At 52.4% G+C, this 115,343-nt stretch carries 108 protein-coding genes, 1 pseudogene and 1 other annotated feature (1 of these 110 running past the window's edge); of the genes and pseudogenes, 40 read left to right on the top strand and 69 right to left on the bottom strand.

Translation table 11 applies throughout. The features are described 5' to 3' along the window. Both misL and FDX09_RS00545 read right to left on the bottom strand, forming a co-directional pair. Positions 1-2,294: the 5' portion of an intestinal colonization autotransporter adhesin MisL gene (gene misL / locus FDX09_RS00550; protein ID WP_137346636.1), read on the bottom strand. The gene continues 511 nt to the left of window position 1, outside the view; the window shows 2,294 of its 2,805 coding nt (coding positions 1-2,294); its start codon is at positions 2,292-2,294; its stop codon lies beyond the left edge, outside the window. 74 nt (positions 2,295-2,368) lie between these two features. Then, entirely contained in the window at positions 2,369-2,986 is a 618-nt protein-coding gene (locus FDX09_RS00545; RefSeq protein WP_038635555.1) for a helix-turn-helix transcriptional regulator, read from the bottom strand. 577 nt (positions 2,987-3,563) lie between these two features. Here FDX09_RS00545 and FDX09_RS00540 point away from each other — a divergent pair. The 3 genes and pseudogenes from FDX09_RS00540 (at position 3,564) to FDX09_RS00530 (ending at position 6,623) form a co-directional block, all read left to right on the top strand. Continuing rightward, a complete protein-coding gene (locus tag FDX09_RS00540; protein ID WP_085049165.1) occupies positions 3,564-4,337 on the top strand; it encodes a transcriptional regulator in 774 nt (257 codons plus the stop codon). Beyond that, positions 4,334-4,798, top strand: coding sequence for a hypothetical protein (locus FDX09_RS00535; RefSeq protein WP_038635561.1), 465 nt, complete (start codon positions 4,334-4,336; stop codon positions 4,796-4,798). The genes FDX09_RS00540 and FDX09_RS00535 overlap by 4 nt, the downstream gene beginning before the upstream one ends. A gap of 341 nt (positions 4,799-5,139) precedes the next feature. Further along, positions 5,140-6,623, top strand: a pseudogene (locus tag FDX09_RS00530) (C69 family dipeptidase). Positions 6,624-6,654: 31 nt separating this feature from the next. Here FDX09_RS00530 and FDX09_RS00525 read toward each other — a convergent pair. Beyond that, the gene (locus FDX09_RS00525; protein WP_085049122.1) at positions 6,655-7,557 is read right to left on the bottom strand and encodes a LysR family transcriptional regulator; all 903 of its coding nucleotides are present in this window, start codon (positions 7,555-7,557) and stop codon (positions 6,655-6,657) included. Positions 7,558-7,661: 104 nt separating this feature from the next. Between FDX09_RS00525 and FDX09_RS00520 the strand changes: the two genes are divergently transcribed. The 3 genes from FDX09_RS00520 to FDX09_RS00510 all read left to right on the top strand — a co-directional run bounded on the left by FDX09_RS00520 (position 7,662) and on the right by FDX09_RS00510 (position 10,157). Continuing rightward, the gene (locus FDX09_RS00520; RefSeq protein WP_121529730.1) at positions 7,662-8,669 is read left to right on the top strand and encodes a zinc-binding alcohol dehydrogenase family protein; all 1,008 of its coding nucleotides are present in this window, start codon (positions 7,662-7,664) and stop codon (positions 8,667-8,669) included. 1 nt (position 8,670) lies between these two features. Next, positions 8,671-8,976, top strand: coding sequence for a putative quinol monooxygenase (locus FDX09_RS00515; protein WP_042311525.1), 306 nt, complete (start codon positions 8,671-8,673; stop codon positions 8,974-8,976). A gap of 500 nt (positions 8,977-9,476) precedes the next feature. Continuing rightward, positions 9,477-10,157, top strand: a complete 681-nt coding sequence (locus FDX09_RS00510) for a hydrolase (protein ID WP_137346635.1) — start codon at positions 9,477-9,479, stop codon at positions 10,155-10,157. Between the two features lie 70 nt (positions 10,158-10,227). On the opposite strand, the gene FDX09_RS00505 is transcribed toward FDX09_RS00510, so the two are convergent. Continuing rightward, the gene (locus tag FDX09_RS00505) at positions 10,228-11,004 is read right to left on the bottom strand and encodes an SDR family oxidoreductase (RefSeq protein ID WP_085049124.1); all 777 of its coding nucleotides are present in this window, start codon (positions 11,002-11,004) and stop codon (positions 10,228-10,230) included. A gap of 147 nt (positions 11,005-11,151) precedes the next feature. Here FDX09_RS00505 and FDX09_RS00500 point away from each other — a divergent pair, with 147 nt between their 5' ends. Both FDX09_RS00500 and FDX09_RS00495 read left to right on the top strand, forming a co-directional pair. After that, entirely contained in the window at positions 11,152-12,096 is a 945-nt protein-coding gene (locus FDX09_RS00500; RefSeq protein WP_137346634.1) for a LysR substrate-binding domain-containing protein, read from the top strand. 25 nt (positions 12,097-12,121) lie between these two features. Further along, entirely contained in the window at positions 12,122-13,024 is a 903-nt protein-coding gene (locus FDX09_RS00495; RefSeq protein WP_085049126.1) for a carboxylate/amino acid/amine transporter, read from the top strand. Positions 13,025-13,050: 26 nt separating this feature from the next. Here FDX09_RS00495 and nlpA read toward each other — a convergent pair whose 3' ends face one another. The 10 genes from nlpA to FDX09_RS00445 all read right to left on the bottom strand — a co-directional run bounded on the left by nlpA (position 13,051) and on the right by FDX09_RS00445 (position 22,944). Next, positions 13,051-13,869: a lipoprotein NlpA gene (nlpA, locus tag FDX09_RS00490; protein ID WP_069323679.1), complete on the bottom strand. Its 819-nt coding sequence runs from the start codon at positions 13,867-13,869 to the stop codon at positions 13,051-13,053. A 124-nt stretch (positions 13,870-13,993) separates the two neighbouring features. Further along, a complete protein-coding gene (locus FDX09_RS00485) occupies positions 13,994-14,908 on the bottom strand; it encodes an Rpn family recombination-promoting nuclease/putative transposase (protein WP_137346633.1) in 915 nt (304 codons plus the stop codon). A 211-nt stretch (positions 14,909-15,119) separates the two neighbouring features. Beyond that, positions 15,120-15,863, bottom strand: coding sequence for a 2-dehydro-3-deoxy-phosphogluconate aldolase (locus FDX09_RS00480; protein ID WP_121529734.1), 744 nt, complete (start codon positions 15,861-15,863; stop codon positions 15,120-15,122). Beyond that, positions 15,850-16,959, bottom strand: a complete 1,110-nt coding sequence (gene dgaE, locus FDX09_RS00475) for a D-glucosaminate-6-phosphate ammonia lyase (RefSeq protein WP_137346632.1) — start codon at positions 16,957-16,959, stop codon at positions 15,850-15,852. The genes FDX09_RS00480 and dgaE overlap by 14 nt, the downstream gene beginning before the upstream one ends. A gap of 3 nt (positions 16,960-16,962) precedes the next feature. Further along, positions 16,963-17,823, bottom strand: a complete 861-nt coding sequence (locus FDX09_RS00470; protein WP_005121522.1) for a PTS system mannose/fructose/sorbose family transporter subunit IID — start codon at positions 17,821-17,823, stop codon at positions 16,963-16,965. Beyond that, a complete protein-coding gene (locus tag FDX09_RS00465; protein WP_003023960.1) occupies positions 17,820-18,569 on the bottom strand; it encodes a PTS sugar transporter subunit IIC in 750 nt (249 codons plus the stop codon). Before FDX09_RS00465 ends, FDX09_RS00470 begins: the two co-directional genes overlap by 4 nt. Before the next feature lie 25 nt (positions 18,570-18,594). Next, positions 18,595-19,080 (bottom strand): PTS system mannose/fructose/N-acetylgalactosamine-transporter subunit IIB, encoded by a 486-nt coding sequence (locus FDX09_RS00460; protein WP_085049130.1) that lies wholly within the window; start codon positions 19,078-19,080, stop codon positions 18,595-18,597. Positions 19,081-19,092: 12 nt separating this feature from the next. Further along, positions 19,093-19,518 (bottom strand): PTS sugar transporter subunit IIA, encoded by a 426-nt coding sequence (locus FDX09_RS00455; RefSeq protein WP_038635600.1) that lies wholly within the window; start codon positions 19,516-19,518, stop codon positions 19,093-19,095. Positions 19,519-19,638: 120 nt separating this feature from the next. Next, a complete protein-coding gene (gene dagR, locus FDX09_RS00450; protein WP_137346631.1) occupies positions 19,639-22,437 on the bottom strand; it encodes a transcriptional regulator DagR in 2,799 nt (932 codons plus the stop codon). Between the two features lie 90 nt (positions 22,438-22,527). Further along, positions 22,528-22,944, bottom strand: coding sequence for a GNAT family N-acetyltransferase (locus FDX09_RS00445; protein WP_038635605.1), 417 nt, complete (start codon positions 22,942-22,944; stop codon positions 22,528-22,530). Between the two features lie 129 nt (positions 22,945-23,073). Here FDX09_RS00445 and FDX09_RS00440 point away from each other — a divergent pair, with 129 nt between their 5' ends. Both FDX09_RS00440 and FDX09_RS00435 read left to right on the top strand, forming a co-directional pair. Next, entirely contained in the window at positions 23,074-23,367 is a 294-nt protein-coding gene (locus FDX09_RS00440) for a YicS family protein (protein WP_137346630.1), read from the top strand. A gap of 94 nt (positions 23,368-23,461) precedes the next feature. Next, the gene (locus FDX09_RS00435; protein WP_121529737.1) at positions 23,462-24,844 is read left to right on the top strand and encodes a glycoside hydrolase family 1 protein; all 1,383 of its coding nucleotides are present in this window, start codon (positions 23,462-23,464) and stop codon (positions 24,842-24,844) included. 56 nt (positions 24,845-24,900) lie between these two features. Here the strand turns inward: FDX09_RS00435 and nepI are convergent, their stop codons facing one another. The 3 genes from nepI to FDX09_RS00420 all read right to left on the bottom strand — a co-directional run bounded on the left by nepI (position 24,901) and on the right by FDX09_RS00420 (position 27,483). Beyond that, positions 24,901-26,085, bottom strand: a complete 1,185-nt coding sequence (gene nepI / locus FDX09_RS00430; protein WP_087857244.1) for a purine ribonucleoside efflux pump NepI — start codon at positions 26,083-26,085, stop codon at positions 24,901-24,903. A gap of 170 nt (positions 26,086-26,255) precedes the next feature. Then, positions 26,256-26,708, bottom strand: a complete 453-nt coding sequence (locus tag FDX09_RS00425) for a DUF1198 family protein (protein WP_038635635.1) — start codon at positions 26,706-26,708, stop codon at positions 26,256-26,258. Between the two features lie 19 nt (positions 26,709-26,727). Then, positions 26,728-27,483, bottom strand: coding sequence for an IclR family transcriptional regulator (locus FDX09_RS00420; protein ID WP_038635638.1), 756 nt, complete (start codon positions 27,481-27,483; stop codon positions 26,728-26,730). Positions 27,484-27,728: 245 nt separating this feature from the next. On the opposite strand from FDX09_RS00420, the gene FDX09_RS00415 reads away from it, so the two are divergent. The 5 genes from FDX09_RS00415 (at position 27,729) to FDX09_RS00395 (ending at position 33,104) form a co-directional block, all read left to right on the top strand. After that, positions 27,729-28,628, top strand: coding sequence for a dihydrodipicolinate synthase family protein (locus FDX09_RS00415; protein WP_085049134.1), 900 nt, complete (start codon positions 27,729-27,731; stop codon positions 28,626-28,628). A gap of 21 nt (positions 28,629-28,649) precedes the next feature. Next, positions 28,650-30,167: an altronate dehydratase family protein gene (locus FDX09_RS00410; RefSeq protein ID WP_170973219.1), complete on the top strand. Its 1,518-nt coding sequence runs from the start codon at positions 28,650-28,652 to the stop codon at positions 30,165-30,167. 63 nt (positions 30,168-30,230) lie between these two features. Beyond that, entirely contained in the window at positions 30,231-31,541 is a 1,311-nt protein-coding gene (locus FDX09_RS00405; RefSeq protein WP_051594496.1) for an MFS transporter, read from the top strand. 53 nt (positions 31,542-31,594) lie between these two features. Further along, positions 31,595-32,491 carry a 2-dehydro-3-deoxygalactonokinase gene (locus FDX09_RS00400; protein ID WP_137346629.1) on the top strand — a complete coding sequence of 299 codons (897 nt, stop codon included), beginning with the start codon at positions 31,595-31,597 and terminating at the stop codon, positions 32,489-32,491. After that, positions 32,484-33,104 (top strand): 2-dehydro-3-deoxy-6-phosphogalactonate aldolase, encoded by a 621-nt coding sequence (locus tag FDX09_RS00395; RefSeq protein WP_137346628.1) that lies wholly within the window; start codon positions 32,484-32,486, stop codon positions 33,102-33,104. Before FDX09_RS00400 ends, FDX09_RS00395 begins: the two co-directional genes overlap by 8 nt. A 47-nt stretch (positions 33,105-33,151) precedes the next feature. Here the strand turns inward: FDX09_RS00395 and uhpT are convergent, their stop codons facing one another. From uhpT to rbsK (FDX09_RS00360), 7 genes are all read right to left on the bottom strand, one after another. Then, complete coding sequence (gene uhpT, locus FDX09_RS00390) at positions 33,152-34,543, bottom strand: hexose-6-phosphate:phosphate antiporter (RefSeq protein WP_038635654.1); 1,392 nt, start codon at positions 34,541-34,543, stop codon at positions 33,152-33,154. Positions 34,544-34,685: 142 nt separating this feature from the next. Then, positions 34,686-36,014, bottom strand: a complete 1,329-nt coding sequence (locus FDX09_RS00385) for an MFS transporter (RefSeq protein WP_042311488.1) — start codon at positions 36,012-36,014, stop codon at positions 34,686-34,688. 9 nt (positions 36,015-36,023) lie between these two features. After that, a complete protein-coding gene (uhpB, locus tag FDX09_RS00380; RefSeq protein WP_137346627.1) occupies positions 36,024-37,526 on the bottom strand; it encodes a signal transduction histidine-protein kinase/phosphatase UhpB in 1,503 nt (500 codons plus the stop codon). After that, positions 37,523-38,116 (bottom strand): transcriptional regulator UhpA, encoded by a 594-nt coding sequence (gene uhpA / locus FDX09_RS00375; protein ID WP_038635664.1) that lies wholly within the window; start codon positions 38,114-38,116, stop codon positions 37,523-37,525. Before uhpA ends, uhpB begins: the two co-directional genes overlap by 4 nt. A gap of 145 nt (positions 38,117-38,261) precedes the next feature. Then, a complete protein-coding gene (locus tag FDX09_RS00370; protein ID WP_087857250.1) occupies positions 38,262-39,275 on the bottom strand; it encodes an aldose 1-epimerase family protein in 1,014 nt (337 codons plus the stop codon). Positions 39,276-39,286: 11 nt separating this feature from the next. Continuing rightward, positions 39,287-40,603, bottom strand: coding sequence for an L-fucose:H+ symporter permease (gene fucP, locus FDX09_RS00365; protein WP_137346626.1), 1,317 nt, complete (start codon positions 40,601-40,603; stop codon positions 39,287-39,289). 27 nt (positions 40,604-40,630) lie between these two features. Then, entirely contained in the window at positions 40,631-41,551 is a 921-nt protein-coding gene (rbsK, locus tag FDX09_RS00360; RefSeq protein ID WP_038635672.1) for a ribokinase, read from the bottom strand. Positions 41,552-41,875: 324 nt separating this feature from the next. Between rbsK (FDX09_RS00360) and FDX09_RS00355 the strand changes: the two genes are divergently transcribed. Next, positions 41,876-42,661, top strand: a complete 786-nt coding sequence (locus tag FDX09_RS00355) for a DeoR family transcriptional regulator (protein WP_085049143.1) — start codon at positions 41,876-41,878, stop codon at positions 42,659-42,661. Position 42,662: 1 nt separating this feature from the next. Here FDX09_RS00355 and ilvN read toward each other — a convergent pair whose 3' ends face one another. From ilvN to ivbL, 3 genes are all read right to left on the bottom strand, one after another. Beyond that, positions 42,663-42,953, bottom strand: coding sequence for an acetolactate synthase small subunit (ilvN, locus tag FDX09_RS00350; RefSeq protein ID WP_038635677.1), 291 nt, complete (start codon positions 42,951-42,953; stop codon positions 42,663-42,665). 3 nt (positions 42,954-42,956) lie between these two features. After that, positions 42,957-44,645 carry an acetolactate synthase large subunit gene (gene ilvB, locus FDX09_RS00345; RefSeq protein ID WP_137346625.1) on the bottom strand — a complete coding sequence of 563 codons (1,689 nt, stop codon included), beginning with the start codon at positions 44,643-44,645 and terminating at the stop codon, positions 42,957-42,959. A gap of 107 nt (positions 44,646-44,752) precedes the next feature. Continuing rightward, entirely contained in the window at positions 44,753-44,851 is a 99-nt protein-coding gene (gene ivbL / locus FDX09_RS00340; protein WP_003827118.1) for an ilvB operon leader peptide IvbL, read from the bottom strand. A gap of 522 nt (positions 44,852-45,373) precedes the next feature. Between ivbL and tisB the strand changes: the two genes are divergently transcribed. The 3 genes from tisB to emrD all read left to right on the top strand — a co-directional run bounded on the left by tisB (position 45,374) and on the right by emrD (position 47,797). After that, positions 45,374-45,463, top strand: a complete 90-nt coding sequence (tisB, locus tag FDX09_RS00330; protein ID WP_003023909.1) for a type I toxin-antitoxin system toxin TisB — start codon at positions 45,374-45,376, stop codon at positions 45,461-45,463. A gap of 122 nt (positions 45,464-45,585) precedes the next feature. Then, a complete protein-coding gene (locus tag FDX09_RS00325; RefSeq protein WP_085049145.1) occupies positions 45,586-46,419 on the top strand; it encodes a DMT family transporter in 834 nt (277 codons plus the stop codon). A 193-nt stretch (positions 46,420-46,612) separates the two neighbouring features. Next, positions 46,613-47,797, top strand: a complete 1,185-nt coding sequence (emrD, locus tag FDX09_RS00320) for a multidrug efflux MFS transporter EmrD (RefSeq protein WP_038635685.1) — start codon at positions 46,613-46,615, stop codon at positions 47,795-47,797. Here emrD and FDX09_RS00315 read toward each other — a convergent pair. After that, positions 47,724-48,785: a cellulase family glycosylhydrolase gene (locus tag FDX09_RS00315; RefSeq protein ID WP_233638429.1), complete on the bottom strand. Its 1,062-nt coding sequence runs from the start codon at positions 48,783-48,785 to the stop codon at positions 47,724-47,726. The genes emrD and FDX09_RS00315 overlap by 74 nt on opposite strands. Positions 48,786-48,884: 99 nt before the next feature. Further along, positions 48,885-49,811: a DNA-binding transcriptional regulator DsdC gene (dsdC, locus tag FDX09_RS00310; RefSeq protein ID WP_038642948.1), complete on the bottom strand. Its 927-nt coding sequence runs from the start codon at positions 49,809-49,811 to the stop codon at positions 48,885-48,887. Between the two features lie 228 nt (positions 49,812-50,039). On the opposite strand from dsdC, the gene dsdX reads away from it, so the two are divergent. Both dsdX and dsdA read left to right on the top strand, forming a co-directional pair. Further along, a complete protein-coding gene (dsdX, locus tag FDX09_RS00305; protein WP_085049147.1) occupies positions 50,040-51,377 on the top strand; it encodes a D-serine transporter DsdX in 1,338 nt (445 codons plus the stop codon). 17 nt (positions 51,378-51,394) lie between these two features. Further along, the gene (dsdA, locus tag FDX09_RS00300; RefSeq protein WP_137346624.1) at positions 51,395-52,717 is read left to right on the top strand and encodes a D-serine ammonia-lyase; all 1,323 of its coding nucleotides are present in this window, start codon (positions 51,395-51,397) and stop codon (positions 52,715-52,717) included. A gap of 11 nt (positions 52,718-52,728) precedes the next feature. Here dsdA and FDX09_RS00295 read toward each other — a convergent pair whose 3' ends face one another. The 6 genes from FDX09_RS00295 to ibpA form a co-directional block, all read right to left on the bottom strand. Further along, positions 52,729-53,241 carry a radical SAM protein gene (locus tag FDX09_RS00295; protein WP_038635697.1) on the bottom strand — a complete coding sequence of 171 codons (513 nt, stop codon included), beginning with the start codon at positions 53,239-53,241 and terminating at the stop codon, positions 52,729-52,731. Positions 53,242-53,255: 14 nt separating this feature from the next. Then, positions 53,256-53,618 (bottom strand): DUF202 domain-containing protein, encoded by a 363-nt coding sequence (locus FDX09_RS00290; RefSeq protein ID WP_085049149.1) that lies wholly within the window; start codon positions 53,616-53,618, stop codon positions 53,256-53,258. Continuing rightward, positions 53,608-53,955 (bottom strand): YidH family protein, encoded by a 348-nt coding sequence (locus tag FDX09_RS00285; RefSeq protein WP_038635701.1) that lies wholly within the window; start codon positions 53,953-53,955, stop codon positions 53,608-53,610. Before FDX09_RS00285 ends, FDX09_RS00290 begins: the two co-directional genes overlap by 11 nt. A 175-nt stretch (positions 53,956-54,130) precedes the next feature. Next, positions 54,131-55,792, bottom strand: a complete 1,662-nt coding sequence (locus tag FDX09_RS00280; RefSeq protein WP_038635704.1) for a putative transporter — start codon at positions 55,790-55,792, stop codon at positions 54,131-54,133. Between the two features lie 124 nt (positions 55,793-55,916). Then, positions 55,917-56,345 carry a small heat shock chaperone IbpB gene (gene ibpB / locus FDX09_RS00275; RefSeq protein ID WP_005121488.1) on the bottom strand — a complete coding sequence of 143 codons (429 nt, stop codon included), beginning with the start codon at positions 56,343-56,345 and terminating at the stop codon, positions 55,917-55,919. Between the two features lie 92 nt (positions 56,346-56,437). Further along, entirely contained in the window at positions 56,438-56,851 is a 414-nt protein-coding gene (ibpA, locus tag FDX09_RS00270; protein ID WP_006687722.1) for a small heat shock chaperone IbpA, read from the bottom strand. Beyond that, positions 56,845-56,917 (bottom strand) — a sequence feature (ROSE (Repression Of Heat Shock gene Expression) occurs in the 5'-region of heat shock genes and acts as an RNA thermometer to modulate expression.). It overlaps the preceding gene by 7 nt. 238 nt (positions 56,918-57,155) lie before the next feature. On the opposite strand from ibpA, the gene FDX09_RS00265 reads away from it, so the two are divergent. Continuing rightward, entirely contained in the window at positions 57,156-57,488 is a 333-nt protein-coding gene (locus FDX09_RS00265) for a YceK/YidQ family lipoprotein (protein ID WP_137346623.1), read from the top strand. Here FDX09_RS00265 and FDX09_RS00260 read toward each other — a convergent pair whose 3' ends face one another. The 9 genes from FDX09_RS00260 to dnaA all read right to left on the bottom strand — a co-directional run bounded on the left by FDX09_RS00260 (position 57,489) and on the right by dnaA (position 69,549). After that, on the bottom strand, positions 57,489-58,715 hold the full coding sequence (locus FDX09_RS00260) for a DUF3748 domain-containing protein (RefSeq protein ID WP_137346622.1): 1,227 nt from the start codon (positions 58,713-58,715) through the stop codon (positions 57,489-57,491). Between the two features lie 136 nt (positions 58,716-58,851). Then, positions 58,852-59,973, bottom strand: a complete 1,122-nt coding sequence (locus FDX09_RS00255; RefSeq protein ID WP_085049168.1) for a DUF4056 domain-containing protein — start codon at positions 59,971-59,973, stop codon at positions 58,852-58,854. 17 nt (positions 59,974-59,990) lie between these two features. Further along, a complete protein-coding gene (locus tag FDX09_RS00250) occupies positions 59,991-61,076 on the bottom strand; it encodes a BamA/TamA family outer membrane protein (RefSeq protein WP_233638810.1) in 1,086 nt (361 codons plus the stop codon). A 41-nt stretch (positions 61,077-61,117) separates the two neighbouring features. Further along, positions 61,118-62,098 (bottom strand): hypothetical protein, encoded by a 981-nt coding sequence (locus tag FDX09_RS00245; protein WP_038642952.1) that lies wholly within the window; start codon positions 62,096-62,098, stop codon positions 61,118-61,120. Between the two features lie 203 nt (positions 62,099-62,301). Next, positions 62,302-63,114, bottom strand: coding sequence for a sugar-phosphatase (gene yidA / locus FDX09_RS00240; RefSeq protein WP_038635719.1), 813 nt, complete (start codon positions 63,112-63,114; stop codon positions 62,302-62,304). A gap of 212 nt (positions 63,115-63,326) precedes the next feature. Further along, the gene (gyrB, locus tag FDX09_RS00235; RefSeq protein WP_006687741.1) at positions 63,327-65,741 is read right to left on the bottom strand and encodes a DNA topoisomerase (ATP-hydrolyzing) subunit B; all 2,415 of its coding nucleotides are present in this window, start codon (positions 65,739-65,741) and stop codon (positions 63,327-63,329) included. A gap of 28 nt (positions 65,742-65,769) precedes the next feature. After that, on the bottom strand, positions 65,770-66,843 hold the full coding sequence (gene recF / locus FDX09_RS00230) for a DNA replication/repair protein RecF (protein WP_069323651.1): 1,074 nt from the start codon (positions 66,841-66,843) through the stop codon (positions 65,770-65,772). A 197-nt stretch (positions 66,844-67,040) separates the two neighbouring features. Next, positions 67,041-68,141 carry a DNA polymerase III subunit beta gene (gene dnaN, locus FDX09_RS00225; RefSeq protein ID WP_005121477.1) on the bottom strand — a complete coding sequence of 367 codons (1,101 nt, stop codon included), beginning with the start codon at positions 68,139-68,141 and terminating at the stop codon, positions 67,041-67,043. A gap of 4 nt (positions 68,142-68,145) precedes the next feature. Beyond that, positions 68,146-69,549: a chromosomal replication initiator protein DnaA gene (gene dnaA, locus FDX09_RS00220; RefSeq protein ID WP_003827078.1), complete on the bottom strand. Its 1,404-nt coding sequence runs from the start codon at positions 69,547-69,549 to the stop codon at positions 68,146-68,148. A 605-nt stretch (positions 69,550-70,154) separates the two neighbouring features. On the opposite strand from dnaA, the gene rpmH reads away from it, so the two are divergent. From rpmH to FDX09_RS00175, 9 genes are all read left to right on the top strand, one after another. Then, a complete protein-coding gene (gene rpmH / locus FDX09_RS00215; RefSeq protein WP_003023858.1) occupies positions 70,155-70,295 on the top strand; it encodes a 50S ribosomal protein L34 in 141 nt (46 codons plus the stop codon). Between the two features lie 17 nt (positions 70,296-70,312). Continuing rightward, entirely contained in the window at positions 70,313-70,672 is a 360-nt protein-coding gene (rnpA, locus tag FDX09_RS00210) for a ribonuclease P protein component (RefSeq protein WP_003844432.1), read from the top strand. Continuing rightward, positions 70,636-70,893, top strand: coding sequence for a membrane protein insertion efficiency factor YidD (gene yidD, locus FDX09_RS00205; RefSeq protein WP_003023846.1), 258 nt, complete (start codon positions 70,636-70,638; stop codon positions 70,891-70,893). Before rnpA ends, yidD begins: the two co-directional genes overlap by 37 nt. A 2-nt stretch (positions 70,894-70,895) precedes the next feature. Further along, positions 70,896-72,542 carry a membrane protein insertase YidC gene (gene yidC / locus FDX09_RS00200; RefSeq protein WP_006687746.1) on the top strand — a complete coding sequence of 549 codons (1,647 nt, stop codon included), beginning with the start codon at positions 70,896-70,898 and terminating at the stop codon, positions 72,540-72,542. Between the two features lie 105 nt (positions 72,543-72,647). Further along, the gene (gene mnmE, locus FDX09_RS00195; protein WP_137346619.1) at positions 72,648-74,012 is read left to right on the top strand and encodes a tRNA uridine-5-carboxymethylaminomethyl(34) synthesis GTPase MnmE; all 1,365 of its coding nucleotides are present in this window, start codon (positions 72,648-72,650) and stop codon (positions 74,010-74,012) included. A 181-nt stretch (positions 74,013-74,193) separates the two neighbouring features. Next, positions 74,194-75,375 carry an MFS transporter gene (locus tag FDX09_RS00190; RefSeq protein ID WP_137346618.1) on the top strand — a complete coding sequence of 394 codons (1,182 nt, stop codon included), beginning with the start codon at positions 74,194-74,196 and terminating at the stop codon, positions 75,373-75,375. Next, entirely contained in the window at positions 75,344-76,303 is a 960-nt protein-coding gene (gene yidZ / locus FDX09_RS00185; protein WP_038635741.1) for an HTH-type transcriptional regulator YidZ, read from the top strand. The genes FDX09_RS00190 and yidZ overlap by 32 nt, the downstream gene beginning before the upstream one ends. A 166-nt stretch (positions 76,304-76,469) precedes the next feature. Continuing rightward, a complete protein-coding gene (locus FDX09_RS00180; protein ID WP_137346617.1) occupies positions 76,470-77,219 on the top strand; it encodes a 4'-phosphopantetheinyl transferase superfamily protein in 750 nt (249 codons plus the stop codon). Positions 77,220-77,249: 30 nt separating this feature from the next. Next, positions 77,250-77,816 (top strand): NADPH-dependent FMN reductase, encoded by a 567-nt coding sequence (locus FDX09_RS00175; protein WP_003023832.1) that lies wholly within the window; start codon positions 77,250-77,252, stop codon positions 77,814-77,816. Between the two features lie 56 nt (positions 77,817-77,872). Here the strand turns inward: FDX09_RS00175 and adeP are convergent, their stop codons facing one another. Continuing rightward, positions 77,873-79,210, bottom strand: coding sequence for an adenine permease AdeP (gene adeP, locus FDX09_RS00170; RefSeq protein WP_006687753.1), 1,338 nt, complete (start codon positions 79,208-79,210; stop codon positions 77,873-77,875). A 167-nt stretch (positions 79,211-79,377) separates the two neighbouring features. Between adeP and yieH the strand changes: the two genes are divergently transcribed. Further along, positions 79,378-80,043 carry a 6-phosphogluconate phosphatase gene (gene yieH / locus FDX09_RS00165; protein ID WP_038635752.1) on the top strand — a complete coding sequence of 222 codons (666 nt, stop codon included), beginning with the start codon at positions 79,378-79,380 and terminating at the stop codon, positions 80,041-80,043. A gap of 52 nt (positions 80,044-80,095) precedes the next feature. On the opposite strand, the gene phoU is transcribed toward yieH, so the two are convergent. The 20 genes from phoU to asnC all read right to left on the bottom strand — a co-directional run bounded on the left by phoU (position 80,096) and on the right by asnC (position 100,716). Then, positions 80,096-80,821, bottom strand: a complete 726-nt coding sequence (phoU, locus tag FDX09_RS00160; protein WP_038635754.1) for a phosphate signaling complex protein PhoU — start codon at positions 80,819-80,821, stop codon at positions 80,096-80,098. A 14-nt stretch (positions 80,822-80,835) separates the two neighbouring features. Beyond that, positions 80,836-81,609 carry a phosphate ABC transporter ATP-binding protein PstB gene (gene pstB / locus FDX09_RS00155; protein ID WP_003023821.1) on the bottom strand — a complete coding sequence of 258 codons (774 nt, stop codon included), beginning with the start codon at positions 81,607-81,609 and terminating at the stop codon, positions 80,836-80,838. 46 nt (positions 81,610-81,655) lie between these two features. After that, entirely contained in the window at positions 81,656-82,546 is an 891-nt protein-coding gene (gene pstA, locus FDX09_RS00150; protein ID WP_003827037.1) for a phosphate ABC transporter permease PstA, read from the bottom strand. Beyond that, on the bottom strand, positions 82,546-83,505 hold the full coding sequence (gene pstC / locus FDX09_RS00145) for a phosphate ABC transporter permease PstC (protein ID WP_038635761.1): 960 nt from the start codon (positions 83,503-83,505) through the stop codon (positions 82,546-82,548). Before pstC ends, pstA begins: the two co-directional genes overlap by 1 nt. Positions 83,506-83,657: 152 nt before the next feature. After that, the gene (gene pstS, locus FDX09_RS00140; RefSeq protein ID WP_038635764.1) at positions 83,658-84,698 is read right to left on the bottom strand and encodes a phosphate ABC transporter substrate-binding protein PstS; all 1,041 of its coding nucleotides are present in this window, start codon (positions 84,696-84,698) and stop codon (positions 83,658-83,660) included. Between the two features lie 333 nt (positions 84,699-85,031). Further along, entirely contained in the window at positions 85,032-86,861 is a 1,830-nt protein-coding gene (glmS, locus tag FDX09_RS00135; protein WP_038635767.1) for a glutamine--fructose-6-phosphate transaminase (isomerizing), read from the bottom strand. 347 nt (positions 86,862-87,208) lie between these two features. Next, on the bottom strand, positions 87,209-88,579 hold the full coding sequence (gene glmU / locus FDX09_RS00130; RefSeq protein WP_038635769.1) for a bifunctional UDP-N-acetylglucosamine diphosphorylase/glucosamine-1-phosphate N-acetyltransferase GlmU: 1,371 nt from the start codon (positions 88,577-88,579) through the stop codon (positions 87,209-87,211). A gap of 653 nt (positions 88,580-89,232) precedes the next feature. Next, positions 89,233-89,652, bottom strand: coding sequence for a F0F1 ATP synthase subunit epsilon (locus FDX09_RS00125; RefSeq protein WP_003023809.1), 420 nt, complete (start codon positions 89,650-89,652; stop codon positions 89,233-89,235). Positions 89,653-89,672: 20 nt separating this feature from the next. Continuing rightward, positions 89,673-91,055 carry a F0F1 ATP synthase subunit beta gene (atpD, locus tag FDX09_RS00120; protein WP_006687764.1) on the bottom strand — a complete coding sequence of 461 codons (1,383 nt, stop codon included), beginning with the start codon at positions 91,053-91,055 and terminating at the stop codon, positions 89,673-89,675. Between the two features lie 26 nt (positions 91,056-91,081). Beyond that, a complete protein-coding gene (gene atpG / locus FDX09_RS00115) occupies positions 91,082-91,945 on the bottom strand; it encodes a F0F1 ATP synthase subunit gamma (protein WP_006687765.1) in 864 nt (287 codons plus the stop codon). 50 nt (positions 91,946-91,995) lie between these two features. Then, the gene (gene atpA / locus FDX09_RS00110) at positions 91,996-93,537 is read right to left on the bottom strand and encodes a F0F1 ATP synthase subunit alpha (protein WP_003023802.1); all 1,542 of its coding nucleotides are present in this window, start codon (positions 93,535-93,537) and stop codon (positions 91,996-91,998) included. Positions 93,538-93,549: 12 nt separating this feature from the next. Beyond that, positions 93,550-94,083 carry a F0F1 ATP synthase subunit delta gene (gene atpH, locus FDX09_RS00105; RefSeq protein WP_006687767.1) on the bottom strand — a complete coding sequence of 178 codons (534 nt, stop codon included), beginning with the start codon at positions 94,081-94,083 and terminating at the stop codon, positions 93,550-93,552. 14 nt (positions 94,084-94,097) lie between these two features. Next, positions 94,098-94,568: a F0F1 ATP synthase subunit B gene (gene atpF / locus FDX09_RS00100; RefSeq protein ID WP_003023796.1), complete on the bottom strand. Its 471-nt coding sequence runs from the start codon at positions 94,566-94,568 to the stop codon at positions 94,098-94,100. A 59-nt stretch (positions 94,569-94,627) separates the two neighbouring features. Further along, positions 94,628-94,867 carry a F0F1 ATP synthase subunit C gene (atpE, locus tag FDX09_RS00095; protein WP_003023794.1) on the bottom strand — a complete coding sequence of 80 codons (240 nt, stop codon included), beginning with the start codon at positions 94,865-94,867 and terminating at the stop codon, positions 94,628-94,630. 46 nt (positions 94,868-94,913) lie between these two features. Continuing rightward, the gene (gene atpB / locus FDX09_RS00090; protein ID WP_006687768.1) at positions 94,914-95,729 is read right to left on the bottom strand and encodes a F0F1 ATP synthase subunit A; all 816 of its coding nucleotides are present in this window, start codon (positions 95,727-95,729) and stop codon (positions 94,914-94,916) included. 7 nt (positions 95,730-95,736) lie between these two features. Continuing rightward, entirely contained in the window at positions 95,737-96,117 is a 381-nt protein-coding gene (gene atpI / locus FDX09_RS00085) for a F0F1 ATP synthase subunit I (protein WP_042311402.1), read from the bottom strand. 614 nt (positions 96,118-96,731) lie between these two features. Then, the gene (gene rsmG / locus FDX09_RS00080; RefSeq protein ID WP_137346616.1) at positions 96,732-97,355 is read right to left on the bottom strand and encodes a 16S rRNA (guanine(527)-N(7))-methyltransferase RsmG; all 624 of its coding nucleotides are present in this window, start codon (positions 97,353-97,355) and stop codon (positions 96,732-96,734) included. A gap of 102 nt (positions 97,356-97,457) precedes the next feature. Next, positions 97,458-99,347 (bottom strand): tRNA uridine-5-carboxymethylaminomethyl(34) synthesis enzyme MnmG, encoded by a 1,890-nt coding sequence (mnmG, locus tag FDX09_RS00075; RefSeq protein WP_038635780.1) that lies wholly within the window; start codon positions 99,345-99,347, stop codon positions 97,458-97,460. 372 nt (positions 99,348-99,719) lie between these two features. Then, a complete protein-coding gene (mioC, locus tag FDX09_RS00070; protein WP_038635783.1) occupies positions 99,720-100,169 on the bottom strand; it encodes an FMN-binding protein MioC in 450 nt (149 codons plus the stop codon). An 88-nt stretch (positions 100,170-100,257) separates the two neighbouring features. Continuing rightward, complete coding sequence (gene asnC / locus FDX09_RS00065; protein ID WP_003023780.1) at positions 100,258-100,716, bottom strand: transcriptional regulator AsnC; 459 nt, start codon at positions 100,714-100,716, stop codon at positions 100,258-100,260. Positions 100,717-100,867: 151 nt separating this feature from the next. On the opposite strand from asnC, the gene asnA reads away from it, so the two are divergent. Continuing rightward, a complete protein-coding gene (gene asnA / locus FDX09_RS00060; RefSeq protein ID WP_069323645.1) occupies positions 100,868-101,860 on the top strand; it encodes an aspartate--ammonia ligase in 993 nt (330 codons plus the stop codon). A 3-nt stretch (positions 101,861-101,863) separates the two neighbouring features. Here the strand turns inward: asnA and viaA are convergent, their stop codons facing one another. After that, complete coding sequence (gene viaA, locus FDX09_RS00055) at positions 101,864-103,315, bottom strand: ATPase RavA stimulator ViaA (protein WP_085049157.1); 1,452 nt, start codon at positions 103,313-103,315, stop codon at positions 101,864-101,866. After that, entirely contained in the window at positions 103,309-104,805 is a 1,497-nt protein-coding gene (gene ravA / locus FDX09_RS00050; protein ID WP_038635792.1) for an ATPase RavA, read from the bottom strand. The genes viaA and ravA overlap by 7 nt, the downstream gene beginning before the upstream one ends. Positions 104,806-105,134: 329 nt before the next feature. On the opposite strand from ravA, the gene kup reads away from it, so the two are divergent. The 7 genes from kup (at position 105,135) to rbsR (ending at position 113,080) form a co-directional block, all read left to right on the top strand. After that, entirely contained in the window at positions 105,135-107,003 is a 1,869-nt protein-coding gene (kup, locus tag FDX09_RS00045; protein WP_085049158.1) for a low affinity potassium transporter Kup, read from the top strand. 192 nt (positions 107,004-107,195) lie between these two features. Next, a complete protein-coding gene (rbsD, locus tag FDX09_RS00040) occupies positions 107,196-107,615 on the top strand; it encodes a D-ribose pyranase (protein ID WP_038635798.1) in 420 nt (139 codons plus the stop codon). A 7-nt stretch (positions 107,616-107,622) separates the two neighbouring features. After that, on the top strand, positions 107,623-109,128 hold the full coding sequence (gene rbsA, locus FDX09_RS00035; protein ID WP_016157825.1) for a ribose ABC transporter ATP-binding protein RbsA: 1,506 nt from the start codon (positions 107,623-107,625) through the stop codon (positions 109,126-109,128). A 5-nt stretch (positions 109,129-109,133) separates the two neighbouring features. Continuing rightward, the gene (gene rbsC / locus FDX09_RS00030; RefSeq protein ID WP_003023762.1) at positions 109,134-110,099 is read left to right on the top strand and encodes a ribose ABC transporter permease; all 966 of its coding nucleotides are present in this window, start codon (positions 109,134-109,136) and stop codon (positions 110,097-110,099) included. A gap of 24 nt (positions 110,100-110,123) precedes the next feature. After that, positions 110,124-111,014 (top strand): ribose ABC transporter substrate-binding protein RbsB, encoded by an 891-nt coding sequence (gene rbsB / locus FDX09_RS00025; protein ID WP_006687780.1) that lies wholly within the window; start codon positions 110,124-110,126, stop codon positions 111,012-111,014. 140 nt (positions 111,015-111,154) lie between these two features. Beyond that, positions 111,155-112,084, top strand: a complete 930-nt coding sequence (gene rbsK / locus FDX09_RS00020) for a ribokinase (protein WP_137346615.1) — start codon at positions 111,155-111,157, stop codon at positions 112,082-112,084. A gap of 3 nt (positions 112,085-112,087) precedes the next feature. After that, the gene (gene rbsR, locus FDX09_RS00015) at positions 112,088-113,080 is read left to right on the top strand and encodes a ribose operon transcriptional repressor RbsR (protein WP_137346614.1); all 993 of its coding nucleotides are present in this window, start codon (positions 112,088-112,090) and stop codon (positions 113,078-113,080) included. Here rbsR and mdtD read toward each other — a convergent pair. Together mdtD and FDX09_RS00005 are read right to left on the bottom strand one after the other, a co-directional pair. Beyond that, positions 113,046-114,473, bottom strand: coding sequence for a multidrug transporter subunit MdtD (mdtD, locus tag FDX09_RS00010; protein WP_038635809.1), 1,428 nt, complete (start codon positions 114,471-114,473; stop codon positions 113,046-113,048). The genes rbsR and mdtD overlap by 35 nt on opposite strands. A 1-nt stretch (position 114,474) precedes the next feature. Further along, positions 114,475-115,179, bottom strand: a complete 705-nt coding sequence (locus FDX09_RS00005) for a FadR/GntR family transcriptional regulator (RefSeq protein ID WP_137346613.1) — start codon at positions 115,177-115,179, stop codon at positions 114,475-114,477. Positions 115,180-115,343 lie beyond the last annotated feature (164 nt).

Raw genomic sequence — 115,343 nt, 5'->3', positions numbered from 1 at the left:
TTGTTATCAAACCAGTTGTACAGCGCCCAGGTATCTACATAGGTGCCGGTCTTGTCTGCGTCATTGGCATACCAGGTGCCGTACAGCCCCACGCTGTAACCGGTGACCTGACCACGAGAGTGGTAGCCGGTCAGGCTGGACTGCGTGCGGTTCTGGCTGTTGGCATAACCTGCCATCGCGCCAATATGCCAGCGGTCGAGGCCATCGCTACTCCATTGCGCCAGATCGCCGCCTAACTGTAAGACGTAGCTGTTGCTTTGGGTTTTCAACTGCCCGCTACCGTCTTTGAAGCGGGTATGCGCGCCAACGTTACGCATCCACAGACTGGTCACTTTTTTCTCGCCCGTCAGCATGTCGACGTACTGCGTTTCACCCAGACGATCGTGCAGTCGGGTCATGAACAGTGTGTTAGCGGCATAGTTGTTCGCCAGATAACTGCCGGCTTCCGGACGATACTGTTGCTCCGTGACCGGCGGAACATGGGGCTCTTCCGGCTCAGGAATAACCGGGTCCACAGGATCGATCGGGTCCGGGTCGACCGGATCAGGGATAATCGGATCAACCGGGTCCGGGTCTACGGGATCAGGGTCAACAGGGTCCACCGGATCGGGCGGAGCAGGAATGAAGCTGGTCAGATACCAGTTGCTGCCCTTCTGCACTACGTTATAGTCGTACGCCCCGGCGACAATACGGCTCGCTTTCTCAAATGTGCCGTCAGAGTTGCCAGCAACCTCGATTATCTCAATGCCTTCAACGGTCTGCGCCCCAGTACCGCCAATGTTGTTCACCGCCACAAAGGCATTACCCGTCGTGTTGCCGAGCACTGTCAACTTATTGGTTTCGGAGGCATCGTCATTCAGAACGGTATTGAAAACCAGTTTGCCGCCATTCCCGGTAAAATCTTCATTGATAGTTAGCGTCTGCCACGGTTCGCCGTCAGCATGGCCAAAGTTAACCACTGCCCCACTGTTCAGCGTCAGGTCGGTCAGCGTTGAGCTGTTGGTCATATTCCAGGTCGCATCGCTCATTTGCAGCGAGATGACCCCCGTCCCGGCGGTCGCGCTGGTGATATAAGACGCCCCGCTCCATAGCGAGTTGTCGGTCATGTTGAGCTTAATCGTACTGTTTTGCTGGGGCAGGCTGCTGGTCGCGTTTGTCCCTCCGGCAGCATGAAGATCTCCGTCGATAAGGAAGCGTCCACCGGCGGATCCGTCTACGGTGCCGCCCGTTTCGGTGCTGATGGCATAGCTTTCAGTACTGTGGTCGCCCACCATAGTAATCGCGGCGCCGCCGGCCAGGTTTATCGCCCCGCGTGAAATCGCAAACAGGCCGCGTGGCGCTTTGCTGTATGAAGCCGCTTTTCCAGAACTGTTCACGCTAATGGTCGCGTTGTCGCCCAGGTTCACGGTCGCGTTGGTGGAATAGACAGCATGCGCACTCGCGCCGTTAACCGTAATAGTGGCGTTATTACCCAGTTCCGTTTTAGAAGATGTGGCAGCATAAATGCCCGTTGAGGAGGCGCCAGACGTCTCGATGGTAGCGTCATTGCCAAGCAGGATTGAGGAACCGCTCTGCCCGGAGCGAAGACCTTCAGAGCCGTCGCCGGTCGTCACAATATGCGCACGATCGCCAACGACAATCGTATTTTTGGCAAGCGTCGCATCTCGCATGGCATTGGCGGTGATACCACGCCCCTGGTTACCCGTCGTTTTGATGTACAGATCATCACCGACGTAGATATTAGCCGAGCCTATCCAGCCCTGGCCTATTGCGTTATAACCGGCGTTAATACCGTCACCATCCTGACCGTCTACATAAATACTGGTGCGATCCCCGGTGATGATAAAGACCGGGTTATCCGGCGTATTGGCCCCATGCGTGCGGATACCGTCAACATCTTTACCATTATTGGCGGCATTCTTTGACTGGGTGCGGATCGTCAGGTCGTCACCAAAAATAACGCCCGGACTACCCGTCGCGCTGTTCTGAATAACAGTAACAGAGTGCTCAAAAGCTTCAGCACCGGGTCCATTTAACGTTAATCCATTACCATAAACAGGAATGGTGCCCGCACTCCACTGATAAACATAATTTGGCATGGCGCTGGTTTTAGCGAAATTGGCATTGGCCTGCGCAGGGATTATTGCCTGCAATTCCGGGGGCAGACTGCTAACCAGACCGCTGGAAGGAAGACTATCAACATCAACCCAGGCTGCATGGGCTGAAAATACCATAGACGTTAATGCGGCTGAAACCGCGATGGCAATACGAGAGTAAGATTTGGGATTTGGCATATTAGCCTCCTGCTATCAGGCGTAGAGCGTCCACCACATCGCAAGGATGTGAAATAATAAAAATCAGAAATGCGTTATAAAATATTCGATAGTATTTGATGAATACTATGGCCCAACTTATCTTCAAGCCGGAGCTTATAGACGTATATTTTCTTAATATCAATATTATCTATTTGGGTAATTTGCTGAATACTTTTTCCTGAGACAAATCGCTTCAGTAATATCATTTCTGTATAGTTGAGTGTGCGCCCACGTTTACTGTTAGCGAGATGACCCGTAAATAATCGTCTCATCTTCTGATGCTGTACGTCATCATCATCATCAGAATATATAATGCCTTGTATTTTATTGCTTTTCGACAGCCAGTAGTTGGCTAACGGCGCCAGGTTCCGGTCCGCAATCAAGACAATATGCATACCGCTATACGCCAGACGATCAACCCATTTCGGGTCAGCGAACAGGCGCAGGTTGGGGAAGGAGAAATCCACAAAAATAAACCCGCGGGATAAATGGTTTTGATTATTAAGCAAAAGTTTTTCAATAACGCCTCGTTGTAGAAAACCGTTTCCCTCAGGCCAGATCGCAAAAGCGGCACGGTGACAGTAGCTGGCGCGTACCGCAGTATCCGGAAATAATTGACAGGATAATTCACAGCTTATGCAACGAATACTCTGTGATGGGGATCTGTTCATAAAAAATGACTCCTGTTATTTTTCCATAAATATTTCATCGGTAAATAAATGTGTCAATCCGACACGTATGACATTCCTTGTCAGTTAATAACAGCAACCCTAAAAAAATGTAATAAACTCTTGATGCGCTAATATGTACGTACGGTAAGCAATGCCATACCGCTAAGTTTTTTTGTGTTTTATCTCAGAATAACAATCTGGGCATTAGGAATTTTATGCATAAATTAAAACCCTAGGATAAATCTTAAAAAAGCACTACTTGCTAAAAAATAACCGCTGTAAAGGTTACTCGTTAATTACACAATTCAGATAACTCAATCACCCTTGTTGCTCTGTGGATAAATATAATGATAACCCAGATAAAACTGTAATGAATTCTCATTATTTAACATTAGCTAATTCCCACCTAAGAAATTAAGTTAATAACATATTGTATTTGAAGGATTTTTACCCCCTAAGTGAAATTCTTATCTTAGATCATGTACAAAGAGTGAGGCGTCTTATCGATTTGGATGTAAAATTTAAGGGGTGTACAAGGACACGCTGTGATACGTTTTGGTTACTGAGGGCTGGGCAATTGTATCTTATCAATCAGTTGGTCGAATTTAATCCGGATAGCAAAAGTCTGGTCAATCGTCAGACCGGGCGCACAATACAACTCCAGCTCCCAGCTTCGCTCTGTTTTCTCTATTTAATTACTCACGCAAGTGACATTGTTTCCCAGAACACGTTGATGATAGTGGGTTGGGGAGAGAGAAATAATGTCACCAGCACCAACACGTTCTACCAGGCAATTCTGACGTTACGTAATGCGCTGGCGGAAGTGGGACTACCGCGTGATACGGTGAAAACTATTTCCCGGCGAGGGCTGAGATTGAATGAAAACACTCAGGTAGAAGTGATAACGGATCCTCAGAGTGACGTTTCCCAGTCACCGGTTATTGAGGAGCGCGCGCCTGCAAAGGTAATTCTTACCGCACCACAACAAACGACGCAGATCTCCTGGTGGAACATTTTATTTAGCGTTAGTGTTGTTATTGCCACTCTGGTTATCTGGCTGGTGTGGTATCAGACTCGCCCGGTTATGCCATTTAGTAAGTTTGTCTCTGTTTCCATGCAGATCCCTTCGCGGCAAAACTGCAAAATTTATTACTCTCCGAATGAGTACGACCAGCATGGCTATTTCAGTCTGATGCAACTTCATCCTTTTCTCTGTGAAAACAACAAACACGTGTTTCTATCCGGCTACCTCAAAGCAGAAAGGATGGTGGCATTTGTATGCGATAAAGATGCGCGGATTGATGCCCACGCATTTTGTACTACCCATTATTACTGGATGCGCGGGCAATGAAAAAAACACGCCACATAATCTTGCTCACTATTGGCCTGGCTACCTTGCTCGGTTCAGGCAGTTGGCTATGGTATTCGCGCTATGCCGAAAAGCCGCTGAATTGCGTTGGGAACGTTGAATGGAATATTGGCAGCAACCGCTTTGCCGGTACGGTTTCATTTCGGATGTACAACCAGGAAGGTTTATCAACAATTACCGGTAAACTGTATGGGCGTAATACCTCAGACATCAGCAGGAACATCTATTTCAGCTACACCCAACAGCGTGATGCGCGGGTGTTACAGGCCATGCAAGTCGTCAAAACCTTCGCCGACACGGCCGATGAAGCGGATATCAACAATACGTTGCCCGGGTTTTATCGGCAGACCGGACGCAGCCTGAGCCTGGTCATGGAGGAGTATAAGGGCGCATGGATTTTCGCCAGTTCCAATGTTCCCTCGCTGTATTGCCGCAAAAGGTAACGTCATATCCGGAAACAAAAAGCACGGTGCTGCCACAGGATTCACTTTTGTCATCATTAACTTACGCGACACAGGTCACTGAATCCACTAATAAGCCATTCTATTCTTCACCGCGAATCAGGAAACATCCTGAATATCAGGATATTCGTTGCGTAATAATTAAGCGAAATGGACGTTTTATTTTGTCCAGAAGACTTCAACCTACGCATGAATATTTGGAGAAGACGTGGGCAGGGGCGTTTATCTCTCTCGCGAGACATGTCTGAGCATTCAGACGTTTTCGCATTTCAGGAAACGGTATGTTTCCGGTGTATTTTTGGCGTACATATGAGGGATACGTAATGTTTACTTTTAAAAAGTGCCTGATTGCACTTTCAATAAATTTGGCGGTTGTTTCATCAGGTTTTGCTTGTACGACCCTGCTGGTCGGCAATGAAGCATCAGCGGACGGCTCCATGTTGGTCGCCCGTAGCGCAGACAGCGATGCCCTGAAAGCACAGCATTTTGTCATTCATCCGGCAAAACAGAATCAGACCGGGGTATACAGCACCAAAGCACATAATGGCGCGAATGATTTTACCTGGCCACTGCCGAAAAACTCTCTGCGTTATACCACCGTCCCAAACTGGAAAACTCAACTGCACGGCGCGACCGGATTTAACGAACTGGACGTCGGTGTGAGTGGAACAGAATCTATTTTTGCTTCACCAAAAGCGCTGGCCGCCGACCCGTACGTTGAGGATAAAGGGATCACTGAAGACGATATCCCGGATATTCTGCTGTCGCAGAGCAAAACCGCACGTGACGCCGTTGCGCTGCTGGGACATATTGTTGAAACCGTCGGTGCGGGCGTGCCGTCGTCGACGATAACGAGATCTGGTACCTGGAAACCGGCAGCGGCCACCAGTGGATGGCGCAGCGCCTGCCCAATAACCAATATTTCGCCACCGGTAATCAGGGCCGCCTACAGGATTACGATCCTAAAAACCCGGATATGATGGCGTCAAAAAATCTGATTCAGTTCGCAACGGAAAAAGGTCTGTACGAACCGGCGAAAGATGGCAAATTCAACTTCTCTAAAGCCTATACCCGTGATGACGAGCGTGACCGTACGTATAACGATCCTCGCGTATGGGCCATCCAGAAAACGTTCAATCCTTCCGCAAATCAGGATATGGCCAAAGGACGTGAATTCCCGGTCTTCATGAAGCCAGAGAAGAAAATGACGCTGGACGATGTAAAAGCCGTGCTGCGTAGCCACTATGAAGGCACCAGTCATGACCCGTACACCAACGGCCTGAACGGTAAAGAGCCGTGGCGTCCGGTCAGCGTCTTCCGCACCTATGAAGCGCACGTTATGCAGGTACGTCCGTGGTTGCCAAAAGAGATCGGTGAAACAACCTACATTGGTCTGGGTATGGCCGATCTCACCGCCTTTGTTCCGTACTACAGCGGCCTGAAAGCATATCCGGCCAACTATACAATGGGTACAGATAAGGCTGACGATCAATCCATCTACTGGAAATATCGTAAATTGCAGACGCTGACGATGACCGATTATCCGAAGCTCGCGCCAATCGTCAAAAAGGCCTACAAAGCGTGGGAAGATAAAGTGGCGAAGGAGCAAAAAGAGGTCGAAGCAGAATATCTGAAGATGGCGAAAACCAATAAACCTGCCGCAGATAAAATGCTGAATGACTTCAACCTGCGCATAATGGCTGATGCAGAGAAGTTAACGGAAGATCTCACTAATCAGTTGTTTACCATCCGCACCAAAGACATTCAGTCTGATATTTTCTTTGCTAACGCAGCGAAAAAAGACTAAGCCACAGTAATGTACTGGCGCAAAGCGTATCTTAGCTCTGCGCCAGCATTTCACATCGCGCCTTCACGGCGTCATGCAGCAAGCGTACCGCCGTTGAAAGCTGCTTACGATGCGGACAAATCATATTCAGCGGGACTTTCTCTCCCTGATAATCCGTCATCAGCAGCTGCAATCGCCCTTCGCGTACATCCTCGCTAACATCCAGCCACGACTTGTAGGCAATCCCCTCACCCGCAATCGCCAGCCGTCGGATCACTTCGGCATCATCGCTCATAATCGTGCCGTTGACCTGCACACTGCTGACCTCGCCGTCGTGCGTAAAAGTCCAGCGGTCGTGCAGGCGTCCACGTAAGACAAAGGTCATGGCGTTCAGCTGCACTAAATCTTCCGGGGTTTTCGGCGCACCGTTTTGTAAAACCCAATCCGGGGACGCCACCAGCACGCGTCGGTTACCCGGCGCAACGGGCAGCGCAATATATGACGCATCTTCGGTATTGCCATAACGAAATGCGACGTCGACAGGATCTTTAAAGACATCCGTCACCTGATCGGAGAAAAAGATCCGCAAACGCAGCGCAGGATAGCGGCGTCGAAAAGATTGAAAGACCGGCAGCAGCAAATTCCGCCCAAGATCGGAAGGAACGGCGATTTGCAGCGTGCCAGAAACTTCATCTTCCGGGGTCTGAATTTTTTGCAGCCCGGCATGCATCACGTCCAGCATCTGGCGGGCATAGGGCAACCAAATCTCGCCTTCCGGCGTCAGGCGCAGGCTGCGCGTGGAGCGAGCGAACAGGCGGATAGTCAACGTAGACTCCAGGCGCTTGATAGCAGAACTGACCTGAGCAGGCTGAACGCCGGCTTCGCGTGCCGCATCGCTAAAACTATTCAGCGCCGCGGCGCGGACAAACAACGTGAGATCTTCAAGCCGGAACATTTTCACTCCCCGAGTATAAGTCCTGTCGCCGTAGGGCTATTTTTCCCGTTCTGCTGCCGGTTTACCATCGAATTATTCAACTGATTCCTGTGACCGGAGAGACTATGAAAGCCATCGCCATTACCCGCGCCGCGACCGACGGCAATAACATTGAATTTTTACAAGAGATTGACCTGCCCATGCCAGTTGCCACAGGACATGACCTGCTGGTTGAAGTAAAGGCCATTTCCGTCAACCCCGTTGATACCAAGGTCCGCGAAGGTTTTAACGCTGATGTGCCGCGCGTACTGGGCTGGGATGCCGTTGGTGTGGTGAAGTCCGTGGGCGAAGCCGTTACTTTGTTCTCGCCTGGCGATGAAGTCTGGTACGCCGGGGCCCTGGGACGTGCGGGCAGTAACAGCGAATTTCAGTTAGTTGATGAACGAATCACCGCGCTGAAACCGCGATCGCTGGATAACGCCTCTGCGGCAGCGCTACCGCTGACCGCAATCACCGCCTGGGAAATGCTTTTCGACCGCCTGGGCATTGAGGAAAACGGCAACGAAGGCGATGTGTTACTGATTGTCGGCGCGGCTGGCGGCGTGGGTTCTATTCTGACGCAACTGGCCAGTAAGCTGACCAAAATGACCGTCATCGGCACCGCATCACGTGCGGAAAGCCAGAAATGGGTACGTGAAGCGGGCGCTCATCATGTGATTGACCACAGCAAGCCGTTGACGGAAGAGCTGGCACGGATAGGTATTAAAGAGGTGACACACGTTGCCAGCCTGAACAATACCGAACAGCACTACCAACAAATTATTGCTGCCCTGGCTCCACAGGGGAAACTGGCGCTGATTGACGATCCGCAAACCCTTGATGCGCGTCCGCTGAAAGCCAAAAGCATTTCGCTGCACTGGGAGTTTATGTTTACCCGTTCGATGTTTACCACCCACGACATCATTGCCCAGCATCAGCTATTGACCCGCGTGGCCCAGTTGATCGACGACCACACCATCCATACCACGCTGGGTGAACATTTTGGCGCGATCACGGCGGCGAATCTGCAAAAAGCGCATGCGCAAATTGAAACGGGTCGCTCGGTCGGCAAGATTGTGCTGGAGGGGTTTTAACATGTCTGATGCAGAAGTGATTTCAATTATTGCCGTACTGAAAGCCAAACCAGGGAAAATCGATGCACTGAAACAGGCGCTACAAGCTCTCTTACTGCCCACGCGCCGGGAGGAGGGCAATATTGAGTATGCGTTGTTCCAGTTACGCGACACGCCAGATGTATTTTATGTGCGCGAATCCTGGCGCGGTCAGGCTGGCCTGGACGAACATATCGCCCTGCCGCATTTCCAGTCGTTTGTATTGCAAATGAACGATCTACTGGCCGAGCCGCTACGACTGGATTATCTGACGCCTATAGAGCCGTAATATTAATACCGTGCTTCTCTGCTGTTCGGGGGAGCACAATAAATATCAACTTGAGAATTTACTTAACTCAATAATAACTTAGAAAATAAAATAGACATGATCATTATCCTCTGGAAAACCGTGGCATTAGTCACAAAATTGATATTGAAGATATATCGTTAATATTCATTTTATTTCACAATAATAATAACCATATAAAAATAAATCAGTCAGAAACACCCGCCGAATCTCCATCCTCTTACTTCCAGTACACACCATAAAATAATGTGAATGCAGAAATATAATTTCATAATAACAAGTATTGTTATTTTAATGGGGCAGGAGGAAATTAATTCACTAAGGCAATTCTGATAAAGATAGCTTTAGCCTCCCCCTGAAATTAACCATGAAGATGTCAATAATGGTTAATGAACTGTAGAGCAAAAATGGATATCGCCCAGGCGATTTAGACTTTACTGCAGGTTAGATAGCCTGCAAAAAGCAACAACAAGGAATGGATCATGTCTACACCCGCTAATTTTAATGGCCAACGCCCAGTGATTGATGTCAATGACGCAGTTATGTTGCTTATCGATCATCAAAGCGGCCTGTTCCAGACCGTTGGCGATATGCCAATGACTGAACTGCGTGCAAGAGCTACGGCTCTGGCAAAAATCGCCACCTTATGCAAAATGCCGGTGATTACCACCGCCTCTGTGCCGCAGGGGCAAAACGGTCCGCTTATTCCGGAAATTCATGAGAACGCGCCTCACGCACATTATGTCGCACGCAAAGGTGAAATTAACGCCTGGGATAACAAAGAGTTTGTTGCGGCGGTAAAAGCGACAGGCCGTAAGACACTGATTATTGCTGGTACCATCACCAGTGTATGCATGGCATTCCCGGCCATCAGCGCGGTAGCAGAAGGCTATAAAGTCTTTGCCGTCATCGATGCTTCCGGTACCTACAGCAAAATGGCGCAGGAGACCACCATGGCCCGCGTCGTACAGGCTGGTGTCGTGCCGATGGATACTGCCGCGGTTGCGTCTGAACTGCAGAAAACCTGGAATCGGGAAGACGCAGCGGAATGGGCTGAAGTCTATACCAAAATCTTCCCGGCTTATCAGTTACTAATTGAAAGCTATACCAAAGCCCAGGATGTTGTGAAAAATAACGAGCTGCTGGACTCTCAGCGCGCTTAACTTTTCCGATCTTGCACAAACGCCTGTTTCGTATAAGCAGGCGTTTTGTAATGCGCAGCATCAGCCCCTGTCAGCTATTACGTCCAGCCATAACACCGCCATCGACATCCCAGACAGCGCCAGTCACCCAACCCGCCTTGTCTGACAGCAGGAACGCGACGGTTTCGGCAACGTCAAGCGGCTTACCGACCCGACCGATCGGGTGGAAACTGTCAAAGCTGTTCATCACACCTTGTACATCTTCTTTCGGGATAAACCCTTCATAGATGGGGGTATGCACGACCGCTGGCGAAACGGCGTTCACGCGAATCCCATGCGCACCCAGCTCAATAGCCAGATTTTTGGTTAAAGCATGCAGACCCGCTTTGGCCATCGAATAGGCCGATGAAGGTGTCGCGCCCACCGCTTGTTGCGCCCACATTGAACCAATATTCACGATGGCGCCGTTTATATTGTCTGCCAACATATTGCGTACCACATCGCGGGTGATGAAAAACGTCGCCCGATTGAGGCTCATATATAGCTCATAATCTTCAACTTCATGTTCAGTAAAAGGTTTCGGGAAAAACACGCCAGCCGCATTCACTAACAGGTTGATGTCTTTATGATCAGCATTCACCGTTGCCATCACCTGCCTAACCCCCGCTTCCGACATCAGATCTGCCACAATGACGGAGACGTCACCCAGCTCCGCCAACGCCTGACGGGCCCGTTCCGCTTTCTCGGCGCGGTTGCCTACCAGCACCACGCTACCGCCGCCCTGGAGGATCAGTTTCGCCGTTTCGAATCCCATCCCACTGGTCCCACCCACCACTAATAATTTCTTTCCGGCAAAGAATGCGCTCATCGTTAACCTCGTTTAAAGAATTCGTTGACGCGCTAAAGATGCCACTCGGCTCAGGAGTTGACGACTGAGAAGAAATAGCATCTCAAGAAAGAAAATCTATCTCGCTGGCGTATACTGGAAACAGTTAATAAGAATGGAAAAAAGCAGATGCGTTCACTCAATCGGCTAAAATGGTTACACGCTTTTGAAGCCACCGCCCGCCATGGCAGCTTCACCGGCGCGGCGCAGGAACTGGGCGTGACGCCTGCAGCCGTTGGTCAACTGGTGCGTGCGCTGGAAGATTGGGTAGGCCATCCACTGTTACATCGCACCCGCACGGGCAAAGAACGTCTCACGCTGGTCAGCGAAGCACAGGACGCATTGCGCGACATCACTCTGGGACTGGATAACCTGGAATCCGGACTCAACAAACTGCGCGGCCGTCGGGCGCGCTCGGTGGTGATCATTACCGCGTCGCAGGTCCTGGTCATGAACTGGTTGATGAGTCGTCTCAATCGTTTCTCACAAACGCATGAAAACATCGAATTACGTTTGAATGTGACGGAAAAGCTGATGGATGTCGCCCACGGCGAAGCCGATCTGGGCGTACGCTGCGGCAAAGGTGACTGGCCCGGCGTCAATAAAACCTGGTTAATGGATGAAGAAGCCGTTCTGGTCTGCAGCCCACGAATGGTACCGGTAGATAAAATCGCCTGCGGGGAATGGCTGGCCGCGCAAAAGCTGATCCACGACGATACCCCCCACCCCGGCGCTCATTTTCCTGCGTGGGATGATGTCTTGCACGCTACCCATTCCCCGACCGTCCGCGATAGTGGACTGCACATTAACTCCACCTCTGCGGTGATCCTGGCGGCAATCAGCGGCCAGGGGGTGGCTATCGTTCGTCGGGCGCTGGTTCAGCAGTTACTTACCGACGGACAGCTGGTGCAACTTCATCCCGACACCCGTTGGCCGCTGGCGTGGTCATACTACATCGTCACGCCGCAACACGCGGTAATGCGTCCGGAAGTGAAAATCTTTAATGACTGGCTGATTGCGGATGTGCTGGCAGAAATCGCAGCTATCTCTGCTATGATGCCTGCACACAAATAAAACAAAACAACATGCCGAGGGAAAGATGGGTTCCACCAGAAGAGGGATGATGAACGTCCTGATTGCCGCCGTATTATGGGGAAGTTCGGGCGTTTGTGCACAGTACATCATGGAGCAAAGTCAGATGTCATCTCAGTTCCTGACCATGACGCGTCTGATTTTCGCCGGACTTATTCTGCTGATGCTCTCTTTCGTTCACGGCGACAAAGTATTCTCCATTATCAAAAACCGCAAAGACGCGATTAGCCTGCTGATTTTCTCGGTGGTAGGCGCGCTTACCGTACAGTTGACCTTTCTGTTAACTATTGAAAAATCTAACGCCGCCACTGCGACGGTACTGCAATTTTTATCACCAACCATCATCGTGGCGTGGTTTTCCGTAGTACGTAAAGCGCGACCAGGCATTTTGGTGCTAACCGCGATCCTGACCTCGCTCATTGGCACGTTCCTGTTGGTCACCCACGGTAACCCGACATCGCTGTCTATCTCACCTGCCGCGCTGTTCTGGGGAATTGCCTCCGCATTTGCCGCCGCGTTTTATACCACCTACCCTTCAACGCTTATCGCGCGCTACGGTACGCTGCCGGTTGTTGGCTGGAGTATGTTAATTGGCGGGATGATCCTGCTGCCGTTTTATGCCGGGCAGGGAACCCACTTTGTCGTCAATGGCAGTTTGATTCTGGCATTTTTCTATCTGGTGGTTATCGGTACGTCACTGACGTTTAGCCTGTACCTGAAAGGTGCGCAGATGATTGGCGGCCCGAAAGCGAGCATTTTGAGCTGCGCGGAACCGCTAAGCAGCGCGTTGCTGTCTCTGCTGCTGTTAGGCATTACGTTCACCCTGCCTGACTGGCTGGGCACGATGCTGATCCTCTCGTCGGTAGTGCTGATCTCAATGGACTCACGTCGCCGCGCCAGAGCGGTTTAACCCCAACCGGCGCGGCAACGGGTTAATTACCAGCCCGGAACCGCGCCGCCGTTGAAGATGGATTCCGCCGCTTTTGCCACTTCCGGTGATTGATAAGATTGCAGAAATTCTTTCACGTTTTCGGCATCTTTGTTGTCTTCTCGCGCCACCAGGATATTCACATACGGCGAGTTCTTATCTTCGATAAATACGCTGTCATGCACCGGGGAAAGTCCGGTTTGTTGGATATAAGTGGTACTGATAATAGCCACATCCACTTTCCGATCGTCCAGTACGCGTGGTAGCTGCGCGCCTTCCAGCTCCATGATATTCAGATGCCGTGGATTATCAGTAATATCCAGTGCCGTAGGCAGCAGGCCTGTCCCCGCTTTCAGGGTGATTAACTTTTCTTTTTGCAGCAACAACAGCGCCCGCCCAAGGTTGGTCGGATCGTTAGGTATTGCAATCGTTGCGCCGTCTTTCAGTTCCGCTACCGTTTTGATTTTCTTCGAATAACCGGCCATTGGAAAAACAAAGGTATTTCCCACCGCCACCAGCTTATAGTTATGCGCTTTATTATCCTGTTCAAGGAACGGACGATGCTGGAAGACGTTGGCATCCAGCTCACCATGATTAGTGGCATCGTTGGGTAATAATGAACCGCTGAAGCCCACCAGCTCGACGTCCAGGCCGTATTTCTCTTTGGCTACTTTCTTCGCGACCTCCGCCACGTCCTGCTCTGCGCCGTTAATCACGCCCACTTTAATATGTTTCGCGTCGTTGCTCTGCTGATCGCACCCTGCCAGCAATAATCCCGCCAGTAATACCACCGTCCCGGCTGCAAAATGAGGTATCTTCAGTTTCACGTTTTTATCCTTTTGAAATAACCGCCTGATGAGTAATGAAATGACTATAGCGGGAAGGCCACTGCGGTTTAAAAAACGAAAAAGCATCAGCAAGAAGAAAAAAGCATAATGGAAAAAAGGATAATTAGTCAGAATGTGCCGTGAGCTCATCAATGGAAAGCCCGGTAATCATCAGCACCAGTTCACGATCGATGCCCTTCTCAAGCATGGCATGGGCGATCCGCAACGCTTCATCCTTTTTGCCTTCGAGTTTGCCTTCCAGCAATCCTGTTCTTCGCCCCGACTCACGTAAGCATTCTGCAATCGTCATTAATTTCTCCTTATGCCTGGGAACACGCCTGGCAACCTCGCGAATAAACGCTTCAAAACGCGGTGCGCTGCCGGACTGTACCAGGTAATTAAATAGCGTTTCTACCTGACTGTCATTAGCGTGTCCCTTAATCAGCAGAGCAACCAGTTTATCGACCAGCACCATCAAATCGCGCTCACGTATATGCTTTTGGACAAGTTCCAGTAGCGCCATGCGCCGATGCTGCATAATCTCGTCATCAGACACCACTGTGATGTCTACCAGCGGGAAAGCCGCGCCATAAAGCTGCCGCGCAGTTTCTGAATCGTCAAACTCATCCAGCCAGCACAGTGAAAAAGGGTACGGGCTAGCAACGCCATGATAAAAAAGTATCGGCACCACTAGCGGCAGCGTTTTGTTTCCGGCATCAAGATGGCTCTGCATCGCGGCAATGGCATAACGCATCATCCGGAACGCCATATGCGCATCCGGCGAACTCTGGTGTTCAATCAACGCATAGATATAGCCTTTTCCAGTCCTTGTTTTTAGTGACCACAGTACATCGGAATAGCTGACACGCAGGTCTTCCTCAATAAAACTCCCGGATTCCAGCTTCAGTGTGTTCAGATCGCAAAGTTCACGCAATGACGCTGGGAGATAGGTATCAAGAAAATCCCTCGCCGTTTCTGGATGGTTTAAAAACTTTTTAAAAACTGCATCATGCGGGGTAGAAGTTGTAGGATTTTTCATGGCGATCCGTCACCAAAAGAACAAGATGACGGAACCTTACTCGCCAGCAGCGCAACCAACATTAGGGAAACTCTTCATCTGCGAGGCGCTTTGGCGAATAAATATATACTTTTGCAATGTATTCATTTTCCGGGAATGGTGTTCGCAAAAATGCCCGGTGAAACCTAACGCTTACCAGGCATCTTTTATGCACCATCCGGCGATAACAACGTCACACCATCTCTTTCACTATCTCCATTAACCTGGCGACATCTTCAGGCCGGGTATTACCCGTTTGTGGATCGATAATCGAGCTGTAAACATGCGGCATCACGCGGGGCACTCCCGCCTCCAGACAGGTTTTCAGGATAATGCCGAAGTTATCGAGATCGATCCCGCCCGTCGGTTCAATCAGCGTCATGCCGTTGCGCGCAGCGGTCGTCGCCAGCGCATACAACTCAGGCAGCGACCGCTCTCCCCCCATGGGGAAAAACTTCGCCGCGTGCGCCCCTGAATCCAACATCATCCGTACCGCTGCATCGCAGGAAACGCGGGCTGGCGTGCCCTGGCTACTGCAAACGCCCGTCGAGATCAGCACTTCCCCCGGTGTGCCCGTCGGGCTGACCAGCGCATTGATATGGGTTTGTTCGCCGCCCGTGGCCGCCAGCGCCCCTGCCGCAAACCCGCAGCCGGTAAAGGTCTGATTGACGTGCGCCGGGTGAACCGCTGAGGCTATCATCGCCGCTTTGTAATACTGTGCCGGGTCGCCAGCCCCCAATCCGACGGAGATCGACGGCACCTCCGTCATCCAGCGTTTAACTTCCCGAACGCCCTCATCAACTGACGTAAACTGCGCGGAAAGCACGCCGATCACCGCATGGCCTTCAGCGGCATCATAGATTTCCCGGGCATTGGCGATATCCTTCGCCAGCACGTTAATGGCCACTTTATTCCGATAAAAATTAATGTGCTGCATGGTCTGCAATCTCCTTTAATCGCGCTACGATCAACGCCATTTCCCCTTCTGCGACCGTACGCGGGTCAAGACTAAAAACGCCCTGATGAAGGTTGTAACGACGAGCGTAAATCGCGATATCGCCCCCGCGAAGTTGCGCTTCGACAGCATAAGCATCCTGCCCCAGCGTCTGCGCGTTCACGCGGATCCGAATCCGCCAGATGGCGCGTCCGGCTTCGTCCTGTTCGATATCGGCGTCCAGTCCGGGAATCGCTGATATCGCCTGTGCCACGGGCTGGAGTTCCTCAGCAGTCACCACGACCTGCCCCTGATGATAGTTTTCCAGGGCATACACCAGTCCGACCATATTCTCTTTGCCGATTTTCATCGCCCGGGCAATCCCGTGGTGCTGCGCTTTACACGCGGCAATCCACTGTTTCTTACCGGTGATAAACCCGGAGGTCGGCGCGTTAAAGGCTTTTGCTCCGCTGTAGACCACCATATCCGCCCCGCTCGCCACCCAGGCGTGTAAATCCTCCTCGGCGGCGGCATCAACAATCAGCGGCAGATTGTGAACCTGCGCGACCTGCACAAAATCCGCAATGCTCAACATGCCCTTCTGCACGCAATGGTGCGATTTCACGTACAACAGCGCGGCGGTGTTATCGGTAATCGCGCTCTCCAACTGCCAGCGGGCCGCAAGATTACTTGAGCCGACTTCCACCACGCGACCACCGCCCAGGCGAATAGCGCTGGTGATTGGCGCCCCGTAGTCAACGTTATGCCCGCGCAGCATGACCACTTCATTCGCCATACCAGTGCTATCAGGCATTAACGAGACTCGCGCCGGGTCGCCGTGGGTAATGGCTGCGGCGACAGAGATAGCAATACCCGCCGACGCACAAGAGGTGATATAGCTGTCCTCCGCGCCGGTATAACGGGAAACCAGCTCGCCGGTACGGTCCACCAGCCGATCGATTTCAACAAAGGCTGAGGCCGCCCGCGCGGTGGCCTGCATCACCTCCGGCGCTACGCTGGAAACGCCCAGAATCGTCATCTTGCCGCAGGCGTTAATGACCTGTTTTAGCCCCAGTTGTTGATAAATATTCTGTGTCATGGCTTACAGCACTCCCAACAGCGAACAAACCACGCTGAGCGCCACAATTGACAGCAGGATCGTGGTGTAACGTGGCCCTTTCTTCACCAGATAAAAGTAGATGGCGAACACCGCCGCCAGCGGCAACAGGCCGGGGGCAATAGAGTCGAGAATTTGCTGAACCACCACTTCAGAGCCTTTCAGGGCGCTGAGTTTTAGCGGGGTGGTGATCTTGACGTAACTCGCAGAAAGCGCGCCCATCATGATCAGACCCAGCACGTTAGCACCGTAGATAAGCTCCTTAATTCGCCCTCCCTGCAGTAGACCGATAATCGAGTCACGCCCCAGCGTATAGCCTTTGTGGACCATGCCGTAGCTGATTGCCAGCGTAATAGCAGGATAGAGAATTAACGGTACAATTCCGCCCATCGCGCTGCCATTGGCGGCGAACGGGATGAAAATAGCAATTAACAGCGGCATAACGGCTGCCCAGATAATGGAGTCGCCCATCCCGGCCAGTGGCCCCATTAAGCCGGTTTTAATCCCGGTGATCGAAGCGTCGCTAATCGGCTCGCCGCGTGTTTTCTGCTCCTCCATCGCAATGGAAATCCCCTGAATCACCGCCCCGAACGTTTGCTCCGAGTTGAAGAAGTTCAGATGGCGTTTCAGCGCTTCCACCTGCTCCTCTTTTTGCGGGTATAGTTTTTTGATGATCGGTGTCATCGAGGCGCAGAAAATCAGGCTTTGCAAACGCTCATAGGAGCTGGAAACTTCCGCACCCAGCCAGTAGATAAACCAGGCTTTGGTGATATCTGCTTTGGTCAGCGTGCCGCTTTCACGTGCACGCTCCACCAGTTCATGCTGCATTACGTCGCTGCTCATCATGCTGCTCCTTCATTTTTCGCCAGACCTTTAATCAGGAAGGCCACGCAGGTACCAAAGATTGCCATCGCCATGATGTCCACCTTCAGGTACAGCACTGCAAAGAATCCGCCGATAAACCACGGCAGCAGGCTCTTTTTACCGATCACCATAATGGTGATGGCAAAGCCCAGCGCCGGCAGAATGCCGCCCATAATTTCAAAGGAGTGTGTGAGCCAGTGCGGCATCAGCTTCAGGAAGCTTTCCACCACGTCCTGACCAAAATAGTTAGCGGCAAAGACCACCGGGAAACGCAGCACCAGCCCGAGTAACGCCGGGTAGAGGAACGCACAGCGCATAATCCCCGCCATGTTGGCCGTTTCCGCGTGCTTGTCGGCCATATGTACCCACGCGGCGTTTAACGTACGACGCAACTGGTCGAGGAACACACCGATAACGCCAAACGGGATCGCCAGTGCGATGGCCAGGTTCGGGTCCATTCCGGCCTTCACGGCGATAGGAATTGAAATACAGGCAGCCAGCGCCGGATCCGACGGGACGTTGCCGCCCGGCGTAGAGGTCACGCCGAGGTAAACCAGTTGCATACCTGCGCCGATGATCATCGCCGTTTCCATGTTGCCTAACAGCAGGCCAACGAATACGGCAATCACCACCGGCTGTAGCAGCATGGCGGAAAAGGTGTAGCCAAGGCGTAATCGGGCAAACCAGTAATACAACCCCATCAGGCTTGCAAAGACTAAAGTATCCATAGTTAAGTACCCTGTTATCAAAGAATTAGAATTTTTTCAGGATATCGTCCAGCGACTGCGGCTTATCTTCCGGGATAGTCTGGAAGAACACCTGAATCCCACGATCTTTCAGGTCGCTCAGAATGCCGACGTCTTTTTCATCCAGCGTGATGTTCTGGAATACCGCTTTGCGGTTTGGCCCACCGCCCAGCCCACCGACCTGAATGGTGGAGACATCAAAACCCAACTGGACCGCCTCCTGGACCGCAGCCAGAGAGGGGAACAGCACCAGGACCTTACCGTCACCAAGCTGATTTTCTTTCCATGCGGCGGCAAAACTCTGGTTACCAAAGCAATCCACTTTGATATTTGGCGGCGCTGCCATCAGGTAGATATTTTTCATAAATGGGTCGGCGTCCAGCTCATCGCTAACCACCGCAATCCGGTTTGCCTGAGATTGTCCAACCCACTTAGTCACAACCTGGCCATGAATCAGACGGCTATCGATACGACATAAAACGATGTTTGCCATGATGTTTAATCCTTATTGTGATTGTTGTAATTGACGTACGTGAGCAACAACGTCCAGGCAGCTGCTCCGCCCGGCCTCGACCAGTTCGGCCACACAGGCGGTCAGTTGACCGTGCTCGCGTTTGTCCAGCGCCTCCAGTAACAAAGAGGCATTCAGCCCGGAAATGACTGCCACCGGGTAGTCGGCGCTCAGCCGCGCCGCAACATTAGAAGTGGTGCCGCCAATAAAATCGGTCAGGATCAGTGAGCCTTCCGGCATGGCTTTCACCACGACTTCGACGCGCTGATAAAACTCGCCGAGCGTATCAACGGGCATCAACGCAATTTCGGTCACGCCTTTGATTTCGCCCATCACCATACGCAGGCTGTTGCAAAGCTGTTGCCCCCAGCCGCCATGGGTCAGCAGCAGGATCTGGGGCAAGGATTCAGTGGTAGTCAAAATGGCCTCCTGGCTCGATTACATAGACATAGGTCAACAGAGCAAAGGCTGTGCCAGAATTTGTGTCACACGGGGGAGTTGTGGATGCTGGCGGGGCGCAAAGCCCCACCAGACAAGAGATTAGCTATACAGCAGTTCGTAGATATAAAAATATTCCGCGTCCGATAAGCGAATGGCATAGGCCTCTTCGATCGGCAGGAAAGCAGATTTAATGACACTAAACGCGCGGATATCAAGATCCGGCTTGTTCTCTAACGCCATCTGTAACGGTTTGCGGTTAATCACGATACGCTCAACCATACAGCAGCAGTGGATCAGGAAGCGCAGTGTCACCTGACGGCTCGGTTTTAGCGAAAGCGCGGTGGTCAGATGATTCAGCACACCTTCCATCTCTTTCAGAATGCGCTGCGGGTTAAGCACCGAAATATGGTTGATGATGCTTTCCATGGTCAATGCGCTGATGAAACGCATTGCGCTGCGCTCCATCTCCAGACGACGCTCACTGCTGGATAGATCCGGCGTCAGCAGGCTGAGCACCAGTTCGGGTCCCTGCTCGGAGAACAGCTCCTCGAGCGAGATAAACGGAATGTCCGGCAGTCCCGGCTGGAAAGTGCCGACGATCCCCGCCAGACGCTCGCTGGCGTTAATCGCCTGCTGAACGCGCTCCAGGCTGCGGACTTCGTTGTAGTCGAGGATCACCATCCGCGTGTCCTGCGACATCAGCTCGCCGAAGCTCTCTTCCAGCACCTTTTTGATTTTTTCCGCCGTACCCATACCGGTAATACAGGAGATGACCAGCACTTTCCCGCTGTTTTCCTGCTGCGGCGTACAGAGCTGACAGGGAATATTTTTGCTCTGCATTAATACCGCCAGCTGCGGTAAATCACTGGTTTCATAGCTTAAATCCAGTCCTACCTCCAACAAGCTGGTGAGCGTAATATTTGGCATCAACAGAACGTCTATCTGGAATAATTTGCTGATCGTGCTGCCAAAATGGACCAATGAGCCAATATCCACCATCAGGATCAGTCGGCGATATTGCCGGGCCTGGATCATCTGCGTCAGGGCTTCCAGCGTATCATGCACCGACTGCTCGAAAGGCATATCAATAGCGCTGAACAGCTCGCGCTCCAGCACGCGATTCACATACTGCGCCTGGCTGGTGGCGGTCGTCGCGCCATGGGCGATCAAAATCACCCCGCAGTCCGGGCTGGCGTCAATTCGTTGGCGGTAATGCCGACACTCTTTGAGGAACAGACACAGCCAGACCACCTCCGTCGCCGGACACTGAATATGCAGCAGTTCGTTGATTTTTCGGCATAACAGCGTGGCGTTTTCGTATTCATCTTTACAGCGGTCGAGGATCAGACTGGAAGAATAAAGCTGGGGAATAAGCCCGCGCTGCACGTAGCCAATCAGCGCCAGAAAGTGTTTGCGCAGCGGGTTAACCAGATTCTCCGGCAGCGTGAAACCAAGCACTTGCTCAACGCAGCCGATCAGCAGCGTCACGCGTTCTTCAATCTGATCGCCATAGCGCGGGGGATGCGCCACGCTGTCGCGGCTGTAGAGACCGTATTCAAAAATCGAGCTGAGTTTGTTTTTAAGTATCGCCAGGGTTTCAGTTGGCGGGACATTGCTGTTACGCAGGTTGATATATTCCCGGGTCAGGAAGCTGTAAAAGAGATCGCTCTCTTCAATTTCGGCTCCGGTCGCCAGCGAATTTTTCAGTGCGGGCAATGTACGGGCATCGATGCTCAGATGTTCTTTACCTTCGAACAGCGCTCCCACCAGCAGGCGTTGTTCCGGCGTGGCGTTAAACGGCATTTCTGCCAGACGTTTATCCAGCTGTAGCGTATCGCTGTGTTCCGTCATCCCCGAGGCCCAGGCCTGGGCGCAGAGAAACTGAATGTCGCTCTTGAGCTGACCAATATTGCCTTCCAGCGGCTTGTTCAGCAGCCAGAGCAGCAGGGTACGGTCGATGCTTATCGTGCGTTCGATTTTACGGCTTTCACGCTGTAAGAACCCAACAATCAATTCAACCTGCTCTTCCACCGAGCGCTGGCGAATGCCGGGTAAGTCGATACACACCTGAATACGTCGCTGGAAGGTGCGCAGCAGCGCCGAGCTGACCGGTTCGGTGGTCGCACAAATCAGACGGACCGAAATTGAGCGCGCCACGGCGCTGGAACCCAGCGGTCGGTATTCGCCTTTGTCGAGAATTGAGAACAGTTTTTCCTGACCTTCATACGGCAGACGATGCACTTCATCGAGCAGCAGATAGCCGCCGTCAGCCTGCTCGACCAGCCCCGGTTTATTCTCATTTGCGCCGGTAAAGGCCCCCTGTCGATGGCCAAATAAATGGGACGAGAGCAGCTCCGGGTTATGGGCGTATTCCGCGCAGTTAAAATAGACCAGCGGCGGCGATGTTCCCGTTGCGCGTTCGCAGGCAAAACGGTGCATCAGTTCGGCGAAAAAGGTTTTGCCCACGCCGGAAGGACCGGTCAGCAGAACGTGCAGCCCGTGGGGATAAAGCACCGCCGCGCGGCCTTTTTCCACCGCATCGCGCAGGCTGCGATCGTAACCAATCAGGCCGAAAAAGGGATCGTCTGTCACCTGGGCTTCCTGAACAGGCAACAGATCGGCAACGGTTTGCACGTCGCGCTCGGACTCATCCAGTTTGCGTCCCAGCAGCGTTTCAATCGTCTGACGATGCAGAAAGAATACCGGACGTCCGCGACTTTTAATCGCCAGACCGTCATTCCAGAGTTGATTGAGATCTTTACTGACCGAGTTACGCGCCAGCCCAAGATTAAAGCCGATGGCCTCCGCGGTGAACGCCGTTTCCTGCGCCAGTTGGGCAAGATTCAGTCCTCGCGTCAGCCGTTCCAGCTCTCCCAGTATTATCTCAATCCGTCTCATCTCTTTACCGCTTAAGAAATAAATGATTGTTCAGAACATACACTATTCTGCTGCGCAAGAAAGTGAGGCGGCATCCAGACCTTCCGGTCATCAAAACGTTTTCGACAAATAATGGCGCGCGGCACCGGTTTCCGGGAAGTTATCGAGGGTCATTTGCAGCTGATAGCCGTTTTTCTGATAAAACGGCAGCGCCTGGAAACTCATCGTATCCACCAGCGCATGCAGACACCCTCTCTCACGCGCGGTTTGTTCCGCCGCCTGCATCAATTTTGTGCCGTAACCGCCTTTACGCAGCGAATCATGCATCCATAAAAACTCAATGCATAGCCATTCGCCTTTAATTTTGCCGATCAACCCGCCCAGAATTTCATTGTGCTCATCGCGCCAGTACACCGCCAGGTCGCCAAAATTGGTGGTTCTGAGAAACTGGCGATTGTACGCACGCAATCCGGCCAGCAGCGCGTTTTGATCGTCTTCGGTAACCGTATCGGTAATCTGTATTTGCATCCTATCCTCCTGAAAAACTACAACGTCTGGCTGATTTAGTTTTAGGCATTAACACAGGCTGATGAGTGAGTCGTATGCCGTCTACACTTACTCTTGAGATGATGCGCATAGACAACAAGGATTATTATCATGAAACGAGCCATTTTTCCGATTATTGCCGTCCTTTTCACGCTACCCGCACTGGTACAAGCCGACTCGGCGTATGGCGGACTGCAGGCAGTACACGAAAAAAACACCGTTATGAAGGACTTACGTAAGATTTGCACCCCGCAAGGGTCGCCGTCGGATGAGGTATGGGAAAAAACGATTATGGCTGATACGCGTAATCAGCAGCACATCCGCGAAGCCATTCTGGCAATACAAAGAAATAACCAGAACAACTACTGGGAAGCGCTTGGCAAAGTGGAATGCCCGGATTTATAGGCGTTTATGTTGTAAAATGAGTACTGTAACCGGTTTCTGTATCGTAAAAACACGTATTGTTGCCTGAATGAATCAATAGCAATGGAGCAACAATATGCGATACCGTTTTCCTGAAAACTTCTGGTGGGGCAGTGCCTGCTCGGCGCTACAAACCGAAGGCGATAGCCTGAACGGCGGTAAAAGCCCGACCACGTGGGATGTGTGGTTCGACCGCCAGCCAGGTCGTTTCCATCAGGGGGTTGGCCCGGCGAACACCTCGGGCTTTTATCAGCACTGGAAACAGGACATCGCACTGCTCAAACAGCTGAAACACAATAGCTTCCGTACATCTCTGAGCTGGTCACGCCTGATCCCGGACGGCACCGGTGAGGTTAATCCTGAGGCCGTCGATTTTTATAATAACGTCATCGACGAGTTGCTGGCGCAAGGCATAACGCCATTTATCACCCTGTTCCACTTCGACATGCCGATGGTGATGCAGGAAAAAGGCGGCTGGGAAAACCGTGAAGTGGTTGAGGCGTTTGGCCGCTACGCACAGACGTGTTTCAAATTGTTCGGCAACCGCGTTAAGCACTGGTTCACCTTCAACGAGCCGATTGTTCCTGTAGAAGGCGGTTATTTGTATGACTTCCATTATCCTAATGTGGTGGATTTCAAGCGTGCCGCCACTGTGGCGTACCATACCGTGCTGGCGCATGCGACGGCGGTGCGGGCGTATCGTGATGCAAACCATGACGGTGAAATTGGCGTAGTGCTGAATTTAACGCCTTCGTATCCGCGCTCGCAGCATCCGGCAGATGTCAAAGCCGCGCACCATGCGGATCTGCTGTTTAATCGCAGCTTCCTCGACCCGGTGCTGAAAGGGGAATATCCAGCGGATCTGGTGGCATTGCTGAAAGAGTACGATCAGCTTCCGGCCTGCCAGCCAGGCGATGCGCAGTTGATCGCCGACGGCAAAATCGACCTGCTGGGGATTAACTATTACCAGCCGCGTCGTGTGAAATGTCGCGATACGGCAGTCAATCCGAATGCGCCGTTTATGCCGGAGTGGCTGTTTGATTACTATGAAATGCCGGGACGTAAAATGAACCCTTACCGCGGCTGGGAAATTTATGAGCCGGGTATTTACGATATTATTACCAATCTTCGCGATAATTACGGCAACCCACGTTGCTTTATTTCAGAAAACGGTATGGGTGTAGAAAACGAACAGCGCTTTATTCAGGAAGGACAAGTTAACGATAGCTACCGTATTGAATTTGTTACTGAGCATCTGAAATGGCTACATAAAGGCATTAGCGAAGGCTGTCATTGTCTTGGCTACCATATGTGGACCTTTATTGATAACTGGTCATGGCTCAACGGCTATAAAAACCGCTACGGTTTTGTCCAATTGGATTTAGAAACGCAAAAACGCACGGTGAAAAAGAGCGGCGAATGGTTTGCCCATACCGCCGAAAATAATGGTTTTGATTGATTAAGTTGCCGGATGACAGTGTTGACTGAAAACGATGCGCCATTCGGCAACAGTTTTCACTGAATCCTGACCTTCATCGTTACCAGAAGCGCTGTCAGCAGCATCAGGCTGCCCGAGAGCATCAGGGGCGACAGCAGTCCGAGGTTATCGAGCGCATAGCCTCCCACCGCAGCCCCGCAGGTATTGGCAAGCTGGATCACGGCGACCTGGACGGATCCGGCTTTTTCTGCCTGATCGGCAAGCGAGCGGGTGATCCACGTCGACCAACCAACCGGTACCAGCGCAAACGCCAGCCCCCAGATTATCGCAATGCCCGCGGCCACCACTTTATCGCTACCCCACAGAATCAGGACCAGCGCGCTGAGCGCCAGCACCAATGGCGCACCGGCCAGGGCCAGTTTGACCGAGCGCTTCAGAATCACCGAAGAGAACGACGTCCCGACAAAGCTGGCGATACCAAAACTCAACAGCACCAGCGTCAGGCCATCAACATCAAAGCCCGCCAGATTCATATAGACAGGGCGAATATAGGTAAAGAAGGCGAACTGCCCGGCGAAGGACATGAAGATGGCAATCATCCCGGCCATTACTCCGGGGCGCTGCAGCAGGCTGAACATATTTTGCTTGTGATGCGCAGGTTCGCCCGGCAGCGAAGGCAGCGCTCTCACCACCCAGATGGTGCACAGCACGCCCATTACCGCCGCCGCGTTAAACACGTTGCGCCAGCCGATGATGCCGCCCAAAAAGCTCCCCAACGGCGCGGCAATCACCAGCGCGATGGATACCGCGCCAAATATCACAGACAGCGCTTTCGGTACCGTACGCGCGGGAACCAGACGCATGGTCAGCGACGCTGACATCGCCCAGAACCCGCCGAGCGCCAGCCCCAGACAGGCACGACCGATCAGCAGGAGCGTAAAAGAGTTAGCAAATGAAACCAGCAGGCAGGAAAGCGTCAGCAGAACCGAAAACAAGATCACCACATAGCGACGATCGGTCGCCTGGATAATTTGCGTCACAAACAGGCTGGCGAACATGGCGACAAACGCCGTCACGGTCACTGATTGTCCGGCAACGCCTTCCGAAATGCCCAGATCCTGAGCCATTGGCGTCAGCAGGCTAACGGGCAGAAACTCAACGGTTATCAGGCAGGCAACACAGAACGCCACGGCGAATACCGCCGACCAGTTTGGCCGGGTATTTACCTCAGCGCGGGATTTTTGTTCAACAGCGTCACTCATTTTGTTACCTGCGTGGGGTTATTGTAGAAAAGTTACGTATTGTAACATTAAAAGTGTGACGTATTTAACGTTTTGACAACTCTCACCGCCGGATGGCGGCGTCGCCTTATCCGGCCTACGGCGGAGCTCTTTTGTCGGCCTGATAAGCGTAGCGCCATCAGGCATCACTATCAGTGCAGCCAGTGCACGCCATCTTCAGGTTGGAAAAAGGCGTTATAGCGCATCTGGAACGCGTTAAGCTCCTGCATATCCGGCTCCATTTCACGTAGAAACCCGAGCGCCAGGCGCACCTGCGCGTCGGTGATCGGGGCGGCCAGGCGAGATTTTTGTAGCAGGCGGTGCCACTGCAGCAGGTTCTGCTCGCTGCCGTCGACAATGACGATTTGCCAGATTAACAATACCTGGGCGGCATTTTGCAGATGCGATTCATCAGGGCGGTGCAGGTACTGTAAAAACGCCTCCCCCTGTACTTTTCCCATCTGGTCAATCATCGATTCTACTGGTACTACATCAATACTCAGTCGCTCACTCAGACGGCGAATGGCCCGTCGTGATCCGGACGTCAGCACCCGGAAGCCCACTACAAAAACAACCACCAACGTGGCCAGCATTATCCAAATCATTAATGACGATACCGCCCGCTTAAACTAATTTTTCCGAGAGTGACTGACAGGCTTCGCGCACCCACTGCGAATATTGTGGAATACAATTTTTTGGCATTTGTAGTTCAACGCCGCTGATACTTATTGCCGCAATCACGTCTTTATTACGGTTAAAAACCGGTGCGGCAATGCAATAGATGCCAGGGGAGTCTTCGGCGTTATCAAAGACCCAGCCTTGCTCGCGGATTCTGGCAAATTCCTTCATTAATGCTTTTTTGCTGGTAATGGTGGTTTCGGTATACCGTGGCAACACTTCATCAGGCAACAACTCATCAATTTTATCTTGCGGCAGCCAGGCACAAAGCGCTTTGCCCACACCGGAGCTGTGCATCGGTAATTTTTTACCGACCCAGGTCCGAATGCCAATCGGCTGGGTATTCTCCAGCTTCATAAGATAAATTGGCGCGACTTCATCCAATATACCTAAGTGACAGGTCAGGTCCGTTTGCTGACGCAGTTTTTCCAAAACAGGAAGTGCCGCATTACGAATATCAAATTGTTCCAACGAACGATTTCCCCATTCGTACAGCTTCAAGCCCAAAAAGAAACGTCCCTTTTCCAGGCGCAAAAGATGATGCGCAACCAGTGCATTTAGCAGGGAAGACGTGCTGCTTTTTGGTAATGCCAGATCCTGCTGAATCTGACTGAAGGTCGCTCCTGGGGAGTTAAAAAGATAATTACAGATTTTTACTGTCTTATCCAATGCGGGAACAGAGGTCGTAATGTCTTGGTTCATGCGCTATTAATCTTTTTTATTCATAGACTCTGCACAGTATACCGCAATCACTTTTCTCAGGAATGCGGCTTTTTTGCACATACGCAAACTGGGCTCTATTACCTAAATTTTATACCCACAAACCCGATCCATCTCACAGTTGTTCATTTGTTCTGCAAAAAACGTTGACGAACGATTTGGATATTTGCTGTACTAACTTCAATATACAGAACATAAGTTCCATATACAGAACTAAAGGAGTGGCAATGTTGAACATTTTTAAGGGCATCTTCCCGCCAGTACCGACTATCGTTGACGAAAGCGGGGAATTGGATCGCGCTGGAATGGCAGTAATGATTGACCATGTGATTAGCAATGGTGCCGACGGAATGCTCATTCTGGGCAGTGGCGGCGAATTTTCCCATTTCTCGTCCGAACAAAGAAAGCAAATTGCAGAGTTTAGCCTGCAGCATGTTGCGGGTAGAGTTCCTGTTCTTATTGGTATCGCCTGCGCCAGCACAGCGGAAACTATCCAACTTGGAAGGCATGCTGAAAACGCGGGCGCAAAAGGAGTACTGGTAGTCAATCCTTATTATGCAAAACTCAGCGATGAGGCCCGCTTTACGCATTACAAACGAATTGCTGAAGCGCTAAGCATTCCCGTCTTCTTATATAATTTTCCAGAACTAACTGGCCAGGATATTGGTATAAATGTCATCACTCGCCTTGCCCGCGAAGTACCAAATATCGTTGGCATTAAAGATACAATTGATAACATTAGCCACACCAGGGAAGTTATTAATCAGGTTCACTGTTTCCGCCCAGATTTTATCATTTTTAGCGGCTATGACGAATATTTACTTGATACATTATTACTCGGTGGACATGGCGGCATTCCGGCAACATTTAACTTTGCGCCTCATATTACACGCGGAATTTATCAGGCGATTCAGCAGAACGATCTCGCTACCGCCAAAGCACTTCAACAACAACTTGCCGGATTATCACCTTTATATGCCTTAGAACAACCTTTCTTTGCCGTTATCAAGACCGCCATTAAATTAAGTGGCGTGGATATATCAACTGCAGTTGTCCCGCCAGCATTACCGTTAAATGAAGAAAAAAGAGAACAGGTTAAAAATATATTATCCCGTATTACGGTATAAACCAGCATGAGAGCAAAGATAATGAACATCAACCCTGTATTAAAATTGAATCCCAAAGATGATGTGGTTATCGCAAGGCAGGCTGTCCCCGCAGGCACCCGGCTTGAAGAAGAGCACATTACTGTACTCAGTGATATTCCCGCAGGGCATAAAATCGCCCTGCATGCACTGAAGGTTGGCGATGCGGTCAGACGTTATGGGCAAATTATTGGCTTCGCAACTCAGCCCATTAAGCCTGGCGAACACATCCACATGCATAATTTGGGAATGGGTGACTTTGAACGCGACTATGCCTGGGGTGAAGATTGCCATTCACCTTCTCCAGCCCTTCAACAGGATACCTTTATGGGTATCCGCCGCGCCGATGGCCGTGCAGCTACACGTAATTACATCGGTATTTTAAGCTCCGTAAACTGTAGTGCCACGGTCGTAAGAGCTATTGAGGATCACTTCCGTCTGCAGGGTCTTGCAGATTACCCGAATGTTGATGGCGTGGTGTCATTACCACAAAGTTTTGGCTGTGCTATTGGCTCTAAAAGTGAATCAATGGACGTCATGAGACGTACGATGGCCGGTTATGCCACCCATGCCAACTTTGCCGGCGTAATCATCGTTGGACTGGGATGCGAATCCAGTCAAATTCAAGACATGATGAATGCCCATGGACTAGCCGATGGCCCAATGATGCACAGTTATACCATTCAGGATGTGGGCGGTACACGTCACGCCATTGAGAAAGGAATTTCCCTGGTTAACCAAATGTTGCCCGTTGCTAACCAGGTAACACGTCAACCTATCCCTGCATCAGAAATCATACTCGCGCTCGAATGTGGGGGTTCCGACAGCTATTCCGGGATCTCAGCCAATCCAGCTCTGGGCTATGCGGTAGATAAACTGGTGCAACAAGGCGGAACAGCGATTTTATCTGAAACCTCCGAAATTTATGGAGCCGAACATCTTCTTACCCGCCGTGCCGTTTCCCGCGAGATAGGTGAAAAACTCATTGCCCGCATTCACTGGTGGGAAGAGTATTGTCGCCGCACCGGAAGCGAAATGAACAACAACCCTTCGGCGGGTAACAAAGTCGGCGGGCTGACGACAATTCTGGAAAAATCACTTGGTGGTATTGCTAAAGCGGGTACAACCAATCTGACAGAAGTGTATGAGTATGCTGAACCGGTAACCGCGAAGGGTTTTGTCTTTATGGATACCCCAGGATATGACCCTATTGCCGTTACGGGACAAATCGCCGGAGGAGCAAATCTTCTGTGTTTCACCACAGGCCGAGGTTCTGCCTTTGGTTCCAAGCCGACCCCAAGCTTGAAGCTGGCCACCAATAATGCACTTTGGCAACGCCAACAGGAGGATATGGATATTAATTGCGGAACCATTGTCGAGGGGGAAGAATCCATTGCAGAAGTCGGTGAACGTATCTACCAGATGATCCTTGAGATGGCATCAGGTAAAAAAACGAAGAGTGAGGAATTTGGCTATGGCAGTCAAGAATTCGTCCCCTGGACTGTTGGCTCCATAATGTAACACTCCACAAGATAATAATACCTCGTACCGCCATACTCATTATGAGTATGGCAAGGAGCCCTTATGTCTATTGTTAACGTAAATACTGAAGAAGAAAAATTAAAGGCAACAACAGTAAGGTGGCGCATATTTATTATTATGCTCTTATTAGGTGCTATTAACTATATTGACCGCACCTCTCTTTCTATTGCTATGCCTTATATTACAGATGAATTTGGTATTACCGATACTCGCGTTGTTGGTGTGATTCATAGTGCCTTTTTCTGGGCTTATGCATTAATGCAAATCCCCAGTGGGGTCATTGCTGATAAATTCAAAGCCAGACATATCATTGCGCTGGCCACTATCTTATGGGGAGCATTTCAAGCCGTTGCGGCTCTGTGTCACTCTATTTTCACCCTTTCACTTTCTCGTCTGGGGTTAGGCGTCACTGAATCTCCAATCATGCCCGCCGGCGCGAAGTTAATGGGCACATGGTTAACGCCAACCGAACGCGGACGTGGTTCGATGCTACTTGATGGCGGCGCGCCATTGGGTACGGCGCTGGGTGCGGTGATCATCGCCGGACTTATTGCCTTTTTCGACTCATGGCGTATGGCATTCGTGGTGGCTGGTGTGGGAACCATGATTGTCGGTTTACTGGCCTGGTGGTACATCCGCACTTATCCATCAGAACACCCCAGCATCAATAAAGCTGAACTAGACCATATTGTTGCGGCAAACGGTGCTGAAACCAGTAGCAAGAAATACCGTCTGGCCGATATCAAACCTTACCTGAAACAACGTAATGTGATTGCACTTATCTGTGGCTGGGTCTGCTATAGCTTCGTGTTCTATGGCCTGATGACCTGGCTACCGCTCTATTTCCAGGCCACCTACGGTTTTGATATCAAATCGATGGGCGGAGCAATGGCGCTGATCTTCCTGCTGTGTTTTGTCGGCCAACTGACTGGCGGCTACATTATGGATAAATGGCGCAGCAAAGGAGCAAAAACAAGCCGCGTTATGCATACGATGTTGGCGATTTCGGCTACCACCGCTGGTGTTGGTATTTTCCTTTGCGCACAAAGCTCGACGCCAGCCGTCGCAATTACCTTGCTCACTATTGCCCTTTTTCCCCTGCGATGGGCCAGCGTTTACTGGTCAATACCCGGACTACTGGGCGCACAATCAGTTGCAGGCACCATTTGCGGAACCATGAACTTCACCAGTAATTTGTTTGCAGCCATCCTGCCTATTTTTATCGGTTTCCTGGTGCAATCCACGGGGAACTATTACGCAGCGATGATGTTCTTTGCGCTGGCTGCTGTGGGTTATCTCATCTGCTCGCTGCTGATCAACTTTGATAAAAAAATGGTCATTACTGACGAGTAATCCGCCTGAATCTGGCCCGTTTACGGGCCATCTTTCAACATCAGGAACGATGTATGTTCAATTCAGAGAATTTCATTGCCGTAGACTGGGGCTCAAGCAACCTGCGCATTTGGGTCTATCAACAGAATCAATGTGTCTGGCAACACGTCAGTCAGAATGGGGTACTCAAACATCAACCAGGTGTATTCAAAGACACCTGGTTAACACTGCTCAGTTTGTGTCCGCGGCCATTAAACACAGATACAACCGTCATAATGAGCGGAATGGTGGGCAGTAATATCGGGTGGGTAGATAGCCACTATTTACGCTGTCCAACCCCGTTAAGTGCATTATCACAGCATCTAACAAAGGTTGAAGATGCGGGCCCTTTTCCCACTTTCATCGTTCCTGGCCTGCAAATTGCCGGGCCGGAAAACTACAACGTTATGCGTGGAGAGGAAACTCAGCTATTTGGCGCCTTAGCTGATGGGAACTGGTACGTATTCCCGGGAACACACAGCAAATGGGTGCAGGTACAAGAGAGTAACGTCTGCGATTTTCAAACCGTCATGACCGGCGAATTTTTCCACTTACTTTCACACTACTCCATCGTTGGGAAAAACGCCGAGGAACAAAACAAGAACGAACAGGCTTTTTTAGCAGGAGCCGAACGCGGCTGGCAAGAAACATGTTTATCCCGCAGCCTATTTGATCTGAGAGCCAGAATACTCACCCATGCGTTGTTACCCGATACGCTTTACGAATCTCTGTCAGGGTTATTGATTGGCCATGAAATAGCACAAATGCTACAGCACTATGCCATTAACACTGAAGAAGAAGTCATTCTGGTGGGCAATGACGATTTGCTCAGCCGCTATCAAAGCCTGTTTCATCATTTCGGTTATCGCTGTCGGCTGTGTAACGGTGAAAAAGCATTTATTAATGGCATCAGGAGACTTTTAAATGAATAGTCGTAACCCTTTGGTCGCTATTTTACGTGGGGTGAAGCCCGATGAAGTGCTGGCCCATATTGATGCACTTATCACAGCCGGGTTCCGCACAATAGAAATACCGCTGAATTCGCCAGACTGGCAACGTAGTATTGCTCTTGCCGTGGAACATTATGGTCATACAATAAAAATCGGTGCCGGAACGGTCACTAATGTCAGTGATGTCAGCACACTCTCTTCGCTGGGATGTGCATTTATCCTTACGCCCAACACCGATCCGGAAGTAATTGATACTGCGCGAGCGGCCAAAATGACCACCTGCATCGGCTGCCAAACAGTCAGCGAAGCATTTGTTGCATTCCGGCATGGCGCGGACGGATTGAAAATTTTCCCTGCGGGGGAACTGGGACCGAATTACATCCGGGCATTAAAAGCCGTTTTGCCTCCTCAAGTCCCTTTGTATGCCGTTGGCGGAATTAGGCCAGACAATTTGTCCCATTACCTGAAGGCAGGTTGTTTCGGTGCCGGCTTAGGCAGCGATCTGTATCGTGCCGGACAATCTATCCACCAAACAGCCGCAAATGCGAAGGCATTTATCGAGGCTTATAATACTTTCTGTCAGTCTCAGGCATAAAAAAGCCCGCCATTAAGGCGGGCAAAAGTTACCAATGCACACTTAACTCAAGCAACTTTCAATTGTTGAATCTTTTTCTCACGGCGAATTTTACGTTCTTCAAACACGGCCACGATGGCCATCAGGCAGATACAGCCGATGGCGGCGGTATCCAGCGCGGCAAAGGTGCCCGCCCAGCCGGTGAGACCGAAAATCGGCGTGCCGTCGGCAATCATCCCGAGCCCCAGCTTGGCGAAGCTGTCGCCAATCAGGTAGGCGAAGGTGCCTTTAATCCCGTCGGCCGCGCCGATCGCTTTTTTCGGCACAAATCCGACGGCGGCAACACCGATTAACAACTGCGGGCCAAACACCAGGAAGCCGAGCGCAAACAGCGAAGCCAGATAGACGTACTGGTTGCTGGCGTGCTGGTAAACACCCAGCGTCGCGATGATGAGTGCCAGCGCCACGCAGGCCACCAGCGCACGACGACCGTTAGCGAGATCGGAGAGCCAGCCCCACAGCAGCGTGCCGACCAGCGCGCCCACTTCGAACAGGGTAAAGCCCTGAATTGCCACCTCTTTGGAGAGTTTTAGCTCCTGGAAGGCGTAGACGGTGGACCACTGGTCAATACCGATACGCACCACGTACAGGAAGATGTTGGAGAAGCACAGCAGCCAGATCACTTTGTTTTTCAGCACGTACTCAACAAAGATCTGCCATTTGGTCATCTCGTTTTCTTCGGTCTCTTTGTCCTCTTCGCTGATCTCCTCGCCGAACAGCTCTTCGGCTTTACCGAGGCCATAAGATTCCGGGGAGTCGCTGCCGTAGCGCAGGCCGATGAAACCGACAATCAGGGCAATAATCGACGGGAAGATAAACATACCGATGACGTGGCCATCGAACAGGTAATTCGCGCCGAACAGCGCTACGCCCGCCGCACCCGCACCGCCGAGGTTGTGGGAAATATTCCACATGCCGAGGTAGGAACCGCGCTTACGGCGTGGCGTCCACTTGGTGATGGTGGAATAGCTGCACGAGCCGCCGGTGCTCTGGAAGAAACCGCTCAGCGCGTAGAAGGCGATCATCAGGAACAGGCTGGTTGACCCCGCGCCCATGCTGGCGCTGAAGCCGAGCATACAAATTGCGGAGAGGATCAGCATAAACGGCAGGAACTGCTTGGTATTTTTGCCGTCCGCGTAGTAGGAAACCACGGTTTTACCCACGCCATAGGTGATGGAGAAGCCGAGGCCAATCATCCCCAACTGCGTCATGCTGAGCCCGTAGGTGGAGATCATGTCGTTTTGCGCGATGTTGAAGTTTTTGCGGATCAAGTACATGGTCAGGTAGCCGATAAAGACCACCAGATAGGACTGCATGAACGGTTTGAACCACATTTTGCGCCGCACATCGAGCGGCAGATCCAGGGTCGGCTTGCGCACCTGGTTGAGAAAGGCCAGCATTTGACACTCCCGAGCTGATTTTTTTACCTGCGAATGGCAGGCATTGTAAAAATCAGACGGGAGACACGCCTGAGACAGCGTCCAGGTGAAACCGGGAATATTTCTTAGTTTTGCCTAACTCGGGGCAAAAAGGTGAGGTGCATCACGCTTCGTTGAGATCGCGCGGTGCCTGGGCGTTTAAGAACGGCAGCAACAGCAGTGCTGAGATGCCGGCCGCGATGGCGATCACCACAAAGAATCCGCTCCAGTGCCAGACTTCCATCACCTTCGCCAGCGGCCAGCCGGAGAGCGATGCCCCCAGATAAGCAAACAGGCCGACAAAGCCGGTCGCCGCGCCCGCCGCCTCTTTGTGCGAGCACTCCGCCGCCGCCATGCCAATCAGCATCTGCGGGCCAAAGACGAAGAAGCCGGTGGTGAAGAAGCACGCCGCCTGCATCACGTAACTGGCAAACGGCATCAGCCACAGCGAGCCCACGGAGAGCAAAATTCCGGCGGCGAAAATCAAGTTCATCGGCCCACGATTGCCGTTGAATAGCTTGTCCGAGCCCCAACCTGCAACCAGCGCGCCGATAAACCCGCCCAGTTCAAACATGGTGACGGCGGTGTTGGCGGTGACCAAATCGACGCCGAGCGTCTCCGACATATACAGATTGCCCCAGTCGTTGATCGCCGCGCGTACCACGTACACCAGCACATAGCACAGCGACAACAGCCAAATATATGGATTGAGCAACACATATTTGGTGAGGATCTCTTTACGAGTTAACCCCGCACCCTCCTGCTGCTGGGCAATTTCCAGCTCATCGTGCCGCCAGTCGCCAATCGGCGGCAGACCAATCGCCTGCGGCCTGTCGCGCAGCCGCCAGCAAAGAAAAACGCCCACCACGATCGCCAGCGTACCGGCAATCATCATCCCGGCGCGCCAGCCGTAATGCAGCGCTGCCGCCGCCATGACGATCGGAATCAGCGCGCCGCCGACGTTGTGCGCGGTGTTCCAGATTGCCCACCAGCCGCCGCGCTCGTTGCGTGAATACCACGCGGTGAGCAGGCGGGCGCACACCGGCGCGCCCCAGCCCTGGAAGAAGGCGTTCAGCGCCCACAGTACGGCAAAGGCCCAGACCGAGGTTGAGAAGCCGAACAGGATGTTAACCACGCCGGTGGCGATAAGCCCAATGCCCATAAAATAGCGGGCGTTGGAGCGATCGCTAACAATACCGGAGACAAATTTCGACAGCCCGTAGGTGATGTAAAACAGCGTCGCCAGCAGGCCAATATCGCTGCGGGTCAGCACGCCGCTGGTGATAATTTCCGGCACCGCGGCGTTAAAGCTTTTGCGCGTGAAATAAAACAGCGCGTAGCCGAGCCAGATAGTCAGCAAAATATGCCGCCGCCAGTAACGGTAGCGGGCGTCCACTTCCTGCTTGTCGGTGATAAGCGGCGCGCTGGCCGGAGCTTTTAAAAACTGAAACATGGCCGTTCCTTAGGCGTAGCGCTGGGGCAGCGACACGCTGACGCGCGTACCGTGCATACAGGAAATCGTGAGTGAACCGCCGAGCGCCGTCACCCGCTCGCGCATCCCGGTGAGGCCGAAACCCTGCGGGTTCGACCCCGGCGGCAGGCCGCTGCCGTCATCTTCCATCACCAGCATCAACCGCTCATCCTGCTGCCAGCCCTGGAGCGTCACCGCGCTGGCGTTGGCATGCTTCACAATGTTGTTCAGCCCTTCCTGACAGACGCGAAACAGCGTCACGCGCTGGCTTTCGCTCAGCAATGACTCATCAATTCGCCAGTCAAGGTGGCTGACGATACCGCGACTTTCCAGCTCCATTTCGCGCATCAATGAACGGATGGCCTGTTCCAGCGTGAGATCGTCCAACTGGCGCGGTCGCAGGCGACCCAGCAGGCGGCGCACCGAATCGTACACGCCCAGAGACAACTGCTCGATATGCGCCCCGCTTTGCTTAACGCCCGCGTTCTCGGGGGCCAGGCGCTGTACGATACCCGCCTGCGTGCGAATGGCGGTGATGGTCTGGCCGATATCGTCGTGCAGCTCGCGCGCCACGTCGCGGCGCACGCTCTCTTCGGTCTCCAGCAGACGTTCCGCCAGCCGATGATTACGCGCCAGCTCGTTTTGCAGCGACTGGTTAAGCTCACGCAGCCGCTGAATACCCGCGCCGAGCAGCAGCCCGGTCAGGCTTTGCACCAGCAGCGAGAGCAGTAAATCGACCGGGTGATCGTGCCAGGTCTGGCTGGCAATCAGCGCGATGGCGTTCATCAACGTCGCAATCAGCGCGCCTTGCCAGCCGTAATGCCAGGCGAGCGCAATAATCGGTAAAGCGAGACAAAACGGCGTAAAGCGCGAAAGCTCAGCGGGCAAACCGAGCTGTAGCCACAGGCTGACGGTGAACAGCAGCAGATACCAGACCAGATGTCGCCCGCGCCAGTTCACCGGCTGCGACACCAGCGCCGGGCCGAGCGGCAGCCAGGTGGTGCTGGTGAGGTAGTGCCAGAACACCAGGCAGATCGGCGCCAGCGTTAATCCGCCGGTCAGGGTCAGTAACAGCGCATTCCACGCTTCCTCCCCCTGCCCCAACCACGGCAGCGATTGCAGCAGCGCCGCCGCCGTCAGCGCTGCGCCCTGCAACAGCAACGTGCGCCAGTCGCGTTGATGGCGGTATCGCGAAATCAGCATCACCGGGAGTAGCGTGAGGGCGCTTCCGATCATCAAAAGTGGCAAATGGGCCAGCGCCACCTCCTGCGTCAGCCAGTACATCAACAGCCATTCCGCGCCCAGCAGCACCGGCCAGTAGCCGCGCGGGCATTGCAGCATTAATCCCAGACGCAGGCCAAACGGAAACAGCAGAACCGCCAGCTCCGGGCGTTCGACCAGATGCAGGCTGATGCTCCACAGGCAAAACCACGCGGCGGAAAAGATAAAGAAACAGGCAACAACGGTAATCAACCGGGAGAAAAGTGCGTTCATTGCCAGCCGTCAAACATCCGGCGCGCCAGTTCAACATCGTTGCTGACGTTCAGCTTTTCCATCAGGTTGGCGCGATGAACGTGCACCGTTTTCGGCGACAGCCCCAGCTCGGCGGCAATCTCTTTCACCGCCATCCCCTGCGCCAGCTTCTCCGCCACCTGACGCTCACGTTTGGTCAACGGATCCTGACGCCCGGCCGCCAGCTTGACGGCGATGTCCGGCGTCAAATAGCAACCGCCGGTCGCCACGGTATGCACCGCCGCAATCAGTTCATCCGGGCTACAGCGTTTTGAAAGAAAGCCACGCGCGCCTGCGTTGAGCGCCTGCTCGACCAGTGCCGGGCTGTCGTGGACGGAGAGCATGATGATCGCCATCCCTTTTGGCAGTTGGCTGAGTAGCTCCAGGCCCGAGATATCGGGCATCGAGATATCGCAAATACACACCTGCACGCCGCGCCCCGGTAAACCGGCCAGCGCCTCGCGCCCGGAGCCAAATTCCGCCACAACCTGCAAATCAGCTTCCAGCCCCAGCAGTTGGGCAAAGCCGGAGCGGACGATAGTGTGGTCGTCGATAAGGGCGATGGTGATCATGGGTTTGTCCTGGGGCCGGGAAACGCCTGATGGCGCTGCGCTTATCAGGCCTACGGGCAGGTAGGCCGGATAAGGCATTTATGCCGCCATCCGGCAAAAACGCTTACCTTAACGATAAGCGCTTTGGTGTTCAAGCCTTGAGCGATCAGGCTATGCCTGTCGTGACGGTAAATGTCCGGGTGTGCTGCGGTTCTATTTCAATCAAGGTGCCATTGCGTTGTGCCGCCAGGAATCCTTCGGGTCGACAGGTTGCAGGCAAGGCGAATGCCGCAACCTGTTGATCGCCGTTATACAGGATCCATCGCGTCACATAATTCAGCTCCGCGCTGGAGAAGCGTGTAACGAACGTGGTGCCATCTGGTGCTATCATGCTAAATTCCGGCTTATCTGTGTATCTGTCCAGTTGGTCAGCAAAGAAGACAATTTCCGGATCGTAAAAATGGGGTTCATTGAGCCGCGCCAGAGAAGCCTCGCCCTGCACAATCCGCTGATTAAACGCCAGCCATTGCTCAGTCGGCTTAACATGCGCGGGTATCGACTCACGCAGCTTCATGGCCTCATCCGGAATATTCTGGCTGAAGGAGGCTTCCGGTACGTAGGCATAGTTCATATGGCACATGTACTGCAACGGCATTGCCACTGAGGCGAGGTTGGTAACCGCCATCTGAATATCAAACAGCGCGCTCGCTTTGTGCATTACCACCGCAGGATGCGCCTGATAATGATGACCGAACCCCATCACATACTCATAGCGTCCACCCACGCGCAAATTCTCACCCTCCAGCTCCAGCCAGGCTTCATCCATCGCGGCACAAGCCATTTCACCGTGCAAAGGATGTGAATCTTCTGGCGATGGGCAACCATTAGCCAACAGACCTGAGTGGAAGGCAAAACAGCCGTAGGTCGCCACCACTTCCGCCGCCGGTTTCGGCTGACTGAACATGTTACGCATGGTCAGGTCATGGCCATCAAACTGAGCATCCCAGATCATTTGCCCCATCCAGGGCAGAATAACCAGATGTCCACGACTGTTTTCTACCTTCAGCCCTTCCACTCCGCTGGCGTAACGAAATGCGGTAACCGTGAAGTCGCTATTCTTCAGTAAGATTCGCGGATGCTCTGCAAAGAGTTCTCGCCACAGCGTTATACGTGTTGTCATGATCGCTCTCCTCAGGAAACTGTCGCTTCAGCCAGGTTGTTGCGCACTTTGCTTTCACGCCAGAAGTAGATACCGACGTACACGAAGCAGAGCATGGAAACCAGGAACGAAAGTTGCAATGAATGGAACATATCAGCCACATAGCCCTGAATCGCCGGAACCACCGCCGCGCCGACAATCGCCATAACAATGACGGCACCTGCCATTTCGGTATGTTCGTTATCCACGGTATCAAGCGTACCAGCATAGATTGTCGCCCAGCAGGGTCCAAACAGGACACTTACCAGCACTGCGACATACACAGCGCTGAAACTTGGCGCCAGTGCAACATAGATGAGGAACAGGGCACCAATGATGGAATAGAGAATCAGCACTTTTTCCGGATTGAAGCGTGTCATCAAAATGTTGGCGATAAACTTGCCGATAAAGAAGCAGGCGAAGCTATAGACCATGAAGGTTGAGGCATCGCGCTCGTTGATATCACCTAATTCCAGTGCCAGACGGATGGTGAATGACCACACCGCGACCTGCATCCCCACATAAAGAAATTGCGCCACAATTCCGCGACGGAAACGGGCATTGCTGGCCAGATAACGCAGTGTATCTATCGCTGACGGGCGTTTACGACTCGTGGTTTGCGCGACTTTACAGGTCGGGAAGCGGGTCAGCAGGAATAACACCATCACCACAACCAGCACCATAATCATGTACTTGTATGGCTCAAGAGTATTTTCCAGCATCATCACTTTAAAGTTATGGATCTGCTCGGCGTTCATCCCGGCCATCTGTTTTTCCAGGCTTTCGCCTTCAGAGAAGACCAGATATTTACCCAGCAGAATACCAGCCGCTGCGCCAATAGGATAAAAGGTCTGGCTGATGTTCAGGCGTAAGGTCGCATAGGCTTTTGGGCCTATCATTGAGCTGTAGGTGTTGGCTGCCGTTTCCAGGAAACTCAGGCCAATCGCAATCGCGAAAATCGCCGCAAGGAACATGGTGTAGGTGGCCATGTGCGATGCCGGGAAAAAGAGCGTACACCCAACGATATAAAGGGTCAGCCCCATTAAGATGGCGATTTTATAACTGGTTTTTTTAATCACCAGAGATGCCGGGATCGCAATTAAAAAATAGCCGCCATAAAAGGCACTCTGAACTAATGCCGAGGCAAAGTTACTCAGTGAAAATACACTTTTGAATTGCGTAATCAGAATATCATTTAATGCGGCTGCGCATCCCCATAACGGGAATAAACAGGATAACAAAATAAACTGGAACAGAGGGGTCTTATTCAAATAGCCGTCAGGCATCTGAATGATGTTTTTATCGTTCATAGTGCTACCTTTTACAGTGCAGGAGTATTATTCGTTTAAGGTAAGAAACTCATTAAATTGTTCGATGCTTGGATAAGATGATTGAGTTCCTTTCCCGGTAACGCTGAAAGCAGCGAAGAGAGCGGCTTTTTTCATGGCGGTTTCCACATCACCGCTTTGAACGTAATAGTGAGCAAAACAACCGATGAAAGCGTCGCCTGCGCCACTGGTATCGACAGCGTTCACTCTAAACGCCGGAACATGGACTTCCTGGTCACGCGTCATCCACAACGCACCTTTCTCACCCATGGTGACGATAATATTGTTCAGACCTTTATCAACCAGAGAACGTGCTGCTGCGCGAATATGGTCATAGGTATCTACTGGCATACCGGTTAATATTTCCAGCTCGGTTTCATTCGGCACGAAAAAATCACATTTACAGGCATAAGACATATCTAATTCCCGTAATGCAGGGGCGGGATTTAGTAACACTTCAATACCGTGCTTTTTGCCGAATTCAATCGCGTGATAAACGGTTTCCAGCTGCACTTCCAGTTGCAGGATAATAAGCTGACATTTTTTCAGATCTTCCGCCGCACGATCGATATCTTCCGGGGAGAGAAATTTGTTCGCTCCTTTAATAATCAGAATGCTGTTGCTGGAGTTGGCATTAACAAAGATCGGTGCGACACCGCTGCTGGTGCAGGGTACCTTTTCGACATAGGTGGTATTAATTCCCCAGGATTCGAGATTGCGAATAGTGTTATCCGCAAAAATATCATCACCGACTTTTGTCAGCATCAGCACTTTGGAATTGAGCTTAGCGGCCGCAACGGCCTGATTTGCGCCTTTACCCCCGCAGCCAATTTTGAACGCCGGCGCTTCCAGCGTTTCCCCTTCTTTGGGCATCTGGTTGATGTAGGTGATGAGATCCACCATGTTGGAGCCAATAACCGCGATATCCATTTTACTACCTCTCAGAAACAATCACACAACGATGATATTAAAATAACATTATCATGTTACTTTTGTATCATTTGTGACTAGGATCGCGATTGGAAGATCATTTTATTGTTTATTTATTACGCTAAATGTTGCTATCCGATCACACTAAAAATGATGAAGTTGCTTACAATTAACTGAAAGTTAACTGGATATAATCAATAAAACGTGAAAAAACACGCTTTTATTTCCGAATACTCAGACGTATAGTAATGCGGCAATGTCATGTTCTCAGAAACACAAAAATGTTACTGAAGGAACATGGAAATATGATTCGTGGAGAAGCACATGGAAACCAAGCAGAAAGAACGTATTCGACGTCTGATGGAATTGTTGAAGAAGACCGACCGAATCCATCTGAAAGAGGCGGCACGAATGCTGGAAGTTTCCGTGATGACTATTCGTCGGGATCTCAGTCAGGATGACGAGCCGTTACCCCTCACGCTGCTCGGTGGTTACATTGTGATGGTGAACAAACCTGCTACCATCGTTAACGCGCCACTCCCCGCGCAAAAGCAGTATCACCGCGACGATTTACCGGTTGCCATTCTGGCAGCGGGACTGGTGAGTGAAAATGATCTGGTCTTTTTTGATAATGGTGCGGAAATGCCGTTGGTGGTCAGCATGATCCCGGACGATATTTCCTTTACCGGGATTTGCTACTCGCATCGGGTGTTTGTAGCGCTAAATGAAAAACCCAACGCCACAGCGATTCTTTGCGGGGGAACCTACCGGGCGAAAAGTGACGCCTTTTACGACACCAGCAATCCCTCCCCGCTGGATGCACTCAACCCACGGAAAGTCTTTATCTCCGCCAGCGGAATCCATGAGCATTTCGGCGTTAGCTGGTTCAATCCGGACGATCTGGCCACAAAACGCAAAGCGATGGAACGCGGATTACGTAAAATTCTGCTGACGCGCCACGCCCTGTTCGATGAGGTCGCCCCCGCCAGCATTGGTCCACTCTCCACCTTTGACGTACTGATAAGCGACCGTCCGTTACCGGCAGATTACGCAACCCACTGCCGGAACGGCTCTGTCAAAGTGATTACCCCGGATTCAGACGGCGACTAACTCACTCGAAGAAGACGGAGATTTTATTAAACATCGACGGGTCTGACTGGTTGCGGGCGACTTTCACCACATCTTCCAGTTTGTCGATCTGGCTTATCATCTGTTCCAGACGCTGATCGTCGTTGACCAGTAGCCAGATACGGCTCTTATCGCTGTCCTGGATCGGTAGGCAAAGAATACCTTCCACGTTGAACGCGCGGCGGGCAAACAGCCCACAGACGTGGGTCATTACGCCCGGATGGTTGCGTACGGTGAGTTCCAGGATTACGTTGTCATGAGTCTGCTGTTGCATGGCTTATTCCCCCACCATTTCAGTGTTTGCCGCACCCGGCGGCACCATCGGGTATACTTTTTCTTCCGCGTCGATACGCACGTGGATCAGCGCAGGTCCAGGGCGATTAATCATTTCCTGCAACGCTGCCTGTGGATCCGCTTCGTTATTTAAATCACAAGTTTCCAGACCAAATCCGGCTGCGATCTGCATAAAGTTAATCATCCCCGGATAGGTCGCGGCAAAAACACCCTGCTTATAGAACAGGCTCTGCTGCTGATATACCAGACCCAGCGCTTCGTTATTCATCAGAATGATTTTAATATCCAGCTGATTTTCGCTGGCCGTCGCCATTTCCTGAATATTCATCATCAGGCTACCGTCGCCAGAGAAGCACAGGACTTTTTTATCCGGGTTCGCCAGCGCCGCGCCAATGGCCGCTGGCAGACCAAATCCCATGGTGCCCAGACCACCAGAGGTCAGCCACTGACGCGGACGGTTCAGCGGATAAGCCTGCGCCGCCCACATCTGATGCTGGCCGACGTCGGTAGTGATAATGGCGCTGTCATCCACGCAAGCCGCCACAGCGTTGATCAGCCCATAGTGACTGAGCGGGTCGCTTTCCTGCGGAATAGCGCAAGGAAACTCACGTTGTAAATCGGCCACCATCTGATGCCATGCCTCTCGCGGCTGGGCTGCAACCAATGGGATCAGTTGCGCCAGAACCTCATCGACATCCGCCTGAATCGCGACATGCGGCTGTTTGATTTTACCCAGCTCCGCACGGTCGATATCCACGTGGATGATTTTGGCGTTCGGGCAGAACTGTTCGGTTTTACCAATCGCCCGGTCATCAAAACGTGCGCCCAGAACAATCAGTAAGTCCGCTTCTTGCAGAATAAAGTTGGTGCTGCGCGCGCCGTGCATACCCAGCATGCCTAACGACAGCGGATGCGCCTTTGGCAGCATGCCCAGCGCCATCAAGGTCATGGTGGTAGGCAGCATGGCTTTTTCGGCCAGTTCACGCACGCGTGCGGGCGCGTTAATCACGCCGCCGCCGAGGTACAGCACCGGACGCTGTGCGGCATTAATCATGGCCGCGGCATCGCGAATGCTGTCCTGACTGAACGCCGGCGCCGCCATTTTCTGCGCGGGTTCCGGCATCTCTTCAATGTCAAATACGGCGGTTTGAATATCCTTAGGAATGTCTATCCACACCGGGCCTGGACGTCCGGACTGCGCAATGCGGAACGCATCGCTCATGACCTGCGGTAATTCATTGATATGGCGGACCAGATAGTTGTGTTTGGTGATGGGGATAGAAATACCGTAGGTGTCGACTTCCTGGAAGGCGTCGGTACCGATCATCGAGGCCGGAACCTGCCCGGTGATACACACCAGCGGGATGGAATCCAGACGAGCATCGGCAATCGCGGTAACCAGGTTGGTGGCGCCCGGCCCGCTACAAGCCATACACACGGCGGGTTTACCATCGGTTCGCGCCATGCCTTGCGCGATAAACCCCGCACCCTGCTCGTGGCGCGCCAGGATATGACGGATTTTCGTGCTTTGGCTTAACGCGTCATAGACGGGAAGGATCGATCCGCCAGGGATACCGGTGACTACCTGGATTCCCTGACGTTCCAGGAAATGAACGATGAATTCTGCGCCCGTAAAACGCGTACGCTTGGATGTTATGCCCGAACTTGCCATGCTCCAGTCCTTTTATTCTGGGCCGTTGCTCCGGGCAGGTCTCTTAAACGAAAAACCCCGCCCGGTTTGCGCCGGCGGGGTTTTGGAATCGTGTGTTGATCCGGACCCTACGGCGCATTGCCGACGACCACCACCACACGCACGACGACCGCTGCGCGAGATGGCGCAGTTTTTAGTAGGGTCGCAGTCAGCATGGAAGGGTTCATTAGGGACCTGTCTGTTTGTTGATTAACTGGATTTATACAAACACAGGTTTTTCAGCGTGACAATGGAAAAATTTTCATCTGCACAAAAATGCGTCAAAGATCACATTTCGCTATGTGATGATGAAAAACAAAAAACCCCGCCGGAGCGAGGTTCTTTTCAGCGTTGTGCGGTTGGTAGCCGCCGAGCACACTGTGTTATGTCAACGAGAAAAGTATACGCGTTCTGCGAAGAACACGCAATTTCGGCACGAATTTTGATGATGTTGAGTATGGCCTAATGTTGACGTCTCGTCCACAAAATACTGTTAATTTATACAGTATTTATCTATAATATTTCGGTACGCAATGTGTTATGCGGGGGCCGCATCGTAAACCGGCGCATCAAAGTCCTGGCTGAAACGGGTGGTGCCGTCAGCGCCTTAACCCCCGTGTGAGCACACTGTGTTATGTCAACAAAGGTGCTGGCAACAGGCAGCGGCGAGGTACGCCAGCACCGTGCTCCTTGTACCAAAAGGAGAGCGTATGAGCCTCGTGGATATCGCTATTCTTATCCTCAAACTCATTGTTGCAGCACTGCAACTACTTGATGCCGTTCTGAAATACGTTAAGTAATTCAGATTCAAGTCGCACCTAAGGGGAGCGGGTAACACTCCGCTCCCCTTTCACCTTTCCCAGGTGCTTGTCACGCGTCAATATGTTACGTTTTTATGACATTCTCAGGGAAGAATTCCGCCATGACGCTTTCTGTTTTCTGCATTTTGCTGTTCGCCGCGTTGCTGCATGCCAGCTGGAATGCCATTGTTAAGGCTGGAAACGATAAACTATACTCGGCGATCGGCGTCAGCGGCTCGGCTGCGATTATGGCATTGATCTGCTTACCCTTTGCGCCTCAGCCTTCTGCCGCCAGCCTGCCGTTTTTGGCTGTCTCAACGGCCTTACAAGTGGTGTACACGGTTCTTGTCGCCAAAACCTATCAGGTTTCGGATATGAGTCAGACCTATCCTTTAATGCGCGGCACCGCACCGTTACTGGTTGCGATTATCAGCGTCCTGTTTCTTGGCGATAGTCTCTCTATGCTTGCCTGGGTGGGGATTGCCACCATCTGCCTGGCTATTCTCGGCATGGCATTTAACGGACGCAGCAGCTCGCAACGCGGGATCGTTCTGGCGCTCATTAACGCCTGTTTTATTGCCGGTTACACGCTGGTCGACGGCACCGGGGTACGCTTATCAGAAACCGCGTTGGGTTATACGCTGTGGACCTTCTTTCTGAACGGTTCTTGCCTGCTCACATGGGCGATGATCGCCAGACGCCGGGAAGCGTCACGCTATCTGGTACAGCAGTGGAAGAAAGGTATTCTTGGCGGGATTGGCACGATGGGTTCCTACGGACTGGCGCTGTGGGCCATGACCCAGGCGCCGTTGGCGGTGGTCGCTGCGCTGCGTGAAACTTCCATCCTGTTTGGCGCGCTGCTCGCCTGGCTGCTACTGAAAGAGAAGGTCGCAGGGATACGTCTTGTCGCAGCCGCAGGTATTGCCATAGGCGCGGTTTTGCTACGCTTGTCATGATCTGTTGGTCGACCTGATGCAATCCGGCAACATTTGTTGCCGTTTTTTGTTTACATTTCCTGCCGTTCATCGCTTAAACATTCCAGCCTACTATCTGGCCTTCTTTTTCTGTTGTGGTAGATTCCACGCGCATTTACGGGAAAGTGCAGCACCTTATTCTTATTTTTTCACTTTTTTAAAAGTTATCAGCGAAATGAAAAGGCATAGAAGCGTCAATTTGTTGTTGATGTTGGTATTATTGGTGGCGGTTGGACAGATGGCGCAAACCATTTATATCCCCGCTATTGCTGATATGGCGCGTGAACTGAACGTTCGCGAAGGGGCGGTGCAGAGCGTGATGGCCGCCTATCTGCTGACCTACGGCCTGTCACAACTGTTTTACGGCCCACTTTCCGATCGCGTTGGCCGCCGTCCGGTGATCCTCGCCGGGATGTCTATTTTTATGCTGGCCACGCTGGTCGCCATCACCACCCACAGCCTGACGGTACTGATTATCGCCAGTGCAATCCAGGGGATGGGAACAGGCGTCGGCGGTGTGATGGCGCGAACCTTGCCGCGAGACCTGTATGAAGGTACGCAGCTTCGTCACGCCAACAGTTTGCTGAATATGGGGATCCTGGTCAGTCCGCTGCTGGCGCCGCTGATTGGCGGTATGCTGGATACCGTGTGGAACTGGCGCGCTTGTTATATTTTTCTGCTGATTCTGTGCGCGGGCGTCACGTTTAGCATGGCGCGCTGGATGCCGGAAACGCGCCCGGCAGGCGCGCCGCGTCCACGGCTTATCGCCAGTTACAAGACGCTGTTTGGCAACAGCTCTTTCACCTGTTACGTGCTCATGCTGATCGGCGGCCTGGCGGGCGTTGCGGTCTTCGAAGCCTGCTCCGGGGTATTATTGGGCGCAAGGCTGGGTTTAAGCAGCATGGTGGTCAGTATCCTGTTTATTCTGCCTATTCCGGCGGCGTTTTTCGGCGCCTGGTTCGCCGGTCGCCCGAACAAGCGTTTCTCAACGCTGATGTGGCAGTCGGTCATCTGCTGTCTGGTTGCCGGTTTGATGATGTGGATCCCAGGCCTGTTCGACGTGATGAACGTCTGGACGCTGCTGGTTCCCGCCGCGCTGTTTTTCTTCGGCGCCGGGATGTTGTTTCCACTGGCAACCAGCGGCGCAATGGAACCTTTCCCGTTCCTGGCGGGCACTGCCGGCGCGCTGGTCGGGGGATTACAGAACATTGGTTCCGGTGTGCTGGCGTGGTTCTCTGCGATGCTGCCGCAGACCGGACAAGCCAGTCTGGGCCTGTTGATGACCCTTATGGGGCTGCTGATTTTTGTATGCTGGCTTCCACTGGCGTCACGCGTGTCGCATCAGGGGCAGGCGGTTTAAGCGCATGATGGCCCGGTTTATCGCCGGGTTTATCACATTCAGGCGCAACCATCGTCGTCAGCAACGGCTCCAGCGCCGGACGCCAGGCTCCCTCCTCGCCATCATAGAACTGCGTATCCGCATTGACAGCATAGGGAATCTTCGCTTTCTTCAGCTCGCACGCCATAAAACGGGCGAAGGCCATTTGCGCAGCAGAAGGTCCATTTTTAATGGTTTCTCCCGGCGACCAGCCGCCTACCCAACTCACATGACCGGTTTTCTGCTGCCAGCGAATGGCGGTATTGATACGGGCGCGAATAGCCGTCTTTTCCGCTGCAGTCCCTGACGTCCATGGGTATTTGCCGTTATTTTTCAGCGGCCCCCACGGGAAGATATGCCATTCGGCCAGCACGGTATTCTGGCTTTGCGGCGGCAACTTCAGGTTCGGCAGCTCTTCCGGCGCGGCACGCAGTCGCGGCGCAATGAAGATCATCCGTTGCGGGTCAATAGCGTGGATGGTACGAATCGTTTTGTCATACACCCGGTTGAGCGATGCCTGATTATGGTTGAGCTTATCCGCAGGTTCATAAATCAGGTCAAAACCCAGTAGCGGCGAACGTTGACCAAAGTAATGCGCCACCGCCACCCACCAGTTCACCACCTCTTTTTCATTACCGGCGCTGGGGTCTTGTTTATATTCATCCGCCTGGTAAGCAATAATCGGGATTACGCCATACTGCTCGCAGGCTTCGACCAGCTTGCGCAGATGAATCAGTCTGGCTTCTGTCGGTTCTCCCGCCACGCGAATACGCACATGGGAAATGCCTTTCGCCCTGAAATCCCGCACCACCAGCGGATCGAACTCGCGGATGCCACGCTCGGTTCGCGCCCAATCTACGTCCATCCCGACCCCAAGCTGCTGCGCATACGCCGCCGCCGTCAGCGCAGGTTGCGCAGCGCACACGGTGGCGCTGGCGAAGAGTAACAGGGAAACAATCGACTTTAACACGGTCGTCCTTACGCAAATCATCAGGAGTGATATCACGTATTTAGCATGCTTTTTCACTTTCCGTGTAGAGAGAAAGCGTAAAAAATATGCATGCCCCGCTTATTTAACCTGCTCCTGTAGCCAGCCAATAAACGCCTCGATTTTCGGCCACTGCCTGCCGGGCAGCGTGGTGATGTAGTAATGCTGATGGCATTTCAGCGCCATATCGCCAAAAGGCGCGACCAGCTCTCCGCTATCGAGGCGTTTTTGCACCAGCCTCTTACGGCCCATCGCTACGCCGATGTGATTCATTGCCGCAATCACCGCTAAATCAGAACGATCGAAACCAATGCCCGACGATGTCGGCAAATTTACCGCAAAATGCTGCGCCCAACTGTGCCATTCATCGGTCCCGGAATCGTTGCTCCACGCCTGTCTGTCATGCAGCAACGTACAGTGCGGCAAATTCACCAACGAGCCAGTGAGACCATAACGAGAGGCATAGTCCGGGCTGCAGACCGGCAAAATCTCTTCATCCATCAGAAAATGATGCGTGAGCTGCGCGGAGGGCGCATCATCAAAATAGATCGCCAGGTCGATGCCGGCACGCTGCAGATTGACGTTGTCGTTCCCGGTCAGCATGGTCAGCGAAATCGACGGGTAGCGACGGGTGAAGTCGCCGAGCGCCGGAACCAGCCAACACTGGGCGATAGAGGGCCGTGAGTACACGGTGAGCGTCCCCGACAGTTCCTGATTTTTGATATCAAGAATTTCCTGGTTAAGCGTGTCCAGCGACGATTTCAGCGCCCAGAACACCCGTTTACCCTCGTGAGTCAGTTCCACTTTGCGGTGAGAACGGACAAACAGCTGAATACCCAGCTCATCTTCCAGCTGATTAATGCGGTGGCTGACAGCGCTGGGGCTTAATGACAACTCCTCTGCCGCCAGCGCAAACGACTGATGGCGGGCCGCCACTTCAAAGGTATACAGCTTTGACAGCTGCCAGCCGTTAAGTAGTCGGTTTCTGACTTCGCGTAGGGGATCCATATTCATCTCTGTCATCCTGAATCATGCGTCGGAGTGTAAAAAAAACCGCTGTAAAAATCAGCACAAAGATGATTCATAGTGAACCATATCGCATTAATGACGTGTAATTAGACGTAAATCACTCACTTGATGCAATCTGGCTCATGTTAAAGAGGATTTATATCGTTTGTCAGACCCTGCCTTATTTTTGTCCAATAACCTCAGGTTAATCACAGGGCAAGGTGAGTTATGCACTCTCAAATCTGGGTTGTGAGCACGCTGCTGATAAGCATCGTGTTAATCGTTTTGACCATCGTGAAGTTCAAATTCCACCCGTTTCTGGCGCTGCTGTTAGCCAGCTTCTTCGTGGGTACGATGATGGGTATGGGGCCGCTGGATATGGTCAATGCCATTGAGAGCGGCATTGGCGGTACGCTGGGCTTCCTCGCCGCGGTTATCGGCCTCGGGACCATTCTGGGCAAAATGATGGAAGTGTCCGGCGCGGCAGAACGCATTGGCCTGACGTTACAGCGCTGCCGCTGGCTTTCCGCTGATGTCATTATGGTGCTGGTCGGGCTGATTTGCGGGATCACGCTGTTTGTTGAAGTCGGCGTGGTACTGTTGATTCCGCTGGCTTTTTCGATTGCCAAAAAGACCAATACTTCACTGCTGAAGCTGGCGATCCCACTGTGTACGGCGCTGATGGCGGTGCACTGTGTGGTGCCGCCGCATCCGGCCGCTCTGTTCGTCGCGAATAAGCTGGGTGCGGACATTGGCAGCGTAATTGTTTATGGTTTACTGGTGGGCTTAATGGCCTCGCTTGTCGGCGGGCCGCTGTATCTGAAATTTCTCGGTAACCGCCTGCCGTTTAAACCGGTGCCGGCTGAGTTTTCCGACCTGAAAGTGCGCGACGAAAGTACGCTGCCGTCGCTGGGCGCAACGCTGTTTACCGTCCTGTTGCCGATTGGCCTGATGCTGGTCAAAACCGTTGCTGAGTTGAACATGGCAAAAGGCAGCACGCTGTATACGCTGCTGGAGTTTATTGGTAACCCGATCACCGCGATGTTTATTGCCGTCTTCGTGGCCTACTACATTCTCGGCCTGCGTCAGCACATCGGCATGGGCGCGCTGCTGACCCACACTGAAAACGGGTTTGGTTCGATTGCCAACATTCTGCTGATTATCGGCGCAGGCGGCGCATTCAACGCTATCCTCAAGAGTAGCGGGCTGGCGGATACCCTCGCGCTAATCCTTTCAAACATGCATATGCACCCAATTCTGCTGGCGTGGCTGGTGGCGTTAATTCTGCATGCTGCGGTGGGCTCTGCCACGGTGGCGATGATGGGCGCGACGGCAATCGTGGCACCAATGCTGCCGCTCTATCCCAACGTTAGCCCGGAGATCATCGCTATTGCAATTGGTTCCGGCGCCATTGGCTGCACGATCGTCACAGATTCCCTCTTCTGGCTGGTGAAGCAGTACTGCGGCGCCACCCTGAATGAGACGTTCAAATACTATACGACCGCGACATTTATCGCGTCCGTGATTGCACTGGTGTGCACATTCCTGCTTTCCTTTATTATTTAAGCGCGAAGAGACTGACTATGGAAAACATTCAAACACTTATCGGCCAGTATCCTTTAGTGGAAGATCTGGTGGCTCTCAAAGAGACGGCCTGGTTTAACCCTGGCACCACCTCTCTTGCAGAAGGTTTACCCTATGTTGGCCTGACCGAACACGATGTTCAGGATGCCCATGCCCGGCTGAAGCGCTTCGCGCCGTACCTGGCACAGGCCTTCCCGGAAACCGCAGCCACCGGCGGCATTATTGAGTCTGAGCTGGCTGCAATCCCATTGATGCAAAAACGACTGGAAAAAGCATTCGGACAGCACATCTGCGGCGAACTGTTGCTGAAAAAAGACAGCCACCTGCCGATTTCCGGCTCAATTAAAGCGCGTGGCGGCATTTATGAGGTCCTGACCCACGCGGAAAAACTGGCGCTGGAAGCCGGTCTGCTGACGACAGAAGATGATTACAGCATTCTGCTTTCACCTGAATTTAAAAAGTTTTTCAGCCAGTACAGCATCGCGGTAGGCTCCACCGGCAACCTCGGGATGTCGATTGGCATCATGAGCGCCCGTATCGGCTTTAAGGTGACGGTACATATGTCTGCCGACGCGCGCGCATGGAAAAAAGCCAAACTACGCAGTCACGGCGTGACGGTCGTCGAGTATGAAGAAGATTACGGCGTGGCGGTTGAACAGGGTCGCAAAGCGGCAGAGTCCGATCCGAACTGCTTCTTTATTGATGATGAAAACTCCCGCACGCTGTTTTTAGGTTACGCGGTGGCTGGTCAGCGTCTGAAGGCGCAGTTCGCGCAGCAGGGTCGCGTGGTGGATTCTGACCATCCGCTGTTTGTCTACCTGCCGTGCGGCGTCGGCGGCGGTCCTGGCGGGGTGGCATTTGGTCTGAAGCTGGCGTTTGGCGATAACGTACACTGCTTCTTCGCCGAGCCGACCCATTCACCCTGCATGCTGCTGGGGATTTATACCGGGCTGCACGATACCATTTCCGTGCAGGACATTGGCATCGACAACCTGACGGCGGCGGATGGGCTGGCGGTGGGCCGCGCTTCGGGGTTTGTCGGCCGGGCGATGGAACGTCTGCTCGACGGTCTGTACACCCTGGACGATCAGACGATGTACGACATGCTGGGCTGGCTGGCGCAGGAAGAAGGGATTCGCCTTGAGCCTTCAGCGCTGGCGGGGATGGCCGGTCCGCAGCACGTTTGCGCCTCTGCTGACTATCAGCAGATGCACGGCTTCAGCGCCGACCAGCTCAATAACGCCACTCATCTGGTGTGGGCGACCGGCGGCGGCATGGTGCCGGAAGTCGAAATGGCGCAGTATCTGGCCAAAGGGCGATAACGCCGCTGTGCTTAACGCAGCATCGCCATCAGTTCCATCGGTGAGCGATGCTGCTTAAGCAGGTCACGCATCACGCGCATATGCGGAGCGGTATGGTTGAAGAAAGCCTGATATCCTGTACACAGCACGCCCTTTCCATTCTCCTCGCGATACGCAGGACAATCTCCATGGTAGTACTGAAACAAAGAGCATGCCTGACAGCGTGTATTCTGCAGTGTCATCGTCTGGCATTCAAACAGTGCAGTCCGACCACACCACTGGCGTAGCGTATTATCGAAAAGCTGAATAGATATTTGATTAATATCTTCACGTACCCAGATATCAAATATCGCAATTAAAAATCGCCCCCACCCGTCCGGCGTCACTGAATCTTCAGTCAGGTAACCTGAAGCATCGCGCTTAATCAAAGGAGTAAACTGTACGAGGCGAACTTTTCCTTGTTGCAAACCACGATACAATTCAACCGGTTGTAAACTTTTCTGGTGGTTAATCACCATTTCTAAAACGTCATCACTAACATCCATGTTCTCACATCCTGTCATGCAAAATTCTCGATAAATACGATAAGTTGGCGAACATGCGTTACAGCAAACAGTATTGCGAGGGATAACACCGCGAGGGAGATCATAAATTTGTCACGCACCGCGCGAGATTCAGAAAAATCACTATCACTCACATCCATGAGATTACGGCTGCGGGTATAACGCCAGAGAATAATCGCCACCAACGTCAGTATGACGATAGATATCCAGAACAGTGCCCCAGCCTGATGCCAGTTGTGCTTAATCGCCAGCGCCATTAACGCGCCATAACCCAACAACGTACGAAACCATGCCAACGATGTGCGCTCCGGTTGTAGTCCCGGATCGGCGATACGTCGCGATTTACGGCTATCCGGCATACAGCACCAGCACCATAACAATCACCGCTACAATCGTCAGCATTGCGCTGATAATGAGCAAACTGTGGGTGTAAGGCAAATCCTCTTTCAAGCGCATTGCCTTTTCATTACGTAACCAGCGCAAATAACCATAAATAGCCAGACCGCCAGCAAACAGGCACAGCAAAAGGGCCAATACTTCGCGAATAACCGGCGTGGCGAAATCCGGAGCCAGTTGATCCAGACCAACGCCTGCGGCCAGAAAACCTAACGAGGTGCGTATCCATGCCAGAAATGTGCGTTCATTTGCCAGCGAGAAGCGATAATCCGGCGCTTCCCCTAGGCGGGAAATCTTCATGACGACTCCTTCAATATTGTTGTCTGGTCGTTATACCGGAACAGTTCAGCAGTATGAACCTGATTCGCAAACGGAAGAGAACGTAATGTGATGAGACAATGGAAAAAAAAGATGTGGCGAATGGCGACTTGCACCGTATCCGACCTACAGAAGATGCAGGCCGGATACGCTGTTACTAACCTATTCCCCAGAAAATCACCGCCAGCAGCTGTGGGGTAATAATCCTCAGGAACATCACCAGCGGATAAACGGTAGCATAGGAGAGCGCCGCCGCCCCGCTGGTGGCATGCAGGTTGTTAGCAAACGCCAGCGCGGGAGGATCGGTCATCGAACCCGCCAGCATACCGCACAGCGTCAGATAGTTCATTTTGGCGAAGATACGCGCCAGCAGTCCCACGGTAATCAGCGGAATGGCGGTAATAAAAATACCGTACCCGACCCAACTCAGCCCATCGCCCTGGGTCAGCGTATTAACAAAATCACCGCCGGACTTCAGGCCAACCACCGCAAGGAACAGCACAATACCTAACTCTCGCAGCGCCAGGTTAGCGCTGGGAGGCATAAACCAGTACAGCTTACCAATACTGCCAATACGCCCCAGAATTAAGGCCATGATCAGAGGTCCACCGGCCAAACCCAATTTTAACGCCACCGGGAAACCCGGGATGAACAGCGGGATGGACCCCAGTAGAACACCCAGTCCTATACCGATAAATACCGGCAGCATCTGCACCTGTTGCAGTTTTTGCTGCGCGTTGCCGACAACATTGGCAACGGCATCAATGGACGCGGGACGCCCCACCAGATTGAGGATATCCCCGAATTGCAGGCTGGCATCGCTGCTGGCCACCAGCTCAACGCCCGCACGGTTCAGACGGGAGATAACCACGTCGTAACGTTCTTTAAAATGCAGGTCGCGGATACGTTTACCCAGCACCTGTTCGTTGGTCACCACCACGCGTTCAACGCGTAAATCAGTACCTCGCGTCGACAGGGATGTGTCCACCTCCTGCCCAATCACCACCTGCGCGTTATGCAGGTCACCGGGCTGGCCGACCAGGTGTAGCAGGTCGCCCATCTGGATAATCGTCCCTGGCGACGGCACCATTAATGTCTCTTCACGCTTCAGACGCGAGCAGATGATTTTATCGCTGTTCAGAATTGGGACATCCTGAATAGCCATATTGTTGAGGTTCGGGTTTTCCACGCGGATGTTCATGGTCTGAATCAGCGCGTGTCCGTTGGTCAACGTGGATTCATGCTGCTGAGCTTCAGCATCGACGTTAACGCGGAAAATAAGGCGCATCAGCCACATCGTGAGCAAAATACCGCAGATACCAAAAGGATAAGCCATGGCATAGCTCATCCCCATCTGGTCTACAATATCTGCTGGCGTCCCCAGATCGCGCAGAATTTGCTGCCCGGCCCCCAGCGCCGGCGTATTGGTGACCGCGCCGGAAAATATCCCCAGCACCACCGGAAGGGGAATGGCAAAAATCTTATGCAGGATCGCGGTGACCAGCCCCCCCATGATGACAATCAGTACGGCAAACAGATTCAGCCGCAGCCCGGAAACGCGCAGTGACGCAAAAAAGCCCGGCCCCACCTGAATACCGATGGTGTAGACGAAAAGAATCAGGCCAAATTCCTGAATGAAATGCAGCATGTCGCCGCTCAGGGTCATCCCTGCCTGATCGACAAAATGTCCGACGATAATACCGCCGAACAGCACCCCTCCGATGCCAAAACCAACGCCACGTATTTTTATGTTGCCGATCCATAATCCGACAACCGCCACCAACGCCAGAACGCTGACCGTCAATGCTATATCACTCATTATCCTGTTCCCTGTGAATAACATCATTAAGTAAATGGATTCTCGCAGAGTACAGTCGCAATGTATGGGTGGTAAAGCACAAAAAAGCCCCGTCATTTCTGGCGGGGCAAAGGCATGGAGCTATTTAGCTATTTAATGCGGGACGTTCGCTGATGGCGATACGTTGTGGGGCAATGGTTTCAGGTTCATTACGGGTCAAATCGATATGCAGCAAGCCGTTAGTAAAGCTTGCGCCGGAGACCTCCATATTTTCAGCCAGCGTAAAGCTCAGACTGAACGACTGAGTAACCAGCCCCTGGTGCAACCATTTTGTCTCTTTTTCCGGCTGCTGCGGTGTACCTTTCACCGTCAGGCGTGTGCCTTCCAGTTGAATATCCAGATCTTCCTGGCGGAAACCGGCTAACGCAAGGGTAATGCGATAGTGGTTATCATCGCTCTTTTCGATGTTATAGGGTGGGAAGCTCTGGCTTTCACCGGCGTTTTGTAACGCATTGGCCAGTTTGTCAAAACCGATCCATTGACGCAGCAGTGGGGATAAATCGTAGTTACGCATAATAATCTCCTTCTAAGAAGCGAGTAGGTACCTTTCGGCTCCCTGACGGCAAGCCGATTGCTTAGCAGGGCCGCCTGAAGCGGCCCACAGAATTAGTTGATTTCGATGCGGCGCGGTTTGTTCGCTTCGGGAATAACGCGCTCAAGATCGATATACAGCAGACCATTCACCAGGTTTGCGCCGCGAACATGAATGTTCTCCGCTAACTGGAACTTACGTTCGAAGTTGCGCTCGGCAATACCCTGATACAGGTAAGTACGTTCTTTTTGCTCATCCGCATGAGCGCCTTTTACCACCAGCAGATTGTCCTGCGCGGTAATTTCCAGCTCGCTTTCAGCAAAACCGGCAACGGCAATCGCAATGCGGTAATGGTTTTCGTCTACCAGCTCAACGTTGTACGGAGGGTAGCCGCCATTACTCTGGCTCTGGTTGTTTTCCAGCAGGTTAAACAGACGGTCAAAACCAATAGCAGAACGGTACAGCGGGGATAAATCAAAGTTACGCATAATCAATAGCTCCTGAAATCAGCGAGAATATGAGACCTTCCATCATGGACAGGTCAGGTAGCCAGGACACCCATCAGGCATGCCCTTCTGTTGTCTACATCCTAAAAATGGGTCTTAACACAAACTTTTCAAGTGTATTCATCTGACTTTTTTTGCAGTTTGTTGTCTATTGCATACACTGAGGAGAGCAGTTGTTATCGATAAATCGCGATAGCCGCCACAGTGCGACGAAATGGTGATGTTATTTTCGCAACGGATCGCTTTAACTCACCATGCAAACACGATGAAAACAGATGAATAAACGATGATAAAAAAAATGTTGGTAACACTGACAATGTGCAGCGGGATGGCGTTTTTGAGCGGTTGTTCCAGCATAATGTCGCATACCGGAGGCAAAGAAGGGACGTATCCTGGCACACGCGCCAGCGCCACCATGATCAGCGAAAGTGATACGAATTGGGGAACGAAGTCGCTGGCGATTCTGGATATGCCTTTTACTGCGGTGCTGGATACCGTATTGCTTCCGTGGGATCTCTTTCGTAAAGATAACTCGGTGAGATCCCGCGTAGAAAAGAGCGAGGAGAGAATGCAGGCCACGAATGCCGTTATCCCCCCGGCGAAAATGACTGCACCTTAATTAACGCCCTGTTTCAGTCATCCACAGTTGGCGGAAACCTTCGACCTCTTCCATCCACGCAACCAGTCGCCCATCAGGAGAGAAGACAACCGCATCGGCCGACGGAGGGTTGCCGTGACGCGCCGTTAAAAAATCAATCTCTCCCGTCTGAGCATCACAACAGGCTATTCTGTTTTCCAGCACAAATCCCAGCCATTTCCCTGATGGATGCCAGTTGAATGCCGACTGAATACCCGTGGCGCAACGGGTAAGCTGACGCGGCTCACCACCCTGTGGTGGAATTAACCACAGCTGCACAACGCCATAGTTGTCGCGCATTAAAAACGCAATTTCAGACGTCTGCGGATTACTGCGCACCCAGTGGCGCGGCTGATTCACCAGCCCCGGAAAGGCGCGCTCATGAGTAAACGTCAGGCGACGTTGGTGAATACCGGATGGCGGCGCAGGCATTGTCGCCTCTGTGCCCTCCAGCGGAGCATCACCCGGCTGTTTCCAGCCGCTTTCATTCTGAGGCAAATCAACAATAAACAGCTCCGGCACTTTCTCACCGCTCACTGACAACGTATCGCCGATAAACGCCAGCGTGCTTTCGCCCACCCAACCTTCTTCATAGGCGCGGTTTATCTCATCGCTCCCCGGTTTTGGCGCCGGCGTCGTTTGACTCACCAGCACGCACCAGCGGCTCCCGCTATATTCACGTGGATGCTGCGCGGATACGTTCACCGGACCATACGGCGCAGCCACGCCGACGTTACGTAAATCCAGCGCCGGGGAGCGTTCATGCAGCACATGGTCGTTATAAGTAAAACTGACAAACTCACCGTTCGGGCTAAAGACATGCACATGACTGCCGCCGCGTAACGCGCCAGGCGTATACGGCGCGGTGATATCCATCGCATCCAGATTCGTCACCTCTGCCTGCGAAACAATCACCCCACGGCGATGATGAAAGTCGTAATCCCATGTTTCATCTGGATTTTCTGGCCCATGAATAAAAACATACTTTTCCGACTTTGGATGAACGGTCACCACGCCAACATGTGCCCCCTGAGTGGCCCGGTAAATCACCTCCAGTTCGCCAGTATGAACATTGACGCGTTCAATCGTTTCCCCCGTAAAAGAGGCACCGGAAGGACGCACGTCGAAGACCAGCCACTGACTGTCCGGGGTCCAGGTGTTGATATTGGTAAGCTGATGATTACGCGGCGTAAAGGTGATTTGCTTCATGGGATGCCCTGATACAAGACGATTTAAGCAATCATACTTCACAAGCACTTCACTTGCAGGATTTAGCGTAGCGATTATCGGATTGGGCCCGGCATATGCAGAAAACCTCCGCCAGTGAAGTTCTGGTGGAGGTTTTTTAATAAAGGAATGAATGCTCATCCACTTTCGACAGATTATCCCTGGCACCTGCAAGCGTAGCCAGCGCAGGGAAATTAGCATCGCTATACCAGGATTGTGGTAAAGGTAGCCGCGCCATGTTACTTCCGGGCCGGAGTTGAAGTTGCGCCAGCGAATCAAGGGAATAATTTCGCCAGTGATGCGGTAATGACAGGCGTAGCGGCGCGGCTTTTTCGCCCGGCACTGGCGTTGGCAAACGCGAATCACTTACATCGTAGTTTCTGTGCAACACCAGATATTTCTCCGGCACCCGACGCTGGCTGTTCCACCACTTGCCATCCAGCATATCAAACTGAAAACGGGTTATTGTTTCTGACTTAGCTCCCAACTGCGTTAACGCCTGACGCAGTGCATTATTCATTGCCGCATCGTACATCCCTGATGTTGCCAGTTGCCCATCAAGGATCAGCGACACCGCAATTCTTGCCCCCAACAGGTTGGAGTAGAGATCTTCCGGTGAAAATGCGGAAACTTCCTCAGAAAACCCAGGAACTGACTCAAAACCGTACCATTGTGCAATTTCATGCCAGGCCGCGAGCTGAAAGGCCAGATGTGCTGCCAGCCAGGCAGCTAATGCGTAACGATCGCCCGCCGTTTCAGGTGGTGTGAAGGCGTTGAAAACGATATGCCGCTCCGCCAGTTCATCTTCGAGTCGCAACGTAAAAGGCTGACCTAACTGTGGAAGTAGATGGCTAAAAAGCCAGACCGTCATATCTGCGGTATCTCGTACATGCGCGATATCGATGAAACCGCCGCGAGAGGTGTACACAATGCCATTGTGTTCATGCCCGATGCCGGCCAGGTTCACTAGCCCTAACAGCAGGCTATCGTTATAGCGATGCTCGCCAATACCATTAGCTGCCACGACGTTATTAAGTTCATAAAACGGTACCGGCATATCCAGCACCTGCGCGTGCAGGTCGTAACCAAAAGCGCAGCACGGACGTAACCCTTGGGGCGCAGGGAGCGGCGAAACAACTGGCCAGGCGGTGCTTTCGGCCTTGTCATCTTCATTTACCAACTGCAAAGGTACAGGTATCGCAGCATGGACCCCGACCGTTGCCAATAACAAGATAGTCATCAGCAGCACTTTATTGATCAAAACGCCTCTCCTACCTGAAAATAAAAACCGCTGCTCCCTTTGCCAATGCCATAATCCAGACGCACATTCACCCGCGGCTTAAATTCAAAGCGATACCCCACCCCCGCCGAGGGTAGCCAGCGTCCGTCATCCAGCGCGCTAAATGATGGTCCCATCGTCCCTGCGCCCAACCAGCCAACCACGCCATGCCGCCAGTCAAGTTTGCGGCGATACTCTATCTGCCCGCTGACGGCGTTTTTATCGCGATAGCGTCCTTCGTAATAGCCGCGCATCCGCTGATTGCTACCGAGCAGCGGCATCATGCTCCACGGCACATCCCCCTGAGTAAAGGCACCGTCCATCTCCCAGGCAAGCACATTCTTCTCGTCCAGAGAGTGGTAGCGGCTGTAGTGCAACTGGTATTCATCAAACCGGGTATCGCTCCCCGCATCGGGCGTATAGCGGGTATAGCGTACGTCGGCATATTGTCCCTGGCGCGGGTTAGGAACAAAGTCGCGGTCATCCCAGCTAAGTTCGACACTGCTGCCGGAACTTAGCACCGACGCGCCCTGCCCGGTATTTTCAATTTTTGGCGGATCGTTACCATCCATTTGCGCAGCATGTTGCGCGTTCAGCGACCAGCCGACGCCCAGATAGATATTAGGCGCTACCCGACGATATAACGTGGGGTGCAGATCCAGATCCTGAGCCGTATATTGCTGTTTCTGGCTGTCTTTATCTCCGGCACTAAATCCCTGCCCCCAGTACCAGGTTGGCGTATCGGTTAATGCGCCATTGAGAAAGAAACGCCAGCGATCGTCGGCAAAAAAGGCATAATTTTGCATAGTGACGCCGAAAGCGCCCGTTGAGCTAAAGTAGCCGCTGAGGGTCAGCGTCGAGTTCTGACTCACCGTGTCGTTTGGGTCTGGGCGATACATTCCCACCACCGCGGTACCTATCCCCAGCCCCAGCTCCGGAGTGTAAAATGGCCCCGGCATTACGCCCCAATCGATTCCTTTGCTGGCGTTAAAGTTATCGCTGGCGCCCAGTGTATTCAGCCAGCCGTCAACTTCGTCGCGGGTCGGTAATTCTGCCTGCGCAATGCAGGCGAACAGACTCACCAGCAACAAGAAAGCGAGGCGGATCAAAAGCGGTACTCTCCAGCCATGAAAAAACTGTTACGGTCTGCAAAGCCAATTTCGGTCGTCACGTTAAAGTTTCGGGTCAATTCATACTGCGCCCCGACCAGTACGTTCCAGGGGGATTGCAGATGCTGTTTAACGTCGAAACGGCCATTGCCGTCCTTATTCGCGATATCCACCATTTTCTGCAGCGTCTCAGACGGCATATTGAGATCGCTAAGGCTACCTCTAAATTCTTGCTGCACGTCCTGATACATACTGCCAATCCACAGATTCAGCTTGCCGGACGGCAAGTACAGTGCTTCCACACCCGGGGTGGTAAAGCGATAACCGACTCGCGGAGAAACCGTGAAGGCATCAATACTACCGTCAAGAATGTCAAACTGCGTCTGAGTATAATTGGCATCAAAAGCCGTAAACCAGTTACCCACACCGCCCACCAGTGTCGTCCCCACACCGTAGGTCGTGCCTTTAAAGTCGAGCTGAAACGCCAGGTTTTGCAAATTGTCTGGCGTGTGAACTTTGCGTGGACCTTTAATGCCTACACCAATCTGCGAAACGGAGTGACCGTCGGTATAGCCCACCAGGCCATAGACGTTCATAAACGGCAGCAGCCAGGCATCCAGTTTCAGGGTTTCTGTTTTGCTTCTCTCGCGCGTATTGCCAACGTTAATTTTGAATGCGTTATCCAGCGAATGACCACCCAAAGAAAGGCCATTAAAGTTAATACTGTCTACATTAATATTTTGCCTAATATTCATGTAGTTAATATTTACACCAAACGGCTCAGGCAGGTCGTAACCACGTTTACGCGCCTCGTCACCTAAGAAGGGCAAAACGGAGTGGCTTGCAGCAGGTTTAGTCGCCGGTTTTACCGGCAAAGAAGCGGCCTGACCATCATCCTGATAATCATACAAAGGTGTTAACGTTGAGCCAGAATCCGTCGCAGCACAGGCTTGAAAAATCAAACAGGAAGACGTCATCAACACCAGGCGAATGCTTGTGTTAGTCATAAGAAAACATAGTTGCAGGCAGGAACCGCCTGAATATAAAAGAAGGTGGGAGAGTATAGAAGTTGCGTACTAAATGGGGGGATTAATGTGCGGTTTCACATCTGATAATACAAACGTGATTTTTATAACATTCTTAATGTTTTATGCCTGGCCGAAGCCAGGCATAACGCACATCAGGAGAGGACGTACTTCTCAATGGCCCAGGCAACACCGTCTTCCAGATTAGATTTCGTCACAAAGTTGGCGATCTCTTTCACCGTTGGAATGGCGTTATCCATCGCAACGCCCACGCCGGCGTATTCAATCATCGCGATGTCGTTTTCCTGATCGCCAATCGCCATAACCTCTTCGGCTTTAATTCCCAACGCATCGGCCAGCGATTTTACGCCAGTCCCTTTGTTGACGCGTTTATCAAGGATTTCGAGGAAGTACGGCGCACTTTTCAGCACGGTGTACTTTTCTTTCACTTCCGCCGGAATGCGCGAGATGGCCTTGTCGAGGATCTCCGGCTCATCAATCATCATCACTTTCAGGAACTGGGTCGCCGGATCCATTTTTTCAGCCTCACAGAACACCAGCGGAATCGTCGCGACAAACGATTCATGCACCGTGTAATAACTGATATCACGGTTAGCGGTATACAGCGTGTTGCGATCGAGCGCGTGGAAATGCGAGCCAACTTCCCGGGAGAGTTGCTCCAGATAGCGATAATCATCATAGCTCAGCGCGGTTTGCGCCACAGTACTGCCATCGCCTGCTTTCTGCACCAGCGCACCGTTGTAGGTAATGCAGTAGTCACCGGGTTGTTCCATGTGCAGTTCTTTCAGATAGCTGTGAACGCCGGCATACGGGCGTCCCGTGGTCAGCACTACGTTCACGCCACGCGCGCGTGCCGCGGCAATTGCCGTTTTGACTGCAGGTGAAATGGTGTGATCGGGCAGCAGAAGTGTGCCATCCATGTCGATAGCAATAAGTTTGATAGCCATGAGTTCCCCGGATTAAATGAGTCCGCCCTCATGCTAACGCGATTCCGCTCAAAAAACAGCTACGAAAAGGAGGATAGAAAGGGGAATCAAGATTCCCCTTTTGTGGTTCGGTTGTAGACAGAATAGGTCTAAGCCGCCATCCGGCAAAAACAAAAAAACTGCCTGATGGCGCTTCGCTTATCAGGCCTACAGGAGCAGGCCCGGGATACACGTCAGATATCGATGTTCGCCGCTTTCAGGGCGTTTTCTTCGATAAATGCGCGGCGTGGTTCGACGGCATCGCCCATCAGGGTGGTGAACAGCTGGTCAGCGGCAATCGCATCCTTCACAGTAACGCGCAACATGCGACGGCTTTCCGGATCCATGGTCGTTTCCCACAGCTGTTCCGGGTTCATCTCGCCCAGACCTTTATAACGCTGGATAGCGAGACCGCGACGAGACTCTTTCTGCAGCCATTCCAGCGCCTGCTCAAAGCTGGCCACCGGCTGGCGACGCTCGCCACGTTCGATAAACGCATCGTCTTCGATCAGCCCGCGCAACTTCTCACCTAGCGTGCAAATACGATGGTACTCGCCACCGGTCACAAACTCGTGATCCAGCACATAGTCGGTATCCACACCGTGAGTACGTACGCGTACAATCGGCTCAAACAGATTCTGCTCTGCGTTATGGTGAACATCAAACTTCCACAGGCTACCGTGCTGTTCTTTTTCGTTCAGCTCGGTAATCAGCGCGTTAACCCAACGGGTAACGTTCTGTTCGTTCGCCAAATCAGCTTCCGGCAGCGTCGGTTGATAAACCAGCTCTTTCAGCAGCGCTTTCGGGAAACGACGTTCCATACGGCCAATCATTTTCTGCGTCGCGTTGTATTCAGAAACCAGTTTCTCTAACGACTCACCTGAAAGGGCAGGCGCGCTGGCGTTGGTGTGCAGCGTGGCGCCATCCAGAGCGATAGAAATTTGGTACTGATCCATCGCTTCATCGTCTTTGATGTACTGTTCCTGCTTGCCTTTCTTCACTTTGTACAGCGGTGGCTGCGCAATGTAAACGTGGCCGCGTTCAACGATTTCCGGCATCTGACGATAGAAGAAGGTCAACAGCAGCGTACGGATATGCGAGCCGTCGACGTCCGCATCGGTCATGATGATGATGCTGTGATAACGCAGTTTGTCCGGGTTGTACTCGTCGCGACCAATGCCGCAGCCGAGCGCGGTAATCAGCGTCGCCACTTCCTGTGAGGAGAGCATTTTGTCGAAACGCGCTTTCTCGACGTTGAGGATTTTACCCTTCAGCGGCAGAATCGCCTGGTTCTTACGGTTACGCCCCTGCTTCGCAGAACCGCCCGCGGAGTCCCCTTCCACAAGGTACAGTTCGGACAGCGCCGGGTCACGTTCCTGACAGTCCGCCAGCTTGCCCGGCAGACCGGCTAAGTCCAGCGCGCCTTTACGACGGGTCATTTCACGCGCGCGACGTGCTGCTTCACGGGCACGGGCCGCATCGATAATCTTGCCGACGACGATTTTCGCGTCAGACGGGTTTTCCAGCAGGTATTCGCTCAGCAGTTCGTTCATCTGCTGTTCAACCGCCGATTTCACCTCAGAGGAGACCAGTTTGTCTTTGGTCTGCGAGGAGAATTTCGGGTCCGGCACTTTCACGGAAACCACCGCAATCAGGCCTTCACGGGCATCGTCACCGGTAGCGCTGACTTTGGCTTTTTTGCTGTAGCCTTCTTTGTCCATGTAGGCGTTCAGGGTACGGGTCATCGCCGCGCGGAAGCCTGCAAGGTGAGTCCCGCCGTCACGCTGCGGAATGTTGTTGGTGAAGCAGTAGATATTTTCCTGGAAGCCGTCGTTCCACTGCAGCGCAACTTCAACGCCGATACCGTCTTTTTCGGTGGAGAAGTAGAAGATATTCGGGTGGATCGGCGTTTTGTTTTTGTTGAGATATTCAACAAACGCCTTGATGCCGCCTTCGTAGTGGAAATGATCTTCTTTGCCGTCGCGCTTATCGCGCAGACGAATAGAGACGCCAGAGTTCAGGAATGACAGCTCGCGCAGACGCTTCGCCAGAATGTCGTATTCGAACTCGGTCACGTTAGTGAAGGTTTCATGGCTTGGCCAGAAACGGACCTGAGTACCCGTTACTTCCGTTTCGCCTGTTACCGCCAGCGGCGCCTGCGGCACACCATGCACGTAAGTTTGCTGATGCACTTTGCCTTCACGACGAATCACCAGCTCCAGTTTCTGCGACAGGGCGTTAACGACGGAGACACCTACGCCGTGCAAACCACCGGAAACTTTATAGGAGTTATCATCGAATTTACCGCCTGCATGCAGAACAGTCATGATAACTTCCGCCGCCGAAACGCCCTCTTCCGGGTGAATACCGGTTGGGATACCACGGCCATCATCGGTAACAGACACGGAGTTGTCCGCGTGAATCGTTACCACGATATCTTTACAGTGACCCGCGAGCGCTTCGTCGATAGCGTTATCTACCACCTCGAATACCATGTGGTGCAGACCGGTGCCGTCATCCGTGTCGCCGATATACATACCCGGGCGCTTACGCACCGCATCCAGCCCTTTCAGGACTTTGATACTGGAGGAGTCATAAGAATTCGACATCAACGTTTCTCGCTCATTTTATCTTGGGTTAATCCGTTATTTTACCCTTTTCCACGGTAAACATCTTCGAATTTTCATCGGACATGTCTATAACGTGTTCAGCGCTGATTGCGCTGACAAAGACCTGAGATTGCGTGGCTTTTAAGCGGCTGGCCAGCAGCCCGCGACGCGCATCATCCAGTTCAGAGGCAAAATCATCTATCAGGTACAGGCAGCGCCGTCCGCTTTCACGGGTCAGGAACTCCCCTTGCGCCAGACGTAAGGCGCACATTAGCAGTTTTAGCTGCCCACGCGACAACGTGTCTTCTACCGGCGCACCGTCGGCACGAATGCGGAAATCCGCCTTATGCGGGCCGTGTGCGGTGTAGGTCAACATGCGATCGCGTTCAAAACTGCGTTCCAGCACCTCGGCATAATCTGTCTCCTTCTCCCAACCACGCTGGAAAGAGAACGAGAGAGAAAACTCGGGAAGAAACTGCTGGCAGGTATCCGCCATATCCTGCGCGATACCCGCGCTGTACTCCGCGCGCCAGGTGCTGATTTGTTCCGCCAGCGGAATAAGTTCTCTATCCCACGGGCGCAGTTGCTCATAACGACTCACCTGGCGCAGTGCCGCATTGCGCTGCTTGAGCAGTCGCTTCAGGTTGCTCCAGGCGGTGAAAAATCCGGCTTCATTGTGAAAGCATCCCCAGTCAAGAAATGCTCTTCTGTATTTGGGGCCGCCGTTGAGTAAAGTAAACCCCTCTGGCGTGATCAGCTGCATCGGCATCAGGTGCGCCAGTTCAGCGACCTTGTGCCCGTCAGTGCCGTCAATGCGCACTTTGCTGTCGCCCAGTTTGTCTTTCGTCAGACCAATCGATGTCTCGCGCTCTTCTCCCTGCAATCGTCCGTGTAAAACAAACGACTCCTGCTCGTGGCGAATCACGCGGCCAATCTGCAAACTGCGAAACGCCCGGCCATGGCCGAGCGTATAGATGGCTTCCAGCACACTGGTTTTGCCGCTGCCGTTCGCGCCAACCAGGAAGTTAAAGCCGGGGGATAAAGCGAGATCCGCATTTTCAATATTGCGGAAATCTTTGATTAGCAGTCGGGATAGCGACATATCAACTCATAACCAGGGCGTTATCGTCGCAGTTAGTCTGGTTACGGCCAGCGCACAGCAACCGGAGCGTACTGAAGTACGTGAGGATTGCTCGCTGCGCTCGCCCTTCGGGCCGTCCATAGGACGTCCAAAATACTTCGTATTTTGTGCGAGCACTGCCCGGAGCCAGAATAACAAGTAAGATAGCCCGATATTCTTTACAAGCGCATAGGCATGACGACATAGGCTGCGGATTGGCTGGCCGCATCTTCAATCTGTACGCTCGATACGGAATCGGTCAGCAAAATACGCACGTTCTCGCACTTCAGCGCGTTCAGAACGTCAAGCACGTAGCTCACGTTAAAACCGATTTCCAGTTCTGTACCAGGATAGGAGACATCCAGAATTTCTTCTGCTTCTTCCTGCTCCGGGTTGTTGGCGGTGATTTTGAGCTGATTTTCGCTGACATACAGACGCACGCCGCGGAATTTCTCGTTAGAAAGAATTGCCGCACGGGCAAACGCCTGTTTAAGGATATCGCAACCGGCTTCCAGATGTTTGTCCGGATTCTTCGGCAATACGCGGCGATAATCCGGGAAACGGCCATCAACCAGCTTGGAGGTGAAGATGAAATCGCCCACGTGCGCACGAATGTTGTTGCTGCCAATCTGCACGCGCAGCGGGTTGTCACCGCCGTCGAGCATACGCATCAGTTCAATCACACCTTTACGCGGTACGATCACCGAATGGCTGGGCAACGGCTGACCGACAGGCATTGAACAAACCGCCAGACGGTGACCGTCGGTCGCCACGGTACGCAGCTCTTCCCCTTCGGTTTCAAACAGCATGCCGTTTAAGTAGTAACGCACGTCCTGATGCGCCATCGAAAACTGCGTGGCTTCAATCAGGCGCTTCATCGTGGCCTGCGGCAGGGTGAATTCGACTTCGCTCTGCCAGTCATCCAGATTAGGGAAGTCGGCGGCAGGCAGCGTGGACAGCGAGAAACGGCTGCGACCAGAGCGTACCAGCATGCGGTCGCCTTCCAGTTGAACGGCTATTTCCGCGCCTTCCGGCAATCCGCGGCAAATGTCGAAGAATTTACGCGCCGGAACGGTAGTAGCACCAGGTTCATGAGGCTGGATCAACGCCACGCGCGCCACCATCTCCATTTCGAGATCGGTACCAGTCAGAGAAAGCGCACCGTCAGCGACCTGCAGCAGCAGGTTTCCAAGGATCGGCAGTGTAGGACGTCCACCCAGCGGGCCGCTGACCTGCTGAAGCGGTTTTAATAAATGTTCACGTTCAACGGTAAATTTCATAGCGTCACGAAGATAATGTTCTGATTAAATTGGAGAAATCTTCTTTAATATCATGGCTTTCTTCACGCAACTGCTCAATCTTGCGGCAGGCATGAAGCACGGTAGTATGGTCACGCCCACCAAACGCGTCGCCAATTTCCGGCAGACTGTGGTTAGTGAGCTCTTTTGCCAGCGCCATCGCCATCTGGCGCGGACGAGCTACCGAGCGAGATCGACGCTTTGACAGCAGATCCGCAATTTTGATTTTGTAATACTCCGCCACCGTCTTCTGAATATTGTCGATGGTGACCAACTTTTCCTGCAAAGCCAGCAGATCGCGCAGCGCTTCGCGCACGAAATCGATGGTAATCGCCCGGCCGGTAAAATTGGCGTTGGCGATCACGCGGTTCAGTGCGCCTTCCAGTTCACGCACGTTAGAGCGTAGACGCTTGGCAATAAAGAACGCCACTTCACCCGGCAGACGAATGTCGTTTTCGTCAGCTTTTTTCATCAGGATCGCCACGCGGGTTTCCAGCTCAGGCGGTTCGATCGCAACAGTCAGCCCCCAGCCAAAGCGGGATTTCAGTCGATCTTCAACGCCATTGATCTCCTTCGGATAACGATCCGACGTCAGGATGATCTGCTGATTACCTTCCAGCAGGGCGTTGAAGGTGTGGAAGAATTCTTCCTGCGAGCGCTCTTTGTTGGCAAAGAACTGGATGTCATCGATCAGCAGCGCGTCGACGGAGCGGTAGTAGCGTTTAAACTCTTCGATCGCATTGTTTTGCAGAGCTTTAACCATGTCCTGCACGAAACGCTCGGAGTGCATATACACCACTTTCGCATTCGGTTTACGCGCCATAATGCCGTTACCGACAGCATGCAACAGGTGGGTTTTACCCAGACCCGTACCACCATAAAGGAATAACGGATTGTAGGCGCCGCCAGGGTTGTCCGCCACCTGACGTGCCGCCGCGCGCGCCAGTTGGTTAGATTTACCTTCAACGAAATTATCAAACGTATGTTTGACGTTGACGTTAGAGCGATAGGTAGGTTCTGCCGGAGCCGGGACGTTGTCCCAGCCTGGACGCGCCGCCGGAGCAGCACGTTGCGGTTGTACTTGTTGCGCCACATGGGCAGGCGCGACAACGTTGTTCACCGGCGTCTTCAGCGTTTGCGTGACGGGTTTAGTTCCGACCTCAAAACGCAGCTGTGGGGCATCCGCTCCGCAGAAGTTATTTAGTAATCCATTAATATTATTAAGGTATTTGTCCCTTACCCAATCGAGCACAAAACGGTTTGGCGCATACAAAGCCAGCGTGTTATCGCTCAGTTCCGCCTGCAACGGGCGTATCCACATACTGAATTCTGTGGCTGGTAACTCATCCTGCAATCGGGCAAGACACTGCTGCCAAAGCGAAAGTGACACGGCGGACTCCACTCGAACAAAAGTCGATAAATGACAAAGGCTGAAACATTCATGATTGTTGACGCACATCGACAAGACCCTATGCAAAGGGTGACGTGCGAATTGCTATCTGCAATTTTACCCGATCAGGATCCATTGAAACGATCGGGACCGCGGATCATAGCGTAAACTGAGAAAGAGATCTTCTGTTTCTCACAGATTCTTCCCGATTTATCCACAGGATGATCCAGAATCGGCTAAGTGTAAACGATCCTGGAGAAGTGCTGCAGGTTTTAGCGCGCATATTGAAAAAATTAATGAGTAAAGATGCTTTACTGCTTAAACGATCTAATAAAGATCCCGGGCGATCCTTGCGCTTTATCCACCAGCCCGTATAATTCTTACCCCCAGCGAGTAACGGTCGCCTTACGGCGTCAACGCTGCCTGTTTTTCACACAAAACCTTGTGGAAAAAAGCGGGAAATAAGGAAAGAGAATTGACTCCGGAGTGTACAATTATTACAATCCGGCCTCTTTAATCACCCACACTGTGGCGTAAGTCGTTCGAAACTCGTTCGGGTATACGCAAAAGTCAGTGAATTTATTCAAGTTTAGGTAGAAATCGCCATGAAACGCACTTTTCAACCGTCTGTACTGAAGCGCAACCGTTCTCACGGCTTCCGTGCTCGTATGGCTAATAAAAATGGTCGTCAGGTTCTGGCACGTCGTCGTGCTAAAGGCCGTTCTCGTCTGACCGTTTCTAAGTAATAAAAGCTAGCCCCTGAGTGGTTAAGCTCGCATTTCCCAGGGAGTTACGTTTGTTAACTCCCACTCATTTCACATTCGTCTTCCAGCAGCCACAACGGGCTGGCACGCCGCAAATCACCATCCTCGGCCGCCTGAATTCGCTGGGGCATCCCCGTATCGGTCTTACCGTCGCCAAGAAAAATGTTAAACGTGCGCATGAACGCAATCGGATTAAACGTCTGACGCGTGAAAGCTTCCGTTTACGTCAGCACGAACTTCCCGCAATGGATTTCGTGGTAGTGGCGAAAAAAGGGGTTGCTGACCTCGATAACCGTGCTCTCTCGGAAGCGTTGGAAAAATTATGGCGTCGCCATTGTCGCCTGGCTCGCGGGTCCTGATAGCCCTCATTCGGGTCTATCAACGCCTGATCAGTCCGCTGCTTGGGCCGCATTGCCGTTTCACTCCAACCTGTTCGAGCTACGGAATTGAGGCATTGCGCAGGTTTGGAGTGATAAAAGGCAGTTGGTTGACGGTGAAACGCGTATTAAAATGCCACCCTTTACACCCTGGTGGTGACGATCCCGTCCCGCCCGGACCATTTGATACCAGAGAACACTAACGATGGATTCGCAACGCAATCTTTTAGTCATCGCTTTGCTGTTCGTGTCTTTCATGATCTGGCAAGCCTGGGAGCAGGATAAAAACCCGCAACCTCAGGCCCAACAGACCACGCAGACAACGACCACCGCAGCGGGTAGCGCCGCAGACCAGGGCGTACCGGCCAGTGGCCAGGGGAAACTGATTACGGTTAAAACTGACGTGCTTGATCTGACCATCAACACCCGTGGTGGTGATGTGGAACAGGCTTCGCTGCCAGCTTACCCGAAAGAACTTGGTTCTACCGAACCGTTCCAGTTACTGGAAACCACGCCACAGTTCATCTACCAGGCACAGAGTGGCCTGACCGGTCGTGACGGCCCGGATAACCCGGCTAACGGCCCACGTCCGCTGTACAACGTCGAAAAAGACGCATTTGTACTGGCAGACGGTCAGAACGAACTGCAGATCCCGATGACCTATACTGACGCAGCGGGTAACACATTCACTAAAACGTTTGTCCTCAAGCGTGGTGAATATGCTGTCAACGTTAACTACAGCGTGCAGAACGCCGGCGAGAAACCGCTGGAAATCTCCACCTTTGGTCAGCTGAAGCAATCCATCAATCTGCCATCTCATCGCGACACCGGTAGCAGCAACTTTGCGCTGCACACCTTCCGTGGCGCGGCGTACTCCACGCCGGATGAGAAGTATGAGAAATACAAATTCGACACCATTGCTGAAAACGAAAACCTGAACGTCAACGCTAAAGACGGTTGGGTCGCAATGCTGCAACAGTATTTCGCAACGGCATGGGTTCCGCGTAACGACGGCACCAACAACTTCTACACCGCTAACCTGGGTAACGGCATTGCCGCTATCGGCTATAAATCTCAGCCGGTACTGGTACAGCCAGGCCAGACTGGCGCGATGACCAGCACCCTGTGGGTCGGCCCGGAAATTCAGGACAAAATGGCGGCCGTTGCACCGCACCTGGATCTGACCGTGGATTACGGCTGGTTGTGGTTCATCTCTCAGCCGCTGTTTAAACTGCTGAAGTGGATCCATAGCTTCCTGGGTAACTGGGGCTTCTCCATCATCGTTATCACCTTTATCGTTCGTGGCATCATGTACCCGCTGACCAAAGCGCAGTACACCTCCATGGCGAAGATGCGTATGCTGCAGCCGAAGATTCAGGCTATGCGTGAGCGTCTGGGCGATGACAAACAGCGTCAGAGCCAGGAAATGATGGCCCTGTACAAAGCTGAGAAGGTTAACCCGCTGGGCGGCTGCTTCCCGCTGATCATCCAGATGCCAATCTTCCTGGCGTTGTACTACATGCTGATGGGCTCCATTGAACTGCGTCATGCGCCGTTCGCGCTGTGGATCCATGACCTGTCTGCACAGGACCCGTACTACATCCTGCCGATCCTGATGGGCGTGACGATGTTCTTCATTCAGAAGATGTCTCCGACCACCGTGACCGACCCGATGCAGCAGAAGATCATGACCTTTATGCCGGTCATCTTCACCGTGTTCTTCCTGTGGTTCCCGTCAGGTCTGGTGCTGTACTATATCGTCAGCAACCTGGTAACCATTATTCAGCAGCAGCTGATTTACCGTGGTCTGGAGAAGCGTGGGCTGCATAGCCGCGAGAAGAAAAACTCCTGATTCGGTGTAGGCCGGATTAGGCGAAACCGCCATCCGGCAAACGGAACATAACGTAAAGGGCGGTCATTAGACCGCCTTTTTTATTGCATCACAAAGAGACATATCATGAGCCATAACGACACCATCGTCGCTCAGGCCACCCCTCCGGGACGTGGTGGCGTGGGTATCCTGCGTATCTCCGGCCTGAAAGCGCGCGAGGTCGCAGAAACCGTGCTGGGCAAACTGCCAAAACCGCGTTATGCCGATTATCTGCCGTTTAAAGACGCAGATGGCAGCGCGCTGGATCAAGGCATTGCCCTGTGGTTTCCCGGCCCAAACTCCTTTACCGGTGAAGACGTTTTAGAGCTGCAGGGTCACGGCGGTCCGGTGATTCTTGATCTGCTGCTCAAACGTATTCTGACCATTCCCGGGCTGCGCATTGCCAGACCCGGTGAATTCTCCGAGCGCGCATTTCTCAATGATAAGCTCGATTTAGCCCAGGCCGAGGCGATTGCCGACCTGATCGATGCCAGCTCGGAGCAAGCGGCTCGCTCGGCGCTGAACTCGTTGCAGGGCGCCTTTTCCGCACGGGTAAATCATCTTGTGGAAGCGCTCACTCACCTGCGCATCTACGTGGAAGCGGCGATTGATTTCCCGGATGAAGAAATCGACTTCCTGTCTGACGGCAAGATTGAAGCGCAGCTCAATAGCGTTATCAGCGACCTTGATGCCGTACGTGCCGAAGCGCGTCAGGGCAGCCTGCTGCGCGAAGGGATGAAGGTCGTGATTGCTGGTCGCCCGAACGCCGGGAAATCAAGCCTGCTAAACGCGCTGGCAGGCCGCGAAGCCGCCATTGTCACCGACATCGCCGGCACCACCCGCGACGTACTGCGTGAGCATATTCATATTGACGGTATGCCGCTGCACATTATCGACACCGCCGGTCTGCGCGATGCCAGCGATGAAGTGGAACGAATTGGGATCGAACGCGCATGGCAGGAAATCGAACAGGCCGATCGCGTACTGTTTATGGTTGATGGCACCACCACCGACGCCGTGGACCCGGCTGACATCTGGCCCGACTTTATTGCCCGTCTGCCTGCCAAACTACCTATTACCGTGGTGCGTAACAAAGCGGATATTACCGGTGAAACGCTGGGTCTTAGCAAAGTAAATGGCCACTCACTGGTGCGTCTCTCCGCACGTACCGGGGAAGGCGTTGACGTGCTGCGCAACCATCTCAAGCAGAGCATGGGCTTTGAAACCAATATGGAAGGCGGCTTCCTGGCGCGTCGTCGTCACCTACAGGCGCTGGCAGAAGCGGCGGAGCATCTCGAGCAGGGCAAAGCCCAACTGCTCGGAGCATGGGCCGGGGAATTGCTGGCAGAGGAGCTACGTCTGGCTCAGCAAAACCTCAGTGAGATTACCGGTGAATTTACCTCCGACGATCTGCTGGGACGGATTTTCTCCAGCTTCTGTATCGGTAAGTAACGTGTGTTGCCCGGTGGCGCGATGCCTACCGGGTCTACAGGCCCCGTAGTCTGGATAAGGTGTTTACGCTCCCGTCCTGCAACAATAATTTCCCATGAGGAAAATACTGTTGTCCAAATGGCAACTCGTGCAGTTGACTCTCTGCCCGTATCCTTAGCGCCACATTCCTTATGAGGTCGCTATGACACGCTTTCTAATCTGTAGTTTTGCCCTGGTTCTACTTTATCCCGCCGGTATTGATATGTATCTGGTGGGACTGCCTCGCATTGCGGCCGATCTACAGGCCAGCGAGGCGCAACTGCATATCGCGTTTTCGGTTTATCTGGCGGGAATGGCGACGGCGATGCTTTTCGCCGGAAAGGTCGCCGACCAGTCAGGACGTAAACCGGTCGCCATAGTCGGCGCTCTCATCTTTATTTTCGCCTCTGCGCTGTGTTCATTTGCCGAGAGCGGTACACCGTTCCTGGTCGGCCGCTTTATTCAGGGCGTAGGCGCAGGCTGCTGCTATGTGGTGGCCTTCGCTATTCTGCGCGATACGCTCGACGATCGCCGCCGGGCAAAAGTGCTGTCGCTGTTGAACGGAATCACCTGTATCGTACCGGTACTGGCTCCGGTGATGGGGCATCTGATTATGCTCAAATACCCGTGGCAAAGCCTGTTCTACACGATGATCGGTATGGGTGTGGTCGTATGCTTGCTGTCGGTATTTATCCTGAGAGAATCACGCCCAGCGACCCTCACGGCGTCTATACCAAAGAACAACACCAACGAGTCTTTGGTGAACCGTTTTTTCTTAAGCCGTCTGGCCATTACCACTCTCAGCGTGTCGGTGATCCTGACCTTCGTGAATACCTCTCCGGTGTTGCTAATGGAAGTGATGGGCTTCGACCGCGGCGAGTACGCCACCACAATGGCCATGACCGCAGGTATCAGTATGGCGGTCTCTTTCTCCACACCATTTGCTCTGAGCGTGTTTAAGCCTCGCGTTCTGATGTTGACCTCGCAGGTGCTGTTTCTGGCTGCGGGCGTAGTGTTAACTCTCGCCAGCTCGCATACGGTGACGCTGTTTGGGCTGACCTTAATCTGCGCCGGGTTCTCGGTTGGTTTTGGTGTCGCCATGAGTCAGGCGCTGGGGCCGTTCTCGCTGCGGGCAGGGGTTGCCAGCTCGGCGTTAGGTATTGCGCAGGTTTGTGGCTCATCGTTATGGATTTGGCTGGCAGCGGTCCTCGGTCTTGATGCGCTGAATATGCTGATCGGGATTCTGATTGGCTGTAGCATAGTGAGTATCATGCTGATTATCACTGTTGCCCCCAACCGGTCCGCGCCAACTCATGAAGAAATCCCTCAGCAGTCTCGATCTTAATTTGTTGCTGTGCCTGCAGTTATTGATGCAGGAACGCAGCGTTACCAAAACCGCCAAACGGATGAACGTCACGCCGTCGGCGGTCAGTAAGTCGCTGTCGAAACTGCGAACCTGGTTTGACGACCCGTTGTTTGTAAACACCCCGCTGGGACTTACGCCGACGCCGTTAATGGTCAGCATGGAGCAGAATCTGGCAGAGTGGATGCAGATGAGCAATCAATTGCTGGATAAGCCGCACCATGAGGCTCCGCGCGGGTTGAAGTTTGATCTGGTGGCCGAAACGCCGCTGGTAATGATCATGTTCAACGCCCTCTCCCGGCAGATCTATCAGCGTTATCCCCAGGCGACAATCAAAATACGCAACTGGGACTATGATTCGCTGGATGCGATTATTCGCGGCGAGGTGGATATCGGCTTCACCGGTCGCGAAAGCCATCCGCGTTCGCGAGAACTGCTGAGCCTACTGCCGTTGTCGATCGACCATGAAGTGTTGTTTTCCGATCTCCCTTGCGTCTGGCTACGTGAAGATCATCCGGCATTGCAGGAAGAGTGGAGTCTGGACACATTTCTGCGCTATCCCCACATCAGTATTAGCTGGGAGCAAAGCGATACCTGGGCGCTGGACGATGTGCTTCAGGAGATGGGGCGCACACGCAATATCGCGTTATGCCTGCCAGGTTTTGAGCAGTCGCTGTTTATGGCCGCCCAGCCGGATCATGCGCTGATAGCCACCGCGCCGGTCTATTGTCAGCGTTATAACCAACTCCACCAGCTTCCGCTAGTGGCGCGTCCTATGCCATTTGATGCTGCACAGTTAGAGAAAATGCGCGTACCGTTCACTCTCCTTTGGCATAAACGTAACAGCCATAATCCGAAGATCGTCTGGCTGAAAGACACGATCAAGGCGTTGTATCGCGATATGTCCTGACGATCCGCCGCCAGAGTGTTGCTTAAATGACCATTCTGGCAACAGAAATGTAAATGTCGCGTAATGTATTCCATTTCCGTTTATTTTTTAGCCCGTAAAACCTGCCTGAACGCCGTGTAAATGTTACTCTGGTAATAATAACGGACCATTAATCACGGAGCGAAAAATGGCGACACATTTTGCCAGAGGGATTCTTACGGAGGGACACCTGGTTTCAGTTCGTCTCCCTACTCCATGTCACATTGAAGCAAGAAATCTACCCGCTCACCGCCGAACACGTTTCCTGGCCTCCCGAAGCCTTCTCGCAGAACTGATGTTCATGCTTTACGGCACCAGCACGTTGCCTGAGATTGTTACTGAGGCGAAAGGTAAGCCCGTTTTTCGCGATAAAAACCTGCCGGGATTTTCGATTTCTTATGCTGGAAATATCGTTGGCGTTGCGCTGACAACAGAAGGTGTGTGCGGCCTGGATATGGAGCTTCAGCGAGCGACACGGGGTTTTCACAATCCGAATTCAACACAAACCTGGCGCTTCTCCAGTAACGAAAACCTGTGGATCAATAACCAAAACGACCCAAACGAAGCGCGTGCGCAGCTCATTACGTTGCGCCAGAGCGTTCTCAAACTCACCGGCGATGTGTGTAATGACGATCCGCGCGAACTCCAGCTTTTACCCGGCGCAGGACGTCTGAAATGTGCCCATGTTGCGCAGGTGGAAGCCATTTGCGATGCGGAAGATGTGCTGGTGTGGTCGGTTGCGGTTACGCCAATCATTGAAAAACTCAAGGTTTGGGAGTTTGATGGTAAACAGGACTGGAAAAGTTTGCCTGATATCCAGACTCGCGCCAATGAGCCAACGGGTCGTCTGATCCGGTTCTCTCAATTATGCGCAGCGAAAAGCCATACGCTTAACTGATTTAACCTTCATGATGAAACAGGAGTCACCATGTCTGAAACATTGAATGTTGTTACGTTACTGGGAAGTCTGCGCAAAGGTTCGTTTAACGGCATGGTTGCCCGCACGCTGCCTAAAATTGCGCCCGCAGGAATGGAAGTGAGCGCGTTACCGTCGATTGGTGATATCCCGCTGTACGATGCCGACCTCCAGCAGGAAGAAGGCTTCCCGGCCAGCGTAGAAGCGCTGGCAGAGCAAATAAGGAAAGCTGATGGTGTTGTTATTGTGACACCGGAATATAACTATTCTGTTCCTGGCGGACTGAAAAACGCCATCGACTGGCTGTCCCGCCTGCCCGATCAGCCATTATCTGGCAAGCCGGTGCTGATTCAGACCAGCTCAATGGGCGCTATTGGCGGCGCGCGCTGTCAGTACCATCTTCGTCAGATCCTGGTGTTCCTCGACGCCATGGTGATGAACAAGCCGGAATTTATGGGCGGGGTCATTCAGAACAAGGTGGACCCGCAGACGGGTGAAGTAATCGACCAAAGCACGCTGGACCATCTGACCGGTCAACTGACCGCATTTGGCGACTACATTCAGCGCGTGAAAGCGTAAACGAAAAAGCCCGGCGATTTGCCGGGCTTGTCTTTCTAAAACCAAATAAACAGCGATCAGTGCGCGTCGATAAACACAATCTTCAGTACAAACAGCAGCGCGACAACGATGACGCACGGGCTGAGATCGCGCAAACGTCCGGTCCCGATTTTCATCACGCAGTAGGAAATAAAGCCCAGCGCGATACCTTCTGTAATCGAGAAGCTAAACGGCATCATCACGGCGGTAATAAACGCCGGAACCGCTTCTGTCAGGTCATCCCACTTCACGCGCGACAGGCTTGATGTCATCAGCACACCGACGTAAATCAGCGCACCGGCCGCGGCATAGCCCGGCACCATTCCCGCCAGCGGCGACAGGAAGATAACCAGCAGGAACAGCAGGCCAACGACCACGGCTGTCAGACCGGTACGTCCGCCGACAGAAACCCCGGAAGAAGATTCAATATACGCGGTAACGGAAGAAGTACCGATAAACGCGCCGGTAACAGATGACACGCTATCTACATACAACGCCTGCTTCATACGCGGGAACTTGCCCTTCGCATCCGCCAGACCGGCTTTATCCGTAACGCCAATCAGCGTACCGGAGGAGTCGAACAGGTTGACCAGCATGAATGAGAAAATCACCCCCGCCAGGCCAATATTAAACGAACCGGCCAGATCGACATGGCCAATAACGGACATCACGCTCGGTGGCGCAGAGACGATACCGTTGTAATGCACATCGCCCAGCATCCAGCCCAGTAACGTGGTCACAATGATGGAGATCAGCACCGCCGCATGAATGTTGCGTGACGCCAGAATCGCGATGATAAAGAAGCCCAGAATACCGAGCAGCACGCTGTGAGACGTCAGGTTGCCGATGGACACCAGCGTGTCTTTGTTCGCCACGATAACACCGGCGTTTTTCAGCCCCATCATGCCGATGAACAGACCAATACCGCTGGTGATCCCCACGCGCAGGCTAACCGGGATATTTGCAATCATCCAATAACGTACGCGGAAAATTGTCAGCAGCAGCAAACCTACCGCGCCCCAGAAGATAGCGCCCATACCAATCTGCCAGGAGAGGCCCATCGCGCCGACGACCACGAAAGCAAAGAATGCGTTCAGGCCCATAGCAGGCGCAAGTGCGACCGGCAGGTTGGCAAACAGGCCCATCAGGATGCTACCAAAAGCAGCAATAAGACAGGTGGTAACAAAGACAGCGCTGGTATCCATGCCAGCTACGCCAAGAATTTGCGGGTTAACAAAAACGATATACACCATCGTCAGGAAGGTCGTTAAACCGGCGATCACTTCGGTCCGTGCCGTCGTGCCATGTTCGCGCAGTTTGAACACGCGTTCCAGCATCCCCTGGCCAGAAGCCTGGGTTGTGTGTTGTTGACTCATTATCAATTTCCGAACAAGGAGGGAAAATTCGTCGCTATCCTATACCAAAATGCGACAATAGGGTTGGGTTATGAGCAACTTTTTTCATTGATTTTGCTTATACGGCAACGATTGCGTGGCCCAATAATGCATTACGAAAACGTTAAACTTGTTAAAATGGAAATGACATGTCCCAGATAGAAGCCGTATTTTTTGACTGTGACGGTACCCTTGTTGACAGTGAAGTGATTTGTTCTCGCGCGTATGTCAGCATGTTCCAGGCGTTCGGCATTACGCTCGATCTTGAAGAAATTTTTAAACGCTTCAAAGGGGTAAAGCTGTACGAGATCATCGACATTATCAACGAAGAGCACGGTGTCGAACTGGCAAGAGCTGATTTAGAACCGGTTTACCGCGCTGAGGTCGCACGTCTGTTCGATACGGAACTGGAGGTGATCGCTGGCGCTAATGCGCTACTGGACAGTATGACAGTGCCCATGTGCGTAGTCTCTAACGGTCCGGTCAGTAAAATGCAGCATTCGCTGGGTAAGCTGGGCATGTTGCACCATTTTCCTGATTTATTGTTCAGCGGTTACGATATCCAACGCTGGAAGCCCGATCCGGACCTGATGTTCCATGCGGCAACAGCGATGGACGTCAACGTTGAGAACTGCATTCTGGTCGATGATTCCAGTGCTGGCGCGCAGGCGGGGATTGCGGCGGGAATGGAAGTATTCTATTTCTGCGCCGATCCGCACAACAAACCGATCGATCATCCAAAAGTGACGACTTTTACCGATTTGGCCCAGTTGCCGGAATTGTGGAAAGCGCGCGGATGGAATATTACGCGTTAACTGAAATGCCGGATGGCGCTGACGCTCATCCGGCCTATTTTCTACGTTTTTATTACTCTTTCGGATCTTTCCCCGCCAGCAGCTTATCCAGCTCATCACCACCTACATGACGGAAATCTTGTCCCTTCACGAAGTAGAAAATGTATTCGCAGATATTCTGGCAACGGTCACCGATACGCTCGATGGAACGGGCGCAAAACAGCGCGGTAAGCACGCTTGGGATAGTACGCGGGTCTTCCATCATATAGGTCATCAGCTGACGCACGATGCCTTCATATTCCTGGTCAACTTTCTTATCTTCACGATAAATACGTACCGCTTCGTCCAGATCCATACGCGCAAACGCATCCAGCACGTCATGCAGCATCTGCACAGTGTGGCGGCCCAGTGATTCCAGGCTGACCAGCAGCGGCTGATGCTGATGCGAGAATTTCTCCAGCGCGGTGCGACAAATTTTGTCCGCCACGTCGCCAATACGCTCCAGCTCAGCGATGGTTTTGATAATAGCCATCACCAGGCGCAGGTCGCTGGCGGTCGGCTGACGTTTGGCAATAATACGCACGCAGGCTTCGTCGATCGCCACTTCCATCATGTTGACGTTCTTATCGCCTTCAATGACGCGCTTCGCCAGCTCGCTGTCCTGATTATGCATGGCGGTAATCGCATCAGAAAGCTGCTGCTCGACCATGCCGCCCATGGTCATCACCTGGGTACGGATGCTTTCCAGCTCTGCGTTGAACTGGCCGGAAATATGTTTATTTAGGTTAAGGTTATCCACAACAAGCTCCTGAATCAGCCGTAACGACCGGTGATGTAGTCTTCAGTTTGTTTCTTCGCGGGCTTGGTGAACAGATCGTCCGTGTTGCTGAACTCAATCAACTCGCCCAGGTACATAAATGCCGTGTGATCGGAACAACGTGCCGCCTGCTGCATGTTGTGGGTCACGATAACAACGGTGTAATCCTCTTTCAGCTCGGTGATCAGCTCTTCGATACGCCCGGTAGAGATCGGGTCGAGCGCTGAACATGGCTCATCCAGCAGAAGCACTTCCGGGCGAATGGCGATGCCACGCGCAATGCACAGACGCTGCTGCTGACCACCAGAGAGAGAGTACCCACTCTGGTGTAATTTATCTTTGGTTTCATTCCACAATGCGGCCTTGGTCAATGCCCACTGCACACGCTCGTCCATATCCGCACGAGAGAGTTTCTCAAACAGACGCACGCCAAACGCGATGTTGTCGTAGATGGACATCGGGAACGGCGTCGGCTTCTGGAATACCATCCCCACTTTGGCACGCAGCAGCGCGATATCCTGGGTATTGGTGAGAATATTGTCGCCATCCAGCAGGATTTCACCTTCCGCACGCTGTTCCGGGTACAGCTCAAACATTTTGTTGAACGTACGAAGCAGCGTCGATTTACCACAGCCTGACGGCCCGATAAACGCCGTAACCTGGTTTTTAGCAATATCCAGGTTGATGTTCTTCAGGGCATGGAATTTGCCATAGTAGAAGTTCAAATCACGAACCTGAATCTTACCCGGGGCAGTATCAACCATACTCATTTCAATCTATTCCTCATCCGGCGCCGCATCAGCCACGCCGTAAAAATTAACCGTGTTTCTTCTTCGCGAAAATGACGCGCGCCAGAATGTTCAGCAGCAGTACGCACAGGGTAATAATCAGTACCCCAGCCCAGGCCAGTTGCTGCCACTCAGCAAACGGGCTCATCGCAAACTTAAAGATAGTGACCGGCAGGTTGGCGATAGGCTGCATCATGTCGGTGCTCCAGAACTGATTGGAGAGCGATGTAAACAGCAGCGGAGCCGTTTCACCGGCAATACGCGCAATAGCCAGCAGGACACCTGTAATAATGCCCGAGACAGACGCCTTCAGGGTGATCGCAGAAATCATCTTCCACTTCGGCGTACCCAGCGCATAGGCGGCTTCACGCAGGCTGTCCGGCACCAGTTTGAGCATGTTCTCTGTAGTACGAATAACAATGGGCACCTGCAGCAGCGCCAGCGCGATAACGCCTGCCCAGCCGGAGAAGTGTTCCATTTTTGCTACCACAATGGTGTAAACGAACAGACCCACCACGATTGATGGCGCAGAAAGCAGGATGTCATTGATAAAACGGATGACCTCAGCCAGCCAGGACTTACGTCCGTACTCAGCCAGGTAGATGCCCGCCATAATACCCAGCGGGGTACCAAACACGGTCGCCCACAGAATCAACAGTCCGCTACCGGCCAGAGCGTTCGCCAGACCACCACCAGCTGTATTCGGCGGCGGCGTCATTTCGGTGAATAGCGCCAGCGACATACCGTCGATACCACGGGTAATCGTGGACATCAGGATCCAGATAAGCCAGAACAGACCGAACGCCATGGTCGCCATAGAGAGCGTCAGGGCGATACGGTTCTTCAGGCGGCGGCGCGCCTGCATTTTACGGCGGGATTCCGCAAGCGCAGTGGTGTTTTGCATTTCAAGCGTAGCCATTAGCGTGCCCCCTCGTTCTTCGCAAGGCGCATGATCATGAACTTAGACGCAGCCAGAACGATGAAGGTGATCACAAACAGAATCAGGCCCAACTCCATCAACGCGGCAACGTGCAGACCTGATTCCGCTTCGGCAAATTCATTCGCCAACGCAGAGGTAATACTGTTGCCCGGCATATACAGCGATGCACTGTCGAGCTGATAGGTGTTACCGATGATAAAGGTCACCGCCATGGTCTCGCCAAGTGCGCGACCCAGACCCAACATCACGCCGCCGATCACGCCATTTTTGGTGAACGGGAGGACGATGCGCCAGATAACTTCCCAGGTGGTACAACCGATGCCGTAGGCTGACTCTTTCATCAGCACCGGCGTTTGTTCGAACACATCGCGCATAACCGCCGCAATGTAAGGAATAATCATAATGGCGAGGATCACGCCCGCAGCCAGAATCCCAATACCAAACGCCGGACCAGCAAACAACGCGCCAACAAACGGAATGTTGGAAAGGATGTTACCGACCGGTTCCTGGAAATAAGTCGCAAACAACGGAGCAAAGATAAACAGGCCCCACATGCCGTACACGATACTTGGAATTGCCGCCAGCAGCTCAATAGCGATACCCAGCGGGCGACGCAGCCAGCCGGGCGCAAGTTCAGTCAGGAACAAAGCAATGCCGAAACTCACCGGAACGGCAATCAGCAGTGCGATAAGCGAGGTGACCAGCGTACCGTAAATCGGGACTAATGCACCGTAGATATCATTTGGCGCATCCCATTCTTTAGTCCACAGGAAGGAGAAACCAAATTTCTGAATGCTTGGCCAGGAGGAGATAACCAGAGAGACAATGATGCCACCCAACATCAATAGCACAATCAGCGCAGCCAGTTTTACCAGCGCGCTGAATATCATGTCACCCTTTTTACCCGGTGGGTTAAAAGCAGGCTTTGTTGCAGCCATAAATCACTCTTTAAGTTAAACGCGTTTACTAAGTTGCCCATGCCGGATAGCGCTACGCTTATCCGGCCTACACTCAGGGCCTACGGTAGAAACCGTAGGGCGGATAAGCGTAGCGCCATCCGCCAATTCGTCAATTCGTCAAAGATATTCTATTAGTACAGCGCTTTACCGCTGCTGTCTTTCACGTTGGTTTTCCATGCAGCACGAACCTGCTCAACCACGCTGTCCGGCAGGCTGGCATAATCCAGGTCATTAGCCTGTTTGCCGCCATTTTTGTACGCCCAGTCGAAGAACTTCAGCACTTCAGCGCCCTGCTCAGGTTTCTTCTGCTCTTTATGCACCAGGATGAAGGTGGTGGAAGTGATTGGCCACGCATCGTCACCTTTCTGGTTGGTTAGATCCTGCGCGAAGGTTTTGCTCCAATCAGCGCCTTTCGCGGCGTTAGCAAAGTTCTCTTCGGTCGGGCTTACCGGTTTGCCATCAGCAGAGACCAGTCTGGTGTACGCCAGATTGTTCTGCTTAGCATAAGCGTACTCAACGTAGCCGATTGAACCAGGCAGACGTTGGACGAATGCGGCGATACCGTCGTTACCTTTACCGCCCAGACCGGTCGGCCAGTTAACGGTAGAACCGGAACCAATTTTAGATTTCCACTCTTCGTTCACTTTTGCCAGGTAGCTGGTGAAGACGAAGGAAGTACCGGAACCGTCAGCACGACGCACAACGGCGATGTTCTGCGAAGGCAGTTTCAGACCCGGATTCAGTTTGGTGATGGCTTCATCATCCCACTTCTTAATTTTGCCGAGGTAGATGTCGCCCAGCGTTTTACCGTCAAGCACCAGCTCGCCGGATTTCAGGCCAGGGATATTCACCGCCAGCACCACACCGCCGATCACGGTCGGGAACTGGAACAAGCCTTCTTGATTGAGTTTTTCGTCAGACAGCGGCGCATCTGAGGCACCGAAATCAACGGTATTCGCAGTGATTTGTTTTACACCACCGGAGGAGCCGATACCCTGGTAGTTTACTTTGCTACCAGTCTCTTTCTGATAGGTATCTGCCCATTTGGCATACACTGGCGCAGGAAAAGTTGCACCTGCACCTGTCAGGCTCGCTGCGGCAAAGGCAGAGAACGCGCTCATGGATAAGGTCGCGGCGACAACAGTTGCGACAGTGGTACGCATAACTTTCATAATGTCTCCTGCACGGTTTTCGTAAATTGTTGTTTGAGTTGCTACTGTGAGCAAAATAGGACAAACAGGTGACAGTTAAATGTACGAAATATGACAGTTTTATGACAATAAAAAATAATGCGTCAGGAACAATTAAAAACAGTATAAAAACAGAAGGTTAATCGATTATGTGACAATCATATTTCGGCAAAATTTTCTTTTTATGACACTGAAAACAGTAGCTGAAGATGACGGTTTGTCACATAAAACAGGCGGGATAATTGATTAAAAACAGAACAAGCTAAAAAAATGCCCCGCTTTAAGCAGGGCATTTTCAGTTCAGCGAGGTTTGGCTTATTCCACGGTAACCGACTTCGCCAGGTTACGTGGCTGGTCCACGTCGGTGCCTTTAATCAGCGCCACGTGATACGCCAGCAGTTGCAGCGGAACGGTGTAGAAGATCGGTGCAATCACCTCTTCCACATGCGGCATCTCGATGATGTGCATGTTTTCGCTACTGGTAAAGCCAGCATCCTGATCGGCAAAGACGTACAGCTGACCGCCGCGGGCACGAACTTCTTCAATGTTGGATTTCAGTTTTTCCAGCAGTTCGTTGTTCGGTGCGACCACGATAACCGGCATATCGGCATCGATCAGCGCCAGCGGACCGTGCTTCAGTTCGCCTGCGGCATAAGCTTCAGCGTGAATATAAGAGATCTCTTTCAGCTTCAGCGCGCCTTCCAGCGCAATCGGATACTGATCGCCACGGCCCAGGAATAGCGCATGGTGCTTATCAGAGAAACCTTCCGCCAGAGCGGCAATGCGTTTGTCCTGGGAGAGCATCTGCTCAATACGGCTCGGCAGCGCCTGCAGACCATGAACGATCTCTTGCTCAATAGACGCATCCAGACCTTTCAGACGAGACAGCTTAGCCACCAGCATCAGCAGAACGGTCAACTGAGTGGTAAAGGCTTTCGTCGAGGCCACACCGATTTCGGTACCGGCATTGGTCATCATCGCCAGGTCGGATTCACGCACCAGAGAGGACCCCGGTACGTTACAGATAGCCAGCGAGCCCAGATAACCCAGCTCTTTAGACAAACGCAGACCCGCCAGGGTATCCGCCGTTTCACCAGACTGGGAAAGGGTGATCATCAGGCTGTTACGACGCACGGCAGATTTGCGATAGCGGAATTCAGAGGCGATTTCGACATCACAAGGAATACCGGCCAGCGACTCAAACCAGTAGCGGGACACCATACCGGAGTTGTATGACGTGCCACAGGCGATAATCTGGATATGCTCAACCTGAGACAGCAGCTCATTAGCACGCGAACCCAGCTCGCTTAAATCCACTTCACCGTGGCTAATGCGCCCGGTCAGCGTATTTTTAATCGCATTCGGTTGTTCGTAGATCTCTTTCTGCATGTAGTGGCGATAAATACCTTTTTCGCCCGCGTCATATTGCAGATTCGATTCGATATCCTGACGTTTCACTTCCGCGCCAGACTTGTCGAAAATAGAGACCGAACGACGGGTCACTTCCGCGATGTCACCCTCTTCCAGGAAGATAAAGCGACGGGTTACCGGCAGCAGCGCCAGCTGATCGGAAGCAATAAAGTTTTCACCCATACCCAGACCAATCACCAGCGGGCTACCAGAACGAGCCGCCAGCAGCGTTTCCGGGCTACGGGTATCCATGATCACCGTCCCGTAGGCACCGCGCAGTTGCGGAATAGTACGCAGTACGGCTTCACGCAGCGTCCCACCCTGTTCCAGCTCCCAGTGCACCAGGTGAGCAATCACTTCGGTATCGGTTTCAGAAACAAAGGTGTAACCACGCGTTTTCAGCAGTTCACGCAGCGGTTCATGGTTTTCAATGATGCCGTTATGCACCACGACAATGTGTTCAGAAACATGGGGATGCGCGTTCGCTTCTGAAGGTTCTCCGTGGGTCGCCCAACGGGTATGAGCGATACCGGTACCGCCATGCAGCGGATGTTCTTCCGCTGCAGCAGTTAGCATCTGCACTTTACCCAGACGACGCAGGCGAGTCATATTGCCTTCAGCATCGACAACGGCCAGACCAGCAGAGTCATAACCACGATATTCCAGACGACGTAAACCTTCGAGAAGGATTTCAGCTACATCACGCTGCGCGATAGCGCCAACAATTCCACACATATTTTTTGATTCCGAATTTAGGCATTTGCCTGTCGTTGTCGCTGACCTGTTTCCCCTTCGTCTTTCACTCCGTAGCTACGTTGGCTACGCTTGCTCACTACGGTCACTTACTTTAGTAAGCTCTCGTAGATTCCCAAGCTTGCCGCCTTGCTACAGCGCGAAATACTTTGGGTAATACCCGTATTCCGGGCGCCCCGAGCCTTGTAGAGAGTGGGGTTATTTTTATGGTACTGCTTGTTGAGCGGAGGATTATGTTATCCCCTCGTCTCTGGTCTGCCTGATGGCGCTCACGCTTATCAGGCCTACAGAACGTCACCGCACGCAGGCCGCCATCCGGCAAAATTAACTTACTTTTTCTTCACCGGGCGCTGCCAGCCTTGTTTATGGACCTGAGGCACACGGCTTAATACCAGTTCGTTATCGGCAACATCGCGAGTTACGGTCGTCCCCGCCGCGATGGTGGCGCCTTTACCCACGGTGACAGGTGCCACCAGCTGAGTATCGGAACCGACAAACACATCATCGCCAATAATGGTTTTAAATTTATTCGCGCCATCGTAGTTGCAGGTGATCGTACCGGCGCCGATGTTTACGTTATCGCCAATTTCCGCATCGCCCAGATAGGTCAGGTGACCCGCTTTAGAGCCTTTACCCAGACGCGCTTTTTTCATTTCGACGAAGTTACCCACGTGTGCGCCTTCCTGCAGCTCTGCACCCGGGCGCAGACGCGCGAAAGGACCGATGGTGCATGCTGCTTCCAGATGCGCATCTTCCACCACGCTGTACGGACTTAACTCACAACCATCACCAATCACGCTGTTTTTGATGATGCAGCCAGCGCCAATCTTGACGCGATCCCCAACGGTTACGTTACCTTCAATGATAACGTTAGTATCAATTTCGACATCGCGCCCGTGAATAAGCGTACCGCGAAGATCAAAACGTGCCGGATCGCGCAACATCACGCCCGCCAGCAGCAGTTTTTCTGCCTGCTCGGACTGATAAACACGCTCCAGACGAGAGAGCTGAAGACGGTTGTTCACCCCTTCCGTTTCACTGATTCGTGCCGGATGTACCGCAGCAATTTCGCGCCCTTCCTGATATGCCATCGCAATGATATCGGTGATGTAGTATTCACCCTGCACATTGTTGTTGGTCAGTTTGGACAGCCAGCGCTTCAGGTCTGCGCCGTTGGCAATCAGGATGCCGGTGTTGATTTCCTGGATTTGACGCTGCTCGTCAGTGGCATCCTTATGTTCAACAATGCCTGTGACTTTACCGTTATCACGCGTAATTCGCCCATAACCCGATGGGTCGTCCAGGTTTACCGTTAACAAGCCGATTCCACCCTGCGGTTTAGCATCACGCAGGCGACGTAGTGTTTCGGTGGAGATCAGCGGCACATCGCCATAGAGCATTAAAATGTCTTCGTCATCACTAAAGAATGGTGCCGCCTGTTGCATTGCATGACCGGTACCCAACTGCTCGGCCTGCAGTACCCAGTTCAGGTTGCCATCTTTCAGCGTCTGCTTAAGCAAATCACCACCGTGTCCGTAGACCAGATGTACGTGAGTCGCGCCTAATTCGTTAGCGGCATCAATGACATGCTGCACCATCGGTTTTCCTGCGAGGGTATGCAGCACTTTAGGGAGATCGGAATACATACGCGTGCCTTTGCCTGCGGCAAGGATCACGACGCTCATAGCATTATTCAACATACACGTCCTGACTGTAATTTGAGAACGAATTTATACCGTTTCACATTGAAAATACTACATTTTTTTCATCGTGAAATGGACCGAAGATAAAACGTTCAATCGGGGAAATTCCCCATCTGATAACTGTCTATTTTCGTCTATATCTACGTGTTTTGTCTCCCCAAAACCAGCAGTCTGCTCTTATTAAAGCCTTAGGTGGATGTTTTTGCTATTTTTTTGCCGCATAAATAAAGAATGACATTAGCGAAGGTATGATTTTAGGCATGCAATTCAGTGGGAAGCAGAAAAGGCAAACACGACAATACGATGTGGAAGAAAAGAGCAGGAGGGGGGGAATTTAACAAATGGCGCTAGCTGATAAACTGCATTACGCATCGCGCCACAGAGCAGGCAGGGAAGTCTAAAAACTCATATTGCTGAACAGGGCAATGATTTTGTTGATCAATTTCATGTTGGTATCTCTTTTTTATCTGAGTTTATTATGTGATATACATCACAAAAAAGAGTCTACGCCTCAATTTTTAACCAATCAATATTTTTTTGATCTAAATCACGAAATAATAAAACTGCTTTTTATTTCCATTTTTCCTGAAACAACGCGAAAAAAAAGCCAGCCTGGAAACCAGACTGGCCTTGTGTTTTTCAAGCCGGTGTTACATCGCTTTTTTGGTCAACTCGATAACGCGTAGTTTCGCGATCGCTTTGGCCAGTTCCGCAGATGCCTGAGCGTAATCCACGTCACCATGAGAGCTCTTGATATGCTCTTCAGCCTTACGCTTCGCTTCCAGGGCTCTCGCTTCATCGAGATCCTGTCCGCGAATCGCGGTGTCAGCCAGTACGGTCACGCTGCCAGGCTGCACTTCGAGAATGCCGCCGGACAGGTAGATAAACTCTTCATGACCGAACTGTTTAACGATGCGGATCATACCAGGCTTAATGGCGGTGAGCAGCGGAGCGTGACCCGGGAAAATACCCAGTTCACCTTCACTACCCGTTACCTGGATTTTTTCGACCAGACCAGAGAACATTTGTTGCTCTGCGCTGACGACGTCCAGGTGGTAAGTCATTGCCATATCACCCTCCGATTAAGGCGTTAAAGTTTTTTGGCTTTTTCCACAGCTTCTTCGATGGAACCAACCATGTAGAACGCCTGCTCTGGCAGGTGGTCGTATTCGCCTTCCATGATGCCTTTAAAGCCACGGATGGTGTCTTTCAGGGAAACGTATTTACCTGGAGAACCGGTGAATACTTCCGCAACGAAGAATGGCTGGGACAGGAAGCGCTGGATCTTACGCGCACGTGCTACCACCAGTTTATCTTCTTCAGACAATTCATCCATACCCAGGATGGCGATGATGTCTTTCAGTTCCTGATAACGCTGCAGCAGGGACTGTACGCCACGCGCGGTGTCGTAGTGTTCCTGACCAACAACCAGCGGATCCAGCTGACGGCTGGTGGAATCCAGCGGGTCAACGGCCGGGTAGATACCCAGGGATGCGATCTGACGGCTCAGTACCACGGTTGCATCCAGGTGAGCAAAGGTGGTTGCTGGGGATGGGTCAGTCAAGTCATCCGCAGGTACGTATACCGCCTGAACGGAGGTGATAGAACCGGTTTTGGTAGAGGTGATACGTTCCTGTAGAACACCCATCTCTTCCGCCAGGGTCGGCTGGTAGCCTACCGCTGATGGCATACGACCCAGCAGTGCAGATACTTCAGTACCGGCCAGGGTGTAACGGTAGATGTTATCAACGAACAGCAGAACGTCACGACCTTCGTCACGGAACTTCTCAGCCATGGTCAGACCGGTCAGAGCAACGCGCAGACGGTTTCCCGGCGGCTCGTTCATCTGGCCATATACCAGGGATACTTTGTCCAGAACGTTGGAGTCGGTCATTTCGTGGTAGAAGTCGTTACCCTCACGAGTACGTTCACCAACGCCCGCAAACACTGAGTAACCGGAGTGTTCGATCGCGATGTTACGGATCAGCTCCATCATGTTTACGGTTTTACCTACACCCGCACCACCGAACAGACCAACTTTACCGCCCTTCGCGAATGGACACATCAGGTCGATAACTTTGATGCCGGTTTCCAGCAGTTCCTGAGAACTGGACAGTTCTTCATAGGTAGGCGCTGCGCGGTGGATAGCCCAACGCTCTTCTTCACCGATATCGCCTTTCATGTCGATCGGGTGACCCAGGACGTTCATGATACGACCCAGGGTTGCTTTACCTACCGGGACTTCAATCGGGTGCTCAAGGTCTTTAACTTCCAGACCACGACGCAGACCGTCGGAAGAACCCATGGCGATGGTACGTACGATACCGCCGCCGAGCTGCTGCTGAACTTCCAGCACCAGGCTCTCTTTACCATTCATAACCTCAAGAGCATCGTACACGCGCGGTACGGCATCCTGAGGGAATTCGACGTCAACCACGGCGCCGATTACCTGGACAATTTTTCCAGTAGCCATCTTGAATCCTCTACGAATTAACCTGGTTATACCGCGGATGCACCACCGACGATCTCGGTGAGTTCCTGAGTAATGCTGGCCTGACGAGCTTTGTTGTATACCAACTGCAGCTCTTTAATCAGGCTGCCGCCATTGTCGGTCGCGGCTTTCATCGCCACCATACGTGCGGCCTGCTCGCTGGCCAGGTTTTCTACCACGCCCTGATAAACCTGAGACTCGACATAACGACGCAGCAGGGTATCCAGCAGCGCTTTCGGGTCTGGCTCATACAGGTAATCCCAGGATTTACGCTTCAATTCATCATCATCTGATGCCGGCAAAGGCAACAGTTGGGTGATGGTTGGCGTCTGAGACATGGTGTTAATAAATTTGTTGCTGACAACGTACAGTTTGTCCAGACGACCTTCGTCGTAGGCCTGCAGCATCACTTTAACCGGACCGATCAGTTCGGACAGGGAAGGGTTATCCCCCATGCCGGTTACCTGAGCAATCACATTACCGCCAACGGAGTTAAAGAAAGACACGCCCTTAGAGCCGATCATTGCGATATCGCACTGAACGCCTTTATCGGACCATGTTTTCATATCCGCCAGCAGCTTTTTGAACAGGTTAATGTTCAAGCCACCGCACAGACCACGGTCGGTCGACACCACCAGGTAGCCCACACGTTTAACGTCGCGTTCTTCCAGGTAAGGGTGCTTATATTCCAGATTACCATTCGCAAGGTGACCAATCACTTTGCGCATGGTCTCTGCATAAGGACGGCTGGCCGCCATGCGATCCTGCGATTTACGCATTTTGGAAGCGGCGACCATCTCCATCGCTTTAGTGATCTTCTGCGTGTTCTGGACGCTTGCGATCTTACTACGTATCTCTTTTGCGCCGGCCATGAGCTTCTCCTCAATGCCTTGCGGTCCGTCCTAAGACAGACCGCCAGACGTTACCAGGACTGGGTTGCCTTGAAGGAATCGAGGATAGCTTTCAGCTTGCCTTCGATTTCATCGTTATAGCCACCGGACTGGTTGATCTCTTGCATCAGCGGAGCGTGGTCACGGTCGACGTAAGCCAGCAGAGCGGCTTCGAAGCTACCGATTTTCGCCAGTTCCACATCTTCGAGGTAACCGCGTTCAGCCGCAAACAGCACCACACCCTGCTGTGCAACAGACATTGGCGCATACTGTTTCTGCTTCAGCAGTTCAGTTACTTTCTGACCGTGGCTCAGCTGCTTACGCGTAGCTTCATCCAGGTCGGAAGCGAACTGAGAAAACGCGGCCAGTTCACGATACTGCGCCAGCGCGGTACGAATACCACCGGACAGTTTCTTGATGATCTTGGTCTGCGCTGCGCCACCTACACGAGATACGGAGATACCCGGGTTAACTGCCGGACGAATACCGGAGTTGAACAGGTTGGTTTCCAGGAAGATCTGACCATCGGTAATAGAAATTACGTTGGTCGGAACGAACGCAGAAACGTCACCCGCCTGGGTTTCGATAATCGGCAGAGCGGTCAGGGAGCCGGTTTTACCTTTAACTTCACCATTGGTGAACTTCTCTACGTATTCCGCGTTTACGCGGGATGCGCGTTCCAGCAGACGGGAGTGGAGGTAAAATACGTCGCCCGGGAATGCTTCACGTCCTGGCGGACGACGGAGCAGCAGGGAAACCTGACGGTAAGCAACAGCCTGTTTAGACAGGTCATCGTAAACGATCAGTGCATCTTCACCGCGGTCACGGAAGTATTCGCCCATTGCGCAACCGGCATATGGCGCCAGGTATTGCAGTGCAGCAGATTCAGACGCGGTCGCCACCACAACGATGGTGTTGGACAGTGCGCCGTGTTCTTCCAGTTTACGAACCACGTTAGAAATGGTGGACGCTTTCTGGCCGATAGCCACGTACACACATTTGATGCCGGAATCACGCTGGTTGATGATGGCATCGATAGCCATCGCGGTTTTACCGGTCTGACGGTCACCGATGATCAGCTCACGCTGGCCACGTCCGATTGGGATCATGGCATCAACAGATTTATAACCGGTCTGCACTGGCTGGTCGACGGACTGACGTTCGATTACGCCCGGTGCGATAACTTCGATTGGCGAGAAGCCATCGTTATCAACCGGACCTTTACCGTCAATCGGGGAACCCAGAGTGTTCACCACACGACCCAGCAGGCCACGGCCAACCGGAACTTCCAGAATACGACCCGTACACTTAACCTTCATGCCTTCGGCGAGGTCAGCGTATGGCCCCATCACAACAGCACCTACGGAGTCGCGCTCCAGGTTCAGTGCGATAGCGTAACGGTTACCCGGCAGGGAAATCATCTCACCCTGCATACAATCGGCCAGGCCGTGAATGCGGATAACACCGTCACTTACAGAAACAATAGTACCTTCGTTGTGAGCTTCGCTCACAACATTGAACTGAGCAATGCGCTGCTTGATCAGTTCGCTGATTTCGGTGGAATTCAGTTGCATGCTCCAGTCCCCTTAAGACTGCAAGACGTCTGCAAGGCGCTCAAGACGGCCGCGTACGCTGCCATCAATGACCATATCACCCGCTCGGATGATTACGCCTGCCATTACAGACTTATCGATTTTGCAATTCAGCTTAACTTTGCGTGACAGACGTTTTTCCATCGCTGCACTAATCTTCGTAAGCTGTTCATCACTCAGTGCATTGGCAGAAGTGACTTCTACCTCAGAGATAGCCTCACTGGCTGCACGCAGATGAATAAACTGCTCAAGAACATCCGGGAGCGCATTCAGACGGTTATTTTCAGCCATTACCCTAATCAGGTTTTGGCCGCTTTCGTCCAGTTGCTCACCGCACACGGCGATAAACGACTCAGCGAGCGTTTCTGGCGCCAATGCGCCAGAGAGAAGCTCTGCCATTTGTTCGTTTTTCGTCACCTCAGCGGCGAAAGTCAGCATATCCTGCCAACGGTCTACGCTTTGGTGCTCAACGGCAAAGTCAAAAGCTGCTTTGGCGTAGGGGCGAGCTACCGTAATAAATTCAGACATCAGCCCCTCCCTCCTTACAGTTCAGCGACAAGTTTGTCCACGATGTCGCTATTAGCAGCTTCATCCACGGAACGTTCGATGATCTTCTCGGCGCCAGCAACAGCCAGGATAGCAACTTGCTTACGCAGCTCTTCGCGAGCACGTTTACGCTCGGCTTCAATTTCCGCCTGCGCCTGTGCCACGATTTTAGTACGTTCCTGCTCTGCTTCAGTTTTAGCTTCGTCCAGGATCTGAGCACGGCGTTTGTTCGCCTGCTCGATGATTACCTGAGCTTCCGCCTTCGCTTTTTTCAGCTGGTCGGTCGCGCTGGCCTTTGCAAGGTCAAGATCCTTATGTGCTCGTTCTGCAGAAGCAAGGCCGTCAGCAATTTCTTTTTGACGTTTTTCGATGGCAGCCATTAACGGCGGCCATACGTACTTCATGCAGAACAGAACGAACAGGACAAACGCGATGGCCTGGCCGAGGATTGTTGCGTTAAGATTCACAGCACAATGCCTCTATCTAGTTAACGTTCTGATATTGCTCTTAATTCAAGCAACGCTTACTACGCGACAGCAAACATCACGTACAGACCCAGACCTACAGCGATCATTGGGATTGCATCCACCAGACCCATAACGATAAAGAACTGAGTACGCAGCAGAGGAATCAGATCCGGTTGACGCGCTGCGCCTTCCAGGAATTTACCCCCGAGGATGCCGATACCGATCGCAGCACCGATTGCCGCCAGACCCATCATCACAGCGGCAGCAATGTACAGCAGATCCATATTCAGGTTTTCCATGACAGTCTCCAGTTTGTTTCAGTTAAAACGTAGTAGTGTTGGTAAATTAATGCTCTTCAGATGCCATCGACAGATAGACAATCGTCAGAACCATAAATATGAAGGCTTGCAGCGTGATAATCAGTATGTGGAAAATGGCCCACGGCACATTCAGAATCCACTGTGACCACCACGGCAACAGACCAGCAATCAGAATGAAAATCAGCTCACCAGCGTACATGTTACCGAACAGTCGCAGACCAAGAGAGATTGGTTTGGACAGCAGGCTTACCCCTTCAAGGATTAAGTTGATAGGGATGAACGCCCAGTGATTGAACGGCTGCAGCGTCAACTCTTTCGCGAAGCCACCGATGCCTTTCATTTTGATGCTGTAGAACAGAATGAGGATAAATACGCCCAGCGCCATCGACAGGGTGATGTTCACGTCAGCGGACGGAACCACACGCAGAGCCGGCAGGCCAAAGATATGCTCACCGATGTACGGCAGCAGGTCGATAGGCAGCAAATCCATAAAGTTCATCAGGAATACCCAGACGAAAATCGTCAGGGCCAGCGGAGCAATCAGCTTGCTTTTGCCATGGTACATGTCTTTCACGCTGCCATGCACAAAGCCGATTACCAGCTCAATCGCGGTCTGAAATTTACCTGGTACGCCGCTGGTCGCCTTTTTGGCAACGCTACGGAACATTAACAGGAACAACAGACCCAGAACCACCGAGAAGAAAATGGAGTCAATATTGAGCGTCCAGAAGGTGGCTGGGGGGTTGTGCGGATCCACCAGCGAGAATGTACGTAGGTCCAACTGAAGGTTATTCAGATGGTGTCCTATGTAATCCTGCGGCGTCATATTTTCTGAAGCCATGATGCCTTTACCCTTTGTTGTTAATTACAGCCGGCGCCAGTATCTGAACCACCAGCACCAAAACCCACGTAACGATCAGCGGCACGAATACCGCTTTCAAAACAGCCAACGCCACAACCAGCAACACCAGCATCGCTAACACCTTGAAGGCTTCGCCGAAAGCGAACGTCCAGGCTACCCGACCTTTCGCTGGTGTATGCACCTGGTGACGCCAGGCGAATATCATAAACAACACATTGGGCAGTAACACTGCCAATCCCCCGCACAGTGCGGAGATGCCCCAGAAGGGGTCTTTGAGGCTAAACAGCAATCCACTTGCTATTACCGCCAGAAGCTGTGTGAGCAAAAGCTTACGAGCAACGTTTCGACTCAAGAGCGACATAGACATCACGTGTTTACTCCTGCTCCCTTCGAGGTATGCCGCGTGTCGTATAAAACGTTCTTTATGGCTTAGAGTCAAGCATCAAAAAGCGGACAAATTATACGGTGCGCCTTCGTGATTTCAAACAATAAGTAGCTAAAAAGTGAATAAATGTTTAAATATTTTTCGTTGTCCCACATTTATTACTTTTTGGCAAACCGTGAACGATCATGCAAAACTGCAAATGCCGCGAAAACACTGGCGTTAAAGCGTGCACCAGATCACATATTGAACATATTCCCCTTCGCATAATTTATTTACGTGGCAAATGGTGCCATTTCATCTTTTTGATATTTAAGCGTAAAAAGCGCCACTATTTCAAAAACAACGCCTAACAACAAAAGAACCATCGATTGACATTTATAATAAAAAATTAACACAAGCGGTGGTTCTTAGGTTCTATTTTTAGCAGACTGATATTTTCACAGTTGACTTGTTTCGCTTTTAACAAAAAACGGTACGTTATAGTTATGATGCAAAACCGTAAGGTAGAGGTGAAATGCAACAGCATTTCACCTCACTACTCTCTATAACTTTTAACACCGGGGTAGCCGTTTTTTCTCTATTTTTTTTGATAAAAATTAAATTTTGTTTGGTTTAATAACCACCAAATGACGTTCACCATCCAGTTGTGGAACGCGTAATTTTTCGACTGACTCGACGCTGAATTCTGCAGGCAACGAGGCGATTTCCTCTTCAGGCAATTGACCTTTGAGCGCATAAAAGCGTCCGTTCTGGCCCGGCAAGTGATGACACCAGCTCACCATATCATTGAGGGACGCGAATGCACGGCTGATCACCCCATCAAATGGCGGCTCTGAAGGAAATTCTTCAACCCGACTTTGCACAGGCGTAATGTTAGTAAGACCAAGCTCATGCTGCACCTGACGTAAGAAACGGATGCGTTTTCCCAGGCTATCCAACAGTGTGAAATGCGCTTCAGGCCGCACGATAGAAAGTGGAATTCCCGGCAGACCCGGTCCCGTGCCAACATCAATAAAGCGCTCGCCCTTCAGATAAGGCTCGACAACAATGCTGTCCAGAATATGGCGCACCAACATTTCGTTGGGATCCCGCACCGACGTCAGGTTGTATGCTTTATTCCATTTGTGCAGCATATCGACATACGCAATCAGCTGATTTTTCTGGTGATCGGTAAGAGAAATACCGGCATCAGCCAGCAGACGAGAGAGTTTGTTGAGCACGGTCGTTACCTGTTAATAATCAAATGCCCGATGCGCTATCGCTTATCGGGCCTACAAATTTGTAGGGCGGACAAGCGAAGCGCTCCCGCCAAATTAGTGTTATCAAGCGCTGCGGCGCAGCATACCTTGTTTTTTCAGCCATACCAGCAGAATGGAGATGGCGGCAGGCGTTACGCCAGAAATGCGCGATGCCTGGCCGATCGATACCGGTTTGTGATCGTTCAGTTTGGCGATGACTTCATTCGACAAGCCCGAGACCTGGCGATAATCCAGCGTTGCAGGCAACAGGGTATTCTCATTACGCTGTTGTCTTTCGATTTCTTCCTGCTGACGAGCGATATATCCTTCGTATTTCACCTGAATCTCAACCTGTTCCGCGGCCTGAGCATCATCTAGCGCCGGCGCGAATGCAGATAAAGAGGTCAACTGAGCATAGGTCATATCCGGGCGACGCAGGAGATCTTCACCGCTGGCCTCACGAGATAAAGGTGTTGCCAGGTGAGCGTTTACTTCGGCTGCAGATTCCGCTAACGGGTTTACCCAGGTTGATTTGAGACGCTGACGTTCTTGTTCAATGCGCTCCAGCTTTTCGTTGAAGCGAGCCCAACGCTCATCGTCCACCAGACCCAGTTCACGCCCAATTTCGGTCAGACGCAGGTCGGCGTTATCTTCACGCAGCATCAAGCGGTATTCAGCACGTGATGTAAACATGCGGTACGGTTCTTTGGTTCCCAGCGTGCACAGATCGTCGACCAGCACGCCAAGGTAAGCCTGATCGCGACGCGGCGCCCAGCCGTCTTTCTCAGCAGACAAGCGTGCGGCGTTGAGACCTGCCAGCATCCCTTGGGCGGCGGCTTCTTCGTAACCGGTTGTACCGTTAATCTGGCCTGCAAAGAACAGGCCCTGGATGAATTTGCTTTCCAGAGTGGGTTTCAGGTCGCGCGGATCGAAGAAATCGTACTCAATCGCATAGCCAGGGCGAACGATACGGGCGTTTTCCATCCCCTGCATGGATCGAACAATTTGCATCTGTACATCGAACGGCAGGCTGGTGGAGATGCCGTTCGGGTAAATTTCGTTAGAGGTCAGTCCTTCCGGTTCGAGGAAGATCTGATGCTGGTTGCGATCGGCAAAGCGCATCACTTTGTCTTCGATCGACGGGCAGTAGCGCGGGCCGATACCTTCGATTACGCCGGCATACATTGGGCTACGATCGAGGTTATTACGGATCACGTCATGGGTTTTCTCATTGGTATGCGTGATGTAACACGGCATCTGGCGCGGATGCTGAGAAGCGTCGCCCAGGAATGAGAAGACCGGCATCGGGTTGTCGCTGTTTTGTTGACCCAGTACGCTGAAATCGATAGTACGTGCATCAATACGCGGTGGCGTACCGGTTTTCAGGCGGCTGACGCGCAGCGGTAGTTCACGCAGACGGCGTGACAGCGGAATAGACGGCGGATCGCCAGCACGGCCGCCGCTGTAGTTATCCAGACCAATATGGATTTTGCCGTCGAGGAAAGTCCCCACGGTTAATACGACCGCTTTGGCACGGAACTTCAGTCCCATTTGGGTTACGGCACCCACGACACGATCGTTTTCAACAATCAGATCTTCAACCGCCTGCTGGAAGATCATCAGGTTGGGTTGATTCTCCAGCGCGGTGCGTACTGCCTGACGATAGAGCACACGATCGGCCTGAGCTCGGGTAGCGCGAACGGCTGGCCCTTTGCTTGCGTTTAGTATCCTAAACTGGATACCTGCGTGGTCGATCGCTTTTGCCATCAATCCACCAAGCGCATCCACTTCTTTTACCAGGTGTCCCTTCCCAATACCGCCAATCGCCGGGTTGCAGCTCATCTGCCCCAGTGTGTCGATATTGTGTGTCAAAAGCAGGGTCTGTTGTCCCATTCGCGCCGCGGCCATTGCGGCCTCGGTGCCTGCATGACCCCCGCCAATGATGATGACGTCAAAAGGATCCTGATAAAACATGGTAATTGCCTCGCATAACGCGGTGTGAAAATGGATTGAAGCCCGGGCCGTGGATTCTACTCAACTTTAGTCGATCGAGAAAGACCTGGGATCCTGGGTATTAAAAAGAAGATCTTTTTATTTAGAGATCTGTTTTATTGTGATCTCTTATTAGGATCGCCACTCTCTGTGGATAAGGACGATCCTTTGAATAAGATCAACAGGTTGCTGAGGATCATTAGCTGTGAATGATCGGTGATCCTGGTCCGTATAAGCTGGGATCAGAATGAAGGGTTATACACAACTCAAAAACTGAACAGCCGTTATTCTTTGGATAACTACCGGTTGATCCAAGCTTTTAACCAGAGTTATCCACATAAAAAAGTATGATCTTTACAAATCTCTGAGCAATGGATGCCAGGATCCCAGCCAAATTTCAGCCGGATCTTCCGGAATTTCATGTTCCAGCACGTTGATCTTAAGCGTTTCGCCGATCTGTTTTGCCCCACAGGCTTTCAGTTCTGCTTCCAGCTTGTCGATTGCGCCGCAAAAGGTGTCGTATTCACGACTGCCGATGCCGATTGCGCCAAAGTTTACTTGCGACAGGTCCGGTTTTTGCTCTCGTAATGCGTCATATAAAGGCTGCAGGTTGTCAGGAATGTCTCCAGCACCGTGTGTGGAGCTGATAATCAGCCAGATCCCTTCAGCCGGAACCTCATCCAGCATTGGTCCATGCAGTATTTCGCTGGAAAAACCGGCGTCGTCCAGCTTTTCAGCCAGATGTTCTGCTACATATTCCGCACTGCCAAGCGTGCTGCCGCTGATAAGAGTGATGTCTGCCATGCTCGCCCACCTTTATAAAGAAGGCGCATTGTACGCTGTGAGCGAGCTGGGATCTACCTGTGGAAAAATGTGGGATTAAAAAAAATGATCATGGCTTGATGGTACGCATGATCGGGTTCTGCAGGACGATCAGGGTTTCAGTGGACTGAATTTCATCAATTGTTTGGATCTTGTTGATAAGTACCTGTTGCAGCGCGTCGATCGACTTGCACATCACCTTAATAAAGATGCTGTAGTGGCCGGTGGTGTAATAGGCTTCGGTCACTTCGTCAAGGCTTTCCAGTCTGGCCAGCGCTGACGGATAGTCCTTCGCGCTTTTCAGAATGATGCCGATAAAGCAGCCGACGTCATAACCCAACTGTTTGGGACTGACATCAATACGCGCACCGGTGATGATCCCGGCCTGCTTCATCTTTTCTACGCGAACGTGAATTGTCCCCGGACTAACGCCAAACTGTTTGGCCAATTCTGCGTAGGCGGTGCGAGCATTTTCCATCAGGGCATCAAGAATGCCGCGGTCCAGATTGTCGATCTGATAATTTTCCATAGGTTTTTCTTATGTAGATTAATGATTCTTTTTATTTTAGACGTTAATTTTAACGAATCAAAATCGAAGTCGGCTTTTTGTTTATTGATTATTGAATATTACCTCCATTCTGTTGCTTAATCATAGGCAACAGGACACAGGAGTACACATAATGAAAACCGCTTACATTGCCAAACAACGTCAAATTAGCTTCGTAAAATCTCATTTTTCTCGTCAGCTGGAAGAGCGTTTAGGTCTGATCGAAGTTCAGGCTCCGATCCTCAGCCGCGTAGGAGATGGTACGCAGGATAACTTGTCGGGCTGTGAAAAAGCGGTGCAGGTGAAGGTTAAAGCATTGCCGGACGCTCAATTCGAAGTGGTTCATTCACTGGCGAAGTGGAAGCGTCAAACGTTAGGACAACACGACTTTAGCGCAGGCGAAGGGTTGTACACGCACATGAAGGCCCTGCGTCCCGATGAAGATCGCCTCTCCCCACTGCACTCAGTGTATGTTGACCAGTGGGACTGGGAGCGCGTGATGGGCGACGGCGAGCGTCAATTCTCCACTCTGAAAAGCACGGTAGAGGCTATCTGGGCGGGAATTAAGGCCACCGAGGCTGCGGTTAGTAAAGAGTTTGGTCTGGCACCGTTCCTGCCAGAGCAGATCCACTTTGTTCATAGCCAGGAGCTGTTATCTCGTTATCCGGATCTTGACGCGAAAGGTCGTGAACGTGCGATCGCGAAAGAACTGGGCGCAGTATTCCTGGTAGGGATCGGCGGCAAGCTCAGTGACGGTCACCGTCACGATGTACGCGCGCCGGATTATGATGACTGGAGTTCAGCGTCTGAGCTGGGTCACGCCGGTCTGAACGGTGATATTCTGGTGTGGAACCCGGTTCTGGAAGATGCGTTTGAGCTGTCTTCGATGGGGATCCGTGTGGATGCCGACACCCTTAAACACCAGCTTTCATTGACCGGTGATGAAGATCGTCTGAGTCTGGAATGGCACCAGGCGCTGCTGCGTGGTGAAATGCCGCAGACAATCGGTGGCGGCATTGGACAGTCGCGTTTGACCATGCTGCTGCTGCAATTACCGCACATTGGTCAGGTGCAGTGTGGCGTGTGGCCGGCACAGGTACGTGAAAGCGTTTCTTCCCTGCTGTAATAATTAACGCCGCCAGCGTCTGAGCAGGCGGCTTCGCATCCCGGTATCAAAGCGCCAGATATGATCGAAAATGCGCATGATGCCGGGTTTGCCGTGTGCTGACATCGCCACCGCATGAAAACGATGCTGGTGCACCCGCTGTAATTCACCCACTTTATTGACGACCTCATCGGGCAATCGCTGAGCGATAAAATCAGAGATCACCACCGCATCGGCATCAAACCATTCCCGGCCCTGCATGCGCTCAATAATGGCGCGAAAGCAGCTGGCAATATCGGTACCGCCGCGAAAACGCTGGCTTAAAAAACGGATCGCTTGTTCAATGCCTTCCGGACCAGACAGCTCATAGCGCACCACTTCTGTTGAAAACAGCATAATGAAACAGCGCCGGTTATCTGCCAGGGCGACGCGCATTAGCGCCAGGCAAAAGGCTTTTGCACATTGCTCATTAAAACCGCCCATTGATCCCGACGTATCAACGCAAACAATAAACGGTCCGCGCGGCTGCTCGTCAAAATCCTGATGCACCACCGGACGTTCCGTTACTTTCTCGCGCCATGCCTCGCCGTGCAGACGATAGGTCAACAGCTGCTTTTCCACCAGCCGTCGGTAGAACTCGTATTCCAGTTCAGTAATGCCCAGTGTGGCCAGTTCCGGCGGCAACAGGCGCAGGATGTCGTCGCTTTGCTGGATGCCATCCACCTGTTCCGGGACGGTGGCGGGTTCCCGCACAAGGGTACGGAAGGTCTCCATGGGCGCATCTTTACGCGGCACAGATTTGGCCTCTCTGGAACGGCCTAACTGTTCAGCCAGACGCTGGAGTTCGGGCTGTTGCGCCAGAAATTCGCCGTATTTCACCATCAGTTGATAATCGCCGCGCTTGATTTGACCTGCGCTCATATCCCATAACCGGCCTGCGGCGTTGTCGTTTTCTGCCAGAACGGGTTCCAGTTGCCCGCTGAGGGTCATCCGCTCCTGGACTTCACTAAGTAAATGTTCACGCTCATCTTCCAGCAGTTGCTGATTCAGCGTTGTAGTTTGTACCACCAGACTCAGGCGCCAGCGCTGGAGAAAAAGCGTATGCAGGGCGGGCGTAAAGGTACTGTTGTCATCAACCAGTTGCTGCGCTTGCCCGGCCCACGGCGAATGTAGGCGGTGTAATAGCGCCAATATTTGCGGGAGCTGGACCATAAACTGCGCATGAGAGAGGAGCTGGCTTTGTTGGTAACAAATGACCTCTTCCGTCAACTCCGGCGGTACATGGGTATCTTTGAGGCGGCTGCGCAGTGACTCGCGCCAGCGGGGAATATCGTCAGTAATCGCTTTTTTAAGGCGAGGAAACTTTTTAAAAAACACCACCATCTTTGGAGAAGCCAGCAGGGCGACGATCATCTCTTCGATCATCGCCTCTTCACTGACTGCCAGCATGATATTGAGCGTATCAAGGGTTAGCATTGTTGCGCCTGGCGGATTTGTGCCCCGACATCCTGCAGGCTGGCCTCAATGCGGCCTAACCAGTCGCTATGAATAAACAGACATTTTTGCTGTTCGCTGAATGCACTGTGCTGCTGGTGCCACTCGTTATCAAGTGCTTCAAGCTGCTGTTTTATCTCATCAGGCATACTCTCTTGCGATGCACCGGGCAGCGCCAGACGAGAGCCTTGCAAACTGACGTCGCGCACAACCAGGTGCTGTGCGCTATCGACTTCCATGTTCAGCGTTTGGGCGAAGCCGATCCCGTTTAATTTTCCGCGGATCTCACCGCCTTTGGTTAGCCACTGTTCCAGCGCTCCCCGTTCGAAAGCAATATGGATAACTTCCATATCATGTAGTTTTAAGGGTTTTTGCAGCAGTAATGTCACGACTGAAGAAGTGGCTTCCGGCGGTAAATCATAATGAGGACGACGGCTGAACATGCCGCCCTGACGGATCACCGTGAATGCCGTTTTGTCGCTTTGCTGCTGCTGGAGTTGGATGCGGCGCTGCACAATGCTGGCCAGACGCGTCAGCATGGCTTGCTGCTGCCAGGCGTGTCCGGTCATCAAAATTTCAAGCTGCTGTTGCATCAGATTCAGGCTTTGCGCGTCGTACCACAGGCAATCTTTCAACAGGATCAGGTCGATAGGCACGACCGCATCACGTCCGCTGAAGAAGGCGCTGGCCTGGAGTAAGCGGATAGCTTTTTTCCAGCGGCGATCGGATACATAGGGGGCATTCGGTAATGCGTCTAGCTGTTGGCGCAGCGTGAAAATAAGCTCAAAGACGCGATCGGGAAGCTTGATGGCGCCAATGTCCTTTTGCCACTGGTAATACTCTTCATCCGTCACCTGTAACGACGCCGGGACCGGGTTGTCACTTTCATCCTGCTGGCTTAACAGCATGGAGCGGAAGTTGGCCTTGTCCTGAACTTTATCCAGCCACAGTCGGATCAGCATACGGTCGTACAGGGCTTCCAGGCTGCTGTCTGCTTCAGGCAGTTCGTTGGAGGCTGCCACCAGCAGACGCATCGGGATTTTCTCTTCATGCGCGCCGTTACGAAAATGCCGTTCGTTAATAGCGGTCAACAGGGTGTTGAGAATGGCCGGGCCTGCTTTCCAGATTTCATCGAGAAAGACAATTTCAGCTTCGGGTAAATAGCCCGCCGTTAAGCGTTCATAGCGACCTTCGTCTTTCAGCGCCTGGATAGATAGCGGCCCAAACACCTCTTCCGGCGTAGAGAAGCGCGTCATCAGGTATTCGAAAGCGCGGGCGTTTTGAAAAGCAAACTTCAGTCGACGGGCAATTAAGCTTTTTGCGATCCCTGGAGGACCTAATAAGAATACGCTCTCGCCGCTTAGAGCAGCCAGCAGGCAAAGGCGAATGGCGTGGCTACGTTCATAAAGTCCCTTTTCCAGCGCATTGCTCAGACGGGAAATTCTTTCCGCTAATAAATGTGGGTGAGCCATAATGAAGTGGCGTCCTTTCGCCAAATGTACTGCGTAAACTGCGAGTATAGATGCTTCACACCAGTGCAGTAATAGACTGAAGGTGCGTTTATTTTTCTTTGAGCCAGATTAATCTGGTCTCATTTAGGGGTACGATTTTGTGAGTAATCGTGCATACTGTGCGCCTTTTTGTGGGCCAAGGGACGACGCACACATTTCTAATATATACACCATATCAATCATACTGCACCAAGGCGGCAATGGAGTTTTCTTCTGGGATGGGGGGAATAACGAATGCAACCCACACGGAGTGGCTTGAATGATGATGTGTATAAACGAAAGACGAGTCTATGAGCACTGATAATAAACAATCATTGTCTGCGATTACCCTTGCGGCCATTGGGGTTGTCTACGGTGATATTGGTACCAGCCCACTTTATACGCTTCGTGAATGTTTGTCTGGCCAGTTTGGTTTTGGCGTTGAACGTGATGCTGTGTTTGGTTTTCTCTCGCTGATTTTCTGGCTGCTGATCTTTGTTGTCTCCATTAAATATCTGACGTTTGTCATGCGTGCGGATAACGCCGGGGAAGGTGGGATCCTGACGTTGATGTCATTGGCCGGGCGCAATACCTCGGCGCGAACAACCTCGATGCTGGTCATCATGGGGTTGATTGGCGGTAGCTTCTTCTATGGTGAAGTGGTGATTACGCCAGCCATTTCAGTGATGTCGGCGATTGAAGGTCTGGAGATTGTTGCACCGCAGTTGGATACCTGGATTGTTCCGCTCTCGATTATCGTGCTGACCCTGCTGTTTATGATTCAAAAACACGGTACCGGCATGGTTGGTAAACTGTTTGCGCCGATTATGCTGCTGTGGTTCCTGACGCTCGCGGTATTAGGCGTGCGCAGTATTATTGGCAACCCGGAGGTACTGCAGGCGCTAAATCCGTACTGGGCGGTGCATTTCTTCCTCGAATTCAAAACGTTGTCCTTTATTGCGCTGGGCGCGGTGGTGCTGTCGATTACCGGTGTTGAAGCGCTGTATGCGGATATGGGGCACTTCGGTAAGTTGCCGATTAGACTGGCATGGTTCTCGGTGGTATTGCCTTCGCTGGTGCTGAACTATTTTGGTCAGGGGGCGCTGCTGTTAAAGCATCCTGAAGCGATCAAAAACCCGTTTTTCCTGCTGGCGCCGGACTGGGCATTGATACCACTCCTGATCCTTGCCGCACTGGCAACGGTTATCGCTTCGCAGGCGGTTATTTCCGGTGTCTTCTCGCTGACGCGTCAGGCCGTGCGTCTGGGGTATTTATCGCCGATGCGGATCATTCATACTTCGGAAATGGAATCGGGTCAGATCTACATTCCTTTCGTTAACTGGATGCTCTATTTTGCGGTGGTTATCGTGATTGTGAGCTTTGAACACTCCAGTAATCTGGCCGCGGCGTACGGGATTGCGGTAACGGGGACAATGGTACTGACATCTATTCTGTCTACCACCGTGGCGCGCAAAAACTGGCACTGGAATAAATACTTCGTCTTCCTGATCCTGGCGGCGTTCTTGTGCGTCGATGTTCCGTTGTTCTCCGCGAACCTCGATAAACTGATTTCCGGTGGTTGGCTGCCTCTGACGCTGGGTCTGGTGATGTTCACCATCATGACTACGTGGAAAAGCGAGCGTTTCCGTCTGCTGCGTCGCATGCATGAGCACGGCAACTCTCTGGAGGCGATGATTGCCTCTCTGGAGAAATCCCCACCGGTACGCGTGCCGGGAACGGCGGTATATATGTCGCGTGCGCTGAACGTCATCCCGTTTGCGCTTCTGCATAACCTCAAGCATAACAAGGTGCTGCATGAACGCGTGATTCTGCTGACGCTGCGTACGGAAGATGCGCCATACGTGCACAACGTGCGTAGGGTGCAGATTGAGCAGTTATCGCCCACCTTCTGGCGCGTAGTGGCCAGCTACGGCTGGCGTGAAACGCCGAACGTTGAGGAAGTGTTCCATCGCTGCGGTCTGGAAGGCCTAAGCTGTCGGATGATGGAAACCTCCTTCTTTATGTCGCACGAGTCGCTGATTGTCGGCAAACGGCCATGGTATTTGCGTCTGCGCGGCAAGCTATATCTGCTGCTACAGCGCAATGCGCTGCGCGCGCCGGACCAGTTTGAAATCCCACCAAACCGGGTTATTGAACTCGGTACTCAGGTAGAGATTTAAGGCAATCGACGCCCTCTTTCATCGCGAAAGGGGGCGTTTTGTTTTGTCCCTCCCAGTTTTCATTTCATCAAATGATAATCCTTGCGAAACGTTTCGATGGCGATCACATTTTCGTAACGTCGCGGTGGTTTTCTGTCCATTCTTCGCACTACACTTATCTTCAGCGAAACGTTTCGCTAGTGGGGAAAGAAAATGAAGAAAGGCACGGTACTCAACTCTGAAATTTCAACGGTGATCTCCCGTCTGGGACATACCGATACGCTGGTGGTGTGTGATGCCGGTTTACCCATCCCGAACAGCACAACGCGTATTGATATGGCATTAACCCAGGGCGTACCTTCTTTTATGCAGGTACTGGATGTGGTTACACGTGAAATGCAGGTCGAGGCGGCCATTCTCGCGACGGAAATTAAACAACATAATCCGCAACTCCACGAAACGTTGCTCAGCCACATTGAGCAACTGCAACAACACCAGGGAAACACCATAGAAATTCGTTACACCACGCATGAACAATTCAAAAAACAAACCGCAGACAGTCAGGCGGTAATTCGCAGCGGAGAGTGTTCTCCGTATGCGAATATCATTCTCTGTGCTGGCGTCACGTTCTGAGGCCATCATGAACGCATTACTGCAACTCAAAGGGATCGATAAAGCGTTCCCGGGTGTAAAAGCGCTATCCGGCGCTGCGCTGAATGTCTATCCAGGCCGCGTAATGGCGCTGGTGGGCGAAAACGGCGCGGGCAAATCCACCATGATGAAAGTGCTGACCGGGATCTACACCCGTGATGCTGGCTCTTTATTGTGGCTGGGGAAAGAGACCACCTTTAATGGCCCGAAATCCTCTCAGGAAGCCGGAATCGGTATCATCCACCAGGAATTGAACCTGATCCCGCAACTCACTATCGCTGAGAACATTTTTCTTGGCCGTGAGTTTGTGAATCGCTTTGGCAAAATTGACTGGAAGAAGATGTACGCCGAAGCCGATCTGCTGCTCGCCAAACTCAATCTGCGCTTTAAAAGCGACAGGCTGGTCGGTGAGTTGTCGATTGGCGATCAGCAAATGGTCGAAATTGCTAAAGTGCTGAGCTTTGAATCGAAGGTCATCATTATGGATGAGCCGACGGATGCGCTCACCGATACCGAAACCGAATCCCTGTTCCGCGTTATCCGCGAGCTGAAATCGCAGGGGCGCGGCATTGTCTATATCTCCCACCGTATGAAAGAGATCTTCGAAATCTGTGATGACGTGACCGTCTTCCGTGACGGGCAGTTTATTGCCGAGCGTGAAGTCGCAACGCTGACCGAAGACTCACTGATTGAAATGATGGTGGGACGTAAGCTGGAAGATCAGTACCCGCGTCTGGAAAAAGCGCCGGGCGATATTCGCCTGAAGGTCGATAATCTGTGCGGCCCAGGGGTAAACGATGTTTCGTTCACGCTGCGTAAAGGCGAGATCCTTGGCGTATCGGGGCTGATGGGCGCCGGACGTACCGAGCTGATGAAAGTGTTGTATGGCGCATTGCCGCGCACCAGCGGCTACGTCACGCTTGATGGGCATGAAGTTGTCACCCGTTCGCCACAGGATGGCCTTGCAAACGGCATCGTCTATATTTCTGAAGACCGTAAACGTGATGGCTTAGTGCTGGGCATGTCGGTGAAAGAGAACATGTCACTGACCGCGCTGCGCTATTTCAGTCGCGCCGGTGGAAGCCTGAAGCATAAAGATGAGCAGCAGGCGGTAGGTGATTTTATTCGTCTGTTTAATGTTAAAACGCCATCGATGGAACAGGCTATCGGCCTGCTCTCGGGCGGTAACCAGCAGAAAGTGGCCATTGCGCGCGGTCTGATGACCCGACCAAAAGTCCTGATCCTCGATGAACCAACACGCGGCGTCGACGTTGGGGCTAAGAAAGAAATTTATCAGCTTATCAACCAGTTTAAGGCCGATGGGCTGAGCATCATTCTGGTCTCCTCTGAGATGCCAGAAGTATTGGGCATGAGCGATCGTATTATCGTTATGCATGAAGGGCATCTCGGCGGTGAATTCACTCGCGAGCAGGCCACTCAGGAAGTATTAATGGCTGCCGCTGTGGGCAAGCTTAATCGCGTGAATCAGGAGTAAAAAAGATGACTACCCAGGCTGTTTCTGGTCGCCGTTATTTCACTAAAGCATGGCTTCTGGAGCAAAAGTCGCTCATCGCTCTGTTAGTGCTGATCGCGATTGTTTCCACCATGAGCCCCAACTTTTTTACCGTTAATAATCTGTTCAACATTCTCCAGCAAACGTCGGTAAACGCCATCATGGCCGTCGGCATGACGTTGGTCATCCTGACGTCGGGTATCGATCTGTCCGTCGGTTCCTTGCTGGCGCTTACCGGTGCGGTGGCAGCGTCCATTGTCGGTATTGAAGTCAATGCGCTGGTGGCCGTTGCCGCTGCTTTGGCGCTCGGCGCTGCCATTGGCGCAGTAACCGGGGTCATTGTCGCGAAAGGCCGCGTGCAGGCGTTTATCGCCACGTTGGTGATGATGCTGCTGCTGCGCGGTGTGACCATGGTGTACACCAACGGCAGTCCGGTAAATACCGGGTTTACTGACAATGCAGATCTGTTTGGTTGGTTTGGTATTGGTCGTCCGTTAGGCGTGCCTACGCCTGTGTGGATCATGGGGATTGTCTTCCTGGCGGCGTGGTACATGCTGCACCATACGCGTCTGGGGCGTTATATCTATGCGCTGGGCGGTAACGAAGCGGCAACGCGTCTGTCCGGTATCAGCGTGAGTAAAATCAAAATTATCGTTTACTCCCTGTGCGGTCTGCTGGCATCGCTGGCAGGCATCATTGAAGTGGCTCGTCTCTCCTCTGCGCAGCCGACGGCAGGTACTGGCTATGAGCTGGATGCTATCGCTGCGGTGGTGTTAGGCGGTACCAGCCTGGCGGGCGGTAAAGGACGTATTGTTGGGACGCTGATCGGCGCATTAATTCTTGGTTTCCTCAATAATGGTTTGAATTTGTTAGGTGTATCCTCCTATTACCAGATGATCGTCAAAGCGGTGGTGATTTTGCTGGCGGTACTGGTAGACAACAAAAAGCAGTAACAACGATTACAGGACATCTTAAATATGAACATGAAAAAACTGGCTACCCTGGTTTCTGCTGTTGCGCTGAGCGCCACCGTGAGCGCGAATGCGATGGCGAAAGATACCATTGCGCTGGTGGTCTCCACCCTCAATAACCCGTTCTTTGTGTCTCTGAAGGATGGCGCGCAAAAAGAGGCGGATAAGCTGGGCTATAACCTGGTGATTCTGGATTCACAGAACAACCCGGCGAAAGAGCTGGCTAACGTTCAGGACTTAACGGTTCGTGGAACTAAAATACTGCTGATTAACCCGACTGACTCTGATGCCGTTGGTAACGCTGTGAAGATGGCTAATCAGGCGAAGATCCCGGTTATTACTCTGGATCGTCAGGCTACAAAAGGTGATGTGGTCAGCCACATTGCGTCTGATAACGTGCTGGGCGGTAAAATTGCGGGTGATTACATCGCGAAGAAAGCAGGTGAAGGCGCGAAAGTTATCGAACTGCAGGGGATTGCCGGTACTTCAGCGGCACGTGAGCGTGGTGAAGGTTTCCAGCAAGCCGTTGCGGCACACAAATTTAACGTACTGGCCAGCCAGCCGGCAGACTTCGACCGCACTAAGGGTCTGAACGTCATGCAGAACCTGCTGACTGCACATCCTGACGTGCAGGCCGTATTTGCCCAGAACGATGAAATGGCGCTGGGTGCGCTGCGCGCACTGCAAACCGCGGGTAAATCTGATGTGATGGTGGTTGGATTTGACGGCACGCCAGATGGCGAAAAAGCAGTAAATGATGGCAAACTGGCTGCGACCATTGCTCAGTTGCCGGATCAGATCGGCGCGAAAGGCGTGGAAACTGCGGATAAGGTTCTGAAAGGCGAGAAGGTTCAGGCTAAATATCCGGTTGATCTGAAGCTGGTCATCAAGCAGTAACACCGATTCAGGTCGCTCGCGGCCTGATGGAGACATAAATACGCCATCCCAGGGCCTGGTTCTAAGGATGAAAGCGTAAAAAGAAAAGCAGGGCACGCGCCACCCTAACCCGGTGGCGCACTTTACTGGACACTCCGAACATGAAAACCGCAGGCAACCTCGTTGTTCTTGGCAGCATCAATGCCGATCACATCCTCAACCTTAAATCTTTCCCAACGCCTGGTGAAACCGTAACCGGTAGCCATTATCAGGTCGCATTTGGCGGAAAAGGCGCTAATCAGGCTGTTGCTGCGGGTCGTAGTGGCGCGAACATCGCGTTTATTGCCTGTACGGGTGACGACGATATTGGCGAAAGTGTGCGTAAACAGTTGGCCAAAGATAATATCGATATTGCGCCGATCAGCGTCATTTCGGGGGAATCGACCGGTGTGGCACTGATTTTTGTGAATGGTGATGGCGAGAACGTTATTGGCATTCACGCCGGAGCGAACGCAGCTCTTTCTCCTGCACTGGTGGAAGCGCAGCGCGACCGCATTGCGCATGCCTCCGCCTTACTGATGCAGTTAGAGTCGCCGATCGAAAGCGTGTTGGCTGCGGCAAAAATTGCGCAGCAAAATAAGACCACGGTCGCCCTTAACCCGGCTCCGGCGCGTGAACTTTCTGACGAACTGCTGGCGCTGGTGGATATTATTACCCCGAATGAAACCGAGGCTGAGAAGCTGACGGGGATCCGTGTTGAAAACGATGAAGATGCGGCCAAAGCGGCGCAGGCATTACACGCGAAAGGGATCCATACTGTATTGATTACTTTAGGTAGTCGCGGAGTGTGGGCCAGCGTGAATGGTGAAGCCCACCGAGTGCCTGGTTTTAAAGTGGACGCCGTTGATACCATCGCTGCCGGGGATACTTTTAACGGCGCGTTAATTACAGCGTTACTGGAAGAGACACCGCTGCCTGAAGCGATCCGTTTTGCCCATGCAGCTGCGGCGATTGCGGTTACCCGTAAAGGTGCGCAGCCTTCCGTTCCATGGCGCGAAGAAATAGAAGCGTTTTTAAGTCAACAGAGGTAACGCTTGGCTACAATGAAGGACGTCGCCCGCCTGGCGGGTGTTTCTACGTCGACGGTTTCTCACGTCATTAATAAAGATCGCTTTGTCAGTGAGTCTGTCACTGACAAAGTTGAAGCGGCAATTAAAGAGCTTAACTATGCGCCCTCCGCACTGGCGCGCAGTCTCAAGCTAAACCAGACCCGCACCATTGGCATGTTAATCACTGCCAGTACCAATCCTTTTTATTCCGAGCTGGTTCGTGGCGTTGAACGTAGCTGTTTTGAACGCGGTTACAGCCTGGTGTTATGCAATACCAAAGGCGATGAACAGCGAATGAACCGCAATCTGGAAACGCTGATGCAAAAACGGGTGGATGGCTTGCTGCTGCTCTGCACCGAAACGCACCAGCCTTCCAGAGAGATAATGCAACGCTATCCTTCTATTCCTACCGTAATGATGGACTGGTCGCCCTTTGATGGCGAAAGCGATTTGATTCAGGATAACTCTCTGTTAGGCGGGGACTTAGCCACTCAGCATCTTATCGATAAAGGTTTTACGCGCATTGCCTGTATTACCGGGCCGCTGGATAAAACACCGGCGCGTTTACGTCTGGAAGGATATCGGGCGGCCATGAAGCGAGCGGGCTTGCCGGTCCCGGAAGGTTACGAGATCACCGGTGACTTTGAGTTCGGCGGTGGTTTTGAAGCTATGCAAACGTTGTTGTCACATAAACAGCGACCGCAGGCCGTTTTCACCGGGAACGACGCAATGGCCGTCGGAGCGTATCAGGCATTGTATCAGTCAGGATTGCGCATTCCGCAGGATATGGCGGTGGTGGGTTATGATGATATCGAACTGGCACGCTATATGACGCCGCCGCTGACGACCATCCATCAACCCAAAGATGAATTGGGCGAGCTGGCCATCGATGTGTTAATCCACCGGATGGCGCAGCCCGCATTGCAGCAACAACGCCTGCAACTTACTCCTGTTTTGATGGCGCGGGGGTCGGTTTAGGCTTGTGTCGATCTTTGATCAGGTTACGTCCGTCTTTGGCTTTTAGCAGCATAAACATCAGCGCAGAGACAATAGTGATCGCGCCCATGGTTATAAAGGTGTAATGGAACTGTTCAACCGTATTAGTACCTTCCATACCTTCATAGATACGCAGGACGGCTGCGCTGATAGCGACCCCTAAACTGATCGACAGTTGCTGCGTAACGGCCAGCACGCTGTTACCGCTGCTGGCGTTCTCATCGGTCAGGTCCGCCAGAGTGATGGTATTCATTGAGGTAAACTGGGTGGACATCGCCATACCTAAAATAAACAACGGTAGGATCAGCATCCAGACCGGCATAGCAGGGGATTGCAAAGCGAATTGCGCAATCATCAGGCCGATAAACACCGTAACACCCACCAGTGTCGTTCTGTAGCCAAGTCGGCGTAGCACCTGCGTCACCATTGATTTTGCCAGTATTGATCCCAGCGCCGTTGGCGCCATCATGCAACCCGCAATTAACGCCGGATATCCAAAGCCTACCTGTAGCATCAGCGGCATTAAGAACGGCACACATCCTGTACCCAGACGCGTGGCAAGGTTTCCAGCGATCCCAACGGAAAAGGTTCTGGTCTTAAATATGGGAAGCGATATCAGCGGCGTTGGGTGACGACGCGCGTGACGAATGTAGGCAAGTAGCAACAGAATACTGGTCACAATAATGCTGAGTGCGACCCAGGTAGCGACAAGCTTCTCACCAAACAGCTCAACACCACTGGAAAACAACACCAGGCTCAGGCCAAAGAGGAAGAAACCTGTCATATCAAAGCCGCGGCGCGGCGTGGTGAAGTTCGGCATATATTTGCGTGCATAGAAGATACCCGCCACGCCTATGGGAATATTAATCAGGAAAATCCAGTGCCAACTGGCCCACGTGACCAGAACCCCGCCCAATACCGGACCTAAAATAGGGCCCACAAGCCCAGGCATGGTCACGAAGTTAAGCACAGGGAGTAATTCGCTGCGCGGGTAAGCTCGCAATAAAGCCAGACGGGCAACAGGCATCATCATCGCGCCGCCGATGCCCTGGATGACGCGGAAAACTACCAATTCACTTAAGGAACTGGATAGCGCACAAGCCAGCGAGCCCAGCGTAAACAGGCTTACGGCAATCATAAAGACGCGTCGGGTACCGAACCTGTCTGCCAGCCATCCACTCACCGGGATCAGCATGGCGACCGTCAGGGTATAACTGATAATAGCCGACTGCATGGCGAGTGGAGAGCGGTTAAGGCTGTGCGCTATTGCGGGTAAAGCGGTATTGAGGATAGTGGCGTCTAATGCCTGCATAAAAAAGGCCATGGCTGCTATCCATGGCAGCCCGGCCATACTGCGAGATTTCTTTTCTGACATATTATTTATCCGGTAGCTCGTTCGGTGCTATCAGCAATGCCTGACAGGCGGTGAAGGCGCGATCGCCATCGCTATCCTCTATTGCATCGACAATAGCCTGGTGCAAATCCAGCTTCACCACATCGTTATAGGTAATAGAGGTAAAGTAGGTCTGGTAGACGGAATGGAATAGTGATGCAAAGGAGATAAGGAACGGATTCGCACTCATTTCATAGATGTGCTCATGCCAGGCGATATCAACTTCTATCCAACGCTCGCGCCGGAAATTTCTTTTCAGCTCGACCATCTCTTCCATCAGTGTATTGAGATGCGCTTTTTGTTCTGCCGTACCGATAGTCGCCGCCAGTAAACAGGCCTGAGGCTCCAGACTGATGCGCATCACCAGAAAATGTTTTATGACCTGAGGGAAATTATCTTCCGTCATCCACCAGGTAAGCAGCTCCTGGTCGAGGAAGTTCCAGTTTGCCTGAGGCATGACGCGAGTGCCAATACGCGGGCGCGGTAATACCATACCTTTTGCCGTTAACGTTTTTACCGCTTCTCTTACTGCGGTACGACTCACGCCAAACTGATCGCCCAGCTCTATTTCACCGGGCAGGATAGCACCCGGCGCATATTCACCTTTTAAGATTCGCTGAGCCAACTTTTCGGCCAGAACGTAGGACAGATTCTTCTGTGCGGCTAGCTGTTGGGCATTTAAAGGCATGAATGTTCTTCCTTACTCTTTTTCTTATTCATTAGTATGCCACCAGGTAGTGTGATTGCGGCTGCAAAAACGACAAATTGCTTATTTTATGGCATGTTAATGATGATTTTGGTGAAAAAATACGCATTCGGAAAGTTATTTTAAATTTCCCCTTGTCAGCCTGA

The organism is Citrobacter sp. wls717 (assembly GCF_005280955.1).
Taxonomy (GTDB): domain Bacteria; phylum Pseudomonadota; class Gammaproteobacteria; order Enterobacterales; family Enterobacteriaceae; genus Citrobacter; species Citrobacter werkmanii.
Note: the sequence above shows the minus strand (reverse complement) of the source record. Positions and strands in the feature narration are given on the sequence as shown.

Coding starts and splice junctions, on each gene's coding strand:
- FDX09_RS00545 (WP_038635555.1), bottom strand. CDS start 2,986: ATGAACAGATCCCCATCACAGAGTATTCGTTGCATAAGCTGTGAATTA.
- FDX09_RS00535 (WP_038635561.1), top strand. CDS start 4,334: ATGAAAAAAACACGCCACATAATCTTGCTCACTATTGGCCTGGCTACC.
- FDX09_RS00525 (WP_085049122.1), bottom strand. CDS start 7,557: ATGTTCCGGCTTGAAGATCTCACGTTGTTTGTCCGCGCCGCGGCGCTG.
- FDX09_RS00520 (WP_121529730.1), top strand. CDS start 7,662: ATGAAAGCCATCGCCATTACCCGCGCCGCGACCGACGGCAATAACATT.
- FDX09_RS00515 (WP_042311525.1), top strand. CDS start 8,671: ATGTCTGATGCAGAAGTGATTTCAATTATTGCCGTACTGAAAGCCAAA.
- FDX09_RS00510 (WP_137346635.1), top strand. CDS start 9,477: ATGTCTACACCCGCTAATTTTAATGGCCAACGCCCAGTGATTGATGTC.
- FDX09_RS00505 (WP_085049124.1), bottom strand. CDS start 11,004: ATGAGCGCATTCTTTGCCGGAAAGAAATTATTAGTGGTGGGTGGGACC.
- FDX09_RS00500 (WP_137346634.1), top strand. CDS start 11,152: ATGCGTTCACTCAATCGGCTAAAATGGTTACACGCTTTTGAAGCCACC.
- FDX09_RS00495 (WP_085049126.1), top strand. CDS start 12,122: ATGGGTTCCACCAGAAGAGGGATGATGAACGTCCTGATTGCCGCCGTA.
- FDX09_RS00485 (WP_137346633.1), bottom strand. CDS start 14,908: ATGAAAAATCCTACAACTTCTACCCCGCATGATGCAGTTTTTAAAAAG.
- FDX09_RS00480 (WP_121529734.1), bottom strand. CDS start 15,863: ATGCAGCACATTAATTTTTATCGGAATAAAGTGGCCATTAACGTGCTG.
- dgaE (WP_137346632.1), bottom strand. CDS start 16,959: ATGACACAGAATATTTATCAACAACTGGGGCTAAAACAGGTCATTAAC.
- FDX09_RS00470 (WP_005121522.1), bottom strand. CDS start 17,823: ATGATGAGCAGCGACGTAATGCAGCATGAACTGGTGGAGCGTGCACGT.
- FDX09_RS00465 (WP_003023960.1), bottom strand. CDS start 18,569: ATGGATACTTTAGTCTTTGCAAGCCTGATGGGGTTGTATTACTGGTTT.
- FDX09_RS00460 (WP_085049130.1), bottom strand. CDS start 19,080: ATGGCAAACATCGTTTTATGTCGTATCGATAGCCGTCTGATTCATGGC.
- dagR (WP_137346631.1), bottom strand. CDS start 22,437: ATGAGACGGATTGAGATAATACTGGGAGAGCTGGAACGGCTGACGCGA.
- FDX09_RS00445 (WP_038635605.1), bottom strand. CDS start 22,944: ATGCAAATACAGATTACCGATACGGTTACCGAAGACGATCAAAACGCG.
- FDX09_RS00440 (WP_137346630.1), top strand. CDS start 23,074: ATGAAACGAGCCATTTTTCCGATTATTGCCGTCCTTTTCACGCTACCC.
- FDX09_RS00435 (WP_121529737.1), top strand. CDS start 23,462: ATGCGATACCGTTTTCCTGAAAACTTCTGGTGGGGCAGTGCCTGCTCG.
- nepI (WP_087857244.1), bottom strand. CDS start 26,085: ATGAGTGACGCTGTTGAACAAAAATCCCGCGCTGAGGTAAATACCCGG.
- FDX09_RS00425 (WP_038635635.1), bottom strand. CDS start 26,708: ATGATTTGGATAATGCTGGCCACGTTGGTGGTTGTTTTTGTAGTGGGC.
- FDX09_RS00420 (WP_038635638.1), bottom strand. CDS start 27,483: ATGAACCAAGACATTACGACCTCTGTTCCCGCATTGGATAAGACAGTA.
- FDX09_RS00415 (WP_085049134.1), top strand. CDS start 27,729: ATGTTGAACATTTTTAAGGGCATCTTCCCGCCAGTACCGACTATCGTT.
- FDX09_RS00410 (WP_170973219.1), top strand. CDS start 28,650: ATGAACATCAACCCTGTATTAAAATTGAATCCCAAAGATGATGTGGTT.
- FDX09_RS00405 (WP_051594496.1), top strand. CDS start 30,231: ATGTCTATTGTTAACGTAAATACTGAAGAAGAAAAATTAAAGGCAACA.
- FDX09_RS00400 (WP_137346629.1), top strand. CDS start 31,595: ATGTTCAATTCAGAGAATTTCATTGCCGTAGACTGGGGCTCAAGCAAC.
- FDX09_RS00395 (WP_137346628.1), top strand. CDS start 32,484: ATGAATAGTCGTAACCCTTTGGTCGCTATTTTACGTGGGGTGAAGCCC.
- uhpT (WP_038635654.1), bottom strand. CDS start 34,543: ATGCTGGCCTTTCTCAACCAGGTGCGCAAGCCGACCCTGGATCTGCCG.
- FDX09_RS00385 (WP_042311488.1), bottom strand. CDS start 36,014: ATGTTTCAGTTTTTAAAAGCTCCGGCCAGCGCGCCGCTTATCACCGAC.
- uhpB (WP_137346627.1), bottom strand. CDS start 37,526: ATGAACGCACTTTTCTCCCGGTTGATTACCGTTGTTGCCTGTTTCTTT.
- uhpA (WP_038635664.1), bottom strand. CDS start 38,116: ATGATCACCATCGCCCTTATCGACGACCACACTATCGTCCGCTCCGGC.
- FDX09_RS00370 (WP_087857250.1), bottom strand. CDS start 39,275: ATGACAACACGTATAACGCTGTGGCGAGAACTCTTTGCAGAGCATCCG.
- fucP (WP_137346626.1), bottom strand. CDS start 40,603: ATGAACGATAAAAACATCATTCAGATGCCTGACGGCTATTTGAATAAG.
- rbsK (WP_038635672.1), bottom strand. CDS start 41,551: ATGGATATCGCGGTTATTGGCTCCAACATGGTGGATCTCATCACCTAC.
- FDX09_RS00355 (WP_085049143.1), top strand. CDS start 41,876: ATGGAAACCAAGCAGAAAGAACGTATTCGACGTCTGATGGAATTGTTG.
- ilvN (WP_038635677.1), bottom strand. CDS start 42,953: ATGCAACAGCAGACTCATGACAACGTAATCCTGGAACTCACCGTACGC.
- ilvB (WP_137346625.1), bottom strand. CDS start 44,645: ATGGCAAGTTCGGGCATAACATCCAAGCGTACGCGTTTTACGGGCGCA.
- ivbL (WP_003827118.1), bottom strand. CDS start 44,851: ATGAACCCTTCCATGCTGACTGCGACCCTACTAAAAACTGCGCCATCT.
- tisB (WP_003023909.1), top strand. CDS start 45,374: ATGAGCCTCGTGGATATCGCTATTCTTATCCTCAAACTCATTGTTGCA.
- FDX09_RS00325 (WP_085049145.1), top strand. CDS start 45,586: ATGACGCTTTCTGTTTTCTGCATTTTGCTGTTCGCCGCGTTGCTGCAT.
- emrD (WP_038635685.1), top strand. CDS start 46,613: ATGAAAAGGCATAGAAGCGTCAATTTGTTGTTGATGTTGGTATTATTG.
- dsdC (WP_038642948.1), bottom strand. CDS start 49,811: ATGGATCCCCTACGCGAAGTCAGAAACCGACTACTTAACGGCTGGCAG.
- dsdX (WP_085049147.1), top strand. CDS start 50,040: ATGCACTCTCAAATCTGGGTTGTGAGCACGCTGCTGATAAGCATCGTG.
- dsdA (WP_137346624.1), top strand. CDS start 51,395: ATGGAAAACATTCAAACACTTATCGGCCAGTATCCTTTAGTGGAAGAT.
- FDX09_RS00295 (WP_038635697.1), bottom strand. CDS start 53,241: ATGGATGTTAGTGATGACGTTTTAGAAATGGTGATTAACCACCAGAAA.
- FDX09_RS00290 (WP_085049149.1), bottom strand. CDS start 53,618: ATGCCGGATAGCCGTAAATCGCGACGTATCGCCGATCCGGGACTACAA.
- FDX09_RS00285 (WP_038635701.1), bottom strand. CDS start 53,955: ATGAAGATTTCCCGCCTAGGGGAAGCGCCGGATTATCGCTTCTCGCTG.
- FDX09_RS00280 (WP_038635704.1), bottom strand. CDS start 55,792: ATGAGTGATATAGCATTGACGGTCAGCGTTCTGGCGTTGGTGGCGGTT.
- ibpB (WP_005121488.1), bottom strand. CDS start 56,345: ATGCGTAACTACGATTTATCCCCACTGCTGCGTCAATGGATCGGTTTT.
- ibpA (WP_006687722.1), bottom strand. CDS start 56,851: ATGCGTAACTTTGATTTATCCCCGCTGTACCGTTCTGCTATTGGTTTT.
- FDX09_RS00265 (WP_137346623.1), top strand. CDS start 57,156: ATGATAAAAAAAATGTTGGTAACACTGACAATGTGCAGCGGGATGGCG.
- FDX09_RS00260 (WP_137346622.1), bottom strand. CDS start 58,715: ATGAAGCAAATCACCTTTACGCCGCGTAATCATCAGCTTACCAATATC.
- FDX09_RS00255 (WP_085049168.1), bottom strand. CDS start 59,973: ATGACTATCTTGTTATTGGCAACGGTCGGGGTCCATGCTGCGATACCT.
- FDX09_RS00245 (WP_038642952.1), bottom strand. CDS start 62,098: ATGACGTCTTCCTGTTTGATTTTTCAAGCCTGTGCTGCGACGGATTCT.
- yidA (WP_038635719.1), bottom strand. CDS start 63,114: ATGGCTATCAAACTTATTGCTATCGACATGGATGGCACACTTCTGCTG.
- gyrB (WP_006687741.1), bottom strand. CDS start 65,741: ATGTCGAATTCTTATGACTCCTCCAGTATCAAAGTCCTGAAAGGGCTG.
- recF (WP_069323651.1), bottom strand. CDS start 66,843: ATGTCGCTATCCCGACTGCTAATCAAAGATTTCCGCAATATTGAAAAT.
- dnaN (WP_005121477.1), bottom strand. CDS start 68,141: ATGAAATTTACCGTTGAACGTGAACATTTATTAAAACCGCTTCAGCAG.
- rpmH (WP_003023858.1), top strand. CDS start 70,155: ATGAAACGCACTTTTCAACCGTCTGTACTGAAGCGCAACCGTTCTCAC.
- yidD (WP_003023846.1), top strand. CDS start 70,636: ATGGCGTCGCCATTGTCGCCTGGCTCGCGGGTCCTGATAGCCCTCATT.
- yidC (WP_006687746.1), top strand. CDS start 70,896: ATGGATTCGCAACGCAATCTTTTAGTCATCGCTTTGCTGTTCGTGTCT.
- mnmE (WP_137346619.1), top strand. CDS start 72,648: ATGAGCCATAACGACACCATCGTCGCTCAGGCCACCCCTCCGGGACGT.
- FDX09_RS00190 (WP_137346618.1), top strand. CDS start 74,194: ATGACACGCTTTCTAATCTGTAGTTTTGCCCTGGTTCTACTTTATCCC.
- yidZ (WP_038635741.1), top strand. CDS start 75,344: ATGAAGAAATCCCTCAGCAGTCTCGATCTTAATTTGTTGCTGTGCCTG.
- FDX09_RS00180 (WP_137346617.1), top strand. CDS start 76,470: ATGGCGACACATTTTGCCAGAGGGATTCTTACGGAGGGACACCTGGTT.
- FDX09_RS00175 (WP_003023832.1), top strand. CDS start 77,250: ATGTCTGAAACATTGAATGTTGTTACGTTACTGGGAAGTCTGCGCAAA.
- adeP (WP_006687753.1), bottom strand. CDS start 79,210: ATGAGTCAACAACACACAACCCAGGCTTCTGGCCAGGGGATGCTGGAA.
- yieH (WP_038635752.1), top strand. CDS start 79,378: ATGTCCCAGATAGAAGCCGTATTTTTTGACTGTGACGGTACCCTTGTT.
- pstB (WP_003023821.1), bottom strand. CDS start 81,609: ATGAGTATGGTTGATACTGCCCCGGGTAAGATTCAGGTTCGTGATTTG.
- pstA (WP_003827037.1), bottom strand. CDS start 82,546: ATGGCTACGCTTGAAATGCAAAACACCACTGCGCTTGCGGAATCCCGC.
- pstC (WP_038635761.1), bottom strand. CDS start 83,505: ATGGCTGCAACAAAGCCTGCTTTTAACCCACCGGGTAAAAAGGGTGAC.
- pstS (WP_038635764.1), bottom strand. CDS start 84,698: ATGAAAGTTATGCGTACCACTGTCGCAACTGTTGTCGCCGCGACCTTA.
- glmS (WP_038635767.1), bottom strand. CDS start 86,861: ATGTGTGGAATTGTTGGCGCTATCGCGCAGCGTGATGTAGCTGAAATC.
- glmU (WP_038635769.1), bottom strand. CDS start 88,579: ATGTTGAATAATGCTATGAGCGTCGTGATCCTTGCCGCAGGCAAAGGC.
- FDX09_RS00125 (WP_003023809.1), bottom strand. CDS start 89,652: ATGGCAATGACTTACCACCTGGACGTCGTCAGCGCAGAGCAACAAATG.
- atpD (WP_006687764.1), bottom strand. CDS start 91,055: ATGGCTACTGGAAAAATTGTCCAGGTAATCGGCGCCGTGGTTGACGTC.
- atpG (WP_006687765.1), bottom strand. CDS start 91,945: ATGGCCGGCGCAAAAGAGATACGTAGTAAGATCGCAAGCGTCCAGAAC.
- atpA (WP_003023802.1), bottom strand. CDS start 93,537: ATGCAACTGAATTCCACCGAAATCAGCGAACTGATCAAGCAGCGCATT.
- atpH (WP_006687767.1), bottom strand. CDS start 94,083: ATGTCTGAATTTATTACGGTAGCTCGCCCCTACGCCAAAGCAGCTTTT.
- atpE (WP_003023794.1), bottom strand. CDS start 94,867: ATGGAAAACCTGAATATGGATCTGCTGTACATTGCTGCCGCTGTGATG.
- atpB (WP_006687768.1), bottom strand. CDS start 95,729: ATGGCTTCAGAAAATATGACGCCGCAGGATTACATAGGACACCATCTG.
- atpI (WP_042311402.1), bottom strand. CDS start 96,117: ATGTCTATGTCGCTCTTGAGTCGAAACGTTGCTCGTAAGCTTTTGCTC.
- mnmG (WP_038635780.1), bottom strand. CDS start 99,347: ATGTTTTATCAGGATCCTTTTGACGTCATCATCATTGGCGGGGGTCAT.
- mioC (WP_038635783.1), bottom strand. CDS start 100,169: ATGGCAGACATCACTCTTATCAGCGGCAGCACGCTTGGCAGTGCGGAA.
- asnC (WP_003023780.1), bottom strand. CDS start 100,716: ATGGAAAATTATCAGATCGACAATCTGGACCGCGGCATTCTTGATGCC.
- asnA (WP_069323645.1), top strand. CDS start 100,868: ATGAAAACCGCTTACATTGCCAAACAACGTCAAATTAGCTTCGTAAAA.
- viaA (WP_085049157.1), bottom strand. CDS start 103,315: ATGCTAACCCTTGATACGCTCAATATCATGCTGGCAGTCAGTGAAGAG.
- ravA (WP_038635792.1), bottom strand. CDS start 104,805: ATGGCTCACCCACATTTATTAGCGGAAAGAATTTCCCGTCTGAGCAAT.
- kup (WP_085049158.1), top strand. CDS start 105,135: ATGAGCACTGATAATAAACAATCATTGTCTGCGATTACCCTTGCGGCC.
- rbsD (WP_038635798.1), top strand. CDS start 107,196: ATGAAGAAAGGCACGGTACTCAACTCTGAAATTTCAACGGTGATCTCC.
- rbsA (WP_016157825.1), top strand. CDS start 107,623: ATGAACGCATTACTGCAACTCAAAGGGATCGATAAAGCGTTCCCGGGT.
- rbsC (WP_003023762.1), top strand. CDS start 109,134: ATGACTACCCAGGCTGTTTCTGGTCGCCGTTATTTCACTAAAGCATGG.
- rbsB (WP_006687780.1), top strand. CDS start 110,124: ATGAACATGAAAAAACTGGCTACCCTGGTTTCTGCTGTTGCGCTGAGC.
- rbsK (WP_137346615.1), top strand. CDS start 111,155: ATGAAAACCGCAGGCAACCTCGTTGTTCTTGGCAGCATCAATGCCGAT.
- mdtD (WP_038635809.1), bottom strand. CDS start 114,473: ATGTCAGAAAAGAAATCTCGCAGTATGGCCGGGCTGCCATGGATAGCA.
- FDX09_RS00005 (WP_137346613.1), bottom strand. CDS start 115,179: ATGCCTTTAAATGCCCAACAGCTAGCCGCACAGAAGAATCTGTCCTAC.